The sequence below is a fragment of the Chelativorans sp. genome (assembly GCF_031180965.1).
Lineage (GTDB): Bacteria > Pseudomonadota > Alphaproteobacteria > Rhizobiales > Rhizobiaceae > Chelativorans.
On record NZ_JAPSLH010000006.1, the window covers coordinates 111,257 to 214,062 of the forward strand.

93 protein-coding genes, 1 tRNA gene and 2 pseudogenes (1 of these 96 cut by a window edge) are annotated in these 102,806 nt (G+C 63.1%); 60 read left to right on the plus strand and 36 right to left on the minus strand.

Annotation, left to right across the window (positions count from 1 at the left end; genetic code table 11):
• The 3 genes in view from RIN79_RS06770 to tdh are tightly spaced (at most 54 nt apart) and all read left to right on the plus strand, a layout consistent with a single transcriptional unit that may run on beyond the window.
• A protein-coding gene (locus tag RIN79_RS06770) for an acyl-CoA dehydrogenase (protein WP_309083969.1) crosses the window boundary here: on the plus strand, window positions 1-299 show its 3' portion. Its footprint begins 892 nt before the window's first position; only the last 299 of its 1,191 coding nucleotides appear in the window; its start codon lies beyond the left edge, outside the window; the stop codon is at window positions 297-299.
• 7 nt (window positions 300-306) lie between these two features.
• Window positions 307-1,494 carry a glycine C-acetyltransferase gene (locus RIN79_RS06775; protein WP_309083877.1) on the plus strand — a complete coding sequence of 396 codons (1,188 nt, stop codon included), beginning with the start codon at window positions 307-309 and terminating at the stop codon, window positions 1,492-1,494.
• Window positions 1,495-1,548: 54 nt separating this feature from the next.
• Window positions 1,549-2,583 (plus strand): L-threonine 3-dehydrogenase, encoded by a 1,035-nt coding sequence (tdh, locus tag RIN79_RS06780; protein WP_309083878.1) that lies wholly within the window; start codon window positions 1,549-1,551, stop codon window positions 2,581-2,583.
• A 6-nt stretch (window positions 2,584-2,589) separates the two neighbouring features.
• Here the strand turns inward: tdh and RIN79_RS06785 are convergent, their stop codons facing one another.
• From RIN79_RS06785 to RIN79_RS06805, 5 genes are all read right to left on the minus strand, one after another.
• Entirely contained in the window at window positions 2,590-2,994 is a 405-nt protein-coding gene (locus tag RIN79_RS06785; RefSeq protein WP_309083879.1) for a type II toxin-antitoxin system VapC family toxin, read from the minus strand.
• Entirely contained in the window at window positions 2,995-3,249 is a 255-nt protein-coding gene (locus tag RIN79_RS06790) for a type II toxin-antitoxin system prevent-host-death family antitoxin (protein WP_309083880.1), read from the minus strand.
• Window positions 3,250-3,359: 110 nt separating this feature from the next.
• The gene (locus RIN79_RS06795; RefSeq protein WP_309083881.1) at window positions 3,360-3,695 is read right to left on the minus strand and encodes a TIGR01244 family sulfur transferase; all 336 of its coding nucleotides are present in this window, start codon (window positions 3,693-3,695) and stop codon (window positions 3,360-3,362) included.
• A gap of 31 nt (window positions 3,696-3,726) precedes the next feature.
• Window positions 3,727-4,521, minus strand: a complete 795-nt coding sequence (gene pcaD, locus RIN79_RS06800) for a 3-oxoadipate enol-lactonase (RefSeq protein ID WP_309083882.1) — start codon at window positions 4,519-4,521, stop codon at window positions 3,727-3,729.
• 53 nt (window positions 4,522-4,574) lie between these two features.
• Window positions 4,575-5,396 (minus strand): 3-keto-5-aminohexanoate cleavage protein, encoded by an 822-nt coding sequence (locus tag RIN79_RS06805; RefSeq protein WP_309083970.1) that lies wholly within the window; start codon window positions 5,394-5,396, stop codon window positions 4,575-4,577.
• 95 nt (window positions 5,397-5,491) lie between these two features.
• Here RIN79_RS06805 and RIN79_RS06810 point away from each other — a divergent pair, with 95 nt between their 5' ends.
• The 12 genes from RIN79_RS06810 (at window position 5,492) to iolG (ending at window position 20,124) form a co-directional block, all read left to right on the plus strand.
• Window positions 5,492-6,376, plus strand: a complete 885-nt coding sequence (locus RIN79_RS06810) for a MurR/RpiR family transcriptional regulator (RefSeq protein ID WP_309083883.1) — start codon at window positions 5,492-5,494, stop codon at window positions 6,374-6,376.
• On the plus strand, window positions 6,376-7,698 hold the full coding sequence (locus RIN79_RS06815; RefSeq protein WP_309083884.1) for an aspartate aminotransferase family protein: 1,323 nt from the start codon (window positions 6,376-6,378) through the stop codon (window positions 7,696-7,698). Before RIN79_RS06810 ends, RIN79_RS06815 begins: the two co-directional genes overlap by 1 nt.
• A gap of 254 nt (window positions 7,699-7,952) precedes the next feature.
• Window positions 7,953-8,936 carry a TAXI family TRAP transporter solute-binding subunit gene (locus RIN79_RS06820; protein ID WP_309083885.1) on the plus strand — a complete coding sequence of 328 codons (984 nt, stop codon included), beginning with the start codon at window positions 7,953-7,955 and terminating at the stop codon, window positions 8,934-8,936.
• 109 nt (window positions 8,937-9,045) lie between these two features.
• The gene (locus RIN79_RS06825; protein ID WP_309083886.1) at window positions 9,046-11,712 is read left to right on the plus strand and encodes a TRAP transporter permease; all 2,667 of its coding nucleotides are present in this window, start codon (window positions 9,046-9,048) and stop codon (window positions 11,710-11,712) included.
• A gap of 12 nt (window positions 11,713-11,724) precedes the next feature.
• Complete coding sequence (locus tag RIN79_RS06830; protein ID WP_309083887.1) at window positions 11,725-12,150, plus strand: universal stress protein; 426 nt, start codon at window positions 11,725-11,727, stop codon at window positions 12,148-12,150.
• 118 nt (window positions 12,151-12,268) lie between these two features.
• On the plus strand, window positions 12,269-13,327 hold the full coding sequence (locus RIN79_RS06835; RefSeq protein ID WP_309083888.1) for a sugar phosphate isomerase/epimerase: 1,059 nt from the start codon (window positions 12,269-12,271) through the stop codon (window positions 13,325-13,327).
• 11 nt (window positions 13,328-13,338) lie between these two features.
• Window positions 13,339-14,529, plus strand: coding sequence for a Gfo/Idh/MocA family oxidoreductase (locus tag RIN79_RS06840; RefSeq protein ID WP_309083889.1), 1,191 nt, complete (start codon window positions 13,339-13,341; stop codon window positions 14,527-14,529).
• A 232-nt stretch (window positions 14,530-14,761) separates the two neighbouring features.
• Window positions 14,762-15,769, plus strand: coding sequence for an aldose epimerase family protein (locus tag RIN79_RS06845; RefSeq protein ID WP_309083890.1), 1,008 nt, complete (start codon window positions 14,762-14,764; stop codon window positions 15,767-15,769).
• A 312-nt stretch (window positions 15,770-16,081) separates the two neighbouring features.
• Window positions 16,082-17,029: a sugar ABC transporter substrate-binding protein gene (locus tag RIN79_RS06850; RefSeq protein ID WP_309083891.1), complete on the plus strand. Its 948-nt coding sequence runs from the start codon at window positions 16,082-16,084 to the stop codon at window positions 17,027-17,029.
• A 120-nt stretch (window positions 17,030-17,149) separates the two neighbouring features.
• Window positions 17,150-18,289, plus strand: coding sequence for an ABC transporter permease (locus RIN79_RS06855; RefSeq protein WP_309083892.1), 1,140 nt, complete (start codon window positions 17,150-17,152; stop codon window positions 18,287-18,289).
• A 1-nt stretch (window position 18,290) separates the two neighbouring features.
• Complete coding sequence (locus tag RIN79_RS06860) at window positions 18,291-19,073, plus strand: ATP-binding cassette domain-containing protein (protein WP_309083893.1); 783 nt, start codon at window positions 18,291-18,293, stop codon at window positions 19,071-19,073.
• A gap of 46 nt (window positions 19,074-19,119) precedes the next feature.
• The gene (gene iolG, locus RIN79_RS06865) at window positions 19,120-20,124 is read left to right on the plus strand and encodes an inositol 2-dehydrogenase (RefSeq protein WP_309083894.1); all 1,005 of its coding nucleotides are present in this window, start codon (window positions 19,120-19,122) and stop codon (window positions 20,122-20,124) included.
• 49 nt (window positions 20,125-20,173) lie between these two features.
• On the opposite strand, the gene RIN79_RS06870 is transcribed toward iolG, so the two are convergent.
• Both RIN79_RS06870 and RIN79_RS06875 read right to left on the minus strand, forming a co-directional pair.
• On the minus strand, window positions 20,174-20,986 hold the full coding sequence (locus RIN79_RS06870) for an SH3 domain-containing protein (RefSeq protein WP_309083895.1): 813 nt from the start codon (window positions 20,984-20,986) through the stop codon (window positions 20,174-20,176).
• A 480-nt stretch (window positions 20,987-21,466) separates the two neighbouring features.
• Window positions 21,467-22,585: a Gfo/Idh/MocA family oxidoreductase gene (locus tag RIN79_RS06875; protein ID WP_309083896.1), complete on the minus strand. Its 1,119-nt coding sequence runs from the start codon at window positions 22,583-22,585 to the stop codon at window positions 21,467-21,469.
• A gap of 95 nt (window positions 22,586-22,680) precedes the next feature.
• Between RIN79_RS06875 and RIN79_RS06880 the strand changes: the two genes are divergently transcribed.
• The 6 genes from RIN79_RS06880 to iolB all read left to right on the plus strand — a co-directional run bounded on the left by RIN79_RS06880 (window position 22,681) and on the right by iolB (window position 29,335).
• Entirely contained in the window at window positions 22,681-23,505 is an 825-nt protein-coding gene (locus RIN79_RS06880; protein ID WP_309083897.1) for a MurR/RpiR family transcriptional regulator, read from the plus strand.
• Between the two features lie 130 nt (window positions 23,506-23,635).
• Window positions 23,636-25,555: a 5-dehydro-2-deoxygluconokinase gene (gene iolC, locus RIN79_RS06885; protein WP_309083898.1), complete on the plus strand. Its 1,920-nt coding sequence runs from the start codon at window positions 23,636-23,638 to the stop codon at window positions 25,553-25,555.
• Complete coding sequence (iolD, locus tag RIN79_RS06890) at window positions 25,552-27,375, plus strand: 3D-(3,5/4)-trihydroxycyclohexane-1,2-dione acylhydrolase (decyclizing) (protein ID WP_309083899.1); 1,824 nt, start codon at window positions 25,552-25,554, stop codon at window positions 27,373-27,375. The genes iolC and iolD overlap by 4 nt, the downstream gene beginning before the upstream one ends.
• On the plus strand, window positions 27,375-28,274 hold the full coding sequence (iolE, locus tag RIN79_RS06895; RefSeq protein ID WP_309083900.1) for a myo-inosose-2 dehydratase: 900 nt from the start codon (window positions 27,375-27,377) through the stop codon (window positions 28,272-28,274). The genes iolD and iolE overlap by 1 nt, the downstream gene beginning before the upstream one ends.
• A 20-nt stretch (window positions 28,275-28,294) precedes the next feature.
• Window positions 28,295-28,507 (plus strand): DUF3329 domain-containing protein, encoded by a 213-nt coding sequence (locus RIN79_RS06900; RefSeq protein WP_309083901.1) that lies wholly within the window; start codon window positions 28,295-28,297, stop codon window positions 28,505-28,507.
• Window positions 28,508-28,519: 12 nt separating this feature from the next.
• On the plus strand, window positions 28,520-29,335 hold the full coding sequence (gene iolB, locus RIN79_RS06905) for a 5-deoxy-glucuronate isomerase (protein WP_309083902.1): 816 nt from the start codon (window positions 28,520-28,522) through the stop codon (window positions 29,333-29,335).
• Between the two features lie 59 nt (window positions 29,336-29,394).
• Here the strand turns inward: iolB and RIN79_RS06910 are convergent, their stop codons facing one another.
• From RIN79_RS06910 to RIN79_RS06950, 9 genes are all read right to left on the minus strand, one after another.
• Window positions 29,395-31,401, minus strand: coding sequence for a nucleoside-diphosphate sugar epimerase/dehydratase (locus RIN79_RS06910; protein WP_309083903.1), 2,007 nt, complete (start codon window positions 31,399-31,401; stop codon window positions 29,395-29,397).
• A gap of 102 nt (window positions 31,402-31,503) precedes the next feature.
• Complete coding sequence (locus RIN79_RS06915) at window positions 31,504-32,760, minus strand: DegT/DnrJ/EryC1/StrS aminotransferase family protein (RefSeq protein ID WP_309083904.1); 1,257 nt, start codon at window positions 32,758-32,760, stop codon at window positions 31,504-31,506.
• A gap of 11 nt (window positions 32,761-32,771) precedes the next feature.
• Complete coding sequence (locus RIN79_RS06920) at window positions 32,772-33,407, minus strand: acetyltransferase (protein ID WP_309083905.1); 636 nt, start codon at window positions 33,405-33,407, stop codon at window positions 32,772-32,774.
• Window positions 33,404-34,003, minus strand: coding sequence for a sugar transferase (locus RIN79_RS06925; RefSeq protein ID WP_309083906.1), 600 nt, complete (start codon window positions 34,001-34,003; stop codon window positions 33,404-33,406). Before RIN79_RS06925 ends, RIN79_RS06920 begins: the two co-directional genes overlap by 4 nt.
• Window positions 34,000-35,271: a glycosyltransferase family 4 protein gene (locus tag RIN79_RS06930; RefSeq protein ID WP_309083907.1), complete on the minus strand. Its 1,272-nt coding sequence runs from the start codon at window positions 35,269-35,271 to the stop codon at window positions 34,000-34,002. The genes RIN79_RS06925 and RIN79_RS06930 overlap by 4 nt, the downstream gene beginning before the upstream one ends.
• Complete coding sequence (gene wecB / locus RIN79_RS06935) at window positions 35,268-36,416, minus strand: non-hydrolyzing UDP-N-acetylglucosamine 2-epimerase (protein WP_309083971.1); 1,149 nt, start codon at window positions 36,414-36,416, stop codon at window positions 35,268-35,270. Before wecB ends, RIN79_RS06930 begins: the two co-directional genes overlap by 4 nt.
• Window positions 36,417-36,423: 7 nt before the next feature.
• Window positions 36,424-37,551 (minus strand): NAD-dependent epimerase/dehydratase family protein, encoded by a 1,128-nt coding sequence (locus RIN79_RS06940; protein ID WP_309083908.1) that lies wholly within the window; start codon window positions 37,549-37,551, stop codon window positions 36,424-36,426.
• Entirely contained in the window at window positions 37,548-38,576 is a 1,029-nt protein-coding gene (locus tag RIN79_RS06945) for an SDR family NAD(P)-dependent oxidoreductase (RefSeq protein WP_309083909.1), read from the minus strand. Before RIN79_RS06945 ends, RIN79_RS06940 begins: the two co-directional genes overlap by 4 nt.
• A gap of 219 nt (window positions 38,577-38,795) precedes the next feature.
• A tRNA-Gln gene (locus tag RIN79_RS06950) sits at window positions 38,796-38,869 on the minus strand.
• Between the two features lie 338 nt (window positions 38,870-39,207).
• On the opposite strand from RIN79_RS06950, the gene RIN79_RS06955 reads away from it, so the two are divergent.
• Window positions 39,208-40,500, plus strand: coding sequence for a Ppx/GppA phosphatase family protein (locus RIN79_RS06955; protein ID WP_309083910.1), 1,293 nt, complete (start codon window positions 39,208-39,210; stop codon window positions 40,498-40,500).
• Window positions 40,497-41,207, plus strand: a complete 711-nt coding sequence (locus RIN79_RS06960) for an RlmE family RNA methyltransferase (protein WP_309083911.1) — start codon at window positions 40,497-40,499, stop codon at window positions 41,205-41,207. Before RIN79_RS06955 ends, RIN79_RS06960 begins: the two co-directional genes overlap by 4 nt.
• On the opposite strand, the gene RIN79_RS06965 is transcribed toward RIN79_RS06960, so the two are convergent.
• Entirely contained in the window at window positions 41,189-42,628 is a 1,440-nt protein-coding gene (locus tag RIN79_RS06965) for a DHA2 family efflux MFS transporter permease subunit (RefSeq protein WP_309083912.1), read from the minus strand. The two genes, RIN79_RS06960 and RIN79_RS06965, sit on opposite strands and share 19 nt — an antisense overlap.
• Before the next feature lie 182 nt (window positions 42,629-42,810).
• On the opposite strand from RIN79_RS06965, the gene RIN79_RS06970 reads away from it, so the two are divergent.
• Together RIN79_RS06970 and guaB are read left to right on the plus strand one after the other, a co-directional pair.
• Window positions 42,811-43,599: a DUF2243 domain-containing protein gene (locus RIN79_RS06970; RefSeq protein WP_309083913.1), complete on the plus strand. Its 789-nt coding sequence runs from the start codon at window positions 42,811-42,813 to the stop codon at window positions 43,597-43,599.
• 158 nt (window positions 43,600-43,757) lie between these two features.
• On the plus strand, window positions 43,758-45,260 hold the full coding sequence (gene guaB, locus RIN79_RS06975; protein WP_309083914.1) for an IMP dehydrogenase: 1,503 nt from the start codon (window positions 43,758-43,760) through the stop codon (window positions 45,258-45,260).
• Window positions 45,261-45,307: 47 nt separating this feature from the next.
• On the opposite strand, the gene RIN79_RS06980 is transcribed toward guaB, so the two are convergent.
• The gene (locus RIN79_RS06980; RefSeq protein ID WP_309083915.1) at window positions 45,308-46,090 is read right to left on the minus strand and encodes an N-formylglutamate amidohydrolase; all 783 of its coding nucleotides are present in this window, start codon (window positions 46,088-46,090) and stop codon (window positions 45,308-45,310) included.
• 120 nt (window positions 46,091-46,210) lie between these two features.
• Between RIN79_RS06980 and RIN79_RS06985 the strand changes: the two genes are divergently transcribed.
• Genes RIN79_RS06985 through RIN79_RS07005 form a run of 5 tightly spaced genes read left to right on the plus strand, consistent with a single transcriptional unit; the run spans window position 46,211 to window position 50,250 of the window.
• Window positions 46,211-46,999 carry an ABC transporter ATP-binding protein gene (locus tag RIN79_RS06985; RefSeq protein ID WP_309083916.1) on the plus strand — a complete coding sequence of 263 codons (789 nt, stop codon included), beginning with the start codon at window positions 46,211-46,213 and terminating at the stop codon, window positions 46,997-46,999.
• Window positions 46,992-47,714 (plus strand): ABC transporter ATP-binding protein, encoded by a 723-nt coding sequence (locus RIN79_RS06990; RefSeq protein ID WP_309083917.1) that lies wholly within the window; start codon window positions 46,992-46,994, stop codon window positions 47,712-47,714. The genes RIN79_RS06985 and RIN79_RS06990 overlap by 8 nt, the downstream gene beginning before the upstream one ends.
• Window positions 47,711-48,601, plus strand: a complete 891-nt coding sequence (locus RIN79_RS06995) for a branched-chain amino acid ABC transporter permease (RefSeq protein WP_309083918.1) — start codon at window positions 47,711-47,713, stop codon at window positions 48,599-48,601. The genes RIN79_RS06990 and RIN79_RS06995 overlap by 4 nt, the downstream gene beginning before the upstream one ends.
• Entirely contained in the window at window positions 48,582-49,622 is a 1,041-nt protein-coding gene (locus tag RIN79_RS07000) for a branched-chain amino acid ABC transporter permease (protein WP_309083919.1), read from the plus strand. The genes RIN79_RS06995 and RIN79_RS07000 overlap by 20 nt, the downstream gene beginning before the upstream one ends.
• Window positions 49,606-50,250, plus strand: coding sequence for an isochorismatase family cysteine hydrolase (locus tag RIN79_RS07005; protein ID WP_309083920.1), 645 nt, complete (start codon window positions 49,606-49,608; stop codon window positions 50,248-50,250). The genes RIN79_RS07000 and RIN79_RS07005 overlap by 17 nt, the downstream gene beginning before the upstream one ends.
• Here RIN79_RS07005 and RIN79_RS07010 read toward each other — a convergent pair.
• Together RIN79_RS07010 and RIN79_RS07015 are read right to left on the minus strand one after the other, a co-directional pair.
• Window positions 50,244-51,560, minus strand: coding sequence for a glutamine synthetase family protein (locus tag RIN79_RS07010; RefSeq protein WP_309083921.1), 1,317 nt, complete (start codon window positions 51,558-51,560; stop codon window positions 50,244-50,246). The two genes, RIN79_RS07005 and RIN79_RS07010, sit on opposite strands and share 7 nt — an antisense overlap.
• Window positions 51,561-52,475, minus strand: a complete 915-nt coding sequence (locus RIN79_RS07015) for a MurR/RpiR family transcriptional regulator (RefSeq protein WP_309083922.1) — start codon at window positions 52,473-52,475, stop codon at window positions 51,561-51,563.
• Window positions 52,476-52,646: 171 nt separating this feature from the next.
• On the opposite strand from RIN79_RS07015, the gene RIN79_RS07020 reads away from it, so the two are divergent.
• On the plus strand, window positions 52,647-53,789 hold the full coding sequence (locus tag RIN79_RS07020; RefSeq protein ID WP_309083923.1) for an ABC transporter substrate-binding protein: 1,143 nt from the start codon (window positions 52,647-52,649) through the stop codon (window positions 53,787-53,789).
• 66 nt (window positions 53,790-53,855) lie between these two features.
• Window positions 53,856-54,488, plus strand: coding sequence for an isochorismatase family cysteine hydrolase (locus RIN79_RS07025; protein WP_309083924.1), 633 nt, complete (start codon window positions 53,856-53,858; stop codon window positions 54,486-54,488).
• Between the two features lie 50 nt (window positions 54,489-54,538).
• Here RIN79_RS07025 and RIN79_RS07030 read toward each other — a convergent pair whose 3' ends face one another.
• A complete protein-coding gene (locus RIN79_RS07030) occupies window positions 54,539-55,264 on the minus strand; it encodes an aquaporin (RefSeq protein ID WP_309083925.1) in 726 nt (241 codons plus the stop codon).
• Between the two features lie 391 nt (window positions 55,265-55,655).
• Here RIN79_RS07030 and RIN79_RS07035 point away from each other — a divergent pair, with 391 nt between their 5' ends.
• The 4 genes and pseudogenes from RIN79_RS07035 (at window position 55,656) to RIN79_RS07050 (ending at window position 60,675) form a co-directional block, all read left to right on the plus strand.
• Window positions 55,656-56,942, plus strand: a complete 1,287-nt coding sequence (locus tag RIN79_RS07035; protein WP_309083926.1) for an RsmB/NOP family class I SAM-dependent RNA methyltransferase — start codon at window positions 55,656-55,658, stop codon at window positions 56,940-56,942.
• 75 nt (window positions 56,943-57,017) lie between these two features.
• Window positions 57,018-57,461, plus strand: a complete 444-nt coding sequence (locus tag RIN79_RS07040) for a PaaI family thioesterase (RefSeq protein WP_375165883.1) — start codon at window positions 57,018-57,020, stop codon at window positions 57,459-57,461.
• A gap of 80 nt (window positions 57,462-57,541) precedes the next feature.
• Window positions 57,542-59,104, plus strand: a complete 1,563-nt coding sequence (gene guaA, locus RIN79_RS07045; protein WP_309083928.1) for a glutamine-hydrolyzing GMP synthase — start codon at window positions 57,542-57,544, stop codon at window positions 59,102-59,104.
• 314 nt (window positions 59,105-59,418) lie between these two features.
• A pseudogene (locus RIN79_RS07050) lies at window positions 59,419-60,675 on the plus strand (tyrosine-type recombinase/integrase).
• A gap of 123 nt (window positions 60,676-60,798) precedes the next feature.
• Here the strand turns inward: RIN79_RS07050 and RIN79_RS07055 are convergent.
• From RIN79_RS07055 to RIN79_RS07065, 3 genes and pseudogenes are all read right to left on the minus strand, one after another.
• Window positions 60,799-61,034, minus strand: a pseudogene (locus RIN79_RS07055) (helix-turn-helix transcriptional regulator).
• 1,308 nt (window positions 61,035-62,342) lie between these two features.
• Window positions 62,343-62,591, minus strand: a complete 249-nt coding sequence (locus tag RIN79_RS07060) for a hypothetical protein (protein WP_309083929.1) — start codon at window positions 62,589-62,591, stop codon at window positions 62,343-62,345.
• Between the two features lie 448 nt (window positions 62,592-63,039).
• The gene (locus RIN79_RS07065) at window positions 63,040-63,432 is read right to left on the minus strand and encodes a hypothetical protein (RefSeq protein WP_309083930.1); all 393 of its coding nucleotides are present in this window, start codon (window positions 63,430-63,432) and stop codon (window positions 63,040-63,042) included.
• 162 nt (window positions 63,433-63,594) lie between these two features.
• Here RIN79_RS07065 and RIN79_RS07070 point away from each other — a divergent pair, with 162 nt between their 5' ends.
• Window positions 63,595-63,837 (plus strand): hypothetical protein, encoded by a 243-nt coding sequence (locus RIN79_RS07070; protein ID WP_375165884.1) that lies wholly within the window; start codon window positions 63,595-63,597, stop codon window positions 63,835-63,837.
• A 517-nt stretch (window positions 63,838-64,354) separates the two neighbouring features.
• On the opposite strand, the gene RIN79_RS07075 is transcribed toward RIN79_RS07070, so the two are convergent.
• From RIN79_RS07075 to RIN79_RS07110, 8 genes are all read right to left on the minus strand, one after another.
• Window positions 64,355-65,581: a hypothetical protein gene (locus RIN79_RS07075; RefSeq protein WP_309083932.1), complete on the minus strand. Its 1,227-nt coding sequence runs from the start codon at window positions 65,579-65,581 to the stop codon at window positions 64,355-64,357.
• Window positions 65,578-66,459, minus strand: a complete 882-nt coding sequence (locus RIN79_RS07080; protein ID WP_309083933.1) for a carbohydrate ABC transporter permease — start codon at window positions 66,457-66,459, stop codon at window positions 65,578-65,580. The genes RIN79_RS07075 and RIN79_RS07080 overlap by 4 nt, the downstream gene beginning before the upstream one ends.
• A complete protein-coding gene (locus RIN79_RS07085) occupies window positions 66,456-67,343 on the minus strand; it encodes a sugar ABC transporter permease (protein WP_309083934.1) in 888 nt (295 codons plus the stop codon). Before RIN79_RS07085 ends, RIN79_RS07080 begins: the two co-directional genes overlap by 4 nt.
• Window positions 67,344-67,417: 74 nt before the next feature.
• Complete coding sequence (locus RIN79_RS07090) at window positions 67,418-68,728, minus strand: extracellular solute-binding protein (RefSeq protein ID WP_309083935.1); 1,311 nt, start codon at window positions 68,726-68,728, stop codon at window positions 67,418-67,420.
• A 111-nt stretch (window positions 68,729-68,839) separates the two neighbouring features.
• On the minus strand, window positions 68,840-70,087 hold the full coding sequence (locus RIN79_RS07095) for an alkaline ceramidase (RefSeq protein ID WP_309083936.1): 1,248 nt from the start codon (window positions 70,085-70,087) through the stop codon (window positions 68,840-68,842).
• Window positions 70,084-71,235 (minus strand): amidohydrolase family protein, encoded by a 1,152-nt coding sequence (locus RIN79_RS07100; protein WP_309083937.1) that lies wholly within the window; start codon window positions 71,233-71,235, stop codon window positions 70,084-70,086. Before RIN79_RS07100 ends, RIN79_RS07095 begins: the two co-directional genes overlap by 4 nt.
• Entirely contained in the window at window positions 71,232-72,005 is a 774-nt protein-coding gene (locus RIN79_RS07105) for a sugar isomerase domain-containing protein (protein WP_309083938.1), read from the minus strand. Before RIN79_RS07105 ends, RIN79_RS07100 begins: the two co-directional genes overlap by 4 nt.
• Window positions 71,998-72,723 carry a glucosamine-6-phosphate deaminase gene (locus tag RIN79_RS07110; protein ID WP_309083939.1) on the minus strand — a complete coding sequence of 242 codons (726 nt, stop codon included), beginning with the start codon at window positions 72,721-72,723 and terminating at the stop codon, window positions 71,998-72,000. The genes RIN79_RS07105 and RIN79_RS07110 overlap by 8 nt, the downstream gene beginning before the upstream one ends.
• 214 nt (window positions 72,724-72,937) lie before the next feature.
• On the opposite strand from RIN79_RS07110, the gene RIN79_RS07115 reads away from it, so the two are divergent.
• The 12 genes from RIN79_RS07115 to RIN79_RS07170 all read left to right on the plus strand — a co-directional run bounded on the left by RIN79_RS07115 (window position 72,938) and on the right by RIN79_RS07170 (window position 83,877).
• Window positions 72,938-73,933, plus strand: a complete 996-nt coding sequence (locus RIN79_RS07115) for a LacI family DNA-binding transcriptional regulator (RefSeq protein WP_309083940.1) — start codon at window positions 72,938-72,940, stop codon at window positions 73,931-73,933.
• Between the two features lie 630 nt (window positions 73,934-74,563).
• Window positions 74,564-75,595, plus strand: a complete 1,032-nt coding sequence (locus tag RIN79_RS07120) for a GlxA family transcriptional regulator (protein ID WP_309083941.1) — start codon at window positions 74,564-74,566, stop codon at window positions 75,593-75,595.
• Between the two features lie 85 nt (window positions 75,596-75,680).
• Window positions 75,681-76,985, plus strand: a complete 1,305-nt coding sequence (locus RIN79_RS07125; protein ID WP_309083942.1) for a Xaa-Pro peptidase family protein — start codon at window positions 75,681-75,683, stop codon at window positions 76,983-76,985.
• A complete protein-coding gene (locus RIN79_RS07130; protein WP_309083943.1) occupies window positions 76,986-77,669 on the plus strand; it encodes an isochorismatase family protein in 684 nt (227 codons plus the stop codon).
• Window positions 77,670-77,684: 15 nt separating this feature from the next.
• The gene (locus RIN79_RS07135; protein ID WP_309083944.1) at window positions 77,685-78,347 is read left to right on the plus strand and encodes an ABC transporter permease; all 663 of its coding nucleotides are present in this window, start codon (window positions 77,685-77,687) and stop codon (window positions 78,345-78,347) included.
• The gene (locus tag RIN79_RS07140; protein ID WP_309083945.1) at window positions 78,344-79,462 is read left to right on the plus strand and encodes an ABC transporter ATP-binding protein; all 1,119 of its coding nucleotides are present in this window, start codon (window positions 78,344-78,346) and stop codon (window positions 79,460-79,462) included. Before RIN79_RS07135 ends, RIN79_RS07140 begins: the two co-directional genes overlap by 4 nt.
• Window positions 79,459-80,247, plus strand: a complete 789-nt coding sequence (locus RIN79_RS07145; protein ID WP_309083946.1) for an ABC transporter permease — start codon at window positions 79,459-79,461, stop codon at window positions 80,245-80,247. Before RIN79_RS07140 ends, RIN79_RS07145 begins: the two co-directional genes overlap by 4 nt.
• Before the next feature lie 23 nt (window positions 80,248-80,270).
• Entirely contained in the window at window positions 80,271-81,155 is an 885-nt protein-coding gene (locus RIN79_RS07150) for a glycine betaine ABC transporter substrate-binding protein (RefSeq protein WP_309083947.1), read from the plus strand.
• A 62-nt stretch (window positions 81,156-81,217) separates the two neighbouring features.
• Window positions 81,218-82,111: a glycine betaine ABC transporter substrate-binding protein gene (locus RIN79_RS07155; protein ID WP_309083948.1), complete on the plus strand. Its 894-nt coding sequence runs from the start codon at window positions 81,218-81,220 to the stop codon at window positions 82,109-82,111.
• A gap of 43 nt (window positions 82,112-82,154) precedes the next feature.
• Window positions 82,155-83,150 carry an alpha/beta hydrolase gene (locus tag RIN79_RS07160; protein WP_309083949.1) on the plus strand — a complete coding sequence of 332 codons (996 nt, stop codon included), beginning with the start codon at window positions 82,155-82,157 and terminating at the stop codon, window positions 83,148-83,150.
• Entirely contained in the window at window positions 83,147-83,605 is a 459-nt protein-coding gene (locus RIN79_RS07165; RefSeq protein ID WP_309083950.1) for a hypothetical protein, read from the plus strand. Before RIN79_RS07160 ends, RIN79_RS07165 begins: the two co-directional genes overlap by 4 nt.
• Before the next feature lie 107 nt (window positions 83,606-83,712).
• The gene (locus tag RIN79_RS07170; protein WP_309083951.1) at window positions 83,713-83,877 is read left to right on the plus strand and encodes a hypothetical protein; all 165 of its coding nucleotides are present in this window, start codon (window positions 83,713-83,715) and stop codon (window positions 83,875-83,877) included.
• A 494-nt stretch (window positions 83,878-84,371) separates the two neighbouring features.
• On the opposite strand, the gene RIN79_RS07175 is transcribed toward RIN79_RS07170, so the two are convergent.
• The 4 genes from RIN79_RS07175 to RIN79_RS07190 are packed head-to-tail and all read right to left on the minus strand — an operon-like array spanning window position 84,372 to window position 89,384.
• A complete protein-coding gene (locus tag RIN79_RS07175) occupies window positions 84,372-86,000 on the minus strand; it encodes a 5-guanidino-2-oxopentanoate decarboxylase (protein WP_309083952.1) in 1,629 nt (542 codons plus the stop codon).
• Between the two features lie 56 nt (window positions 86,001-86,056).
• Window positions 86,057-87,484: an aldehyde dehydrogenase family protein gene (locus RIN79_RS07180; RefSeq protein WP_309083953.1), complete on the minus strand. Its 1,428-nt coding sequence runs from the start codon at window positions 87,482-87,484 to the stop codon at window positions 86,057-86,059.
• Between the two features lie 29 nt (window positions 87,485-87,513).
• Window positions 87,514-88,197: a GntR family transcriptional regulator gene (locus RIN79_RS07185; RefSeq protein ID WP_309083954.1), complete on the minus strand. Its 684-nt coding sequence runs from the start codon at window positions 88,195-88,197 to the stop codon at window positions 87,514-87,516.
• Between the two features lie 8 nt (window positions 88,198-88,205).
• Entirely contained in the window at window positions 88,206-89,384 is a 1,179-nt protein-coding gene (locus tag RIN79_RS07190) for an NAD(P)/FAD-dependent oxidoreductase (protein ID WP_309083955.1), read from the minus strand.
• 137 nt (window positions 89,385-89,521) lie between these two features.
• Between RIN79_RS07190 and RIN79_RS07195 the strand changes: the two genes are divergently transcribed.
• The 11 genes from RIN79_RS07195 to RIN79_RS07245 form a co-directional block, all read left to right on the plus strand.
• Entirely contained in the window at window positions 89,522-91,480 is a 1,959-nt protein-coding gene (locus RIN79_RS07195; RefSeq protein WP_309083956.1) for an FAD-dependent oxidoreductase, read from the plus strand.
• Between the two features lie 42 nt (window positions 91,481-91,522).
• Window positions 91,523-92,680 (plus strand): ABC transporter ATP-binding protein, encoded by a 1,158-nt coding sequence (locus RIN79_RS07200; RefSeq protein ID WP_309083957.1) that lies wholly within the window; start codon window positions 91,523-91,525, stop codon window positions 92,678-92,680.
• 29 nt (window positions 92,681-92,709) lie between these two features.
• Window positions 92,710-93,819 (plus strand): extracellular solute-binding protein, encoded by a 1,110-nt coding sequence (locus RIN79_RS07205; RefSeq protein ID WP_309083958.1) that lies wholly within the window; start codon window positions 92,710-92,712, stop codon window positions 93,817-93,819.
• 10 nt (window positions 93,820-93,829) lie between these two features.
• The gene (locus RIN79_RS07210) at window positions 93,830-94,651 is read left to right on the plus strand and encodes an ABC transporter permease (RefSeq protein ID WP_309083959.1); all 822 of its coding nucleotides are present in this window, start codon (window positions 93,830-93,832) and stop codon (window positions 94,649-94,651) included.
• Window positions 94,648-95,433, plus strand: coding sequence for an ABC transporter permease (locus tag RIN79_RS07215; RefSeq protein ID WP_309083960.1), 786 nt, complete (start codon window positions 94,648-94,650; stop codon window positions 95,431-95,433). Before RIN79_RS07210 ends, RIN79_RS07215 begins: the two co-directional genes overlap by 4 nt.
• On the plus strand, window positions 95,426-97,159 hold the full coding sequence (locus RIN79_RS07220) for a thiamine pyrophosphate-binding protein (protein ID WP_309083961.1): 1,734 nt from the start codon (window positions 95,426-95,428) through the stop codon (window positions 97,157-97,159). The genes RIN79_RS07215 and RIN79_RS07220 overlap by 8 nt, the downstream gene beginning before the upstream one ends.
• Window positions 97,156-99,138 (plus strand): FAD-dependent oxidoreductase, encoded by a 1,983-nt coding sequence (locus RIN79_RS07225; RefSeq protein WP_309083962.1) that lies wholly within the window; start codon window positions 97,156-97,158, stop codon window positions 99,136-99,138. Before RIN79_RS07220 ends, RIN79_RS07225 begins: the two co-directional genes overlap by 4 nt.
• A complete protein-coding gene (locus RIN79_RS07230; RefSeq protein WP_309083963.1) occupies window positions 99,135-99,608 on the plus strand; it encodes a GNAT family N-acetyltransferase in 474 nt (157 codons plus the stop codon). Before RIN79_RS07225 ends, RIN79_RS07230 begins: the two co-directional genes overlap by 4 nt.
• Before the next feature lie 16 nt (window positions 99,609-99,624).
• Window positions 99,625-101,067, plus strand: coding sequence for an aldehyde dehydrogenase (gene aldA / locus RIN79_RS07235; RefSeq protein ID WP_309083964.1), 1,443 nt, complete (start codon window positions 99,625-99,627; stop codon window positions 101,065-101,067).
• Window positions 101,067-102,257, plus strand: a complete 1,191-nt coding sequence (gene argE, locus RIN79_RS07240) for an acetylornithine deacetylase (protein WP_309083965.1) — start codon at window positions 101,067-101,069, stop codon at window positions 102,255-102,257. Before aldA ends, argE begins: the two co-directional genes overlap by 1 nt.
• Window positions 102,254-102,806, plus strand: a 553-nt coding sequence (locus RIN79_RS07245; protein ID WP_309083966.1) for an electron transfer flavoprotein subunit beta/FixA family protein, incomplete at its 3' end; no start/stop codon positions are given. The genes argE and RIN79_RS07245, both read left to right, overlap by 4 nt.

A 102,806-nucleotide genomic window follows, 5' to 3' on the forward strand; every position in this document is an offset into this window, starting at 1 on the left:
CCGACATGCAGACGGAGATCGCGCTGGGGCTGCAAGCCTCCCTTCGCGTCGGCCGGCTGATGGACGAGGGCAGACTGGCGCCGGAGGTGATCAGCCTGGTGAAGCGCAACAATTGCGGCAAGGCGCTGGAGATCGCCCGGGCTGCGCGCGACATGCATGGCGGCAACGGCATCCAGATCGAGTATCATGTGATGCGCCATGCCCAGAACCTGGAGACCGTCAACACCTATGAGGGCACGCATGACGTGCACGCGCTGATCCTTGGACGGGCCCAGACGGGGCTGCAGGCGTTTTTCTGAGAGGCAGATGACCGCTTCCTTCCGAAAGCATCTTTCCGCCGAGCTCGAGGGGCTGAAGACATCCGGGCTCTATAAGAGCGAGCGCGTCATCACGTCCATGCAGTCCGCCAGGATCGAGAGCGGCGGGCGGGAGGTGCTCAACTTCTGCGCCAACAACTACCTCGGCCTGGCCGACAATGAAGAGCTGCGCGAGGCGGCCAAGAAGGCGCTCGACCGCTATGGCTACGGCATGGCCTCGGTGCGCTTCATCTGCGGCACGCAGGAGGAGCACAAGGCGCTGGAGGCGCGCATTTCGGGGTTCCTGGGCATGGAGGACACGATCCTCTATTCCTCCTGCTTCGACGCCAATACCGGTCTGTTCGAGACGCTGCTCGGGCCGGAGGATGCCGTCATCTCCGACGCGCTGAACCATGCCTCCATCATCGACGGCGTAAGGCTCTGCAAGGCCCGCCGGCTGCGCTACGCCAACAATGATATGGGCGAGCTGGAGGCGCGGCTGAAGGAGGCGCAGGACGCGCGCTTCCGTCTCATCGCCACCGATGGCGTCTTCTCGATGGACGGCATCATCGCCAATCTGGCGGCCATCTGCGACCTTGCGGAACGGTATGACGCGATGGTGATGGTGGACGACAGCCACGCGGTGGGCTTCGTCGGCGCGCATGGCCGCGGCACGCCGGAGCATTGCGGCGTCGAGGGGCGGGTCGACATCGTGACGGGCACGCTCGGAAAGGCGCTGGGCGGCGCCTCCGGCGGCTATACCAGCGGCAGGAAGGAAGTGGTGGAATGGCTGCGCCAGCGCTCGCGGCCCTATCTTTTCTCCAACACGCTGGCGCCAGTGATCGCGGCGGCTTCGCTAAAGGTGTTCGACATCGTCGAAGAGGGTGATGATTTGCGCCGGAGGCTCTATGACAATGCCCGGCAATTCCGCCAGAAGATGACGAAGCTGGGCTTCACCCTCGCGGGGAGGGACCACCCGATCATCCCCGTGATGATCGGCGATGCCGCGTTGGCGGGGGCCATGGCCGACCGGCTGCTCGACCACGGCATCTATCTCGTCGGCTTCTCCTTCCCCGTCGTGCCCAAGGGAGAAGCGCGCATCCGCACGCAGATGTCGGCCGCCCATTCGCCGGAGGATATCGACCGCGCGGTGGAAGCGTTTGGAGCCGTCGGGCGGGAGTTGGGATTGGTATCCTGACGCAATCTGCTCCTTAGCTTGTGCCCTACCTCGCCCGACAGTCGGAGAAGAGACATGTCCAACATGATGAAGGCGCTGGTGAAGGCGAAGCCGGAAGAAGGCCTCTGGATGGAGCGTGTGCCGCTGCCCGAAATCGGCCCAAACGACGTGCTGATCAGGGTCAAGAAGGCGGCGATCTGCGGCACGGACGTGCATATCTGGAACTGGGACGAGTGGGCGCGGAAGACGGTTCCGGTGCCCCTCATCACCGGCCACGAGTTCGTCGGCGAGGTGGCCGATCTCGGCGCGGCGGTGAGCGAATACCGGGTCGGGCAGCGCGTGTCGGGCGAGGGTCACATCGTCTGCGGCCACTGCCGCAACTGCCGCGCGGGGCGCGGCCATCTGTGCCGCAACACGCTGGGCGTCGGCGTGCACCGGCCCGGGGCCTTTGCCGAGTATATCGCACTCCCGCAGCACAATGTTGTTGCCATCCCGGATGACGTGCCCGACGAGATCGCCGCCATCTTCGATCCGCTCGGCAACGCCGTCCACACCGCGCTTTCGTTCGATCTCGTGGGCGAGGACGTCCTGGTGACGGGGGCGGGTCCCATCGGCATCATGGGCGCGCTGGTGGCGCAATGCGTCGGCGCGCGCAAAGTGGTGATCACGGACATCAATCCGGGCCGGCTGGCGCTGGCGAGAAAGCTCGGCGTCCGGCATACAGTGAATGCCCGGGAGGAGAAGCTCGCGGACGTGATGCGCCAGCTCGGCATGACGGAAGGTTTCGACATCGGCCTCGAAATGTCGGGCTCGGCTTCTGCTTTCCGCGACATGATCGATGCGATGAACAATGGCGGCAAGATCGCCATTCTGGGGATCGCGCCGACCGGTTTCGAGATCGACTGGAACAAGGTCATCTTCAAGATGCTGCATCTGAAGGGCATCTACGGACGCGAGATGTTCGAGACCTGGTACAAGATGATCGCGCTCGTCCAGGGGCCGCTCGACGTGTCAGGGCTGATCACGCACCGCATCGACGCGGACGATTTCCGTGCCGGGTTCGACGCCATGCGCAGCGGCCAGGCTGGCAAGGTCGTGATGGATTGGTGAGCAGGCTCAGGCGCTGATGAGAGGCACGGATTCGGCTTCCGCGGCGCGCGCAAGCTTCCTGTCGAGCGTGGCGAGGGGCAGGCCGCGCCTGGAGGCCACCTCGAGATAGGCGGCGTCATCTGCCGTCAGACCATGCTTACGTGCGAGCATCATCAGCAGTTCTTCGCCGCAGACATCATCCACGATGGTCGGCAGTGAATCGATCTGAACCAGGCCTCTCTGAACCTGATCAAGATTGATGCGCTTGCGGCGCTCGCCGACAAGAAGGACGTTGCAGATTTCGAACCAGTAAAGACGCGGAACCAGCAACTCTGTGTCGCGAAGCAATCCGAGGGTGAGATCGGCTATAGCCGAGCTTTCATCCGGAAGGCACCAGCGGGCGGCGATCCAGGAGTCGACGACGATCGGCAACTATTTGCGGCCTTCGTCACGCCACTTAAGGATTTCCTCGGCCGTGACGTCCGTCTTGGGCAGCGCCTTGCGCCATTCCTGAAGGCGTAGCACGGCTTCAGCCCCACGGCGCCTCCTGCCTTCTTCGTCCACCTCCGGCGTCAGCCGCGCGATGGTCTTGCCGTGGCGTGTGATGCAAATGGTCTCACCCCGCTCGGCATCGCCCACGAGGGAAGAGAAGTTGGCCTCGGCCTCCTTAAGAGAGACGGTCTTCATATGGCCTCCAAAGCCGGTCAGATGACCTATCTAAAAGGTAGTGGCCCGGCTGAAAATCGTCAATGCGCCGCGGTCGATAGGGCAAGCTCCGGTGGAGATCCAGAGGCCACTCAGGCCTTCATCTGCTGCACGAGGCCGTAGAGGTTGAGGCAGCGCGTGCCGCTGCGGCAATAGGCGAGGACGGGCCTGGGCAGCTCCTCGAGCACTTGGGCCATGTCCCGCACATTCTCTTCCGTGATGGCGCCCGAGACGACGGGAATAAAGCGGAACTCAAGCCCCGCCGCCCGCGCGGCCTCCTCCACCATGTCATGACGCACCGCGCCTTCTTCGCTGTCCGGGCGATTGCAGATGAGGCTCTTGAAGCCGGCGCCTGCAATCTCCGCCACCTGTTGCGGGGCGATCTGGCCGGTGACGGCGAAGTCTTCGTTGATCTTGCGGATGTCCATTTGCGTTTCCTTTCGGGGAGCCGATCAGCGCTCAGGCTTGTAATTCCTCGCGGAGGAAGGCGCGGATGAGTTCGGCCGTCCGTTCCGGCTGCTCGATGCAGGGCAGGTGCCCCGCATCCTCGATGATTTTAAAGCGCGCGCCCTCGATCAGCGATGCAAGTTCGCGCACAAGGTCGGGCGGTGTAGAGCCGTCCTGGTCGCCAACGAGGCAAAGCGCAGGAAGCTTCAGAGCCCGCGTCGATTCCGTCAGGTCCGCTTCACGCAGCGCGGCGCAGGTGCCAGCATAGCCCTCCCGGCTGGTGCGCGTGAGCATGGCCAGATAGCCGACATAGTCGGGGTTGTCCGGCGTGCGATAGGCGGGCGTGAACCAGCGCTGCATGATTCCATCGGCGATGGACGCGATGCCGTCCTCAGTAACCGCCTTTATGCGGGCGTTCCAGAGTTCGTCATTGCCGATTTTCGGTGCCGTGCCGCAGAGGACAAGCGCACGTACGAGATCGGGACGCAGCGCTGCGAGGCCCTGGGCGACGACGCCTCCAACGGAGAGGCCGACAATGATCGCGCTCGCAGTCCCAAGATGATCAAGCAGCGCGGCAAGATCCCCAACATGGTCCGTCATCGCATAGGGCGGCGGCGTCGCCTCGGAGAGCCCGTGGCCGCGCTTGTCATAGAGGACGAGGCGGAAATCCTGCTGCAGGTCGCCGGCCACCTCGTTCCAGATACGGAAATCCGTGCCGAGGGAATTGATGAAGACGAGGACGGGGCGCTCAGCCGGACCGCGCAGATCATGGTGCAGAACGACTCCGTTCACACGCGCAAACGCCATGCCTCGCCGCCTCCGTTTCTGCCGGAGTCTCTATGGGAAAACTGCGCCCGGCGTCAATTCGTGGCAACAGACCAGTCGGCGCGCAGGCGGTCGGCATCGGCCGTGGGGATGCTGAGCCCATGGAGGGCGCCGGCCACCGTCGCCACCAGTGCGGCATTGTCCGGGGCAAGCCGTCCGTCGGGGAGAAAGAGATTGTTCTCGAAGCCGGTGCGCATATGCCCGCCGAGGAGGGCGGCGGCCGTCACGCAGGCCGCCTCGCGCCGGCCGAAGGCGCAGACCATGAAGTGGCCAAAGCGCGGCATATCCGGCCCAATAAAGGGCAGGAGGTCGGCGGGCGCGGAGCGCTGGCCCTCCGTGTAACGGCCGAGCACGTAGAGCACTGGTATGTCCTCCAAGGGCAGGAGGCCGCGCATCCGCATATCGTCGAGCTGCCGGGCCTCGTCCGGGTGATAGAGGATGATCTGCGGCACGATCTTCTCACGCGCCATGAAGGCGAGGAACCGGGCGAAATCGGCCTCATGGGAGGCGTCGGGGACGAGTTCGCGCAGCGCCAGCGAAGCGGCTTCGGGCCTTACCTCGCGCACGACCTCCATCTGCTCCTGCGGCCTGTAGAGCCCGACGGCCTCGGTGGTGATCTGGATGACGAGCCGGTCGCCCACCTCGTGACGCACGGCGCGAATCGCATCCCGATACGCCTCGGCCTCGAGGATGTGCCGACCGTCGGGACCGCGCACATGCATATGGACCATGGCGGCACCAGCATCGAGGCAGGCGGCGGCGGTGCGCGCCAGCTCTCCCGCCGTTTGCGGCAGGGCCGGGTGGTCCGCCCTGGTGCGCCGGCCTCCATTGGGTGCCACCGCGATCGCCACGGCCATATCGGTGTCAGGCTCGGGCACGCCGCTTTCCTCCAAGTGTTGCAGTTGTTGCAACACTTGTTGCATAGACCGGGGAGCGCGTCTAGAATGTCCGCATGGACTGCGCCAGCCTTGCCGAAGAGATCTCCCGGTCCGTCGATACGCTGCCCGAGCAGTTGGGGGCGGCGGCGCGCTACGTGCTGGACAATCCCGGCGACGTGGCGCTTCTGTCGATGCGGGAGCAGGCGCGGCGTGCGGGCGTGCAGCCCTGGACCATGACGCGGCTTGCAAAGCGGCTCGGCTTCGACGGCTACGAGGCGGTGCGCGAACTGCACGGAAAGGCGCTGAAGGAACAGGCGCTCGGCTTTGCCGGCAGGGCGGGCAAGCAGGTGGCGCGCCAGCGCGAGGCGGGGGGACAGGTTCTGGCGGAGGAGATCGCCGCTGTCACTTCCACCCAGATTGCCGCGCTGGGCGGCATTGAGGCCCTGACAGACGCGGCGCGCGTCATGGCGCGTGCGCGGCGGGTCTATTGCCTCGGCCTGCGCTCCAGCCGCCCGGTGGCGGAACACCTCGCCTATATGCTCAATTTCCTGGGCGAGAAGGCGCTGTTCCTCGATATCGGCGGCATGGGGGCGGAGGTGCTTCGCCATGCCTCGCGGGAGGACGTGGTGTTCGTCGCGACGGTCGCCCCCTATACGCGCGCAACCGTGGAGGCGGCGCGCCATGCCCGCGGGGTGGGGCTGGATATCATCGCCCTCACCGACAGCCCTGCCTCCCCCGTCGCGCGGCTCGCGCGCCACGCCCTCGTCGTGGGCACCGAGAGCCCGTCCTTCTTCCACACTATGGCGCCCGCACTCGCCGCAGCCGAAATCCTGTCGGCGCTCGTCGCGGGCGAGGGCGGCGAGGCGGCCCTCGAAGCGATCGCCCGCACCGAGAACGCCCTGTCCGAACTCAAGATACACCTGTTCGAATATGCCGCCGGCCGGCAAGGGAACCGCTGATGACATATATTCTGCACCGCCAGATCCGTGAGGAACTGCCCGTCGCCGTTGGCGGCCGGGGCGTGGAACTCCATGACAGCACGGGCAAAGCCTATATCGACGCCTCGGGCGGGGCGGCGGTGTCCTGTCTCGGGCACAATCATCCCGACGTGGTCGCCGCGCTGAAGCGGCAGGCGGAAAAGCTCGCCTATGCGCATACGAGCTTCTTCACCACCGAGCCGGCCGAGGCCTTGGCCGAAAGGCTGGTGAAGGCGGCCCCGGAGGGGATCAGCCATGCCTATTTCGTCTCCGGCGGCTCGGAGGCGAACGAGGCGGCGCTGAAGATGGCGCGGCAATATTTCGTCGAAAAGGGCGAGCCGGAGCGGCGGCATATCATCGCCCGCCGCCAGAGCTATCACGGCAACACGCTGGGCGCGCTTGCGACGGGGGGCAATGAGTGGCGGCGTGCGCAGTTCCAGCCCCTGCTGATCGAGACGCATCACATCGACCCTTGTTACGCCTATCGGTACCAGGAGCAGGGAGAAGAGGAAGAAGCCTATGGCCGCCGCGCGGCCCAGCAACTCGAGGACAAGATCCTGGAGCTCGGGGCCGACAATGTCATGGCCTTCATCGCCGAGCCCGTGGTCGGCGCGACGGCAGGGGCGGTGCCCGCCGTGTCCGGCTATTTCAGGCGCATCCGCGACATCTGTGACCGCCACGGCGTGCTTCTGATCCTCGACGAGGTTATGTGCGGCATGGGCCGGACGGGCACGCTGTTTGCCTGCGAGCAGGACGGTGTGGCGCCCGACCTGGTCACGGTGGCGAAGGGGCTGGGCGGCGGATATCAGCCGATCGGCGCGGTATTCCTCTCCCGGAAGATATTCGCGGCCTTCGCGGAGGGCTCCGGCCTGTTCCAGCACGGCCACACCTATATCGGCCATTCCATGGCCTGCGCCGCAGCCCTTGCCGTGCAGGAGGTCATCGCGCGCGACGATCTGCTCGCCAATGTGCGGGACATGGGCGGCTATCTGCGCGCGCGGCTGGAGGCGCGTTTCGGCAATCACGCTCATGTGGGCGATATTCGCGGCCGGGGGCTTTTCCTCGGCCTGGAACTTGTCGCCGACCGCGCGACGAAGGAGCCGTTCGATCCTGCGCGCAAGCTTCATGCCCGGGTGAAGAAGGAAGCGATGGCGCGCGGGCTGATGGTCTATCCCGGCGGCGGGACGATCGACGGCGTGCGCGGCGACCATGTGCTCATCGCGCCGCCCTTCATCCTGGATCGGGCGACAGCGGACATGATCGTCGAGCGCCTCGGCGAGGCGATCGACGCAGCAGCAGGTTGAGTCGGAGAAGGGAGGAGGAGAGGGAACCACAGCGTCTCTGCCGATGGCAGTTGGCGGGCAATTCGTAGTGCCGCCCGCAAATGGGCAAGCTTCGCCATTGACTTGGGGAGCAAGGCCGCTAAGGCTCGCGTCCTGGGCTGCGCGAGGAGGGCCTGACATTTCACGACGTAATGTCGGTCTGCAGTCCCCCGCCATGGGGCGCGCGCAAAACTTCACGTGCAAATTGTTCTGTGACAAAATTCAGGGAGTCGGAAATGAAACAAAATCGCTTTCTCGGCCTGGGTCTTGCGGCCGCCATGTTCGGGGCGGTCGCGGCCGGCAGCGCCGGGGCGCAGGAGCAGCGTTTCGTGTCGATCGGCACGGGCGGCGTGACCGGCGTCTATTATCCCGTGGGCGGCGCCATCTGCCGCCTCATGAACCAGACCCGGCGCGAGCACGGCATCCGCTGCTCGGTGGAATCCACCGGTGGTTCGGTGTTCAACGTCAATGCCATCAAGGGCGGCGACCTGGATTTCGGCACCGTCCAGTCGGACGTGCAGTACAATGCCTTCAACGGCGAAGGGAATTTTGCCCAGGAGGGCGGACCGCATCCGGACCTGCGGGCGGTCTTCTCGCTCCATCCCGAGCCGCTGACCGTCGTCGCGCGCACCGATTCCGGCATCAAGGCCTTCGACGACCTGAAGGGCAAGCGCGTGAATATCGGCAATCCTGGTTCGGGCCAGCGCGCACTGATGGATCTCCTGATTGCGGAGAAGGGCTGGAGCAACGCCGATTTCGCGCTTGCGTCCGAGCTTGCACCGGCTGAGCAGGCGCCCGCCCTCTGCGACAACAACATCGACGCCTTCGCCTACACGGTTGGCCATCCGGCCGGCGCGATCCAGGAGGCGACCACCACCTGCGACAGCATCATCGTTCCGGTCGAAGGCGATGTGGTCGACAAGCTGGTCGAGGAGAACCCCTACTATTTCAAGGCGGTGATCCCCGGCGGCATGTATCGCGGCACGGACCAGGACGTGAATACGTTCGGTGTCGGAGCCACGCTGGTCGCCTCCGCCAATGTCTCGGACGACGTGGTCTACACGCTGGTGAAGTCGGTCTTCGACAATTTCGAGGACTTCAAGGGCCTGCACCCGGCCCTGGCGAACCTGACGCCGGAGCAGATGGTGAGCCAAGGCAATTCCGCCCCGCTCCATCCTGGGGCGGAGAGATACTACAAGGAAAAAGGCTGGCTCAAGTAAGGAGCCGGCAATAAGGGCGTCCGGCGGCGGGCGCCCTTTTCCGCGCCGCCGCGGGATTCGCGGCGGCGTCGGCATGCCATAGATCAGAACCTTGATCGGGACCGGACAAATGGCCGACAACCAGAAGGGCACCCAAGGAGTTACCGCGGACGAGCTGCAGGATCTGGTAGCTTCCACCGACACGGGCGCGCGCAATCCTGCCGGCCTAGCCGGCTACGTGATAGCCGCGGCGGCCTTGGCCTGGTCGCTTTTCCAGCTCTATATCGCCTCGCCGCTGCCTTTCATCCTGTCCACGATCACGCGCCTGCCGCTCGTCCTCAACGACACACAAATTCGCTCAATTCACCTGGCCTTCGGCCTGCTGCTCGCCTTCCTCGCATTTCCTGCCTTTGCGAAAAGCCCGCGCGACCGCATTCCCTTCCTCGACTGGATTCTGGCGATCGCCGCCGCCTTCTGTGCCCTCTACATCTTTCTCTTCTATCGCGAGCTAGCCAGCAGGCCGGGCCTGCCGATCACGCAGGATTTGGTGATTGCGGGGCTCGGAATGCTCCTGCTTCTCGAGGCCACGCGCCGCGCGCTCGGGCCTCCCCTGATGTTCGTGGCCATCATCTTCATGGCCTACGTGTTCTTCGGTTCCTCGCCCGTGGTGCCGGATATTCTGCGCTGGGGCGGCGCCTCCTTCGCGCGCGCGATGGATCAGATGTGGCTTTCCACGGGCGGCGTGTTTGGCGTGGCCATCGGCGTCTCAGCCTCTTTTGTCTTCCTGTTCGTGCTGTTCGGATCAATGCTGGACAAGGCGGGCGCCGGAAATTTCTTCATCAAACTCTCCTTCGCGCTTCTTGGTCATCTGCGCGGCGGGCCCGCCAAGGCTTCCGTCCTCTCGTCGCTGATGACGGGCATGATTTCCGGCTCGTCCATCGCCAATGTCGTGACGACCGGCACCTTCACCATCCCGCTGATGCGGCGCGTCGGCTATTCGGCCGAAAAGGCCGGCGCTGTGGAGGTGGCAAGCTCCGTCAACGGCCAAATCATGCCGCCCGTGATGGGCGCCGCCGCCTTCCTCATGGTCGAATATGTGGGGATCCCGTATTCGGCCGTGGTCCAGCACGCCGTGCTTCCGGCGGTCATTACCTACATCTCGCTGCTCTACATCGTGCATCTGGAGGCGGTGAAGAGCGACATGCCGGTGCTGGCGCGCAGGAGGACCGGGCCGATCTATCTTTCGCTTCTGCGTTCCCTTCTCGTCTTCGTCTCCTTCGTCCTGGTGATGATCGGCATCTACTGGCTGGTGCAGCTGATCAGGATGGTAGTACCGGCCGTGTCCACAGAGCTCCTGATCGTGCTGCTTCTGGCCGCCTATGTGGGCGCGATTTGGATTGCCGCCGGGACACGCGAGCTCGAGCTCGACGATCCCAACGCACCGATCGTGGAAATTCCCAATGCGGCGGATGTGACCAAGACGGGGCTGCATTTCCTGCTGCCCCTCTTCGTGCTCGTCTGGATGCTCCTAGTCGAGCATCGCTCGCCCTCCCTTTCGGCATTTTATGCCGTGCTGCTCCTGATCGTGATCATGCTCACGCAGAAGCCGCTGAAAGCGTGGTTCCGCAGGATGAGGCAGCCAGAAATACGCGCCGCCGCGGTGGAAGGCTGGCACGACCTCATTCACGGCATGATCCTGGGCGCGCGCAACATGATTGGGATCGCCTGCGCCACCGCCGCCGCGGGCATCGTGGTCGGCACGGTGACGCTGACCGGCATCGGTCAGGTGATGGCGCAGTTCGTGGAGTTCCTGTCGGGCGGCAACATTTTCCTTATCCTGCTCTTCACGGCGATCATCAGCCTCATCCTCGGCATGGGCCTGCCGACGACGGCGAACTACATTGTCGTCTCCTCGCTTATGGCACCGGTGATCGTCGAGGTGGGGGCGGCAAACGGCTATCTGATACCACTGATCGCCGCCCACCTCTTCGTCTTCTATTTCGGGCTGATGGCGGACGTGACGCCGCCCGTCGGCCTTGCCTCCTTCGCGGCGTCCGCGATCTCGCGGGCCGATCCGATGCGAACGGGCATCCAGGCCTTCTTCTACGAAATGCGCACGGCGCTCCTGCCCTTCGTCTTCGTCTTCAACCAGGAGCTTCTCCTGATGGACGTGACGCTGGTGAGCGGCATCCTGATCTTTATCAAGGCGACCATCGCCATGCTTCTCTTCGCGGCCGCGACGCAGGGCTTCTTCATGACGAAGTCGCGGCTGTGGGAATCGGCGGCGCTGCTGCTCGTCACCTTCATGCTCCTGCGCCCGGGCTTCTTCCTCGATCTCGTGCAGCCGCCCTATGACAGGGTCGAGCCGCAGCGCCTGTTCGAGGTGGTGGCGGAGGAGCCAGCGGAGGCGGAGATTCGCCTCGTTATCCGCGGTCCCAGCTTCGACAATCCGGACGAGATGCTGGAGCGCACCATGGCCTTCAATCTCGGGCCGCAGAGCGGCGACGGCCAGGCACGCTTCGAGCAGGCCACCAGCCTGCCGGCACGCATCGAGAACGGGGCGGTGATCCTCGATGAGCCGCTGGATTTGAACAGCCTTGCCGGACGCGCGCTCTCCAATATGGATTTCTACACCGACCAACCGGTGCAGGTGACTGCGGTGGAGGTGACAGCGGAGCGCATGCCGGCCGAGATCTTCTACGTCCCCGCTGTTCTCATATTGGGCCTGGTCGTCTTGCTGCAGCGCCGGCGCGGCGGCACGCTTGCCGGCAATCCGCTGCCGCAGCCGGCCCATTAAGGCGGAGGACCGATGTACAAGGACATCCTGCTCTCCGTCGATCTCAGCGATGCCGAAGCGGAGGTCCGGGCCGCTGCGACCGCGGTCGAATATGCCAGCGCCTTCGGCAGCCGCCTGCATGTGATGACGGTCGTGCCTGACTTCGGCATGTCGATCGTCGGCGGCTTCTTCCCGAAAGGGCACGAGCAGCAGGCGATCGACCACGCCAACAAGGCGCTGCACGAGTTCACGGCGAAGCATATACCCGCGGAGATCAAGCACCGTCACATCGTGGGCCACGGCTCGATCTATCGCGAGATCCTGCGTCATGCGGAGGTCGTCAAGGCCGACCTGATCGTGCTGTCGGCCAAGCGGCCGGGGCCGGAGGACTATCTGATCGGGCCGAACGCGGCGCGGGTGGTGCGTCACGCCGCCATTTCGGTGCTGGTCGTCCGTTAGCCGGCCGGTCCTTCTCCGCCGAAGTCCCACGCGGGCAACACGTCTCTATTGCCAGCGCCGTGCCTGTCTTTATAAATCGATTATAGGGAGACGAACCGCAGCGCTCGAGGAGGAGCAAATGCCCAAAACGATGAAGGGACCCGGTATTTTCCTGGCGCAGTTCGCGGGAGATGCAGCGCCGTTCAACAGCCTGCCGAATATTGCCCGCTGGGCGGCCGGTCACGGCTACAAGGGAATCCAGATTCCGTCCTGGGATGGGCGCCTGTTCGACCTCAAGAAGGCGGCGGAGTCAGCTGCCTATTGCGACGAGGTGAAGGGCATCTGCTCCGATGCCGGCGTGGAGATCACCGAGCTTTCAACGCATTTGCAGGGCCAACTCGTAGCCACGCATCCGGCCTATGACATCCCCTTCGACGGCTTCGCGCCGGAAAGCGTGCACGGCAATCTGAAGGCCCGCCAGGAATGGGCGGTGGAGCAGGTGAAGTCTGCCGCCAAGGCCTCGCGCAATCTGGGGCTCGACGTCACCGTCTCCTTTTCGGGCGCCTTGGCCTTCCCCTACCTCTATCCTTGGCCGCAGCGGCCGGACGGGCTGATCGACGAGGCTTTTACCGAACTCGCGCGGCGCTGGAAGCCGATCTTCGACGTCTATGAAGATCACGGCGTGGACGTCGCCTTCGAGCTCCATCCGGGCGAGGATCTCTTCGACGGCGCCACTTTCGAGATGTTTCTGGACAAGGTCGGCGGCCACAAGCGCTGCATGATCAACTACGATCCGTCGCATTTCCTTCTGCAGCAGCTCGACTACCTCGCCTTCATCGACCTTTATCACGAGCGCATCTCCGCCTTCCACGTGAAGGATGCGGAGTTCAATCCGGACGGCCGCCAGGGAGTCTATTCCGGCTATCAGCCGTGGGTGAAGCGGGCCGGGCGCTTCCGCTCGCTCGGTGACGGGCAGGTGGATTTCACCGGCATCTTCTCCAAGCTGGCTCAATACGACTATGACCGGTGGGCGGTGCTGGAATGGGAGTGCGCGCTGAAGCATCCGGAGCAGGGCGCGGCGGAAGGCGCACCCTTCATCGAGCACCACATTATCCGCGTCACCGAGAAGGCGTTCGACGATTTCGCGGCCGGCGCAAAGGATCAGGACAAGCTGCGCAAGATGCTCGGCATCGCCTGAGGAGGGGAGAAATGGTTTCGGCATCCACGACATCGGAAGCGGCGAGCCCCATTCGTCTCGGCATGGTGGGCGGCGGGCAGGGCGCTTTCATCGGCGCAGTGCACCGCATGGCGGCCCGGCTCGACGGGCACTATGTGCTGGTGGCCGGAGCCCTTTCCTCCGATCCGGAGCGCGCCAGGGCTTCGGCGGCGGAGCTGGGGCTCGACCCGAACCGCTCCTACGGCAGTTTCCAGGAGATGGCCGAGAAGGAAGCCGCAAGGCCGGACGGCATCGAGGCGGTCAGCATCGTCACGCCCAACCACATGCATTATCCGGCGGCGAAAGCCTTTCTCGATGCCGGTATCCATGTGATCTGCGACAAGCCGCTGACCGCGAACCTCGACGACGCGAAGGCGCTGGCGGAGACGGTGAAGAAGAGCGGCAGGCTTTTCGTGCTCACGCACAACTATTCCGGCTATCCGATGATCCGCCAGGCGCGCCAAATGGTGCGCGAGGGCGTGCTGGGCGACATCATCCTTATCCAGGCGGAATACCCTCAGGACTGGCTGTCGGAGCCGATCGAGCAGACCGGCCAGAAGCAGGCGGCCTGGCGCACGGACCCCGCCCAGTCCGGTGCGGGCGGGGCGACCGGCGACATCGGCACGCATGCCTACCAGCTCGCCACCTTTGTCACCGGGCTGAAGGCCGAGAGCATTGCTGCCGACCTCGATCGTTTCGTGCCGGGCCGGCGGCTCGACGACAATGCCCATATCATGCTGCGCTTCAGCGAACGGAACGGCAAGCGCGCCAAGGGCACGATCTGGGTAAGCCAGGTGGCTCCAGGCAACGAGAACGGTTTGAAGCTGCGCGTCTACGGCACCAAGGGCGGGCTCGAATGGGTGCAGGCCGACCCCAACTACCTCTGGTACACGCCACTCGGCGAGCCGAAGCGGCTGCTGACGCGCGGCGGCGCGGGCGCCAATGCGGCCGCAGCCGCGGTCACCCGCATTCCCGGCGGCCATCCGGAAGGCTATCTGGAAGCGTTTGCGACGCTCTACACCGAGGCGGCGCAGGCGATCCGCTCGATGCGCGGCGGCGGAGGCGTGCCCCAGAATCTGGTCCTGCCGAATATCGAGGACGGGCTCGAGGGCATGCGCTTCATCGAGGCTTGCGTGAGGTCTTCGAAGGAAGACGCCGCTTGGACCAGGCTCGATAGCCTTTGAGACAAGGATGATCGCGAGCAGGCGTAGCGACCCGGACCATCGAAGGCTCGGCCGCCTCCCGCGGGCGGCAAGGATGCTGAAGCCGAGAATTGGCTGGGCCTCGTGGCGCGCCCGTAGTGAGGTCCGGATAGCTGCTTCGGGGCGCACGTATGATGATGTCGGCCCTGCTTCCGGGTTGACGGCGGCGCTTTTCTAACGGATTCCCTCTCGGAAACTCCAAGGGAGGGGCACCATGGCGAGCCAGCCGAAAAAGATCGGTATCCATGAAGGGCGCGACGTACTGGAGACGGTGCTCGAGAGCCAAACGGGCGCACGCGTCGCGGTCATGAGCTACGGCGCCGTCATCCGCGATTGGCAGGTGCCCGTTGCAGGCGGCATGCGCTCCGTGGTGCTCGGCTTCGACCGCTTCGAGGACTATCCCGAACACAGCCCCTATTTCGGCGCGATCGCGGGCCGGGTGGCGAACCGCATCGCCAATTCGCGCTTCGCCCTCGGTGGCCGGGAATACAGGCTGCCGGCCAATGAGGGATCCAACCACCTGCATGGTGGGCCGAAGGGCGTTTCCAAACAGGTCTGGGACATGGAGGCGCTCTCGGGCGAGGCCGTGCGGCTGTCTCTCACCAGTCCGGACGGAGAAATGGGCTATCCGGGACGGCTGAAGATCGCCGTCACCTATCGGCTCTCCGGCAACGCGCTGCGCATAGAATTTGCCGCAGAGACGGATGCGCCGACGCCGGTCAGCCTAGTCCAGCACAACTATTTCAACCTGCTGGGCGAGGGCCTCATATGCGGACACGAGCTTCAGGTGGCCGCGAATGCCTATACGGTTCTGGGCGATGGCTTCATCCCGACCGGCGAGATCCGCCCTGTGGCCGGCACGCCCTACGATTTCCGTGCTCCGCGCGAGCTCTGCGACAACGCCGGCGATCCCATCCCCTATGACATTAATTTGGTGCTCGACACCGGGCGCGACCCCATGGCACCCGTCGCGGTGGTGACGGCACCCGACGGCTCGCTCACCCTGAGGCTGAAGACCGACCGGCCGGGCCTTCAGGTCTACACGGGAGACAAGATGAACGTCACGGTTCCCGGCCTGGGCGGCCGTCGCTATCCACGCTTCGGCGCCCTGTGCCTTGAGGACCAGTTATTCCCGGACGCCGTCAACCACGCGCATTTTCCCTCGCCGGTGATCGTGCCCGATCGGCCATATAGCCACTGGTGCGTGATCGAGATTGGCTGAGACGCGTTGGCTGGGCGGCAGCTATTCCCGCGCTTTCGCGCCGTGTGGCGGCTCCTCCGTTTTGGTTGCAAATAGCCTGGTTTGGCAGCGTCGCGCTTCTCTCGGATGCGAGCGGAAGCGCCTTGACGGCAAAACAGCTGATAGAATAGAAATTTCATGTGGAGCTTATAATTGCAGGACACGTTCCATTTCGGGCGGGGAGAAGCTGAGCGCGCGGGCGCACGGAACGGGTTCAGGGAGGATGCCGCGGTTCGCCATAAGGGGAACCTCCGGTTGAAAAGGCGTCGGACGCCAAACTGTGGAGGAGCAATAATGAAGATCTTGAAGACCATAGTCGTCGCAGCGCTGGCGGTCAGCGCGACACTCGGAACGGCGGCGACCGCCCTCGCCGAGAACGAGCGCTTCGTATTCGTCAGCCACGCGCCGGATTCCGACACCTGGTGGAACACCATCAAGAACGCCCTGAACGTGGCCAGCGAGCAGATGGGCGTCACGGTCGAATACCGCAATCCGCCTACCGGGGACCTTGCGGACATGGCGCGCATCATCGAGCAGGCGGCGGCGACGAACCCGAACGGCATTATCACCTCCATTGCCGATTTCGACGTGCTGAGGGGGCCGCTCACCTCGGCTGTCGACAAGGGTATCCCCGTGATCACGGTGAATTCCGGTACGGTCGAGCAATCAAAGGAGCTTGGCGCACTCCTCCATATCGGCCAGCCCGAGTACGATGCGGGCAAGGGCGCCGGAGAACGCGCCAAGGCCGAAGGCGTGACGAAATTCCTGTGCGTGAACCACTATATCACCAACCCCGCCTCAGTGGAGCGCTGCCAGGGTTTTGCCGACGCGCTGGGGGTGGAACTCGGAAGCCAGATGATCGACTCCGGCATCGACCCGGCCGAGGTGAAGAACAAGGTGCTCGCGCATCTGCGGGCCAATGCCGATACGAACGGGATCCTTACGCTCGGGCCGAATTCCGCCGAACCCACGATTGAAGCGCTGAAGGAAAACGGCACGGCCGGCCAGGTCTTCTTCGGCACCTTCGACCTCTCGCCTGGCATCTCCGCCGGCATCAAGGACGGGACCATCTCCTTCGCCATCGATCAGCAGCCTTACCTGCAGGGCTACCTCCCGGTCGTGCTGCTGACGAACTACGCCCGCTACGGCGTCATTCCCGCGAACTCGATCAATTCCGGGCCGGGTTTTGTGACCAAGGAGAACATCGAGAAAGTGGAGGCGCTGGCGGGCGAGTACCGCTAGAGGGGCGACAGAGCCGGGGCGGCGCCGTTGCCCCGGCTCTCCTTGATGTGGGGACAAGGCTTCTGCCGGCGAAGACCGCGCTAGCCCTCGCCCGCCTGCCGGCGCAAGAAGGAACAGCGGATGACCGACGGTATCCAGGCGAAGGAGTCTGTCTCCAGGCCGGAAGGCGACGAACGCGTCAAACGCGTCGCCGGCGTGCGCAGGGCCATGGTGCGGCCCGAGCTGGGTGCCATCTGCGGCGCCATAGCCGTCTTCGTCTATTTCTTCTTCGCCGCCGGCAATACCGGCATGTTCTCGCTGGAAGGCGTGATGAACTGGGGCACCGTCTCCGCCCAGTTCGCGATCATCGCCGTCGGCGCCTGCCTCTTGATGATCGCCGGCGAGTTCGATCTCTCGGTCGGCTCCATGATCGGCTTTGCCGGCATCATGATCGCCCTTCTGTCCGTCCACTACTCCTTTCCGATGTGGCTGGCGATCCTCTCCGCCTTCGCCATCGCAGTCGCGATCGGCGCGCTCAACGGCTATGTGGTGGTAAAAACCAAGCTGCCCTCCTTCATCGTGACGCTTGCCTCGCTGTTCATCCTGCGCGGGCTGACGATCTACCTCTCCATCGCCACCACGCGCCAGACGATCATCGGCGGCGTGCGCGAAGTGGGCGAGGGAGACTGGCTGGCGCCGGTCTTCGGCGGCAAGATTCTGAAAGGCCTCTTCGCCTGGCTCGCCGAGGCTGGGATCATAGCCACCTATACCGGCGGCACCCGCGCCGGGCAGCCGGTGGTGGACGGCATCCCCATGCTGATGGTCTGGGCGCTGCTGCTGATCATCTTCGGCCACATCCTGCTCACGCGAACCCAGTTCGGGAACTGGATCTTTGCTTCGGGCGGAGACGCGCAGGCGGCGCGCAATGTGGGCGTACCGGTGAACCGCGTAAAAATCCTGATGTTCATGTTCACCGCCTTCTGCGCCACGGTCTTTGCCGCCTGCCAGGTGATGGAGTTCGGCTCGGCCGCCGCCGACCGGGGCCTGCTCAAGGAGTTCGAGGCGATCATCGCTGTCGTCATCGGCGGTGCGTTGCTGACCGGCGGTTACGGTTCGGTGATCGGCGCGGCGCTGGGCGCCCTGGTGTTCGGCGTCGTGCAGCAGGGCCTGTTCTTCGCCGGCGTGGAAAGCTCGCTCTTCCGCGTCTTCCTCGGCATCATCCTGCTGCTTGCCGTCGTGCTCAACACCTATATCCGCCGCCTCATCACCGGGGAGCGATGACATGGCCGATACACCGCTCATCGAACTGATCGGCATCGAAAAGCATTTCGGCTCCGTCATCGCGCTTGCCGGCGTGTCCCTCTCGGTCCTCCCCGGCGAGTGCCACTGCCTGCTGGGCGACAACGGTGCCGGAAAATCGACCTTCATCAAGGTCATGTCGGGCGTGCATCAGCCGACGCGCGGGGAGATCCGCGTCAATGGCAGGGAAGTGGGTTTTTCGAGCCCGCGCGACGCGATGAACATGGGAATTGCCACGGTCTATCAGGACCTGGCGATGATCCCTCTGATGTCGGTCACCCGCAATTTCTGGATGGGCCGCGAGCCCACGAAACGGTTCGGGCCGCTGAAATTCTTCGACTTCGAGAAGGCGAACGCCGTCACCATGAGCGAGATGCGCCGGATGGGCATCCAACTGCGCGAGCCGGATCAGGCGGTGGGCACGCTTTCGGGCGGCGAGCGCCAGACCGTGGCGATCGCCCGCGCCGTCTATTTCGGCGCCAAGGTGCTGATCCTCGACGAGCCTACCTCCGCGCTTGGCGTTCGGCAGACCTCGAACGTGCTCGCCACCATCGATCGTGTGCGCAAGGGCGGCGTGGGCATTGTCTTCATCACCCATAATGTGCGCCATGCCATGGCGGTGGGCGACCGGTTTACGGTGCTCAATCGCGGCAAGACGCTCGGAACCGCCAAGCGCGGCGAGATCTCTACCGAGGAGCTTCAGGACATGATGGCGGGCGGGGCTGAGCTTGCGGCCCTTGAGGGCTCGCTCGGCGGCACGGTATGAGCGGGCCTGCAGCTCCCTCGAACGGAAAAATGAAAAGAGACAAGAAATGACCATCAGATTTGCGCTTCTCGGCGCGGGACGCATCGGCAAGGTCCACGCAAAGGCGATCACCTCAAATGCGGATGCGAGGCTTGTTGCCGTTGCCGACGCGGTGGAGGCTGCTGCGACCGACATCGCCGGGAAATATGGCTGCGAGATCCGGACGACCGATGAGATCGAGAGGGCGGGCGACATCGATGCCGTGGTGATCTGCACGCCCACCGACACCCATGCCGACCTGATCGAGCGCTTTGCGCGTGCCGGCAAGGCGATCTTCTGCGAAAAGCCGATCCACCTCGATCTCGCCCGCGTGAAGTCATGCCTGAAGGTGGTGCGGGAGACAGGGGCCACGCTGATGGTCGGCTTCAACCGCCGCTTTGATCCGCACTTTCTCGCGGTGCGAAAGGCCATCGACGAGGGCAGGATCGGGACCGTCGAGATGGTGCAGATCATTTCGCGCGATCCCGGCGCTCCGCCCGTGAGCTACATCCGCTCTTCCGGCGGCATCATGCGCGACATGACGATCCATGATTTCGACATGGCCCGCTTCCTTCTCGGCGAGGAGCCGGACACGGTGTTCGCCACGGCTTCCGTTCTGGTGGATCCGGAGATCGGCAGGGCGGGCGACCATGACAGCGTTTCCGTCATCCTGACCACGGCCTCAGGAAAACACTGCTCCATCTCCAATTCGCGCCGCGCCACCTATGGCTATGATCAGCGCATCGAGGTGCACGGGTCGAAGGGCGCGGTTTCGGCCGAAAACCAGCGGCCGGTCTCGATCGAGATCGCGACCGGCGAGGGTTACACCAGGCCACCGCTGCATGATTTCTTCATGACGCGCTACACGGAAGCCTATGCTGCCGAAATCGCCGCCTTCATCGCGGCCCTTTCCGGCAAAAAACCCGCCTCGCCTTCGGGCGAAGACGGGTTGAAAGCGCTGGCTTTGGCGGATGCCGCGTACCTCTCGATCCGGGAGGGCCGGGCGGTAAAGGTATCCGAAGTGCTGGGCTAGCGCGTCGCCCTCCCAATCATGGGGGGCGATCGCCAGCCTGGACCTGGGCCTACTGGCCGCTCAGATAATTGGCGTTGACCCAGCCTTGCCAGCCATCCACGCGAATCTTCTGCCAACCCTTTGTTGCGTAGGGAAGGAAGGAGATTCCGCATTTGTTGCGCTGCAGGCGCACGAGCACGCGCGACTGTGGCGAGGGGAAGGCGCGGACATTGAGCCTGTCGCCCTGCGCCACGCCCGTCACACAATAGCGCGCCGGCGAAACCATCGAGATATAGCGCCTGTGGACCCAGCCGAGGCTGTGTCCATCCTCAACCTTGCACCAGTTTCCGGAGCACTGATTGACCAGAATGCCGCAGTCTCCGTAGCGCTTCTGCGCCGTGATCGGAGCGCTGGCGCTTGGTCCTTCCCGCATGTTCAGGCGATCGTCGGAACGCACATTGACGACACAATGCTCTTCCCCCTCGACCACCTGAGCCGCCGCTGGAAGTTCCGACAGGAAAAAGAGTGCCGCCGCTGCCAACACTCCGCGTACCAAAAAAGAACTCATATTTCTTCCCCCTGCGTTACCTGGGAGTGCAATAGCACCATCTTCCTGAACGGCAGCTGTATGATTGAGGCTCGGCTCTCGTCTTGTTTGTGGAACCGAGAATGCTATTTTTGAATGATGACCAGGCTTGAGCAGATCGAGAAATCCGTTGCCTCTCTCTCGGACGAGGAGCTGAAATCCTTCGCCGAGTGGTTTGACGAATTGCGTTGGCAGCGCTGGGACCGCCAGATCGAGGCCGATACCAAAGCTGGCAAGCTCGATAGGTTTTTGACGGCGGCTCGTACCAAACCATGACGGTGTTTCTGTTGCCGCCATCTCCGAACATGTGCGTGCGCCATAGGGGCGCACCGATGTTCGGAGGTTTTGATGCACCACAAGCGAAAGCGGCCGAAAAGTGCACGAGCAGGTTGTCTTTTGTGCAAACCACATAAGGCAAATGGGTGCTGTCCCAAGCATAAGGACATGAGGCACGGCAATCGGCGCCGCTACGAATCGGGAAGTGATCAGTTGCGCTGCGAGGGTGTTCAGGCACCAAGGCGGCAGTGATCGGCCCCCTCTCTTGCAAATTCCAAGGACTTAGCTTCGCTAAGCCCAAGAATTTGCTTTCTCCCCCGCCAAGGGGGAGAAAGGCGCACCGCGCCGTCGCCTCCGCAAGTCTTCTCAGTCGGCGATTCGCAACGAAGCCGGTGCCGGCGGTTTCTCCCCCTTGCCAGGGGAGAAAGCGATTTCAACATCTTAGCGATGGCCAAGTGTTAGAAATCGCGGGTGAGGGCTCCGGCGTAGCCGCCATACATGCTACACCTCCACCCTTCGCCCCTCCCGCGCCGAAGTGGCCATCGCGTGGATTGCCTTCTCGAACTCAAGCGCCTCCGAAAAATCCGGCGAGGATTTTTCGCCGCCGCCGACCCAGCGAAGGAAGGCGCCGGCTTCGAGCACCTTCAGGTCGTTGAAGCCGAGCTGGTGGCCGGGCGCGGGGCAGAAGAGGCCGTATGGCGGGTGCGCCGGTCCGGTGAGGATCGTCTTGAAACCCTGCAGTGCCCGGTCGCCTTCGTTCTGGTAAAGCTGCAATTCGTTCATGCGCTCCTGGTCGAAGACGAGCATGCCCTTCGTGCCGTGCACTTCCCAGGCGAGCTTGCTCTTGCGGCCCCAAGCCGTGCGCGAGGCAGAGAGCGAGCCCTGCGCGCCGTTTCTGAACCGCACCAGCGCGGTGGCGACGTCTTCGTTCTCCACCGGCTTGCGCTCGCTGCCGTCGGGCATCGCGCGCGTCTCATGCACGGTCTGCATGTCGGCAACCAGGCTTTGGATCGGCCCCATGAGTCCGTAGGCCATGGAAACCAGATGGCAGCCGAGGTCGCCCAACGCGCCCAGGCCCGCTTCCTCCAGCCGCGCGCGCCAGGTCCAGGGCAGGTCGGGGTCGGCCTGATAATCTTCGTCCACCCAGCCGCGGAAGTGGATCGGGCGGCCGATGTCGCCGTCCCTCACCAGCCGGCAGGCATGCTGGAAGGCGGGATTCTTGATGTAGTTGTAGCCGACGATGGTCTTGACGCGCGCTTTCGCGGCGGCTGCCGCCATCTCCTCCGCCTCCGCCAGCGTCAGGCCCATCGGCTTTTCGCAATGGACGTGTTTGCCCGCCGCGATCGCCGCCAGCGCCATCTCCCGATGCAGCTGGTTGGGCGTGGTGACCGAAACGATGTCGACTCGAGGATCGGAGACAAGCTCCCGCCAGTCGTCCGTTGAGCGCGCAAATCCGAACTGCTCGGCCATCGCCCGCGCCTTCTCGCCCGGAACGTCGCACAGGAGCTCCAGCCGCGCCTCCGGCACATCGCCCATCACCGCCCTTGCTGCGCGGTAGGCGAGCGCATGCGCCTTCCCCATGAAGCCGGTGCCGATGAGTCCAATTCCTATGGCGCGCATGCGAGCTCCTCCAAAGACCGGCCGCAGTGGAATTTTTATTCCAAACCCGTTAGGAGTGGGACAGCTTTATTGTCAAGCTCCAGGAAAGGCCGCGTATGGATGCAGTCACGGCACCCGCATCGGTTGAGGAATTGCTAGACCGTGTGCTGGACGTCTCCGGCGATCTGCCGAAGCGGCTGAAGCAATGCGCCGACTACCTTGCCGCAAATCCGGACCGCGTCGCCGTCTCCACCGTGGCCGAGATGGCCGAGGGCGCGGGCGTCCAGCCTTCCGCCTTCATGCGCTTTTGCCAGGTGCTGGGCTTCTCCGGCTATTCGCAGATGCAGCGGCTATTTCGCGATACCTACGCGCAGAACTGGCCGGACTACGCGACCCGGCTCGAAAAACTGCGCGAGAGTGGCGCCGGCAGCCCCTCCGCACTTCTCGCCGAGTTCATCGAGGCCGGACGGCTCTCGCTAGAAAACCTGGCGAAGACCATTGATCCCCGCGCGCTGGATACGGCTATAAAGACGCTCTCGGAAGCGAATATGGTGCACATTGTCGGGCTGCGCCGGGCTTTTTCCGTCGCCTCCTATCTGGCCTATGCCTTCGAGAAGATGGACGTGCCGACCATGCTGCACAACGGCGTGGGCAAGCTTGACAGCCGGCACGCGATCCGCTCGGGCGACGCCATGATTGCAATTACCTTCGCGCCCTATACGCCCGAAACGGTGGAGCTTGCCGATGCCGCCCGCCGCGCCGGGGCAAAGGTGGTCGCCATTACGGATTCTCTTGCCAGCCCCCTGCGGCCCGTAACGCCACTGCTTCTCACGGTTCAGGAGGCGGATTTCGGTAATTTCCGCTCGCTTTCGGCAACGCTTTCCCTGGCCGTGGCGCTGGTTGTCGCCGTCGGCACCGAGATCCGCGGCCCGAGGAAGTAGAATTTCCTGATTGATATTCCCTTGAGCTTGGAACATATCTTCCATTGCCTGCAGGGAAGACCGAGATCTTGAAGCAGCGCCCGATGACGCACAACAACACGCGCATCCGCATCGGCCGGGGAGGAGTGCTTTGGCGAAACCGCTCGACGTCATCACGATAGGCCGCTCCTCGGTTGACCTCTATGGCGTGCAGGTGGGCGGCCGGCTGGAGGATATGGCCTCCTTCAACAAATATATCGGCGGCTCGCCCACAAACATTGCCGCGGGCGCGGCCCGTCTGGGGCTGAAATCGGCGCTGATCACCCGCGTCGGAGACGAGCATATGGGCCGCTTCATCCGCGAGGAGCTTGCCCGTGAGGGGGTGGACGTCCGCGGCGTGAAGACCGATCCCGAGCGGCTGACGGCGCTCGTGCTCCTCGGCATCCGTGACCAGCACCATTTCCCGCTGATCTTTTATCGCGAGAACTGCGCCGACATGGCTTTGTGCGAGGACGACATCGACCCGGCCTTCATTGCCGAGGCGGGCTGCGTCTGCGCCACCGGCACCCATCTTTCCCACCCGCGCACCGAAGCCGCGGTTCTGAAGGCGCTGCGGCTTGCGCGCGAAAGTGGCGCCAGGACGGCACTCGACATCGACTACCGGCCGAATCTCTGGGGGCTGGCGGGCCACGGGGCAGGGGAGAGCCGCTACATCCAATCTGAGCGCGTTACGGCAAAGCTCCAGAAGACGCTGCCGCTCTTCGATCTCATCGTCGGCACGGAAGAGGAATTTCACATTGCCGGCGGCTCGACCGATACGATCGAAGCGCTGCGTGCGGTACGCAAGCTCACGCCAGCTGTGCTTGTCTGCAAGCGTGGGCCGATGGGGGCCTCCGCCTTCACGGGAGAGATCCCCGACACGCTCGACGAAGGCGAGATGGGCCAACATTTTCCCATCGAGGTATTCAACGTGCTTGGCGCCGGAGACGGTTTTATGGCCGGCCTGCTCAAGGGCTGGCTTTCCGGCGAGGACTGGCCGACGACGCTGAAATACGCCAATGCCTGCGGTGCCTTTGCTGTCTCGCGTCATGGCTGCACGCCCTCCTATCCCTCCTGGGAAGAGCTGCAATATTTCTTCCGTACCGGCATCAGGAACTCAGCCCTGCGCAAGGATGCCGCTCTCGAGCAGGTGCACTGGGCCACCAATCGCAGGGGCGACTGGCCGGAAATGCGCGTCTTCGCCTTCGATCACCGCATTCAGCTTGAGGAGATGGCCGTCCAGGCAGGTGCGCCGCGCGAGCGCATCGGCGCTTTCAAGCTGCTGTGCCTCCAAGCGGCCCAACAGGTTGCGAATGGCCACGGCTACGGCATCCTCTGCGATGGCAGGCTCGGCCGCGACGCACTTTACCGCGCTGCCGGCAGCGGCCTCTGGATCGGGAGGCCGGTCGAACTGCCCGGCTCCCGGCCTTTGCAACTGGAGACCGAGATCGGTCCCGACTTCGGCGGCCTTGTCGAATGGCCGGTCGAGCACGTCGTAAAGGTGCTCTGCTTCTATCACCCGGACGACGATGCTGAGATGAAGGCGCGGCAGGAGCAGGTCGTGCAGCGCCTCTTCGCCGCCTGCCGCCGCAACCGGCTGGAAATGCTCCTGGAGGTCATCCCCTCCAAGGTGCGCGCCAGTGACGACGATGCCACCGCCGCCGTGGTCGAACGTTTTTACCAGATCGGCGTCTTTCCGGATTGGTGGAAGCTGGAGCCTATGACATCGGAAAGCGCATGGTCAAAAGCCTGCGAGGCGATCACGCGCTACGATCCCTACACGCGGGGCGTCGTCGTGCTTGGGCTCGACGCACCGCAGGAGGAGCTGGAGCAAAGTTTTGCCATTGCCGCGCGCTTCGATCTCGTGAAAGGTTTTGCCGTCGGCCGCACCATCTTTGCCGACGCGGCCAGGCGCTGGCTCGCGGGCGAGCTGGCCGACGAGGAGGCCGTCGCCGCTATGGCGGAAAAATACCAGGCCCTGTGTACAGTCTGGGATCGTGTACGGGCCGGAAGCAAGGGGAGGATTGCATGAAGACGATCCGGCTGACGGCCGCCCAGGCGGCCACCCGCTACATCGCCGCGCAGATGAACGAGGACGGCGTGTCCTTCATCGCCGGCGTCTGGGCGATCTTCGGCCATGGCAATGTGGCAGCGCTTGGCGAGGCGCTCTATGCCGTGCGGGAAAAGCTTCCCACCTTTCGCGGCCACAACGAACAATCCATGGCCCACGCGGCAATCGCCTATTCAAAGCAGCTCGGCCGCAGGCGGGCGATGGCGGTGACCTCCTCCATCGGCCCCGGCGCCACAAACATGGTGACGGCGGCCGCCGTCGCCCATGTGAACCGCCTGCCGGTGCTGTTTCTCCCCGGCGATGTCTTTGCCAATCGCGCGCCGGATCCCGTTCTGCAGCAGATCGAGGTTTTTGGAGACGGAACGGTCAGCGTCAACGACTGCTTCCGTCCCGTGTCGCGCTATTTCGACCGCATCACCCGGCCCGAGCAGCTTCTGACCGCACTGCCGCGCGCCTTCCGTGTCATGTCCGACCCGGCCGATTGCGGCCCGGTGACGCTGGCGCTGTGCCAGGATGTGCAGGCCGAAGCCTATGACTGGCCCGAAAGTTTTTTCGAGCCAAAAGTCTGGCGCATGCGCCGCATCCAGCCGGATCCGGTGGAGGTTGAGCAGGCGGCCAGGATCATCGCGGCGGCTAAGACGCCGGTCATCGTCGCCGGCGGCGGTGTGCACTATGCCCACGCATATGAAGCCTTCCAGTTCTTCGTCGAAGCGCACCAGATTCCGGTGGTGGAGACCCAGGCGGGAAAATCCTCGCTTCCCTGGGATCACCCGCTCAATTTCGGCCCCGTCGGCGTCACCGGCTCCTCCGCAGCCAACATACGCTGTGCGGAAGCCGACGTGATCATCGGCATCGGCACCCGCTTCCAGGATTTCACGACCGGCTCCTGGTCGCTGTTCTCCAAGCCTGGACGCCAGCTCATCAGCCTCAACGTCAACGCCTATGATGCGGCCAAGCATGGCGCCGTGCCCGTCCTGTCCGATGCCTGCGTCGGAGTCGAGGCGCTCTGGCGCGCGCTTGGCGACAAGCGCTTCGAGCCGCCGCCGGCAAGCCTCAAGGAGGAGTGGTTCGCCGCCGCCGACGCGGTGACCGCCGCGCCGAAGGACACCAACGCGCTTCCCACCGACATGCAGGTGATCGGAGCCCTGCAGCGCGCCGCGCGCGAGAACACGGTGGTGATGTGCGCGGCCGGCACCATGCCGGGCGAGCTGCATAAGCTCTGGAAGGCCGGGCGACCCATGTCCTACCACATGGAATACGGCTATTCCTGCATGGGCTATGAGATCGCCGGCGGCATCGGCATCAAGATGGCCGAGCCTGACCGCGACGTGGTCGTCATGCTGGGCGACGGCTCCTACATGATGATGAACTCCGAGCTCGCCACGGCCGTGATGATGGGCATCAAGATCACGGTCGTGATCACCGACAACCGCGGCTTCGGCTGCATCAACCGGCTGCAGATGTCGACCGGCCAGGCCGAGTTCAACAACCTGCTCGACCATGCCCGGCACGTGAACCCGTCGCGGATCGATTTCGTAGCGCACGCAGCCTCCATGGGCGCGCATGCGGAGAAGGCAGGCTCGATCGCCGAGCTGGAGGCCGCGCTCGAGCGGGCAAGGCACGCCGATGGGCCTTTCGTTGTTGTCATCGACACCGACCCATATCCTTCCACTGAGGCCGGCGGCCACTGGTGGGATGTGGCGGTGCCGGAAGTCTCGGATCGCGAGGAAGTTCGCAAGGCGCGCGAAAAATACGAAGCAGCGCTCATGGGGAGGAACTGATGATCCGCTACGGCACCAACCCGATCGCCTGGTCCAATGACGACGATCGCTCCATCGGCGCGCATATCTCGCTGGAGCAATGCCTGCGCCAGGCAGCGGAGATAGGCTTTCAGGGCATTGAGAAGGGCCACAAGATGCCCTCGGACGGCGAGGCGCTGAAACAGGTCCTCGCCGCCTATGGGCTGGTCTTCATTTCCGGCTGGTATTCGCTCAATCTGCTCGTCAACGACGTCGAGACGGAGAAGCGGGCGATCCAGCCGCATCTCGACATGCTGAAGGCCAACGGCTCAAGGGTCTGCATTGTCTGCGAGACCTCGAACGCGATCCACGGCAATGATGCGGTGCCGCTTAGAAACAAGCCGGTGCTGGCATTGGACCGGTGGCCGGCCTTCTGCGCCGGCGTCGAGGCGATCGCACAATACTGCGCGGCTCAGGGCATCGACCTGGTCTACCACTACCACATGGGCACGATCGTCCAGACACGTGAGGAGATCGACCTGTTGATGGCGGGCACCGGGCCGGCCACCAAACTTCTGCTGGACACGGGGCATGCCTTCTTCGGCGGCTCGGACCCTGTTGAACTCGCCCGCGCCTATATGCCCCGCGTGCGCCACATCCACGCCAAGAATGTTCGCCCGGCAATCAAGAACGAGGTGGAGGGGCTGGGCCTCTCCTTCCTGGAAGGCGTCCGGCGCGGCGTCTTCACCGTGCCCGGCGATCCGGAAGGGGCGCTTGCGTTCGAGCCGGTTCTGGAGATCGCCGCAGCGCATAACTACAGCGGCTGGCTGGTGATCGAGGCCGAGCAGGATCCGCTCAAGGCCGACCCCGTGATTTATCAATCCATGGGTCTGAAGGCGCTGAAGCAAGCCGCTCGCATGGCGGGGCTGGACCGCGCCTGAGCACCGTCTATAGTCAGGGCATGCACAAGCTCTTCGACCTCAACCACCCGTTCTTCGCGCCGCTCTGGCGGCGGGTCGCGGTCATCATCGTCTGCCTCGGCTGGGGCCTTTTCGAGTTCGCGATGGGCTCTCCCTTCTGGGGAACCCTTTTTGCAGGCCTCGGCGTCTACTGCGCCTGGATTTTTCTTTTCGACTTCAAGCCGCGCATCGAGCCCGAAAACAAGCCAGAATAGGGAAGCACACGGATGACAAGCCTGCTGGTGAAGCCCGCCGGCACCTCCGGCAAGGTGCACGACATCACCCCGCAGTCAGCGGGCTGGGGCTATGTGGGATTCGGCCTTTACCGGCTGAGAGCAGGCGAGGCGGCCGAGGAAGAGACCGGCGACCGCGAGGTGATCCTGGTCCTGGTCGAAGGCAAGGCGGAGATCGCCGCTGACGGAAGGCGTTTCGGTGAACTGGGCGACCGCATGAACGTGTTCGAGCGCCGGCCGCCCCACGCCGTCTACATTCCCAACGGTTCGCACTGGTCGGCCAAAGCCACGACCGACTGCACGCTGGCCGTCTGCTCCGCCCCGGGCAAGGGCGGGCACGATGCGCAGGTGGTCGGCCCCGCTGGCATTTCGCTCACCGAGCGCGGCAGGGGCACCAATACGCGCTACATCCACAATATCGCCATGGAAGATCGCGACGTCGCCGACAGCCTGCTTGTGACGGAGGTCTACACGCCCGCGGGCCACTGGTCGTCCTACCCGCCGCACCGGCACGACGAGGACGATTTTCCCGACATGACCTATCTGGAAGAATCCTACTACCACCGCCTGAACCCTCCCCAGGGCTTCGGCTTCCAGCGGGTCTTTACCGAGGACGGCAGCCTCGACGAAACCATGGCCGTCTCGAACCACGACGTGGTTCTCGTCCCTCGCGGGCATCATCCCTGCGGCGCCCCCCATGGATACGAGATGTATTACTTGAACGTCATGGCCGGCCCCCGCCGTGCCTGGCGCTTCAAGAACCATCCGGACCACGATTGGATCGCGCAGCGGGATAGCGGCAAGTCCTAGTCTTTGGATGGCAGGCACGACTGTCCTTGCGACGTGCCGCAGAAGGTCCTGAACGGCTTTTACACGCCGGCGATTGTAGCGATGCCCGAATCCTCCTGTACTCTCGAACGGTACTCGGGGACGATATGTCGTAGGAGTTCCAGCGCCCGTCCAACATCCTCGCTATCGACCGCTGCTTCCAGACCGGCGAGAGTCCTCAGAAGCAAGGAGCGGTCGATAACACGAGGAGAAGCTACCACATATCCGTCGTCGGTTTTGGCCTCCTGAACCTCCGTCGAATCGAAAAGCTCCTCATACAGCTTTTCGCCAGGCCGCAGCCCGGTAAACACGATGTCGATGTCAACGCCGGGCCTAAAGCCGGCGAGCTGTATCATCCGCTCCGCCAGGTCCACGATCCGTACGGGTTTGCCCATATTGAGGACCATGATCTTTCCGCGTTCCTGCTTCGCCTTCAAGGCACGGGCGGAGGCGTGCAGGACGAGCCTGACGGCCTCAGGAATGGTCATGAAGTAACGCACGATCTGCGGATGGGTCACCGTGACAGGTCCGCCGGCAGTAATCTGCTCTTTGAAGCGCGGGACCACCGAGCCGTTGGAGCCCAGCACATTCCCGAAGCGAACCGTCTTGAAGCGCGTTCTTTCGGAGGCCAGATCCATGGCCTGACAGTAGATTTCAGCCGCTCTCTTCGTCGCCCCCATCACATTCGTCGGGTTCACCGCCTTGTCGGTGGAAATCATGATGAAGGTGGAGGCGCCGTTGGCCACTGCCGCATCAACGGTATTGCGGGTCCCCAGGACATTCGTCTTGATCCCCTCGAGGGGATTCTCCTCGACGAGCGGCACATGTTTCAGCGCCGCAGCATGGAAGACGACCTCGGGCTTGTAGCGCTCGAAGATGCTGTTCAATCGATGCCTGTCCCGCACGCTGACAAGTTGGGTAGCCAGGTCGAGATCGGGGAAGCGCTCACGGATCTCTGTATCCAGCAGATAGGCATTGTGCTCGGAATGGTCGGTGAGGACCAGGCGGCGTGGCTGGAATTGTGCGATTTGCCGCACAAGTTCTGACCCGATCGAACCACCGGCGCCGGTCGCGAGCACAATTTTGCCGCTGATGAGGTTTGCCACGCCGTCTATGTCAGTCTTTACCTCCGGCCGTCCCAGCAGGTCACTGAGTTCGATGGGCTTGGGGTCGATCAGCGTGTTGCTTGTGATCGAGGCGGTTTCAGTGGGATTGGAGATGCGGGTAGTCTTCAGTCCGGCTGATATGGCGACTTCAAGGATCTGGCTCAGCCTTTGCCGGCTGGGGTTGTCTTCGGCAACGACGAGTTCCGTTACGGTGACGCCTTGACGTGCCAAACGGCGGACGACCTCGGGAAGCTCGGCGAGGCCGCCATAGATGCGAACACCCTGCATTGATGGGGAACGGGAGGACTCGTCCAGAATTCCCGCTATCGCAAACCGGCGCTCCCTGGCCCGGCGCGCCGCCCGGATGAAGCTCTCTGAGGCATTGGTGGACCCGAGGAGGAGAACCGTGCGCAGGCCGCTCTCCGCGCGTCGCCGGCCAAGCGGCTTCAGGAGATGGCCTTCGATTGCAAGCCGGTATATGACGCGAGGGCCGGCAAGGCCAGCGATGAGCAGGAAGGTTGTCAGCACCGGCACGCTCCGCGGCACGTTCTCGGCGCGCGAAACGAGGAAGGCTCCGATTGTGTAAACCAGAACCGCGAAAATAGCCGCTTTCGAAAGATTGAGCATCTCCGGGAGCGACACGAATCGCCAGGAACCCCGATGCACCGAGAAGGTGAAAAATGAGATCGCGCTTACAGCCGCGAAAGCTAACGTCTTCTCCTCTATTCCCGGAACCAAGGTGACCATGGAGGGGCTGAAGACTAGCGCATATGCAGCAAGAAAAGACACTGCGGCAATGCAAGTATCGAGAGCGAAGCTCGCCGTCCGCAAGGCTGTCAGGTTCAGCTTTCTGCTTCTCAAAACATGCCTCCGGAACAGTCGAGAGAGAGCATTCGGCGCTCGATGCTTCTGGGCTTCTCGTGGCACTCGTTTTATGTCCACCCGCCAACTCGCTAGCGGATAGCACAATATCTGCAGTGTACAAAGAGGTAATGCAGCCCTCCCTGTTCCGACGGCTCAACTCCCGTCGCCCTAAACTCCCCGTCAGCCCCACTCCCCGCGTACCGGCGGCTCTGCTGGTAGGCTGCTGCGGACAGTCCATCTCGACGATTTCTCCGCTGCTCTTAGAACAACACCGATGGTTTCAGCAGTCTGTTGCAACTCGTTCGGCTTGAGAGTGGGGTGAACTAGGAACATCAAACTCGTTTCGCCAAGTTCCCGAGCGACAACAAGACGTTCCTTTGGCCGCCACGGTGTCCCTTCGAACGCGCGCTCAAGATAAACCTCAGAACAGGAGCCTTGGTAGCAAGGTACCGCGCGCGCCTCGATTTCATGTATGATCCGGTCGCGGCTCCAGCCCTCCGCCAAGTTCTCTGGACGGACATAGGCGTAGAGCTTGTAGAATGCGTGGCGCGACCCGCTTTCATTGCCAGGCAGCGGAGCGCGAATTGGGCCTTCGTCTTCCGCAAAGCGCACGAGCGCCTGGTGGATCAAGGCTGCATTGGCTGCCCGGGCCGCCGTCCACGCCGCCATTCGTCTCAGTTGGATACGTCCGATGGCCGCTTGCACTTCGGTCATGCGCCAGTTGGTGCCGAAGCTGTCGTGCAACCAACGAAAACCCCGCGGATGGCTACGCTCATAGACCGCCTCCCAGCTCTTGCCATGATCCTTGAACGACCACATGCGAGACCACAGGTCGCGATCTTCGGTGGTGACCATGCCACCTTCGCCTCCAGTGCTCATGATCTTGTCCTGGCAGAATGACCAAGCACCGACGTGGCCAATCGTTCCCACCGATCGCCCCTTATAGCGAGCACCATGCGCCTGGGCACAATCCTCTATGACTTTGATGTCGTTTGGTTGGGCCAGTTGCATGATAGGGTCCATGTCGCATGGCCAGCCAGCAAGGTGTACTACGATTATCGCTCTGGTGCGCGGGGTCAGAACTCTGGCAATCGTCTCCGCACTGATATTACCGCTGTCGGGATCGACATCCGCGAAGATCGGAGTCGCACCTGCATTCACCACGCAGGAGACCGAGGCGAGGAAGGTTCGCGGTGTGACGACAACCTCGTCTCCTGGACCTATTCCAAGTCCGTGAAGCGCCAGGTCCAGCGCCACCGTGCCGTTGGTGAGTGCGATGGCATAGCGCGATCCAACCCATTGCGCGAATTCGCTCTCAAAGGCCCGGCACTCTTCTCCGGTCCAATAATTTACCCGATTTGAGCGAAGAACCCGGGAAACCGCCTCCACCTCTTCTTCTGAGAAGGAAGGCCATGGGGAAAAGGGGGTATTGAGCAAGGCTTCACCCTCTATCTAGAGTATCTGAGTGGACGCGCCGGCACGCCAACGTACACCATGTCTCCGGGAAGATCCGTCACGACCGCCGCTCCGACTCCAATAACCGCATCATCACCGATCTTTACACCTTGCCGAACCGAACAGCCTGTCCCTAGCCATGATCGAGCGCCCACCGAGACGTTGCCCGACAGCGTGGCGCCCGGCGCGATGTGGCTAGCAACGCCGATTGTGCAATCATGATCTATCCGCGCACCGGTGTTGATGATTGCGGCGTCGAAGATGTGAGCTCCGGCGTTGATCACCGCCCCTGGCGCTACCAAGACGCCCGCACCCATGGACGCAGAGTGGCTGACGACCGCTGATGGATGAGCTACAGAGGGCGTTTCATAGCCCGCGTGCCGAAGTCGCTCAAAGAGCTCCAGACGCTTTAGGTTGTTCCCGATCGCTGCCATTGCGGCAGGCCATACCTGCACCAACTCTTCCAGCATCGCCATTGGACCAAGAACCGAAAACGGGGCCCGATTGCCGACCCCGCTCTGCGGGTCATCATCAAGAAACGCGATGGTAGTGTACCCACTTGCACGGGCGACATCCGCAACTACACGACCGTGCCCGCCGCTCCCAAGGATCAGCAAAGACCTGCTCATGGCAGTTGGCGTGTGCCGGTGAAAGCCGGCATAGTCGCTTCACCATCCGCCGAAATTCCTGTCCGGGTTATTACTTTAGTGATAGTCATAGCCAGGATCTTCATATCCAGCCAGAGTGACTGATTGTCTACATACCACACGTCGTAGGCGAATTTTTCTTCCCACGAGAGAGCGTTGCGACCGTTGACCTGCGCCCAGCCGGTCAGACCAGGACGCACTTCGTGGCGGCGTGCCTGCTCATTCGAATAGAGTGGAAGATACTCCATCAGCAGCGGTCGCGGCCCGACGAGGCTCATGTCCCCCTTCAACACGTTCCACAATTCCGGCAACTCGTCCAGGCTGGTTGAACGCAAAAAGCGGCCGAACTCGGTGAGACGCTCGGAATCTGGAAGCAGCGTGCCGTCAGCCCGACGCGCATCAGTCATCGTCCTAAACTTCAGCAGTTGGAAGGGCCTCGCGTTCTTCCCGGGCCTTGTTTGACGGAATATTGAGGGGCTGCCCAGCCTCAGGCGGACCAGCGAAGCAATGACGGCGATAAGCGGCAGAAGGAGAAGCAAAAGGAGCGCGGAACCGACAATGTCCACGAAGCGCTTCATTGTGATATCTCCGCAGGCTGAGCTTGTTTCAAGACAGAATGCAGCAACTTTGCTAGAGTTCTTGTCCCCCGATCGAACGACAACTGCTCATTATAAAACCTGCGCGCGTTCGCGCCAAGTCTTGCCAATTCCTCAGGAGGGAGACCGGCCAGATTGCAGGCCGCTTCCGCCAGTCTTTGTGGGTCCTGCGGCGGCACCACGATTCCGCCACCAGCGCGTCGGATCAACTCTGCCGCGTCACCCTCGACTGCCATGATGATGGGCTTGCCTGCAGCCATGTAGGCCTGCGTCTTAGACGGGATGGTGACCGTAAACAGCGGATCAGCCCTCAAGTGCACCAGCAAGCACTCAGCTGCGGAAAGGTATGCCCCGACATCCGCCATGGGCACGCGCGGAAGGAATCTGACATTGCCTAGCTTTTCCCGCTCGACCCTCAATTTCAAGTGATCGAGTTCGATGCCAGAACCGAGCAGCCAGAACTCTATCTCTGGCCGCTCCTCAGCGACGATCGCTGCGGCGTCAAGAACAGAGTCCAGAGCCTGCGCCGCTCCCATATTCCCGGCGAAAAGCACTCTGAACTTCCCGGGGACATTGAAAGCTTCGGGTGTAGTCCCCGTGGACGCCCTTGCGACAGTCTCATCTGCCCAATTCGGGACCACGCTGATTTTAAAATCCGGCACGTCGCGCGCAATGAGCAGCCTGCGGAAACCTTCCGATATGACCGAGATCCTATCAACTCCTCGCCACGTCCAACGGCATACAAGGCCGACGATCCTGAGCACACCTTCGCTCGTGATCATGCCTGTTGCTCGCAATGTGTCGGGCCACATGTCCTGAATATCAAGGACCACCGGTGTCCGCTTAATAATCCGCGCGGCGGCGGCTGCTACTGCGGTGGTGAGAGGCGGGTGGTAAGCATAAATGACATCGCAACGGCGCATGCCAAACGTCAGGTACAGTGTCGCCGAGATGAAGAAGCTGGCGTAGTTCAGGATTCTGCCGAGCTTACTGCTGTCATGACTTGGATAAAGGGCCAACCTCGTAAGCCGAAAGTCGCCGAAATCCTGCCGCTGAATTGGCCGGACGCGGTAGCGGTCATAAACCTTCCCTCCGGGATAATTTGGAAAACCAGTCACGACTTCGACGTCAAACCCAAGTTCGCTCAGTCGGCGCGCAAACGCAGCTCCTTTCAACGCCGGCTCTGGATCGAACCATTGCGTCAGGAAGATCAAACGTGGCTTTCTTGCTTCGGCCTGGTGCCGCGTCATGGCGTCAGGTCATTCTGACGTATGCCGTCCCATGCATTCGACAGTTTCGCCGTGCCTAGGATCAGACTGACAACACGCTCGGAAGTATTCCCTATGCAATAATCGCCCGGCACCGGGTGCGGTTGTCCCGCGGCTTCGCGCTCCCTGAACATGAGGGTTACCGCGTCCACCCCCCTAAGGATTGCCTCTCGGTCCAGACCTGTAACTACGACACAGCCAACATCCAACGCCTCGGGCCGTTCTATAGCGTCGCGGGGGGTAACCGCTGGGAACCCCAGTATCGAAGCTTCCTCTGCTATAGTGCCGCTGTCGGATAGCGCGCAATAGGCTGACATTTGCAGGCGGTTATAGTCATGGAAGCCAAAGGGCTTAAGGAATTGGATTCGGCGATCAGTCGTGCTGCCGAGCGATTGCAGACGTTTGCGTGTCCGCGGGTGAGTAGATACGATCACGGGCATGTCGAAGCGCTCCGCAAGCGCACTCAATACCCCCACCAGGCAGGTCAGGCGGGCGCTGCTATCCACGTTCTCTTCGCGATGTAAGGATACGATGAAGTAGCCCCTGCGCTCCAGCTGAAGCCGCTCAAGTACATTCGATGCTTCTATACGCTCCCGATAGTACTCCAACACCTCGCGCATCGGTGAGCCCGTAAGATAGATGCGCCGGTGCGCGATGCCCTCGGAGAGAAGGTGGCGACGGGCATGTTCGGTATAGACCAAGTTAAAATCGGAAATGTGATCAACGATCTTGCGGTTGGTTTCCTCCGGCACATTCCGGTCGAAGGAGCGGTTTCCAGCCTCCATGTGATAAACCGGTATTTTCATGCGCCGTGCAATGATCGAGGATATGGCGGAATTGGTATCGCCCAGCACCAAGATCGCATCGGGGCTTTCGCTGGCAATTACCCGCTCACTCTCCTCCAGTATCTTTCCTAGGGTATGTCCCAGCGACCCGCCACCCGTGCCCAGAAAATAGTCAGGGCGACGCACACCCAGGTCTTCAAAGAATACCTCATTCAGCTCGTAATCGTAGTTCTGCCCAGTATGCACGATGCGGTGGTCGCAATGTTGGTCCAGACGCGCCATCACCCTGGACAGCCGGATGATTTCCGGCCGCGTTCCAAGGATGGTCATGACTTTCAGCATCGCCATGTCAGTTTTCCCCCACAGGGTCGGCGTACGTATCAGGCGCGGTAGGGTCGAAGACGTCGTGGGTCCAAAACAAGGTCAGCAAGGGTTTGGAGCCAACATTCTCAATGCTGTGGGTATGGAGCGTTGGCATGTCGACTGCGGCAGGCTGCTGCCCGCGGACGCGGTATTCCCATATTGGCCCGCCTAGAACCCGTCGGATGCGTATGATCGCTTCGCCTTCGAGCACGAGGAAGCGCTCAACCTTCTGAAGATGAAAATGGTTGCCGCGCGTTATGCCTGGGTCCGTCCAACTCAGAAAGGTTTGGCCGCCACCCCCCCCCTTAGCCGCTTCGAACAGAACGCCCCGCGCGTCAACATTGAGCTTCAATGTCCGAGGAAATCGGTGTGGATAGAGAACGATACGATAACTATTGAAGAGCTCAACATTAAATGCGTCCGAAAGATCGGGAAAGACGTTGCTTTCGTAAGCGCAATGGAAATCTTCTATGCGGGCCAGCAATTCCGCAACCGGGGTGTGGCGGCCGGGGGGGCGGACAACGCCGGCAACTCCCTCGACGGCCGCGTGGATCGCGATACGGGCTGCCTCTCCCGCGTGGAGAAGTTGCACCTCTGCACCAGGCGAGGCGTTGGAGGGCTCGCCATAGATCACCTGGTGCACGAAAGTAGCGGTGACATTGTTGTAAAACGGCCGGGCCCCTTCACCAAAGATGTGGGGCAATATGAGATCTGTGAAGCTTGGCGCAAAGTCAGATAGAATTTCGCCTGCACGGCGTTTGCTTCGGCCGTAGGGCGTGTCGGATAGCGCGTGAGTCGAGTTCGCGTAGACTATATGGGGACAGGAACCTGCCTCGCGGCAGGCTGACACCAGCGCTTCGGCAATAGCCGGATTGGCGCGCTCCACATCATCGTTGGGCCCGCGGTTAACCCCGGCAAAATGAAGCACCGCGTCAGCCTCGACAACGGCTTTTCGCAAGGATATGGGGTCGGAGAAGGTTGAGTGGTCAACCCTTACGATCGCGAATGGCTCCGGCTCACCTTTGAACCGTGCAGCACAATTGCTCGCGTGCAAACGTACAGCAGCGTGCCAACCGAGCAGCCCGCCGGCTCCGGTGACGACAATACGTCTCATCCTCGCGTTGACCAAGCTTCGAGCTCGGCACGAATCTCTGGAAGTGACAGAAGCAATGCCTTGATGCCGTTTATGTCGAGGCGTTCTGTGTTATGGGAGTGATAATCGTGCTGCTCTACCACGTGTGTATCGCCCTCGCTGAAATAGGCGCGGTAGTTGAGATCACGATCGTCCATGCAAATGCGGTAGTAATTGACCATGTCTTCGCTTTGCGCGAGTTCCTGCGCGCTCACCAGCGTTTCATACAGTTTTTCGCCGTGGCGCCAACCGATTACCTCCACGGGGTGTTCAGGGCGGTCGAACAATTCCTTCAACGCGGTCACCAAGTCTGCGATGGTAGCAGCCGGTGCCTTTCGGACGAAAAGATCACCTTGCCGCGCATGCTGGAACGCATGATGTACCAGCGCGACCGAGTCGCGTAGCGGCATGAGAAACCGAGTCATGGTCGGCTCGGTGATGGTGATCGGCGTTCGAGACTTGATCTGCCGTATAAAAAGCGGAATCGCTGAGCCGCGGGAATACATCACATTCCCATACCGGACCAGTGAGATCGTGGTCGCTGCCGCCGGGCCGAGGGAGCGCGCCACCGCCTGGGCGAGTTTTTCCATCATTGCCTTGGAGATTCCCATTGCATTGACAGGAAACACCGCCTTGTCGGTCGATAGGCAGACGACGTTGCGAACGCCTGCAGCCACTGCCGAGTGCAGGACGTTCTCGGAACCGAGTATGTTGGTACGGACCGCCTCCAGGGGAAAGAACTCGCAGGAAGGCACTTGCTTTAGGGCTGCAGCATGAAAGACATGATCTACGCCAGCCATGGCGCGGTCGACACTGTCGCGGTCGCGTATGTCACCGATATAGAAGCGCAGGCGGGGATCACGTATCTCCGTCCTCAGTGCATCCTGCTTCTCCTCGTCGCGGCTGAGTACACGCACTTCGCCTACACCTGAGCTTAGCAGGTCCCGGAGCATGGTCTTGCCAAACGAGCCCGTGCCACCGGTGATGAGAACACATTCGTATTGCATTGTTCACTGTCATGATTTGCGTTGGTGGGCCGTATACCCCGAGCCGCAGGGCATAGTAAAGCACGAGTAGACCCGCTCAACATTGGTCACCGTGCTTCGGCTCGAGTTCGGAATGCGACGGCGCACGAACCCAGAGCGACTTCATCACGAACATGCAAACGGTTCGCAAGGAAACACAACGTGACGAACTCGGAGGTACATCAGATGCGGGTTAGGTTCTGGCTGGGGAACCTGGATTCGAACCAGGACTAACGGAGTCAGAGTCCGCTGGTCTACCGTTAACCTATTCCCCAGCATCGGCAGCGCGAACCGCGGCACGGCCAAGCTATTTAGCCATACCCCCTCAATAGTCAACCCCGGCTCAAATTGCAAACCGACAAGGTCAAGCCGAGGCAGGTTCTGAGAAGAGCTAGCCGCGGCCACACGACGGCAACCCGTCCAGCCCTTGCGGCGACGAAGCCCTACGCGCCGCCGGAACGGGGGGCGGCGCAAAATATGCCGGCGCGGGTGCCGACGCGTTTCCGCTCGGATGCTATTGGTCGATCACCGCTCCGGTGCTAATCTGCCCACAACGCAAATGTTTAAGCGCCTGCTGCGCGCCCTTGAGGCTGTGCGCGGCGCGGAAGGATCGATGGTGAACAACCACGAGGAAGGTGACGCGCCAGCCGTCGCGGAGCTGCACTGCGACGGCGCGTCGGCGGCAGTCGGCCATTCGGACGCGCCGGAGTTTGCCCCGTCCGCGACGCGTTCGCAGCCGACTCCACCCAAGCGCCGGCGCCGCAAGAGACGCAGGCGCGGCGTCTTCGTGCGCGAGCCGGAGGAGCAAGCTGTCCGTCCGGCGGCAGTGACCCCGGCGGCGGCGCTTCCTGCGGACGTACGGCGCAGCTTCGCCTATGCTGCGCGTCTAGAGCAACAGGACGCTCTTTATGCCGCGCTCGATCTGGGCACCAACAACTGCCGCCTCCTCGTCGCGACCCCGAGCCGGCCGGGGCAATTCCGCGTCGTCGACGCCTTCTCTCGCATCGTGCGGCTGGGCGAAGGCCTCGCCGCGAGCGGCAGGCTGAGCGATGCAGCCATGGAGCGGGCCGTTGACGCGCTTGCGGTCTGCGCACAAAAGCTTACCGGCCGCCAGCTCAGCGGCGTGCGCATGATCGCCACGGAAGCTTGCCGGTCGGCGGCGAACGGGCAGGATTTCCTCAAAAGGGTCCGCCGGGAGACCGGGCTTGAACTTGAGATCATCGATCGGCGGACGGAGGCAAGGCTGGCGGTCTCCGGCTGCGGCTCGCTTGTCACCCGCGATACGGATGGGGTCGTGCTGTTCGACATCGGTGGCGGGTCGTCCGAGATCGCGCTGATCGACCTCTCGCGCCACCGCACGCCGCGGCTTGCCGACCACATCGTCTCCTGGACTTCCCTACCCACGGGCGTCGTGTCGCTTGCCGAGCGGTTCGGCGGGCGGAATGTCACGCGCGAGACCTTCGAAGCCATGATCGCCGACGTGTCGGAGATGCTGGCGCAATTCGACGGCGGCGGCCGGCTGGCCCACATTACCGCCACCGGCCGGTTCCACCTCCTCGGCACCTCCGGGACGGTGACGACTCTCGCCGGCGTCCATCTCGGCCTGAAGCGCTATGACCGAAGGCGTGTGGACGGGCTTTGGATGGAGCGCGCTAGCGTCGATCGCATGATAGAGACCATCCTCGGCTGGAGCTTCCATGAGCGGAAAGCCAATCCGTGCATCGGCTCGGAGCGCGCAGACCTCGTGCTCGCCGGCTGTGCCATCCTGGAAGCGATCCGCCGCCACTGGCCGGCCGAGCGCCTGCGCGTTGCCGACCGGGGCTTGCGCGAGGGCATGCTGAACGAGATGATGGCGCGCGACGGCGTCTGGCGGCGCCGGAAGCGCGTGGAGGCCGAGCCGGCGTGACCAAGGAGAAGAAAGCAGGCTCCGGCGCCCGCCTCCTGAAGACGCGGGTGAAAAAAAAGCGGGGCCTGAAAAGCTCCTCGCGCCGCTGGCTCGAACGGCACCTGAATGATCCTTATGTCCGCCGTGCCAACGCGGAAGGCATGCGCTCCCGCGCCGCCTACAAGCTGATCGAGATCGACGAGCGGCACCGTATACTGGCCCCTGGCATGAAAGTGATCGATCTGGGCGCCGCGCCGGGCGGCTGGAGTCAGGTGGCGGCGGCCCGTGTGAAGTCCGATCCGGCCCGGCCTAACGTCATTGGTATCGATTACTTGGAGATGGATCCGGTTCCGGGCGCGATGATCCTGCGGATGGATTTTCTCGAGCCGCAAGCGCCCGCGCGCCTGATCGAACTCCTGGAGGGGGCGCCCGACGTGGTTTTGTCCGACATGGCGGCTCCCACTACTGGTCATCGGCGCACGGACCACCTGCGCACGATGCAGCTATGCGAGGCGGCAGCCGACTTCGCCATCGCGGTGCTGAAGCCCGGCGGGCATTTTCTCGCGAAAACCTTCCAGGGCGGAACGGAAGCCGAGATGCTCAACCGCCTGAAGCGCAGCTTCCACGCGGTCCATCACGTGAAGCCGCCAGCCTCGCGCGACGAGTCGGTGGAGCTCTATCTCCTCGCCAAAGGGTTCAGGGGCGTGGATCAAACGGAGGAGGGCTGAGAGGCCCGCTCGGCCGCGAGCGCCTGATCCGCTTCCCGAACGGCCCGGCTCTTGTGGCCGGTGACCGCACTGCCTGTGTCGGCGGGCAGCGACAGGAATGGCACCACAGCAAGCGCCGACAGAAGCGCCACGAAGACGAAGGCGTTGACGAAGGCCCCGTGGCCTAGCGGCGCGCCCGTTAGATAGCCGGTAACTTCCAGAACGCCGCCACCGACGGCAACGCCCATGGCGATGCTGATCTGCTGGCTCGCGGCGGAGATGGCCGTGGCCTGCGCCACCTCGCGATCGCTGATCTCGGCAAACACGAGGGCGTTGTTCGAGGTAAAAAAGAGTGACCGGAAGAAGCCGGCCGCCACAAGCACGGCGAAGATCGCGGCATGCGGCGTCGCCGGGGTGAAGAGCGCGTTGGCCCCTATAAGCGCGCTGCCGAGGACGGCCGCCACCACAAGGGTCGGCCGAAAGCCGGCCGTTCTCAGCGCCGTGCTTGCAGCGAACTTCATGGCGATTGCACCGAGGGCGGAGGCGAAGGTGAGGAGGCCTGACTGGAACGGGGACAGGCCGAATCCGATCTGGAACATCAGCGGCAACAGGAAGGGCACGGCGCCGACGCCGATGCGGAAAAGCGAGCCACCGATGATGGCGGCGCGAAAAGCCCTGTTGGAGAAAAGCCGCAGGTCGAGCACCGGATTTGCCGCGCGGCGGGCATGGAGGACGAAGAGCCATGCCATCAGCAGACCCGTGAGCGCGACGGCTATTCCCACCGCCGGCGGCAGCGCAGGCAGGCTAACGACCGAAAGCCCGAAGACGATGCCCGCGGCGGCCAAACCCGCCAACCCGAAGCCGACAAAGTCGAGCCTCTCGCGCGGCTCTGGCGGGAAGTCCGGCAGAACGCGGCCGGACACGGCAATTCCGATCAGCCCGATGGGCACATTGATCAGAAAGATCCAGTGCCACGAGAAATAGGTGGTGATGAAACCGCCGAGCGGCGGCCCGGCAACCGGGCCTATAAGCGCGGGTATGCTGAGCCAGGCCATTGCGGAGATGAGCTGGTTGCGCGGCGTGGCCCTGACGAGGACAAGACGGGCGACGGGGGTCATCATGGCGCCCCCCATACCTTCCACGAAGCGCGCCAGCACGAAGGCGAAGAGCGAGTTCGAGAAGGCGCAGGCGATGGAGCCGAGTACGAAGACCGCGATCGCCATACGGAATACGCGCTTCGCGCCGAACCGGTCCGCCATCCATCCGCTGATGGGGATGAAGATGGCGAGGGCGACCAGATAGGTGGTGAGCGCAAGCTTAAGGGTGACTGGATTGGTGCCGATATCCTGCGCGATCGCCGGCAGCGCGGTGGCGATAACCGTCGAATCCATTTGCTCCATGAAAAGGGCGACGGCGAGCACCAGCGGCAGCGTTCGGTTCAACGGTCTCTTCTCTGTCGTGGGACGGATTTGCCGTCCCGCTAGGGGGAGGGGAGGATGATAAGCCGGCCTTACCACAAATAATGCGTTTATGCAGGGCGGGAAGCGCAGGGACTCCCTTTCAGCGCTACGCCGGAACCCCCGCGCGATCTATCCGTTTCCGACCTGCCGCTGAGGAGGAAGGGGTGAGCATCACCGCAGAAATCCGTCCTGAAGATAACCGCGCGCAGCTCAGCTGTGCCGGCGGCCTGCTCGGCTTCGCCATCGGCGGGTTCTTCGACGGAATTCTGCTCCATCAGATCTTGCAGTGGCATCATCTCCTTTCCGGCCTTGAGGGCGGGCGCTTCGGCGACCTGCGCTTCCAGATCCTGGCCGACGGGCTGTTCCACCTCCTGATATATGTGCTCGCCCTGATCGGGCTTTTCCTGCTGTGGCGTTCGCGGAGGAATTTTGCGGGACATTCGGGCGGCAGGCTCTTCCTCGCGGACGCGCTGATCGGGTTCGGTGCATGGCACGTGCTCGACGGCATCGTCTCGCATTGGATCCTTGGCATTCACCGCATCCGAATGGATTCGGAAATGCCGCTCTTTTGGGACCTGCTTTGGTTCGTCGTCTTCGGTCTTGTTTTTATCGCCGCAGGTTGGCGCCTTCGCCGCCGCGGAGGAATTTTTGAGGGCGGCGGGGCGATGCCTGCCGCGGTCGCGGTACTGGCAATCCTGTCGGGAGCGGCCGCTGCGCTTCCGCCCTCGCAGGGTTCAACTGTCCTTGTCGTCTTCCGCCCTGGACTTTCGCCTGAACAGGCGCTGGTCGCCATAGCTGGAGTGGATGGGCGGCTTATGTGGTCCGACAGTTCCGACCAGGTCTGGGCCGTTGCCTTGCCGGAGGGTGCCGGGGTGCTCGACCTTTATCGCGACGGGGCGCTGCTCGTCAGCGGCTCGCCCGTCCTGGCGGGCTGCCTCAACTGGTTCCGCTAGGCTGGGCGCATTTGCGCAGCATGGGCAGCCGGCCCCGCCTTCCCATCTTGAAGCAGACGTGGTACCAGCCCTTGCCAATCCGCAAAGGGTAACCAGCGAGTCGGCGCGGCGTTTTCAGGGACGACCAGCGCGGATCCCGCATTTTTCAGGATTTGGCCATGGCGAAGATCATCGAGACTCCCACCGGCGCGGAGGCGCTCACCTTCGACGACGTGCTGCTGCAGCCCGGCCATTCCGAGGTCATGCCCGGCCAAACCGACGTCAGCACCCGCATCGCCGGCGATATCGAGCTCAACATTCCCATCCTTTCGGCCGCCATGGACACGGTGACGGAAGCCCGTCTCGCCATCGCCATGGCGCAGGCCGGCGGCATCGGCGTCATCCACCGCAATCTCTCGCCCGCCGAGCAGGCGGAGGAGGTGCGGCAGGTGAAGAAGTTTGAATCCGGCATGGTGGTGAACCCTGTCACCATCGGCCCGGATGCAACGCTTGCCGACGCCCACGCGCTGATGAGCGCGCATCGCATTTCCGGCATTCCGGTCGTGGAGAATGGCGGGCTTGGGGGTCACACCGTCGGCAAGCTCGTCGGCATCCTCACCAATCGTGATGTGCGCTTTGCCTCCAATCCGCGGCAGCCGGTGCGCGAACTGATGACGCATGACAAGCTCGTGACGGTAAGGGAAGGGGTGAGCCAGGACGAGGCAAAGCGCCTTCTGCACCAGCACCGCATCGAGAAGCTGCTGGTGGTGGATAATGCCGGCAATTGCGTCGGCCTCGTCACCGTCAAGGACATCGAGAAGGCGCAGCTCAATCCCCACGCCTGCAAGGATGCCCAGGGGCGGCTGCGCGTCGCGGCGGCGACCAGCGTCGGTGAGGATGGCTTCGAGCGTGCCGAGCGCCTCATCGCCGCCGGCGTGGACATCCTGGTGATCGACACCGCCCACGGCCATTCCCAGCGCGTCCTCGACGCTGTCACACGTGCCAAGACGCTCTCCAATGCGGTTCGCATCATTGCCGGCAATGTCGCGACGGCGGACGGCACGAAAGCGCTGATTGACGCAGGCGCCGATGCGGTGAAAGTGGGCATCGGCCCCGGCTCTATCTGCACCACCCGTGTGGTGGCAGGGGTCGGCATGCCACAGCTTTCCGCCATCATGGCTGCCGTCGAGGCGGCACACAGGCTTGGCGTCTCGATCATCGCCGACGGCGGCATCAAATATTCCGGCGACCTCGCCAAGGCGCTCGCCGCCGGCGCAAGCGCCGCCATGATCGGCTCGCTGCTTGCTGGTACAGACGAGAGCCCAGGCGAGGTGTTCCTGTATCAGGGCCGCTCCTTCAAGGCTTATCGCGGCATGGGCTCAGTGGGAGCCATGGCGCGCGGCTCGGCGGATCGATATTTCCAGGCCGAGGTTCGGGACACGCTGAAGCTCGTGCCGGAGGGCATCGAGGGACAGGTGCCTTATAAGGGCCCCGCGGCCGGCGTGCTGCACCAGCTCACCGGCGGCCTGCGGGCGGCCATGGGTTATGTCGGCGCGCGCAATCTCGCCGAGCTGCGCGAGAAGGCGACTTTCGTCCGCATCTCTGGCGCCGGCCTGCGCGAAAGCCATCCCCATGATGTTACCATCACACGCGAAAGCCCGAACTATCCAGGCGTTTCCTAGGCCGGGTTTCTTCTGAAGGTTTTCTGGGCGCTGAGAGCGTTGTGGTTCTAACGGGCCGGGGCGCAGGCCGTGAGCACTGTCGCCAGCAGCTTTGCCCAATAGCCGGCGGTTTCGCCGGTGATCAGGTCGTTGCGAATCTCGAACTCGACGCAGGGGAGACCGCGCTTTTCTCCATGGACGGGTATCGCGTAGTCGGTGTCGTCGCTGACCTTGTAGGGCTCGTTGATTCCGACCGTATGATCGGTGGTCTCCTGCAGCCATCGCGCTACGGCAGGGGCGAACTCCCGGTCCCGGTTGTAAAGCACGCCGATCTCCCACGGACGCTGTACCCCCAGAAAAACCGGCGTGAATGTGTGGATGGTGGCAAGCACCGTCGGCCTGCCCTCCGCCTGCCGTCGATCGAGGAAGGCGGTCACGGCGTCGTGGAAAGGCCAGAAGATCGCCTCCGCCCGTGCCTGTCGCGCGGCCTCGCTCAGCGCGACATTGCCGGGGATCTGGGTCGCCTCGCTCACCTCCGGCGCAAAGCTCGGCACGTCCGGCCGGCGGTTGCAGTCGCAGACGAGGCGCGAATAGCGCTGCATGAAGAGCGGCGCGTCGAGCATGTCCGAGAGGGCGACCGCCACCGCTCTTGCGCCGATATCCCACGCGATATGCCGGACAAGATCCTCCTCACCGAGGCCTAGCGTGCCGAGCGAGCGCGGCATGAGCCTGCCGGCGTGTTCGCATATCAGCACGAAGCCGGACCGTCCCTGCTCGTTTCGCGTTTCCAGCGGATGCGGCTCGTCGGGGGCTAGGATGATTGTCTGCTTTGGCGCGGTAAGGCTCGTCACGGGCGTGCTCCAGCGGATGTATCAAATCGTACAAATCCCGCTTACAATTGCAATCTGTATCTTTTTGTTGACGGCTCCGCGAGGCTCGCTATCGTCGCGGAAGGCTTTCTGGGGACGAGCGTGACGGAAGCGATCATCGAGGCACATGGTCTGAGCAGGATCTTCGGCGGGCTCGTCGCCGTGGACGGCTACGGCTTACGCCTGGCCGGCGGCGAACTTGTCGGCCTCATCGGCCCCAACGGCGCCGGGAAGACGACCGCCTTCAACCTGCTCACGGGCGTGCTGAAGCCCAGCGCCGGAAGGATACTGATACGGGGACAGGATCTTACGGGCGCCAGGCCGCATGTCCTGGCGCGGGCAGGGGTGGCGCGCACATTCCAGAACATTCGCCTTTTCAGCGACCTCAGCGCGTTGGAAAATGTCATGTGCGGCGGTCATATGCGGCATGGCTCCTCACTGATCAAAACCCTTGCACAACTGCCCGCGTTCTGGCGCAGCGAGAAGCTGATCGCGCGCCGCGCGGCGGAGATCATCGATCGGACGGGCTTGTCCGCGCTGGCCTACAGGCGCGCCGGCGATCTTTCCTATGGCGATCAGCGCCGGGTGGAGATCGCAAGGGCGCTGGCCACCGAGCCTGCCGCCCTTCTCTTGGACGAGCCCGCGGCAGGCCTGAACCCCAGCGAGACGCAGAAGCTCGTCGAGCTCATCCGCCGTATCAACGAGGATATGGGGGTGAGCGTGCTGGTGGTGGAGCATGACATGCGGCTGGTGATGGGGCTCTGTCGGCGCGTGCAGGTGCTGAACCGGGGCAAGCTCGTTGCCGAGGGTACCCCGGCCGAAGTGCAGGCCGATCCGGCCGTCATAGAAGCCTATCTCGGCACCCGTCGGAAAGCCCTGGCCAATGCTTGAAGTGCGCGGTCTCGACGTCTTTCGCGGCGCCACCCATGTGCTGAAGGACGTTTCCTTTAATGTCGCCCGAGGCGAGCTTGCCGCGCTCATCGGGGCGAACGGAGCCGGCAAGTCCACGACGCTTCTGACGCTTTCGGGGCTGCTTCGCCCGCGCTCGGGTCTAGCGGTCATGCGAACGGAAGGAGGGGAGATCGACCTTACCCGCGCCAGTGCGGAACGGATCGTACGCGCAGGACTGATCCACTGCCCCGAGGGGCGGCAAATCTTTCAGTCCCTGACGGTCGCGGAGAACTTGGCAATGGGCGCCTACACCCGCTCCAGGCGAGAGGAGATCGCTGCTGCGACAGCGGAGGTACATGAGCTCTTCCCCATCCTGAAGGAGCGGGCGTCTCTGCCTGCCGGTTCCCTCTCCGGCGGCGAACAGATGATGCTTGCGATAGGCCGCGCCCTGCTCGCCTCGCCAAAGCTGCTTCTGCTCGACGAGCCCTCCCTGGGCCTGGCGCCCAAGGTGGTCGAGACGATCTTTGATGTTATTGCGAGGCTGAAGGCGCAGGGAGTGACGATCCTGCTCATCGAGCAGAATGCCGTGATGGCGCTTGAGATCGCCGACCGTGCCTATGTGATGGAAAACGGGCGCATCGTGCTCGCAGGGGCCGGCCGGGAGCTGATGGACAATGACCGCGTGCGCCAGTCCTATCTGGGGGTCCCCTTGTGAGCCAGTATCTGTTCCAGCAGCTGGTGAACGGCCTGTCGCTTGGGAGCCTCTACGCTCTTGTGGCGATCGGCTTCTCGATGATCTACGGCATCGTGCGGTTGATCAATTTCGCTCATGGCGACCTTGTGATGATAGGCGCCTTTTCCACCCTGGCGATGATCGCCGTTGGCGTCCCCTGGCCGCTGATCCTCGTCTTCGTCCTGATGATCGGCGCAGTAGCGGGCATGCTGATCGAGAGCGTCGTCTTCCGTCCGATCCGCGGCGCGCCGCAGGTGACCGGCTTCATCGCCACGCTAGCCGTCTCGATCGTCATCCAGAACAGTGCGCTGTTGCTGCTCACAGGGCAGCAGCGCAACTTCGTCTTCCCTGCCTTCATGCGCCAGCGCGTGCCGCTCGGCGGCGTCAGCGCCTCGCTGACGGATATGGTCATCATCTGCCTGACGCTGCTGTTGATCGCTATCCTCTTCTTCATCGTCTACCGTACGCGGCTAGGCACCGCCATGCGGGCGACGGCGGAGAACCTGATGGCGGCCCGCCTGATGGGTGTTTCCGTCAATCGGACGATCCTCGCCGCCTTCGCGATTGGCAGCGCGCTCGCGGCCGTCGCCGGCGTGTTCTGGGGCGGCAAGTTCGGACAGATCGATCCGCTCCTCGGCTTTGTTCCCGGTTTGAAGGCCTTCGTCGCCTGTGTGATCGGCGGCGTCGGCTCTCTCGGCGGCGCGATGCTTGGCGGCTACATTCTGGGCCTTGCGGAGGTCCTCTTCGTTGGTCTTCTGCCTCAGGAGCTCTCCGGCTATCGCGACGCGTTCGTATTCCTGCTCCTCATCGTCATCCTTCTCGTCAAGCCTTCCGGACTGTTCGTGCGCCATGTCGAAGACCGTGCCTGACGAGACCCCGCTGCCCATTCGAGGCTTTGCGGCCGCTGCTTTAGTCGCGGCCGCCGCCGCTGCCGCGGTGTGGCTCGCCCAGGCAAGCCTTAGCGACTATGTCGTCACGCTGCTGGCTGTGCTCTTCCTCAACGCGGCTCTTGCCGTTTCGCTGAACTTCACCAACGGCTTCACCGGCCTTTTCTCGCTTGGCCATCCAGCCTTCATGACCATCGGCGCCTACGTGGCGGCGATCCTAACCTTTCCGGAACGCCGCAAGGGCACGATGCTGCCGGGCCTGCCCGAGTTCCTCGCCACGACCGAGCTTTCGCTGCTGCCGGCTATTCTGATCGCCGGCGCCGTGGCCGCAGTGGTAGCGCTGATTGTGGGATTCCCGGTTCTCCGGCTCCGCGGCCACTATCTGGCAGTGGCGACGCTGGGGCTGATCGTGATCATCCAGAGTCTCGCGACCAATTGGGACACCATCACGCGTGGCGGCTCGGGCCTGAGCGGCATTCCCCGCCTCACCGGCATCTGGTGGGCATTCGGTTTCATGCTCGTGGTGATCGCCGCTGCCTGGCGCATTAAGTTCTCTTCACTCGGGCGCGCCATGATGGCCACGCGCGAGAACGAACTTGCGGCGGAATGCGTCGGCATCGATACGGTGAGGGTCCGGATGCTGGCTTTCGTGCTCGGCGCATTTTTTGCCGCGGTCGCTGGCGCACTGCTTGTCCATCTGATCAGCGTGGTGACGCCAAGAACCTACTCCGTCCTGCTTGCGTTCAACCTGGTGGTGATGGTGGTGATCGGCGGTTCGGGAAGCATCATCGGCGCGGTGATCGCCGCATCCGCGATTACCGTTCTGTCGGAGGCGTTGCGGCCGGTGGAGGAATCGGTGGGCCTTTACGGCATGAGCCAGGTGATAGTGGCGCTGGCGCTCATCCTGGTCCTATACCTTCGCCCGCAAGGCCTGTTCGGCAGTGGCGAACCGATGATCGTGCGGCGCCTTTTCGGAGGAGATCGGTTTGGGCAGACCCCGTGAACGGGATGTTTTTCACAGCCGCGTCCTCCCGCTGCTCGCTGACCGGCTGGGGCTGCTCGTCATTGACGTGCAGAACTGGGTGATGGACGAGAAGAACCGCCAGCCCCGGCCTGAATTCTACGAGGATGCGCACTCGACCGTGATTCCCAATATCCGCCGGCTGATAGAAGCGGCGCGTGGCCATGGTGTCGAGGTGATCTACACAGTGATGGAGAATTTTACCGAGGACGGCCGCGACCGAAGCCTCGACTATAAGCTTTCGAATTTCTTCATTCCGAAAGGGTCGTGGGACGCAAAGGTGGTCGACGAGATCCGGCCGGAGCCGGACGAGATGGTCATCCCGAAGACTTCCTCGAGCCTCTTCAACTCGACGAATTTCGAGTATCTGATCCGCAATATCGGCCTCGACACGATCGCAGTCACCGGCTTCCTGACGGATCAATGTGTCGACCACACGATCCGGGACGGCGCCGACCGCGGCTTTCACATGATCTGCGTGAGCGATGCCTGCGCGACGGATACGCGCCTGCGCCATCAGGCCGCACTGAACGCTTTCAAAGGCTATTGCCGCATGGAAACCACGGACTCGTTGCTGGCGGCGATGAGCCGCGACTTTGCAGCTCAGTAGGCAAGCCGATATTTCTCGCACTGTTCCGCAGGGGAGAGCGCCGACATGAGCTTCTCCTCAAAGCGCTTATGGGCCAGATAGGCCGATTTGAGCTCGGGACCGAACAGGTCCGTCAGCTCCTCCTCGGCTTCAAAAGCGTCGAGCGCCTCCCCGAGCGACTGCGGGAGCCGTACGATCGCGAGCCTGTCCAGATCCTCCTGAGCCATGTTCTGCGGCGCGCCCTGGCAGACAGGCGGCGCCGGCAGGTCCTGGTCCAATCCATATAGGCCGGCGGCTAGGATGGCGCCGAGCACAAGATAGGGGCTGCCGGTGGCATCGGCTGCGCGGTACTCGAAATGATATTGCCGTGCGATTTGCTCTTCGGCGGTCGCAAACACGGGACAAATGCGCACGCCGGCCTCGCGGTCGCGGAACCCGAGATTGTTGTAAGCGGCGCTCCAGCGGTTCGGCGTCAGCCGGAGATAGGAGACTGAGGAGGCCGCCGTGACGGCGGTGATGGCGGGCAACTTCTGCAGGATTCCGGCGATGAAGGCGCCCGCCCTCGCCGAGAGCCCATGTGGTGCTTGCGCGTTGTAGTTGACCGGCATGCCCGTGGCGGCATCCTGCAGGCTGAAATGGACGTGCACGCCGTTGCCGACTGCATCTGGGCGGAGGATGGGTGTGAAGCTGACGCGCGTACCGAGCCGCGTTGCTACCGCGCGCGCGATCTCGCGTATGGCGACAGCCTGGTCGGCGGAACGCACGCCGGTGGCCGGGCCGACCGTCACCTCGTATTGCTTCGGGCCGTATTCGGGCATGAAGGTGTCGAGCGTGATACCCGCTTCCTTCAGCGCACCAAGAAAGCTCTCGGCGAAAATGTCCTGGCGTCGGAAGGAATCGAGCGCATAGCTGGCATTCGGCCTTTCCTCCACGCCTTCGAAGACGAACTCATGCTCGAAGGCTGATTTCACTTTCAGCCCGTGGCGCTTCTCGATTGCCTCGAGAACGCGCTTGAGGAAACCCCGAGGACAAACCTCCCAGGGCGTGCCATCGATATGGCAGATATCGCCAATGACGAAATGCTCGGCGGCGTGATCCTCGCCGAAATCGACCCGTATGCGGCTTTCGGGATCAGGCTTCAGCACCAGGTCGCCGAATGGCCCCCATGGGCTGGGGGCGATCGGCCCATGGGCCGTGATCATGCTGTTCGTCGGCGTCCAGCCGATGCCGCGCGTGAGCCGCTCTTCCAGATCGGAGACGGGAAAGCCCTTGCCTCGCATCTGGCCTGCCAGGTCGCATGTGCAGATCATGACGATCTCTTCGCGTCGCATCTAATCTCCCCGTTTCAACAGCGTCTCGGTGCGGTTCAGCCCGGCTTCCTTTGGCGCAAATGGCCGCCGCAATTCCTCCAGCGCCTCAATGCGCTCGCGCCCCGACCCGCCGAGCTTGCTTGCGACGGCCCCCACCAGCGCCTCCGAAAGCGCCATTCCGATGGTGAGCACGTCGAAGATGGAGGGGGACTCAACCTGGAAGGTGAGCACGTGATCGGCTGCGCGCGAGGCGGGTGATTGCCAGGCATCGGTCAGCAGCACCACGGTGGCGCCGCGCCGGGACGCGGCGCCGGCGAATTCGATGACGTCCTGCTGGTATCTCCGGACATCGAAGACCAGGAGCACGCTGCTCTTGCCCATATCGAGCAGATGCTGCGGCCATTGCTGCGTTTGCCCCCGGATGGTGAAGACGCGGCCGCGCACCGCGGTGAGCAGGTCCGCCACATAGGCGCCGAGATTGGAGGAATAGCGGCCGCCCACTATGTGTATGTCGCGGCGAGGGTCGGAAAGGAGGGCGACGACCTTCTCGAACTCCGCCGCGGGAACGCTGCCGCGCAGGGCCTGCATGTGACCCACCATCGCTTCCATGAAGCGGTCGAGAAACGGGTCGTTTTCGGACCCTTCAGAGACCTGGCGCTCGCCGAAACGGATCAGCGGCGACTGCAGTGTCTCCTCCAGATGTCTGCGCAATGCCGCCTGGAAATCGGCATAGACGGAAAAGCCCAGCCTTTTCACGAGCCGCAGGATGGTGGCGGTGCTGACGCCGCTCTGGGCGGCGAATTCGGCGACGGTGGTGAGGCCGGCCATCGGATAATTCGCAAGGAGATGGCGCGCGGCGCGCGCTTCGCGCCCGCTCAACTGCGGCAAATCCCGGCGAAGCTGTTCCAGCACCGTGCCTTTTTCCAATATCGCCATTCTGCACCTCCCGGATGTATCAAATCAGACAAAACGCCTGCTTGAAAGAAAAATGTACGATTCGATTGACGCTGTGCCGGTGGCGAGTCATGCTGTGCCTGAAGCCGCTGGGGGCCTTCCGGATCCGCCGGCCGGGCATCCGAAAGCGGCCGCTAGCAGGGGAATGGGAGCATGAACAGATTGATTGCAGCCTCCGTGGCGTTTGCGGCCATGCTGGCAAGCGCGTCCGCGCAGGAGACCATCAAGATCGGCGCACTCTACAACCTCACGGGCGGCATGTCGTCGCTCGACGGGCCCTCGCTCAAGGGCGCGCAACTCGCCGTGAAGCAGATCAATGCCCAAGGCGGACTTCTGGACAAGCAGGTTGAACTGATCGCGCCGGACGGCAAGACGGACCAGCAGGAGACCGCCAAGGCCGCACAGCGCGTCCTTTCGGAAGGGGTTGTGGCAGGTATCGGCCAATCCGACACGACTTTCGTCATGGCCGGCGCTCCGCTGTTCCAGGAGAAGGGCGTGCCTTTCGTCACTTCGGGCGCCACCCATCCCGAGCTGCCGCAATGGGTGGGCGACTATATGTTCATGACGCCGTTCGGTGACGACGACCAATCCTATGCCATTGCCGACTACGCCTATGACAAGCTCGGCGCGCGGCGCGTCGCGGTCTGGACCGACAACTCCATGGATTTCACCAAGGCGCTGAGCGCCTTCTTCACCGAGCGCTTCCAGGAGCGGGGCGGCGAGGTCGTCGGCACCGACACTTTCATGATGGGCGATACGGACTTCTCCGCGCAGATCGCGCGGTTGGCCTCCATGGACCCGGCACCCGATGCCGTCTTCGTATCGGCCATCCCGTCGGAGGCGGGCCTGTCGGTCAAGCAGATCCGCGAGCAAGGCATCAACATCCCGATCGTCTCCGGCGACGGCTTCGACACGGAGCTCGTCTCCACTGTGCCCGGTCCTGAACTCGCCAACGACGTCTATTTCTCGACCCACACTTATCGCGCCGACGACCGGCCCGAGGTCAAGAAGTTCATCGAGGACTACAAGGCCGAGTATGGCATCGAGCCGGAAAACGCATTCGCGCCGCTCGGCTATGACGCCATGATGCTGGTGGCGGATGCCATCAAGCGTGCGAACTCGGCCGAGCCGGCCAAGATCAGAGACGCACTGGCCGAAACGCGCGGCTTCAAGGGCGTGACCGGGGAGATCAGCTATACGCGCGCCAATATGGTGCCGCCAAAGCCGGTCTCGATCATCAGCGTCAAGAACGGAAAATATGCCGTCGAGGAGATCTGGCGTCCCGAGACGCAGTAAGGTTTGGGTGGGGCGGAACGGCGGGCGGGGCTGCCGTGCCCCGCCCGTTCTCTATGGAGACTTTGAATGACCGCCGAAAAAGGCAGCACGCTCGCACATTACGAGGGCCGAAACCGGAAGCTGGTGGCAGCGCGGACCGCCGTTCTGGTCGTTGACGCGCAGAATGCCGAACTCGAGCCTGAAATCCTGAACAAGCATCCCGAATTCGAGCGCGCTCTTCGCCAGCGCGCCCTGCCCGCGATGAAGAAGCTGATAGAAGGGGCCAGGGAGAAAGGCTGCGAGATCGTCTATACTGTCATCGAGGCGCTGACGCTTGACGGGCGTGACCGCTCACTCGACCACAAGCTTTCGAACATTCTGGTGCCGCGCGGCTCGCCCCTCGCCAAGGTCATCGAGGATGTGGCGCCGCATGCTGACGAGATCGTGCTGCCCAAGACGTCGTCAGGCGTCTTCAATTCCACAAATCTCGACTATGTTCTGCGCAATCTGGGCGTGGAAAACGTCGTCGTCACCGGTTTCGTGACGGATCAGTGCGTGGACATGGCGATCCGCGACGGGGCCGACCGGGGCTACTATATGGTCTGCGCCGCTGACGCCTGCGCCGCCTATTCGGAGGAGCGTCACTCGACCGCACTTAGGGCTTTCGGCGGTTATTGCCGCATCCAGACCGCTGACGAGGTGCTTGCCGACATCACCTGAGCTTGGTTCCGGAAGAGGAGAGGCGCCCGGCGGCCGGGCGCCTTCCCTGTTCAGTGCGGGATATCCGAGGTTCCTACTTTCCTGACGAGGTCCGACTCGGTGCTTTCGAAGAGCCGAGCCTTGTAGACCACGCCGGCCACCGCACCGCCGATCAGCGGGGCAAGAATGTAGAGCCAAAGCTGCGCGATCGCCGTGCTTCCCGAGAAGAGGGCGGGTCCGATGGAGCGTGCCGGATTGAGCGAGGAACCGGAGACCTGGACGAAGCCGAGATGCATTGCCGTGAGCGTGAGACCGATGACAAGGCCGCCAAGCACGGTCGAATGCACCTTCGTCGTCACTCCGAGAATAACCATGACGAAGAGGAAGGTCGCCACAACCTCCGCGAGGAACACCGCGGCGGTCGAAAAGGCACTCGGGTCCCACGTGGTTGCCGCCAGACTTGCGGGTGCTCCGTTGGCCGAGCCTGAGGCGATGATCCACAGCACGATGGCGCCGAGGATGCCGCCTGCCACCTGGGCAATCATGTAGGGCGCCACATCCTTGGCCGGCAGGCGACCGGCGAGGAACGCGCCGAGGGTGACGGCCGGATTGAGATGCGCACCGGACACCGAGCCGATTGCATAGGCCATCGCCACAACCGCAATGCCGAAGGCCAGACCTATGGCCAGAACGCCGCCCGATGGCACAAGTGCGCCGAAGCCGCCGAGCACCACGCTCGCGCAGCCTATGAAGACCAGACAGAATGTACCGAAGAGTTCCGCGATATAGGCTTTCATGACCGAATCATCCCCGCAATAGCCACAACAGCCGGAGCATCCTACAACCTCTTGATGAAGGCAATGTTTAGAGCCCGGGTCGGATGGCAAGGCCGCGGGTCTGGCCGCACAAACCCATACCGGGCCCCGCGGCGGCAAATCCTGCTCTTGCGGGATTGTTTTCCGTCATCGCCGCAGGCCGCGGGCGCGCGCCAGAAGAAGGGGTCTCGGCCAGCCGTCGGAGATACTGAACTTGGCGGGGTGGGGCGGGCATAAGGGATCTGATCGCGGCCACCAGGATGACGGTCGGCGCCTCCTTCCATCGGACCTGCCGTTCTCGCGCGGCTCTTGTGCATCCCGCCCGTGCAGGTTAGCGAGGTATGGTGACGGGTACACCGGAAGGACTAGGATCATGCGCCTCGGCGGAAGGCTGGCAGCGGCCATAGAAATTCTCCAGGACATCGAGACGCGCCACCGCCCCGCCGCCGACGCCATGCGGGACTGGGGCCTCTCACACCGTTTTGCCGGCGCCGGCGACCGCGCCGCCATCGGCAATTTCGTCTATGACGGGCTGCGCCGGCGCCGCGCTGCCGCCTGGATTTTCGGGGCCGACACGCCGCGTGCGCTTGTCCTCGGCGGTTATCTGCTGGAGAGGACGATTTCGCTCGAGGAGTTTGGCCGCGCGATCGCGGACGATAATTTCGCTCCGCCGCCGCTCAGCCAGGCGGAATTCGCCTTGCTGCGGGAGAGGCTTGGCGCAAAGCTTCCGGACCCCGCGCGCGCCAATGTGCCTGAATGGTGCGAGCCGATGATGCAGGAGGTTTTTGGCAGCGCGTGGGTCGAGGAGGGCGAGGCCCTGGCAAGCCGGCCGCCGCTCGACATGCGTGCCAACCGGCTGAAGGCATCGCGGGAAAAGGTCCTGGCTAGCCTTTCGCGCGCCGGCGCGGCGCCCACGCGCCTCGCGCGCAACGGGCTCCGCATAGCCCCCATTGCCGGCGATGGACGCCACCCCAATGTGCAGGCAGAGCCGGCTTTCCAGAAGGGGTGGTTCGAGGTCCAGGACGAGGGCTCGCAGGTCGTGGCGGAGCTAGCGGGGGCCGCACCGGGCGAGCAGGTGCTCGACTTCTGCGCCGGCGCGGGCGGCAAGACGCTCGCCTTCTCGGCCATGATGGAAAACCGCGGGCAAATCCACGCCTATGATGCGGACAGGCAGCGGCTTGCTCCGATTTTTGAGCGCCTGAAGCGGGCGGGCTGCCGCAATGTCCAGGTGGCGGCGGAGGAGGCGCAACTGAAGCGACTGGAAAGCCAGATGGACCTCGTTGTCGTGGATGCGCCCTGCTCTGGTTCCGGCACTTGGCGTCGCCGCCCGGATGCCAAATGGCGCCTGACCCCGCAGCAGATCGAGGCGAGGCAGGCGGAGCAGAGCGCAATTCTCGATGCGGCGAGCCGCTATGTCCGCCCTGGCGGGCGGCTTGCCTATATTACCTGTTCCGTGTTCCCACAGGAGAATGCCGCCCAGGCAGCCGCCTTTCTCGCGCGCTCGCCCCGCTTTCGCGCTCTCGATCATGCGGCCCTCTGGCTGCAGCAGTTTCCGGCCCATCCGCACCGGCCCCGCTTCGAAGGCGGGATCACGCTCACACCGGCTGCGACCGAAACGGACGGATTTTATTTCGCCGGCTTCGAGCGGCTGCCGGACTGACCGCCATTGCCCCGTCGCATGCCCTTTGCCATAAGCGGCTCGTCCAGCGAGGGAACAGACATGGCGGAGCGGCGGATGGCGGCCGAAGATTTCGAGGCTCGGGTGCGCGCAAGCTTCGCGCGCCAGAAGGCCATGGCAACCATCGGCGCGGAACTGACGCTGGTGACGCCGGGCATCGTCGAGATCGAGATGCCTTATGCGGAGGCGTTCACCCAGCAGCATGGCTTCCTGCATGCGGGGGTGATCTCCATGGCGCTCGACGCCGCCTGCGGCTATGCCGCCTATTCACTGATGCCGGCCGAGGCCGGCGTGCTGACAATCGAGTTCAAGGTCAATTTGCTTGCGCCGGGAAGGGGGCAGCGCTTCCTATTCCGCGGCTCCGTGACCAAGCCAGGGCGCACCATCATCGTGGCCGACGGGCAGGCCTATGCCTTCGACGCCGAAGGAGAGGCGAAGCTGATCGCCACCATGACCGGCACGATGATGACGATCGTCGGCCGCGAGGGCATCGCGGGTTAGGCAGGGCGCCGAAGCGAGAATCCCGGCACGAGGCGTTCCCACCCGTTGCGCTCTTGAAAAACCTTCTTTAAAGCCTCGACATGAGCATTGCGCCCCACCCCGACACCGTTCTTATCGTCGACTTCGGCAGCCAGGTCACGCAGCTGATCGCGCGGCGCGTGCGCGAGGCGGGGGTCTATTCCGAGATCGCTCCCTTCCAGACCGCAGAGGATGCCTTCAGGCGGCTCACTCCGAAGGCCGTCATTCTTTCAGGCAGCCCCGCCTCGACGGTCGACTCCGGTAGCCCGCGCGCGCCCGACATCATCTTCCAGTCAGGTGTTCCTGTCCTCGGCATCTGCTACGGCGAGCAGACGATGTGCGCCCAGCTTGGCGGTAAGGTCGAGGGAAGCGATCACCGGGAATTCGGCCGCGCCTTTCTTGAAATTGAGGAGGATTGCGCGCTCTTCGCCGGCATTTGGGCGCCGGGCACCCGCCATCAGGTCTGGATGAGCCATGGCGACCGCGTGACAGCGATCCCGACCGGCTTCAAGGTGGTCGGCACCTCATCCGGCGCGCCCTTCGCTGCCATCGCCGATGACCGGCGCCGATATTACGGCGTGCAGTTCCATCCCGAGGTGGTGCACACGCCGGACGGGGCCAGGCTGATCGCCAATTTCGTGCACAGGATCGCCGGGCTGAAGGGCGACTGGACCATGGCCGCCTATCGCGAGCAGGCGATCCGCGCGATCCGCGACCAGGTAGGCTCGGGCCGGGTCATCTGCGCGCTTTCGGGCGGCGTCGATTCCTCGGTGGCGGCGCTCCTCACCCATGAGGCGGTCGGCGAGCAGCTCACCTGCATTCTGGTCGACCACGGCCTGATGCGCCAGAACGAGGCAGCGGAGGTGGTAGCCATGTTCCGCGAGCATTATAACGTGCCGCTGATCCTGGTCGATGCTTCCGATCGCTTCCTCTCCGCGCTGGAGGGTGAGACCGACCCGGAAAAGAAGCGCAAGACCATAGGCCGCCTCTTCATCGAGGTCTTCGAGGAAGAGGCAAGGAAACTCGGGGGCGCCGATTTCCTCGTGCAGGGCACGCTTTACCCCGATGTGATCGAGAGCGTTTCCTTCACCGGCGGGCCGTCGGTCACCATCAAGTCGCACCACAATGTGGGCGGCCTGCCCGAGCGCATGAAGATGCGCCTAGTCGAGCCGCTGCGCGAGCTCTTTAAGGACGAGGTGAGAGCGCTTGGGAAGGAGATTGGCCTGCCCGACCACTTTATCGGCCGCCATCCTTTCCCGGGTCCGGGCCTTGCCATCCGCTGCCCCGGCGGCGTGACGCGGGAAAAACTGGACATCCTGCGCGCCGCCGACGCGATATACCTCGACGAGATCCGCAAGGCCGGCCTTTACGACGCGATCTGGCAGGCTTTCGCCGTTCTTCTGCCGGTCCAGACAGTCGGCGTGATGGGCGACGGCCGCACCTATGAATATGTCTGCGCCCTGCGCGCCGTCACGTCGGTGGACGGCATGACGGCCGACTTCTACCACTTCGACATGGGTTTTTTGAGCCAGGCAGCGACTCGCATCATCAACGAGGTGCGCGGCATAAACCGGGTCGTCTATGACGTGACATCAAAACCCCCCGGCACAATAGAGTGGGAGTGATTCAGCGTCCTTCGCAGCCTATCGCGAACAATCGTAAATTCATTCTAAATCACCAATTTTAAAAGCAGAATCTTCGGACCAATCGCGAACTATCGCGTGCAAAAGGACCGCTCTGACGGTCTTTTTGGCGGTATCTGTTTTCTTGTCCGAGCGCCCAAATCGCAATACCGTCAGCCCAATTCAGCCGATGACGGTCTTTTTTCGGAAGCTAACGCTCTGAATTGATTAGAAAAGAAGCGTTCCAGCAGGCCGAATTTGCCTGACGGTCTTTTAGGCCGCAAATCGGTCCATTTCCGCTAGAAATGGAGGGCACTTTGCTGACGGACACGGCGCTTAAGCATCTAAAATCTAGGGTAAAAGATTACAAGATTGCGGACCGTGACGGTATGTACGCCCTGGTCAAGAGCTCGGGCGCCTTGACCTTTCGGTACGACTACCGAATGAACGGCCGGCGCGAGACAGTGACGCTCGGAAAATACGGACCGGAGGGCATAACTCTCGCTCGCGCCAGAGAATTGTGTCTCGACGCGCGCCGCATGGTGGCGGAGGGAATCTCGCCAGCGCAGGAAAAGCAGCGACAGAAGCGCCGCCTGAAGGAAGCGAAGAGCTTCGGCGAGTTCGGGGAGCGCTGGTTCAAGGAACCGCGGATGGCCGACAGCACACGCGCCACGCGCCGGGCGATTTTCGACCGCGACATTGTGCCGACCTTGAGAAACCGGCTCCTCAAGGAGATCACACCGGAAGACCTTCGGGCGCTCTCCGCGAAAGTGAAGGATCGAGGAGCGCCGGCCACCGCCGTCCACGTCCGCGACATCGTCAAGCAGATCTTCGCCTTCACTATCCTGCACGGCGAGAAAGTGCCGAACCCGGCCGCGGATGTCGGTCCTGCCTCGATCGCGACCTTCGTGCCGAAAGACCGTGCCCTCTCGCCAACTGAAATCAGGATTATGCTGAAGCAGCTCGAGCACGTCCCGACGCTGCCCACGATCCGCCTAGGCCTGCGGCTGATCCTGCTCACGATGGTTCGAAAGAGCGAATTGCAGGATGCGGTCTGGGACGAAGTCGATTCGAGAATGCCGTATGGAGCATTCCCAAAGAGCGCATGAAGCGCTCGAAGCCTCATAACGTGTATCTGTCACGCCAATCGATCGACATCATGATCGCACTCAAGACCTGCGCCGGGAACTCACGCTACGTCCTGCCGTCGCGCTACGATGCCGACGCGCCGATGTCCCGCGCCACGTTCAACCGCATCACCACCGCTGTCGTCGTGAGAGCCAAGCAGCAGGGTCTGCCATTGGAGCCATTCACCGTGCACGACCTGCGCAGAACCGGATCGACCCTACTCAACGAGTTGGGCTTCAATCGCGACTGGATCGAGAAGTGCCTAGCCCACGAGGAGGGAAAATCCTCTCGAGGCGTCTACAACAAGGCCGACTATGAGCAGCAACGCCGTCACATTGCTCCAGGAATGGGCCGACGTTGTCGACGCATGGGTGGACGGTCGAACGCACCAGCCGACGCTCTATCTGCCGACCATGCAGTTGATCGCACCGAAAGCAAAGATCTAGCGTGCGAAAGCACCCGTTCGGATCGGAGCTGGCATCGCGGCGAAAGGATTGCCAGAAATTGCGCTGACGTTCCCATTGTCCCGATGATCGCTCGCCAGCGCCCACCCCGGGCCCCACGCCGCGTTAATGTCTAAGAGGTCTTGTTTTCCGCTGGCGCACGTCGGGCGACGGAGCGCGTTTGATCATCGCCGCATCCAAAGCTGGCGTCGCTCCTCGATCCAAGCCTCAGCCTCCGCCAAATCCCAGACCACACAGCGCGAAGTCAGATGGAACCGTCGAGGAAACTCGCCACGCTGCTCCATTTCGTAGATCGTGGTGTCGGCCAGGGGGACAATCTTGCGAAGTTCCGGCCGCCGGATTGTCTGCTCGGCGAGTCGGGGTGATGAAGTGTCAGAGGGAGCTGTGTCGGCGGCTGATGCGCTATTCGACTTATCCGACACCTCTAAGCTGAGCTCCTTGAAGTTGGCCTTTCCAGTCATGGCGATTTCCCAAATCAGCGACTTGTCTTGGAGGCTGACCACTTTGGACGGAGAGTGGAAGAGGCATTGTCTGTGCGGTGACCAACGAACGGCTCTGGCCTGCAAATCGGACGACTGGCAATCTCCCGATGGGCGTCGCCTGGCCCTTGTCGGGGTTCGAGTCGCTGGAGCGCTACCGCCTTTTCCCACACCCGGGGAGGCTGCGTTATCTTCTGCACTGTTCAGCATAAGTATGCAGTCTGGTGGGCCCGGAGGGACGTCACTTTTCGAGGAGACACAGAACCTTGCCGTGTGGTTCGCCACGCCATTTCTCCGTATGTTCTCAAATGGGGTGGCGAATCTGAGGACGGTTCGAATGGACGATTCCACTCGCATCGGCTGCTGGGCCGTCCCGATCAAGGAATCGATACTGAGCGAACCGGGGCCAGCGACTGCGATGTAAAAAAGATGAAGCAATACGACATTGCCGCCTCGCCGTGGGTTGAGCACGGGGAAAATCCTTGGGAGGCGTGAGCGATAAAATAGGCGAAAGCCATCAGGCCGGACAACAAGAACGCGATCGGACGCGGCCTCCTGTCAGCAATATCCCGCCAACAACTTCCAGAATGCCGGCCACATACAACATCGCGGTTCAAGGTGGCGCGGGGTTGCTGCCCTCGACCTGCTGAGATGTCAAAACAAAGGCTCCGCTGCATCGCTGCGTCGCGCCGTCTCTGTCGCTGCCACGAAATGCCGGCGGTTGGGCGCAGCCGGGTTTACTCCGCCAAGCTAGCGCCCTAGCTTCTCCGCGGTGCACGCGGCGCAAACATGGGGAAGGCGCCTCGGCAACATTATCGTGTGATCAAGCCGTCGAACGTTCAGAGTCCCCGAGTGGAAAATGCGAGGCAACACTGAAAATCAGCTGGTACTTATATTGCCTGCTCCCATCGTGCGCCCGCAGAAGAAGTCATAATGCCGATGAGGCAGTTTCTGAGTAGTGCGAGTTCCGCATGTGCGGTTTCGGCAGGCTCGCCTCCAACGCAACCCCGACTATCCTTTTGGCATGGCCGACCAAGCAATGCCCCTCAAATTGAAACCGGAGCGATGGGCAGATCTGTATCACCTCGCCGACGACGCTTGTGAACTTGAACCCGTGTCCGGAGCAGGCGGAGCAAACCACTACCGTCCGTTCTACCGGAAGGCTATCGATCAGGAAATCTTCGCCAGCAGCATCGTGTAGGGGCAGGTCACCCCTCGCACACGCGTTGTCGCGACATTTGGCATGCGTCTTACCGCGAGGGCGTCGAGCAAGGTCGCGTCGACGTCTTTGACTGGCGGTGTCTCCCGATCGGGGTCGATCGGCTCCTGCAGATGGGTGTGCTTACCAATCGTTACGCCGTCCGATCCTGGGCTTGCCGACCACTGCATCTCCGAGCCGAGAAAGGTGCCGCCCATCATCGCGCGCGCGTCATTGGCCGTTCGAACCTGACGGCCGAGGAACCTCCAGCTAGAAGCTATCCCCGTGCATCACGAGGTTGCAGGCCTTCTCCGCAAAATCCGCCTCCGGAAGCCACACATCAAGTCCTATGGAATCCTTGCGGCATGAAAGCTTTTGCGCTCAATGCGGGTCAGCTCTTCAAAGCCTTCAAGCAGAACGTAACTTGCTGATCGTACCTGTCCGCATGTTGGGCTGCAACCAAATGCGCATGTCTGCTTTGCTAGCCGGCGCAGCGGCGTGGACTAGAAGATCTTCTCGAACTGAGGGGCGCTCGGAGATTTTCGAAGTGGCGGTGGTGTTCTAGAGTAGGGCGCTACTTAGCGCCTCGCGTGGCGTCGCCCTTCACCAGCGCGAACTGAAGCTACCATACTGCGCAAATATCCAGGCGCTTGCGTATCCAACGGAATGTCAACGCAGCCGCGGGTGAATATTTTTCGCAGTTTCACGTTGGCCGGTCGGATTCAGAGCGCTGGCTTGATCACGACCGCTAAAGCTGGACATCTTCCAGAGAGCCGCACGCCCAACGAACTCACGAACAGCATAATGTCGCAAATTGTTCACAAGGTTAGATTTTTGCCTGCTATAGCGTAGTTTTCTGATATCGTCGGCGCTTCTGAAATACACGAATCGCGAATTGTGCCTCCCATCATTCTGCTCTACACTTTCGTGTTCTGATTTCTGTGGTGCGCTGCAGCCGTGCAGCCTTTTACTTTGCTGCCGAAACATCGGCATCTCCGCCGTTTGGTGATCGACGGGCACGCGGCGGACGATGTGGAACATGCCGACGCTACGTTTAGCCATTGACATAGCCCGACACTGTTGCCGGCGCTGACCCGGATCTTGATACCGAGGCAATGGCCGACGAGCTCCTGGAAGCCCATCCCCGAAGCAGATGCCACTCGCGAAGACGTTCGTGAAACGCTTGAAGAAGAACTCCGCAGCCTAGACGAATAGACGCCCCCAATGCCGTTCTATCGCTTTCACCTGAAGCCCGATCAAAAACTTCCTCACTGCATGGATGAAGAGGTGCTTTTGCCGAACACAGAGGCCGCGCTGAAGGAGGCCACGAGGACCTGCGGCGAGATGATCCGCGACATAGACGGCTTACCTCTTGGCTGCGAATGGCGAATGGAAGTCGCCGACGAGGAGGGACCGATCTTCGCCATCACCGTTGGTGCAAAGCAGATGCGCTGGGCATCGCGCTGAAATGTCATTTGATTGCGCCCCCGCTTGGCTGGCCAGCGAGGCTTGGTTGTCACACCAAGGCATTGACGATAGTGATCGAGATCCAAACTAAATCGGCTACGCCAAGGGCAATCGAGACCGCGGCATAGATCTTGAGGAGCACTGTCTGACGGCGTGCGTCGTCTTGAGGGTGATCAGGCTGACTGTTCGTACTGCTCATGCTGCGACTCAGCAGCGTGGCCGCGGCGAAGGGTAACGAACCGTAGCGAGGTGAGTTTAAGGCCTTGTTCGGCCGGTCAGCGCCCGTGACTAACCTCAGCGGCCTAGCCTAACCGTCTCACGTTTCTGGGTGAAAGACCAATCACCATTTATTTCCTGTTGCCCGTCAGCTGCTCTTCACGCGCATTCTGCTGAAATCGCGAGCGCAGCATTTCGAGGGCTGTAAGCGCCTCCTTCGCGGTCCAGCCACGAAAGGCGCATCCCGCCCAAAGACGCGATCCTTCCGGTCAATGTGTCCTCACAGCAGCGCAGGACCTGCCTATCCGCCTGACGGAACCACCCGCTTTTGCTGAGCCACGCGGATGGCGGCAAGCAGGCTGAGGCCGATGTGATAGCCGGGATCGAGGTCGGGTGTGGCGGGCACGTAGTCCACCGGTCCCTCTGCCGTCAGCGTCTGGTAGGCGATCGGCGGCTCGCCCCGCCAGTAATGGCGGAAGAAGGCTTCGTCCGCCCGTTGCCAGGCGCTGAGGCTTTCGGGGCTTTCGGTAATAGACCAGGCCAGCGCGGCCGTGCGGATCGCCTCCGGCAGCGACCACCAGGGCTGATACGGGCTGAGCTTTTCAGTGGTGGAGATCGAAACCGTGAGCGACAGGCCGGCTTCCGCAAACCCGAAGTTGAGCGAGGAAAGCAGGATGCGCTCCAGGATCCGGACAAGCTCCGGATTGCCCGCGGTTGGGGAGTAGTCCAGTGCAAAGCCAGCGAACTCGATCCCGTGCCCAACATTGCAGCGGTCATCGCCCGGCGCGTTGCGCAGCAGGCAGGTTTGAGGATCGAGGTGGCGCTCGATCACATGGGGTATGAAGCGTTCGGCAAAGGCTGCATGGTCGGCCAACCCGAGCCGCTCCAGCATGCCCGCGGCGCCCAGCAGGATCATGCGCGGCCCGAAATCGTCCGCCTGGGCGGCAAGCGCAGCAGGGCCGAGCTCGGCCTGCTCGTCCATCTGGAAGCGTCCGTCCTCTATTGCCGCGATGACGCGGCCGAAATAGGCGAGGTGGCGGGGCAGGTCCTCCGGCCGATAGCGGTACGCAGCCGCGATCAGCCCCTTGGCCGCAAATGCGTCCGAGTACGTGAAGATTTCGCCAGCGGGGTTTTGGCTAAGCACCCGGCCATCCTTTTCGGCGCGGATCGGCCGCATGTCGGCATCGTAACGGAAATAGACATGGCCATCCGCGCTCTGCAGTTGCGTTAGAAGCGCGTAGAGGTGGCGCCCGGTCTGATCGAGGCGTTGCGCCAGCTCAGGCTGCCGATCGGCAAAGAAGCCAGCATGCGTGACAATCGCTTCGAGGCCGCGGCCTTGGATCCAGCCATAGGTATAGTCCGGCCCGCGCAATCCGTCCGCGCTCGTATAGTCGGCGAGGGTGATGCTGTTCAGCTTGGTGTTTAGGAATCCGCTCTTCAGCGTCGGCCGGGAAAGCATCCACTCCAATGTGGCGGCATTGGCGCGTGTGTAGCGCTCGGCTGCCTCCTGCAGGAATGCACTGCTCATTCCTTCAGTCCCGTGCTGGCGACACTCTGCACGAAATTGCGGCGCAGGATGACAAAGAGCGTGATGGAAGGAATGAGGACGGTGGCGGAGGCGGCGCTCAAACGGCCGAGATCCACCGTAAAGCCGGTCTGGAAGAGTGCCAGCCCCACCTCGATCGTATAGCTTTCGCGGGTGGTGGCGACGATCATCGGCCAAGCGAAGGCGGTCCATGCCTGGAAGAAGGCGAGAACGGCGAGCGCCCCGAGCGCGCCGCGCAGGAGCGGCAGGACGATCGACCAGAAGATCCAGAGCTCGCCAGCGCCGTCGATGCGCGCCGCCTCCAGAAGCTCATCGGGAATGGAGTGCATGACATTCTGGCGGATCAGGAAGATCCCGAAGCTCATCACAAGATAGCCGAGGAGGAGACCCCCGATGGAATTGAGGATGCCCAGCGCCTGCGCCTGGAAATAGAGCGGGATCATATAGACCTCGAAGGGCACGATTGCCGTGGCCAGCACGATCACGAAAATGATCTTCAGCGTGCGGAAGGGGAATTTGGCCAGCACATAGCCGGAGATAGCCGAGGTGGCGACGATCGAAAGGGTCGAGAGCACCGCGAAGGCAAGGCTGTTGAAGATCCAGCGCGCCAGTGGGGTGTCGGCCAGGACAGCGCGGAAATTCTCCACCGTCGGGTCCGTTGGAATGACGGTGGGCGGCCAGGCAAGAAGCTCCTGCGGCGACTTGAATGCGTTCGAGACCAGGAAGACAAGCGGCAGGATCATAAGGATCGAGAAGGCGAAAAGAAAAATGTCGATCGCCAGATTGACCAGCCTCTCGCGAGTGGGAATTTTTTCAGCCGCGCTCACGCTCACATGCTCCGTTGCGCTCACCGCCGTCATTTCCGCCCCTTCTCGCGCAGGAGGCCGAACTGGATCAGCGTCAGCACCAGGACGATCGCCAGCAGAACCACTGCTTCCGATGCCGCATAGCCGACGCGATAATTGCGAAAACTGTTCTCCAGCATGTCGAGCACCAGCACCCGCACCTGGCGGCCGGGCGCTCCCTGGGAGTCGGAGGCAAGCACGAAGGCTTGCGCATAGACGTTGAAGCCGGAGATCAGCGTGACGACGGAAACGTAGAGCGTGATCGGCTTCAACAGCGGCACGGCGACATGCCAGAAACGCTGGATGCCGCCGGCGCCGTCCAGCTTTGCTGCCTCGAAGAGGGACACCGGCAGGCTCTTGAATCCTACGAGATAGATCAGCACCGCGTATCCGAGTGCCTGCCAGGAGCAGAGGACGATGATGCAGATCACGGAAAGGACAGGATCGAAGAGCCAAGCCTGCGCGGGAATTCCGAAATACTGCAAGAGCGCGTTTAGCGGTCCGAGCTTGGCGTCAAAAATCCACTTCCAGGCCATGGCCGCCGGCACCAGCGAGACCACATGGGGGATGAAGACGGCCGTCTCGTAGAAGCCCGAGAAACGCGACGCCGTCCGATGGTGGATCAGCCCTGCGATTACCAGCGCCAGCGGGATCGTCACCGCCAGCACGCCGAAGGCTATGATCGACGTGTTGACGAGCGCATCAAGGAACAGCCGGTCGTGGAAGAGTTCACGGAAATTATCGAGCCCGATGAATGGCTTGTTCTTCGACAGGATGTCCCACTTGTGCAGGCTGAGCCGCAGCGTCTCGCCGATCGGGTAGATGCGCACCCAGGCGAAGATCGCGAGCGTGGGCAGGAACGCCAAGATCGCGAACCACCATAGTCTCCGCTGCAGCATGTGTTCCCCTGTTGGACCCGCCACTCCAGCCAGAGCGGCTGGTGCCGCTCTGGACGTTTCCTAGCGAGAGCCGCCTACTCGGCCAGCAACCCCTCGCGGCTGAGGATGTTGTTCGTCTCCTCCGCTGCCGAGGCAAGGAAAGCGTCGATCGCTGCGTCGTCCTTGGCCAGATCCGCATTGCCGTAGGCGTTGGTGAGCTGGCCGGCCAGTCGCGTCAGCACTTCTTCAATCGGACCGATCGCCGGCAAGGTGAAGAACTCGTAGCCTTCCGGGTAGTCCACGAAAGCGGCGAAGGCGGGAACGCGCTTCGTGACGACCGAATAGTCAACGCCGGCCCGGTTGGGCAGCCAACCTACATTGTCCAAAAGCCAGATTAGATTTTCCGGCTCGTTGGCGGCGAGCGCGAAGGCCCAGGCAGCCTCGGCATCCTCGCCCCCGGTCGAGTTCACATAAAGATTGGTCGGCAACGCGATCGAGCCGCGGGGCAGGGGGGCGGTGGCGTAGTTGAGGTCCGGGGCCTTGGCCGCTATGTCGCCGATCACCCAGGATTCGCGGATGAACATGGCCGTCTGGCCGCGCTCGAAGGCCTCGGCATCCGCAGGCATCTCCGGCGTCACCGTCTTCAGCACGTGCACATTTTCCAGATATTGCTTCAGCGTCTTGCCGCCGGCCTCGTTGGCATAGTTGGCGCGCCACTTCCCGTCGCCGGCCGGCTCGATCACCGATCCGCCATACTGGAACAGGTTGATCCAGAACTTTTCCGCAATGCCCTGGCCGCCGCCGGAAAGCCGCAGGCTCCAGCCGGAAACGGTGGGGTTGCCATTGGCATCGCGCTGGGTGAGCTTCTCGGCGTACTGGGTGTATTCCTCCATGGTCTTGGGCGCTTCGGTAAGACCGGCCGCCTTGAACATGTCAACATTGTAGAAGAGAGCGCCCTGGCCGCGGAACAGCGGCACGCCGTAAACCGTGCCTTCCCTGCTGGCTGTCTCGCTGAAAAAGGCGTCGAAATTGGCAGGGTCCCTGACGAAGGAGGCCACGTTTTCGGGTGCGGCCGGAAGAAGGTCGTTCTCCAGATAGCGGCTGGCGGTAGAGCCCGAAAGCTCGATCACTGTGACTCCGGCAGAGCCGGATGTGAGCCCCAGGGCAATGCGCTTTTCGTGCTCGCGCAGCGCGATCGCCTCCACCTTCACTTCCAGGTCGGGATATTCGTCCTTCATGGACTCCGCGACGTGCTCGTAGAACGGTGCCATTTCCGGATAGCCGCTCCACACGGTAATGGTCTGGGCCGTGGCCGGCGTCATGGAAAGCCCCGCGGCCACTGCGAGCGCCAACGGCGTTGCCGCGATCTTGGCCATGATGGATCGAGAAGTGCGCTGCGCTCTCATGTCTGTTCTCCCTTGTTTTTGAGCGGAAGTGTTCCCTTGCGAAAGCCTGCCATGCAACCGGTTGCGCGTCAAGTGAAGCTGAGGGCGATAATCCGGTGTGCATTGTCTGCGTCAGCGCTTCGGAAGCAAGGATATAGCGGCCGCAGCCAGCGCCTCGGCGCCGCCCGGCGCAAACGTGGCCGGCTGGCCGTAGTAGCGGTGTGCCTCGTCCACTTCGTAGCCTCCAAAGGCATACTCCTCACGCGGCGGGATGTAGCCGGGATTGTCCTCGGCAAAACCGGCGATGAAGAGGGGCTTCGGCCCGAAGGCCTCCCGGATCGAAAGCGCGGTTGATGCAAATATCTCGCCTGGCAGACCGATAACGGGCAACCCGCCCCAATCAAGGACGGTGACGCGCGCCGGCAGCGGGCGCATGTCGCGCCCGGCGACCGTTTCCGCCCAGGCGATCCAGTAATTGAGGAGGGTGGCGCTTAATGGATCGGCTTGGTTAAGCTGTCGCCGCCACTGCGCGACCAGGGTTTCAGGCTTTTCCTGCTCACGCGGCTCGAAGCGCAATGCGACCTCGGCAGCTGCAGCATCAACATGCTCGCCAAGCGGGGCAGGGGTGGCCCGAATGGCTGCAGCCGCGATCGCGCGTCCGATCCGCTCCGCAGCCGCAAAGCTGCGCTCCGGCTTTGGCGTGAGAGACATGGAAGCATGTGCCGAATGGCCCGTGTTCGCGTCCCCCACACAGCCGGTCAGAAAGACAGCAATTGCCCCTGGATGTGCTTCCTCCAGAGCTGCGCGTACGTAGTGCGGATAGTCGGCGGTCCAAAGCGTGTTGTCCGCTCCCAGCACCACGGGATGACAGGCATAGCCGGTCATCAGCGCGATCACGGTACCGTCCTCGCCGACCACCCGCAGAAGCGGCAGCGAACGATCGAGCGGCCCGCCGGAGTGGCGGCGGTTGCGGGCGATGTCGGGATCGACACCCAGACCCACCTCCAGCCGGGCCGGACACTGTCGCGCTACCGCTTCATCGATGGCTCGTACGCAGGCTTCCTCGAGATGGGCGAGATAGGCGGGGTCTGCGTCAGCGCCGAGCCGCCGGATCATCGAAACCGGGCCGCCGTGATTGTGAAGTGCCGCCACGATGACGCGCTCGTCCGGCAACATGGAGCGGCGGCGGATGCGCTTGCTCATCTCGTGGTGCAGCCCGATCACGTCAGCAACCGCAATTGCCGTGTCACCAACGGCGAGAGCCCGCACGGTGAGCGGATCGTGCGTGCCGCTGGCTGGGAGGGTTCGCGCCGCAAAACCGGACATCGCAAGCCCGGCAGGCGGGGTGATGTCGACGACGGCGGCGCCGGCTAGGATCATCTACAAAACACCTCTTCGCCGGCCTTCCAGACGGCGTGGACCTGAAGGGGTTCGCCCGGGGCGCCAGGCGTGAATTGCAGAAGGTCCGCAGGCTGGCCCGGCGCAAGGCGCCCGAGCCCGCCGACAAACCGTCCCGGGTTCATCGTCGCAAGTTGCAGGGCTTCGGCAAGCGAGAGCCCCGCCATACGCATCGCGATTGGTACGTTGGCAATCAGCGGCAGGCCGGCACCGGCGAGATAAGGCGTGCCGGTAATGCTGATCCGGCCGTCGCTGCGCACTTCAACCTCGCCACCGACCACCTGCGAATAGATGCCGGGAGGCATGCCGGCGAGTGCCACGCAGTCGGAGACAAGCAGCGAGCGTTCAAGACCCTTGGCGCGCAGCATCGCCTTGAAGGTTTCAGCAGGTAGATGATGGCCGTCGGCGATGAAGCTCGCCGAAAGCCGGTCTTCCGCAAGCTGCGCCCAGATGAGATTGGGGTGGCGGGGCATCATCCCCGCGACGCCGTTGCCCAAATGCGTGGAAAGCGAAGCGCCCGCTTCTGCAGCGGCAAATATCTCTTCCGGGGTGGCGGCCGAGTGTCCCAGCGCGGCATGAACACCCGCAGCCACGACTGCGCGGATATAATCCACGGCGCCTTTGTGCTCGGGCGCCAGTGTGATCAGGCGGATCAGGCCGCCGCTCGCCTTCTGCCAATGCGAAAACTCCTCGAGCGAGGGCGGCCGAACGTGGGCCGCCGGATGCGCGCCGCGGGGGCCGTCTGCCGGCGACACGCTCGGCCCTTCCATGTGGATGCCGGGGATGACCTGCCGTGACAGCCCATCCATGCGCCGGGCCTCGGCAATCGCTGCCAGCGCATCGAGCAGCGCCTCCTTCGATGCAGTGATCAGCGTCGGTAAATAGGTGGTCACGCCGAGGCAGAGCATAGTGCGGGTGAGCTGGATAACCCGCTCAGGATCAACCTTCCCGTCGTTAAGGTCGATGCCGGCATAGCCGTTGACCTGCAGGTCGATCAGCCCCGGCGTCAGATAGCCGTCACCAGCGCCCTCTGCCGCCGAAATCGCGACGATCACCCCATCGCGCACGGAGACGGCGATCCCTTCGCCGGTCGCGGGATCCCGGCCGGTGATCACGGCTGTGCCGCTCACAGGCTACGCACCCGGTCACGAAAACGGGAGATGAAGCGCGCGTTGGCCTCATCGCCCCCCGGTGCGTTGCCGCTGCGCCAGACCGGAGGCTCGATGCCGCGCTCCACGAGCTTAGCGACTGTGCGGATCACCAGGCAGTTCAGTGCAAAGGCATTGGCAAATGTCGAGATCGCGGCGATGTTCTCGCCCATGCCGGGCACGCGCACCACCGCATCGCCGATCGGCACCTTCGTGTCGATCGCGATGTCGACGATGTCATTCAGGTTCTTTTTGGTCGGATGGCGCGCCGGGTGATCGGGCGCCGTGTTCTGCGCGTGCTCGCGCGAACTCACACCAATGAGAAAAGCGCCGCGCGAACGCGCTTCCAGGGCGGCGTCGATGAGGGCCGCGTTGATGCCATAGGCATTGGCGAGGATCAGCATATCCGTCTCGCCGAGGCGGGCGTTGGAGATGACCACGCGGCCATAGCCCGGCGTGCGCTCGATGGCCATGGAGCGCAGCGCGCCGTTGGAAAGAAGTGTGCCTTCGTCGAGGATGGCGCTGACATGCATCAGTCCGCCGGCGCGGAAGAAGACTTCCTGCGAGGCGAGGTTCGAATGGCCGCCGGGGCCGAAAATGTGCACCAGCCGGTCGGCTTCGATCTGCTCTGCCAGCCTTGCGGCCGCTGCATCCAACGGCGCGCGCTCCTCGCTCAGGATGCGCTGCATCAGCGAATGGACTTCTGCGAGATAGCCGGCGCAGAGTGCATCGGCGTCGATCGTCTCAGGCATCGGGGTCGGCCTCCCTGTCCAGAAAGAGCGTGCAATCCGGGTGCCGGCGCAGGATGCTCGCCGGGCAGGCGGTCGTCACCGGCCCCTGCAAGCTGCCGCGCACCGCCTCTTTTTTGTGCGTGCCTGGCACGATGCAGAAGAGCCGGTCGGCGCGCAAGAGCCGCGGGATCGTCAGCGTGATCGCCTGCCGCGGCACGGAGTCCATGCTGGCAAACCCCTGATCGTCGAGCTGCTGCCTGCGGCAGATCTCGTCTAGTTCGATCACCTTCACGTCCAGCGGATCTTCAAAGTCGGCTACCGGCGGGTCGTTGAAGGCGATGTGCCCGTTGACCCCGATCCCGAGGCAGATCACGTCGATCGGCGCTTCGTCCAGAAGGGCCGCATACCGCTCGCACTCCCGTTGCGGGTTCGGCTCGGGGTCGATCTTGTGCACGGCCGCCAAGGGAATTCGTTCGAATAAATGCCGGTCGAGCCAATTGCCGAAGCGCTGCGGCGCGCCGGGCGGAAGACCGATAAACTCGTCCATATGGAAGGCAGTAACACGGCTCCAGTCTACGCTCTCGGCGCCGCTGAGCCGCGCGAGCATGGATGACTGGCTTGGTGCGGCAGCGAAGACCATGCGCAGGTGATCCTGCTGGCGCAGGCCCTCTCTCAGCGCCTCGGCGACCGCAACCGCGGCAGCAGCGCCCATTTCCTCGCTGTTGCGGTAGGTTTGCACGAGTAGCTGTTCCACCCGGCGAGCGGAAACGGGTAAGGGCGGCACGTCTGATAGAAAGGGACGCAAGCAAAACTCCAGAAAGGCTTCAGCTTCCGGCTGGAGGCATTGTCGCCGGTATGCGTCATATTATGTGCAACCGGTTGCATGTCAACGCTTGCATTGCGGCGCGCCTCATGCATTCTCATGCGGGGCAATGAACGCCGGGAGAAGAGCTTTGCCGGTCGAGCGGAAGGGCGGGGTTACGATCAGCCAGGTGGCTGAGGCGGCGGGTGTGGCGCGCTCCAGCGTTTCGCGCGCCTACACCAAGCCGCATATGCTGAGCCCCGATACGGTGGAGCACATCAAGGCGGTGGCCGAGCGTCTCGGCTATATTCCCAATCATACGGCGCGCGCGCTCAGCACCGGCCGCAACGGCAACATCGCCCTCATCGTGCCGGATGTGGCAAACCCCTTCTTCCCGCCTCTGATCCGGGCGGCGCAGGGGGAGGCGGACCGGTACGATTTCTGCGTCTTCCTCGGCAATTCCGAAGAGGACGCCGAGAAGGAAGACAAGCTGCTCAGCCGTCTATCGAGCCAGGTGGAGGGAGTGATTCTTGCGTCCCCCCGTCTTTCCGACGAGCGCATCCTGGCGCATGCCTCGCTGAAGCCAATGGTGCTGATCAACCGCAACGTGGAGGGGATTCCGAGGGTGCTGATCGATAGTGGCACCGGCGTGGCGCAAGCGACAAGACATCTGGCCGAGCAGGGGCACAGGCGCATAGTTTATGTGAGCGGCCCCTCGGCCTCCTGGTCGAACAGGCAGCGCCGCTCCGCCGCGCGCAACACTGCTGCCAAACTTAGCCTGGAATTCAGCGTTGTCTCGGCTTCCGTCCCAAGCTTCGAGGCTGGCCTGCAGGCGGTCCCCTCCATCCTCGGCCGGAAAGCCACGGCAGCGATCGCTTTCGACGATGTCATGGCGCAGGGCGTTCTGGCCGGCCTCGCCGCACGCGGCGTATCCGTGCCGGAGGAGTTTTCTGTTGTCGGCTGCGACGATGCGCTGGGACCCTTGATGGTGCCTGTCCTGACCACGGTTTCCGGCCAGTCAGTGGAGGCGGGCAAACTTTCCGTATCGCTGCTGATGCAGGTGCTGCAGTCGGATGCGCTGGGCGATGCGTGCTATGTCCTGGAAACGCACCTGATCGTTCGGTCGACGACGAATGCGGCACCCTAGGCATGCTCGATTCCTTCTCGAGCTGATGCTTGGGACGGGAATAATCTCGGACTTTGGTCCCTCGGACAGGCACGAACTGCACTTCAGGCAAAGAAGACTCGACCATGCGCCGAGGAATGGCGGATGAATGCACACAGCCGACTTCCGCTTCCTGTGAAAAGAGAGCCGAGACATGCCGCGGCAGGTTCGGACCGAGGAAGGCCATGGCAGAACCGGGAAGAAGAACAGACTTGTCGCTACGCTCAGCGGCCGCGCTGCTCCCTGTTCAACTAGGTCAGGAGGCGCCGAGCGTCTGCCGAGACGGTCGGGCGGACGCCGCTGCGCTCGGCAGCAACACTAGTCAGCCTCGTTCCACCACGCCTGCAGGGCTCCTTACCGCGGCCCACAGGAGACTTAGGCCGGTGGCTTCCCGATGTGGTCTCGGGCAGACTTGGGTGGACATTGGCGAGGACGAAAGGAGTTTCCGACGTCTTGCCAACGCTTGCGGCGTACTTATCCTGCCAGAGGTAGCTTTGTAGAGCGGGCGGGAAGGCGCTTCAGCACCAGCCGCGCGACCGACTACCTTCCGACGTAGTGCCTATCCCTTGACCGGAATTGGTGCAACATGATCGGGAATATCGGTGAGGGATCATGAAGCAGCATGCGCCCGCGTCCTTTGAAGGCGATGCCGAGACGCCGGTGAGGTTTGCGGTTCTCGTGTTTCCCGGCTTTCCCTTGATGGCGTTCAGCTCCGTCATCGAACCGCTTCGCGCGGCCAACAGTCTTGCTGGAAAGCAATGCTATACCTGGATTACAGTTGGCGTTAGTGGGCAAAAAGTGTTTGCATCCAACGGAGTGGGTATCGATCCTGACTATTTCGTTCAAGCAGCGCCGCTGGTCGACCGGATCGTAGTCTGCTCCGGCGGCGATGCCGACCTGGTGGTGGCAGACGAGGCACTTGTCTGGATCAGGAAAAATCTCCGGGCGGGCGGCAAGGTTGGAGCCGTCGCGGATGCCGCCTTCTTTCTCGCCAGGGCGGGGTTGCTTGACGGCCATGCCTGCACCCTGCACTGGACCAGCCAGCCCGCCTTTCGGGAAGCATTTCCGGATCTCGACATGCGGCACGATCTATACGTGATAGACCGGCGCCGCTTCACCTCGGCAGGAGGTGTGGGTAGCCTGGACATGATGCTTGAGCTGATTGCCAGAGATTATGGCCCGGAACTCGCCGCGGGTGTTGCCGAATGGTATGTACATAGCCCGTTGCGCTCCAGTGTCGACCGCAGGATGATGCCGCTACGTCTACGCACCGGCATTCGCGACGACCTGGTGTTGAAAGCAGTGGCTATCATGGAGGATGCGGTGGAAGACCGGCTGAGCATGGCCGATCTCGCCCGGCGCCTGAGCATTTCGCCAGACAAGCTCGAACGTGCCTTCCAGGCGGAACTCAACACCGTTCCGAGCCTCTACTACCGCCGGCTAAGGCTCGGGCGAGCGGCGGATCTTCTGGCCCATTCCAGCGTTCCCATAGGCGAGGTCGCCCTGTCCTGCGGCTTTGCCAGCGCATCGAGCTTCGCCCGCGCCTTTCGCGAGCAATTCGGCTACCCTCCGCGCGACGCCCGCCGACGGCCGCGCAATCCTATAGCCTCAAACGGAAAGCGTCAGCTTGGTGAAGTCTGTTAGCGGATTCCGGCACAATTTTTGCGGTATCGCAGGCATCGCCGAGCGCGACGATGGTTCATCCTCCTCTCGATAGGGGAGGTTGTTCATGAGTATTGTCGTCTTTGATCCGGATAAGGTGGATGACGTCGACTTCGCCGACCGGATGCGCCATCCCGCTGCGGCCGATCCCGGCGGCGGCATGTGGCTGTCCGATACCGAGCCGCCTTACATCGACGCCAATGCGCTACGAAAAGGCCGGCTGAAGAGGCTTCGCGACTGGCTGAGCGAGGCAGGCTACGGTGCGGTCGTCCTTTTTGATCCCTACAATCAGCGTTACGCCACCGGCTCGCGCAACATGTTCGGCTATTTTCTGCGCAATTCCACGCGGTACTTCTTCATCCCAGCGGTGGGGCCGATCATCCTCTTCGAGTACCCGCAGAGCTACCATGTCTCGATGGTTCTCGACACGGTCGATGAAGCGCGTCCGTCGAAACTGGTGTGGTCTTCGGTTTCCGGCCGCGACGACGAGTCGGCTGGATCGTTTGCCGACGAGATCGCCGATCTCCTTCGCGCCCACGGAGGCGGATCGATGAAAATCGGCCTCGACCGGTGCCAGCATCTTCACGCCCTGGCGCTTGAGAAACGCGGTTGTGAGGTGAAGGACTGTCAAGGCGAGATCCTTGCGGTTCGCGCCATCAAGACACCGGAGGAGGTAAGGTGTCTCCAGGTCTCGATGGCCGGCGCGGAAGCGGCGGTGGCTGCCGTGCGCGAAGCGATCAAGCCCGGTATTTCGGAGAACGAGCTTTTCGCCATGATGTATCACGAGGTGATCCGGCAGGGTGGAGAATTCATCGAAACCCGTTTGCTCACCTCCGGTCAACGCACCAATCCGTGGTTTAACGAGGCGAGCGGCCGCAAGATCCGGCCGGGCGAACTCGTTGCGCTCGATACAGATACGATCGGGTGCTATGGCTACTATTCCGACTTCTCGCGCACCTTTCGCTGCGGTCCCGGCAGGCCGACCGACTATCAGAAGACGCTGTACCGGATGGCTTATGACCAGGTTCAGCACAATATCGGCATCGTCAAGCCAGGAATGGCATTCCGCGAGATCGCGGAAAAGGCTTGGAAAATTCCGGAGCGTTTCATCGAGCAGCGCTACACTTCCGTCATGCATGGTGTCGGCATGCATGGCGAAACGCCGTTCATCGCACATGCCATTGATTACGAGACCTATGGCCGTGACGGACACCTGGTGCCGGGCATGGTGGTCAGTGTCGAGAGTTACATCGGTGAGAAGGACGGCCGCGAGGGGGTCAAGCTCGAGGATGAAATACTGATCACCGATACCGGGACCGAGCTTCTCTCGCGCTTCCCCTATGAGGAAGACTTCCTTTCCAAGGAGGTGTGAATGAGGCGCCCGCTTTCGATCGACAAAGCCAAGGCGGCCGCGCTCTTTGTCGACCTGCAGGAGGAGCACCGGCAGGACGCCCGCTACCTCGTGGCGGGATTTGATACGCTGATCGCCAATGTGCGAAAGCTTCAGGAGGTAGCTCGCGCGGGCGGCGTGCCAGTTCTGCATTCGGCGTATGTTCTTGACGGCAGCATGCGCGCGCGGCGGCCACTTTATCCGGTGAAGCCTGATGGAACGCCGGCGTTCAGTGAACGAGGCAGCCCACTTTCCGAGATATGCCCGGAAGTGGGACCCGTGGGAGGCGAGCCTGTTCTCATAAAATCCGAGGCGAGCGCCTTTGGTGACGGCCGTCTCGCCGAACTTCTACACAAAGCCGGTGTGGAGTGGCTGTTCATTGCCGGCGTGTGGACCGAAGCCTGTATCGATGCAACGGTGAAGCATGCAGTGGACGGCGGCTTCCGTGTCATTCTGGTCAAGGATGCCTGCAGCAGCGCGACTTCGGCCATGCACAAGACAGCCATCCTCAACATCGCCAACCGGCTCTATGGGGGTGCCGTCACCGATACCAACGGCGCCTGTCGGCTGCTCCTGGGCGAGAGGATCGAAGCTTGGCAGGTGGTTGGATCGGTGCCGCTCCGCTTCACCTTCCAGAACGCAGACGAACTCTACCGGCAACTCTAGCAGGCAGGCGAAGCGATGGAAGTCCTGCAATTCATGATCGACAACCAGGAGGTCATCGGCGAGCGGGCACTCGAGCATCTTTCCATCGTCTTCGTTGCCGTGGCGATCGCCATCGCGACGGCCGTTCCGATCGGTGTAGCGATCACACAGTCGAGGCTGGCGGCCGATGTGGTCCTTTACGCCGCATCGATGCTGATCACCGTGCCGTCCATCGCGCTCTTCGGTCTTATGATCCCGCTGCTCTCGCCCATTGGCCATGGCATCGGATACGTTCCGGCAGTGATCGCCGTGGTGCTCTATTCTCAGCTGCCGATCATCCGCAACACCTATACCGCGATAATTGACGTCGATCCGGCGCTGCGCGAGGCGGCGATCGGCATGGGTATGAGCACGCTCCAGCGCCTGCGTGAGATAGAGATCCCGCTGGCGCTTCCGGTCATCATGGCTGGCATCCGGACTGCGGTGGTCATGAATATCGGGATTGCCGCCATCGCTGCCTATATCGGGGCGGGCGGCCTCGGCACGTTCATTTCGCGTGGCATCAGCCAGTCCGACCCCCGGCAGCTTATCACCGGCGCCATCGCCGTCTCGCTGCTGGCGATTGCGGCCGATCTCCTTCTGGCGCTCGTCCAAAGGCTCATCACTTCCGCTGGCATCCGGCGCGAGGTGGAGGCGTGATCAGGTTGGAACATCTGACGAAGATCTTCGGTAGCCGCGAGCGCGGCATCGTTGCGGTCGACGACGTTAGTTTCGAGCTGCCAAAAGGCGAAATCTGCGTTCTGCTCGGCCCGTCAGGATGTGGCAAGACAACAACGATGAAGATGATCAACCGGCTGATCCAGCCTACCAGCGGAACGGTGTTCATCGACGGCGAAGATACGAGCGCGGTGGATCCCATCAGGCTGAGGCGCTCCATCGGCTATGTCATCCAGCAAATCGGATTGTTTCCCAACAAAACGGTGGCCGAGAACATCTGCGTGGTCCCCGATCTTCTTGGTTGGGATCGCAGGAAGGCGCGCAGCCGGGCCGTCGAGTTGCTCGAACTGGTCGGCATGCCGCCCGCCACGTTCATGGACCGATACCCGAAAGAGCTTTCCGGCGGGCAGCAACAGCGCGTCGGCGTCATCAGGGCACTCGCCGCCGATCCGCCTGTTATGCTGATGGACGAACCCTTCGGCGCCATCGATCCCATCAACCGGGAAATAATCCAGGACGAGTTCCTGCGCATGCAGGGTGCTCTGAAGAAGACCATCATCTTCGTCTCGCATGATTTGAACGAGGCGGTGAAGATGGCGAACAGGATCGCGATCTTCCGTAACGGTCGGTTGGAGCAGTTCGCCACGCCTGCCGAGCTCCTTGCCAGGCCCGCCAACGACTTCGTCGCGAATTTCCTCGGGTCCGACAGGGCGCTGAAGCGCCTTGCCCTTGTCTCCGTTGCGGAGGCCATGCTCACCGACTTCGAGATTATCCACGAGGACGACCCCGCTGCTCGCGCGGAGGCGGCGTTGCGTGCTTCGGGTCTGCTCGCGCTCCCCATGGTGGACGCTGAGGGCCGCCCATCCGGCATGCTTGCTCAGGGTGACGTCGCTCAAACCCAGGCTACGGCGGCGGAATGCAGCCGGCCAGTTCATGCAACCGTGCAGATTTCGGCTGATTTGCGGAATGCGGTGGCACTCATGTTCGCGCAGGACATGCCAGTTCTCCCCTGCGTCGATCAGGAGGGCAGGCTGAAGGGTATCCTCACCTGGCGCTCAATCGTCAGGTCCCTCTCCGTGCGGGGCGCAGACTCATGATGCACGCCGATGCCGAGCGAGTGACCGTCCCGCAGGTTGGGAGCGCGAATTTCGCGTCAGCCCGCGCCCGGTTGGACGGCATAGGTTTCCTGTTCCTGCTCGTCTTCCTCCTGGCGCTTCTGAGCTGGGCCTGGTCGAGCGGGATGCTGCCGGAGATTCTCAGCTATCGCGAGGACATCATCTATCTCTTCCGGCAACACATCGAGCTGGTGGTGTCGGCCGCGGTGCTTGCCACTTTCACTGCAATTCCCATCGGCGCCGTTCTTTCCCGGCCAGCCTTTCGCGGTTCATCGGAGCTCATCCTTCAGATCTTCAATCTGAGCATGACGATCCCGACGCTGGCCATCTTGGCGCTCTCCATGTCGGTGCTAGGCATCGGGTTCGCACCTGCCGTGTTCGGCCTCTGGGCCATGACGATCCTGCCCATCATCAGGAATACCTATACCGGGCTGCGGGCAGTCTCGCCGCATTTGATCGAAGCCGCGCGAGGGATGGGGATGACGCCCGCCCAGGTGTTCTGGCGGGTGGAGCTGCCCAACGCACTGTTCGTGATCTTCGGCGGCATCCGCATTGCGTTCTCGATATGCGTCGGCACCGCGCCGCTCGCCTTCCTCATCGGCGCCGGCGGCTTTGGCGAGCTCATCTTCACAGGCATCGCGCTGAATGAGACGCCGATGGTTCTGGCAGGTGCCATTCCGACAGCGCTCATCGCTGTCATCACAGATTTCCTCATCGGCAGGGTCCAATACCACCTGGTGCCGCGGGGAATAAATCCGCTGCGATAGCGGGAAAATGGGAGGAAACAAAAATGCACTTCTTTCTGAGGGTGGCCGCTTCCGCGGCGCTATTCTTCGCTAGCCCGGCGGCTGGCTGGGGGGCCGAACTTGCTGTGGGCGGCAAGAACTTTACCGAACAGCTCCTCATGGCGGAGATGACGAAGCAGCTGCTGGAGAGCAAAGGACACACAGTAGTCAAGAAGGACGGCATGGGCACTGTGATCGTCCGTGCTGCGCTGGAAGGCGGCGAGGTCGACCTCTATTGGGAATATACAGGCACCTCGCTCATCACCTTTAACAAGGTGACGGAGGCGCTCTCTGCTGAAGAGACCTATGAAAGGGTGAAGGAGCTCGACGGCGAAAAGGGGCTCGTCTGGCTCGCGCCTTCCAAGGCGAACAACACCTATGCCATGGCGATCAGCACCGCCAATCCGAATACCGCCGGTATGGAGACAATCTCCGATCTGGCGGCGGCCTATAACGCCGGCAAGAGCCTGCGCATGGGGACCACGGCGGAGTTTCCGAAGCGGGAGGACGGGCTGCTCGGGTTGCAGAGGACCTACGGCTTCGAGGCGGGACGCGCGAATGTCCGGCCGATGGAGCTTGCCCTTGCCTATAATGCACTGGCCAACGGAGACCTGGATGTTGTTTCCGCGCAGGCAACTGACGGGCTGATCGCAGCCTTGGGTCTCGCGCTTCTGCGGGACGACAAAGGCTTCTTTCCCAACTATGCCCTTGCGCCCGTTATCCGAAAGGAGACGCTGGATGCCAATCCGGAGCTGAAGGACATACTCGAGTCCCTTTCGGCGAGACTGGACGATGCCGCGATGCAACGGCTCAACGGGCAGGTGGATGTGGAGAAGAAGTCCATCGAGGAGGTGTCCGCGATGTTCCTCAAGGAAAGTGGGCTTCTATGAGAAAAGCGATCGCGTGTTTCGGCGCAAGCACAGCTGAAAACAGCAAGAAGGGAGGGATTGCGATGAGCATCCTATCGCGTATTGCTTCGACGATTGCGTATGCTTTGGCGGTCGTGATGATTGCCGGTACGGCACTTGCCGCGGACCTGACCGTTGGCGGCAAAGACTTTACCGAGCAGCTCCTTGTCGCGGAAATGACCAAGCAGCTGCTTGAAAGCAAGGGCCACCGGGTGGACAAGAAGGACGGCATGGGCACGAACATTGTCCGAGCGGCCCTGGAGAGCGGCGAGGTCGACCTCTATTGGGAATACACCGGCACCTCGCTTGTCACCTTCAACAAGGTTACGGAGCGGTTGGACCCGGAACAGACCTATGCGCGGGTCAAGGATCTTGATGGGGCGAAAGGGCTGGTTTGGCTGGCACCGTCCAATGCCAACAACACCTATGCGCTCGCCATCCGGAAGGACAATCCGAAAACGGAGGGGATGACGGCAATCTCCGAGATGGCCGCTGCCTATAAAGCCGGGGAGTCGCTCCTTATGGCGACGACGGCCGAGTTTCCGAAGCGCGAGGACGGCCTGATCGGACTCGAAAAAGCGTATGAGTTCAAGGCGGGCCGCCGGAACATCCGCCCCATGGAGATCGGGCTGGTCTATCCCGCGCTTGCGGGCGGGGATGTGGACGTGGCGGTGGTGGGTGCTACAGACGGGCGGATTGCCGCCATGGACCTCGTGCTGCTCAAGGACGACAGGAATTTCTTCCCGAACTATGCGCTGGTGCCGGTCGTACGGCAGGAGGTCCTAAAGGAGCATCCGGAACTGCAGGGTATTCTGGAAGCGCTCTCCGCGCGGCTCGACGACACCGTGATGCAGCGCCTGAACGGCGAAGTAGACGTGGAGAAGAAGTCTGTCGAAGAGGTCGCCGCCACCTTCCTCAGGGAAGCAGGTCTCCTGTGAAAGCTGGTGGCACGTCTCACCCGCGGACCCGAAGCGTAGTCCCATGGAATACCCCGGCTCCCCCCAGGGAGAGAAGGGCACCGTGAGCCCCGATTACGCCGCTCTCGTTGATGCCCAGACCTGGGCCTTCATTCAGCGGGTGAATGCCTTTTATCCGCCCGAGGCGATCGGCATGCCGATCACCAAGAATCGCGAGGTCTACGAAAGGACGAGCCGTGCCTTCTTTGCGGGCTATCCCGAGGGAGTGGCAGCGGAAACAAGTGCCATTGCCGCTGCGGGCTACTCGATCCCGATCCGGATCTATAGGCCCGGGCAGCCCAGTAAGGCCGCGACGGTGCTCTATTTCCACGGCGGTGGCTTCATTCTGGGGAGTCTCGACAGCCATGACGACATCTGCGCGGAGCTCTCTGCTGCAACCGGATACACGCTCGTCTCGGTTGGCTACAGGCTTGCGCCGGAGCACAGCCACCACGAAACCCTCGATGACGTGGTGGCCGCTTTCAACTGGGCCGCGGAGGCATTCAGCGAGCCGCTTGTGCTTGTGGGAGAGTCAGCTGGAGGCACCCTTGCAGCCTGTCTTGCCCGCCAATCCCGTGGTCACCCGCGGGCCCCGGTCGGCCAGGTGCTGATCTATCCCTATCTCGGAGGCGACATGGAGACAGGCTCATACGTGGCACATGCCGATGCGCCCATGCTGACGACGCGCGACCTTCGCACATATGTTGCCACCTGGACTGGCGGCGCCGACGTCGCGGCGGATCTGCGGTTCATGCCGCTCGCGGACGACGATTTCTCAGGGCTTCCGCCAACAGTGATTTTTAGTGCCGAGTGTGATCCTCTCTCATCCGATGGAAAGATCTACTGCGAACGAGTTCGGGCTGCGGGGGGCTTGGCGTACCAGTGGGAGGAACATGGGTTGATACACGGCTACCTCCGTGGCCGCCATATGGTGGATCGGGCGAGGGCGAGTTTCGCCCGCATCATCCACGCCATCAAGGCGCCGTCGTTGTCGCGGGCCGGATTAACTCGGAGAGGATGACCCAGAAGAAGCGCCTTAGCCGAATAAAGCCGGTCGACTTCCGCAAGGGGGTGGAGGGGCCGGCCTGGGTTCTCGCCGTTGCATTTGATCGTAACTCCATCCACCGCCTACAGCGCCAGGCAGGTGATGACGGAAGCGGCAACGACGTCAGTAGCGATGTTGATCTCATCGCCAGCGGGCGTACGGTTTGCCGTGACCTACGAGATAGCGGGAACCGTGGTGAAGGAAAACGAGGCCGAAAAGCCGGAACTATTCCTGGTTCACATATGCTGGACCAGTCGATGCTCGTTCTTGTTCAGGAAAACGAGAGCGGCGAACCACTAAGCATCACGTTGGATCCCGATGCAGTTCGCGGTCTTGTGTGTGCGATCGGGCAGTCCTTTCCCGGCCGCACACCATGCCTGACCGCCGGCCGCCCGTCTTCTGGAGGCATACTGCCCGTAGACATAATTTGAGACACTGGCTTCTTGGCCATGCTATCGATTCTTCCGAAACGGGAGAGTGGATTGCCGCCGATTCAGAAACTGACCACCGAAGTCTTACTGAACATCGGCTTGTCGACATGGCTAGATGGGAAGCTGGCGGCGATTTCATCGCCTACCGGCTAGACGGCCTGGATCCCGATGCCCAGCAGGTGATGCTCGATGAGCCGAATGCGCTTTATGCATTCGTACTTGGCGAGGACGAACCAGCAGATCGCGAAACGGATTCGGAAAGACCGGCCTAATCCATCTCCTGCACTGTTCAGTGTGGGTATCCTGTGTGTGTGGTGGGCCGGGAGGGGACCTCGGCCTTGTGAAACACAGAAGGTCACCGGGTGGTTCACCTCGCCACTTCTGCCGCATGTTCTCAAATGGGCGGTGAACCGACTAAAGCGTGTGGGCGCGAATGATGAAGGTGCTCTATCAGGTGGCGCTCACAGCCAGCACGATCTTCCTCTCGGGCGAGTATGGTCTGGGTCACTGTCGCTCCGGTGCAAGAGTATTCCGGCGTGGCTGGGCAGAGCATGTGAGCACTTCTCGCTGCGGCCTTAGCCCGGTGCAGATATCTCGGGCCACAGCCCCGGCCACTTCGTAGCATTCAGTAGCGCCGCCTAAGCAATATTCTACGTCCCCCGTTCGAAGGTGGGTGCGGCAGGAAATTGCCTGACCTTGCGTGAGCGATCTCCCTGCGACACAAAGAGAGGCAATTACCAGTGGAGCGGCACAAAGCCGAACATAGTCAAAGCCTGAGAAAGTTGCCTTTACTGGCCAAGGCCTCACCTTCGTTCACCTCGATGAGGACTCGCTGCCTGTTTAGCGCGGCATACCGCAGCATCGCGCCAAGTGGCTGCCCTGGATCGAGGCTCAGATACTCCCAACCAAACCCGCGGGCGAGCAGCTGAAAATCAGGCGTGTAGATATCTACCCCAAGCGGTTCGACACCACGAAATTGCATATGGGTCTTGATTTCCCCGTATCCTGAGTTGTTCCAGAGCAGGACGATGAGCGGGGTTTCGGCGTCTACCGCGGAGCCAAGCTCCGCCAGGGTGAATTGAATGCCGCCATCGCCGATAAGGCAGACGACCGGGCGTTCGGGAACGCTCAGCGCGGCCCCAATCGCGGCCGGAAGTGCGTAGCCGAGCGTTCCATAGCCCGTGGACGAGCAGAACCATGAGCGGGGCCGCATGGAGGCATAAGCGAGACACCCAGCGTAGGCGGGCTGGGTTGAATCGCCGACGACGATCGCATCGGGCAGGACTTCTCGCACTTTCTCCAACAGGCGGAGACCTACTGTCATCATCGGGTCCAGCCCGCTGCGCACTTCGTCTCGGGCCCGTGCTGCCCGCTCTGCGCCGCCGCGGCGGCTACAGGTGGACCCCGCTGCGGCGGCGAAGAGCGCGCAGAGAGCCGCGCCCGCATCGGAAATGACCGTGATGTCCGCCCGGCTGCCGCGCATCGCCTGCTCCGGATCGATATCGATGCGCACGAGGCGGCCGTTGATTGTCGGACGGCCTGTTCCATAGGGATCGAAATCGGTTGGGCCGAGCTCGGTACCGACAGCTATGACGAGATCGGCGCCTGCGATAAGCTCGGCGCATCCCTGGAGGCTCGGCGTGCAGGGTACTGCCAGCGGATGTCCGGCGGGCAGGACGCCGCGGCCATTGACGGTCATGACGACAGGCGCATCCAGCGCTTCGGCCAACCGGTGGAGAGGGGCAGCTGCATCTGCGGCGCCACCACCAGCGAGAATGAGCGGGCGGGCAGCTTCTCCGGCAAGTTTCGCCACTCGGGCGATGGATTCGGCATCCGGCGCGGGCCTGGCTGGGGCCGATGCTCGTCGCGGGACGGGGAGGTGACTTGCATCCGCTGCCATGAGGTCGATCGGGATTTCGATGTGGACCGGCCGCGGCCTCGCCGATGCAAAGACAGCGAAGGCCCGGGCCAATACGGGCTCGAGTTCTTCCATCTTCAGGATCGTATGGCTGAAGGCGGTTACTTGTTTCATGAGCTGGCGCTGATCGGGCAGCTCATGCAGAAACCCTTCACCTGAACCCATATGGCCGCGTGCGTTCACGCCGGAAATGACCAGCATCGGAACAGAGTCCGCGAAGGCCTGTGCCACCGCCGTTGCAACATTCGTGAGGCCGGGGCCAGTAATGATGAAGCAGACGCCGGGCCTGCCGCTCGCTCTGGCGTAGCCGTCCGCCATGAACCCGGCACCCTGCTCGTGCCGCGGCGTCACATGCCGGATGCCGCTGCCCGGCAGGCCGCGATAGAGCTCGATCGTGTGCACGCCCGGTATGCCGAACACGGTATCGACCTCATAGGCACGCAGCAGTTCCACCAGATAGGTGCCAAAGGTCTTCATCCCACCCTCGCTGATACGCGGCGCGTGGCGCGCATGGCTTTGACTCGGGAAACCGTTCAGCCGCCGAACCCGACGATCCCCTTGGTCTCGAGGAACTCCTCGATGCCGTAGGCGCCATATTCACGGCCGTTTCCGGATTGCTTGTAGCCGCCGAAGGGGGCGTGAAGGTCCCAGTCGGGATAGTTGATGTTGACGGTCCCGGCGCGCAGTTGCCGGGCCACCCTGCGCGCCCGCTCGATGTCTTGCGACTGGACATAGGCTGCCAGCCCGTAGGGCGTGTCGTTGGCGATCCGGATCGCCTCGTCTTCTTCCCTGTAGGGCATGATCGCCAGAACCGGGCCGAAAATCTCCTCCCGCGCAATGGTCATCTCCGGCCGCACGTGGCCGAAGACGGTGGGTTTCACGTAGTAGCCGCGATTGAGGTCAGCGGGACGACCGGGGCCGCCGGCGACCAGCTCGGCTCCCTCGGCGATGCCGGTCTCGATCAGCCGCTGGATCTTGTCGAACTGGGCGCGGCTGACGACCGGGCCGAGCATCGTTCCCGCCACGCGAGGGTCTCCTACAATTGTTGCCTCGGCAACAGACCTGGCGATTGCGAGAGCCTCCTCGTGGCGGTCGAAGGGAACGAGCATCCTGGTGGGCGCGTCGCAGGACTGGCCGCTATTGGCAAAGCAGGACGAGACGCCGGTCCGCACCGCGCTTTCGAAATCGGCATCCGGCAAAATGATATTGGGCGACTTTCCGCCAAGCTCCTGCGAAACGCGTTTCACCGTGTCGGCCGCAAGCTTCGCAACGTCCACGCCCGCACGGGTCGAGCCGGTAAAGGAGACCATGTCGATGCCGGGATGGGAGGAAATTGCCCGGCCGACGTCTTCGCCCGTGCCGTTTACGAGATTGAAGACCCCGTTGGGGACGCCCGCCGCATGCATCACCTCCGCGAAGATGATGCCGCTCACCGGCGCAATCTCACTTGGCTTCAGGACCATCGTGCAGCCTGCCGCAAGCGCCGGAGCGACCTTGCAGACGATCTGGTTCAGCGGCCAGTTCCAGGGCGTGATCATGCCGGCGACGCCTATGGCCTCGCGGACGATGCGGGTGGTCCCCCGCTGGTGCTCGAATTCAAAGCCCTCCAGCGCCTCGATGGCCGCAGCAAGATGGGCCTGGCCGGCAAAGGCCTGCGCCTCACGGGCAAAGGCGATGGGAGCGCCCATCTCCTGGCTTACCGCCCGGGCGATATCCTCATAGCGGGCGTTGTAGGCTTCAAGCACGCGCCGCAGCAGCGCCAGCCGATCCGCCTTGGTTGTGGCCGCGAAGGCCGGGAACGCGCGCCGGGCAGCATCCACCGCACGATCGACATCCGCCGCCGAACCGGCCGCAATCTGCGTGAATGCTTCTTCCGTCGAAGGATCGATGACCTCCAGCGTGGCGCTTCCGAGCGGCTGCACCCAGGCGCCGTCGATATAGAACTGGAGCTCATGCGGCATTCTTTCCTCCTGAACAGGCTGGGGTGGCGCTACATCTCGCTGGCCGAAGCCGGCCTGACGGTCCAGCCGCCATGCGCGCGCTTGTAAGCTTCGAGCGCCGGGTAGATGTGGCTGACGCAGAGGCGAACGAGTTCCTCCCGATCGCATCGGATGAGCGCATCGATCATTGCGCGATGCTCGCTGCGGGACTGTTCCAGAAGGGTCGGATCGCCGATGGCGTAGCAGCGTATGGCAGTGGTGCGGGCCCAGAAGGTCTCGATTGCCTCTGCCAGAAACCGGTTGTTGCAGGCGGCGAAGAAGGTCTCATGGAACACATTGTTGAGTGCTGCCGTCTGCTTGAGGTCCATACGATCCACGCAGTCGGAGTATTCCTTGTGGATCCGCTCGAGTTCGTCGATCAGCGACGCCGGAGCAGGCAGTGGGATGCGGCGCGCAGCTTCAGCCTGAAGTATGGCCCGCATGTCGTAGAGTTCCTCTACCTCCTCCACCGAGAAGTCGCGAACGACCACTCCCCGGTTTGGGCGGCGCGTCACCAGTCCGATCTGCTCCAGTGTCACCATGGCCGCCCGGATCACGTGCCGGCTGGTGCCGAAGCGTTCGCTCAGGTCTTCCTCGACCAGCCGTTCGCGTGGCCGCAGGCGGCCAAAGATGATGGCTTCGCGAATGGTCTCGACCACCTCGGTCTCTGATCGGTGGCTTGTCTGTTGGATCATCATCGTCCTCATGCTTGCGCTTCGGAGAACGATACTAGCGCCGCAGGCTCCGTGGCGCGATCTCCATTGCAAGCCAGGGCGCGAACAAGATCCCCGATGGCAAGCGATGCTGTGATCCCGGGCGATTCGATGCCGTAGAGGTTTATGAGGCCCTTCGCTCCGTAGGCGTTGCCGTCCTGGATCATGAAATCTGCAGCCGGGCTTCCGCTGCCGTTGAGCTTCGGACGAATTCCACAATAGTCCGGCGCGAGCGTGCCGTCGGGCAGTCCCGGCCAGTACCGGCGGATCGCGCGCTCGAAAAGAGGAAGCCGCTCATCGCTGACAGTGTAGTCGATCTTCTCCACCCATTCGACGTCCGGGCCGAACCGGGCTCGTCCGGCGTGGTCAAGCGTGAGGTGGATGCCCATGCCGCCGTCCGTCGGGAGGGGATAGACCAGATGCTGGAATGGTGAGCGCGAGGTAAGCTTGAAATAGTTTCCCTTGGCCAGATACTGGGCTGGAACCGCTTCACGGGGGAAGCCTTCGATCGAAGAAGCGATCTTCTGAGCGGCCAATCCCGCACAGTTCACCACGGTACGGCAGGAGAGCACCAGGCCGCCATCCTGGTCGACCAAAAGGGAGATGCCGCGCCCCGTGACCTTTCCGGCGAGCACCCGGGCACCCAGGACGAGCATGCCGCCGCTGTTTTGGAGATCGCCCAGATAGCTCAGCATGAGCTCGTGCACATCGACGATCCCGGTCGAAGGGGAGCGCATGGCAGCGAAGCAGTCGAGCTCCGGCTCGATGGAGCGGACCTCGTGTTGCGACAGCATCGCCAGATCAACAACGCCATTGCGGGCTGCATTCATCGTCAGATGCTGCAGCCTCGGAACCTCTGCCTCGGAGCAGGCGACGATCAGCTTTCCCAGCCGCGAGTGCTTTATCCCGCGCTCCGCGCAATAGGCGTAGAGCGCCGCCTTTCCTTCCACGCAGAGCTTCGCCTTCAGCGAACCGGGCACATAGTAGAGCCCTGCATGGATCACCTCGGAATTGCGCGAACTCGTGACGGAGCCGATCATTCTCTCCGCCTCCAGGATGATGACCTCCCGGCCCGAGAGCGCCAGCGCGCGCCCGACGGCGAGGCCAACCGCACCTGCTCCAATCACAACGGCGTCGACTTCCTCGTGGCCGCCTGCAGTCCAATCCATGCGAATTCCACCCTGTGTAGGCTGAACATCTACACAACGATATTTCCGGCGACAAGTCCGTTGACAATTTCGTCGACAATTTTGTAAGCAATTAGCGCTCGAGATTGTTCTGCCGTGAACACCGAGTGGAGGAGCGCATGGAATTCCAAAATTGCGGGGCGTTGCTTTCGCCACTCAAGCTGCGCGGGGCGACGCTCAGGAATCGGATCATGTCGACCGGCCACGACACCACGCTTCCCACTGCCGCTCTCGTCAACGATGCGCTCATCGCCTACCAGGAGGCGCGCGCCCGCGGCGGCGCCGGCCTCATCATCGTCCAGGTGGCGGGGGTGCATGAGACGGCGCGCTACACGAACCACATCCTGATGGCTTCGAACGACGAGTGCATCCCCGGTTATCGCCGCCTTGCGGACGCAGTTCATGCGCATGGCACCACGATCTTCGGCCAGCTCTTTCATCCCGGCCGGGAGATAACGGAAGCACAGGGCGGCCTCCTTGCGGTGGCCTACGCACCCTCGGAAGTGCCCAACGAACGCTATCATGTCATGCCGCGGCCGCTCAGTCAGCGCCTCATCCGGGAGATCGTTTCCTGCTACGGAGACGCTGCCCGCCGCCTGCATCAGGCGGGGCTGGATGGGGTCGAGATTGTCGCCAGCCACGGCTATCTTCCGGCGCAGTTCCTGAGCCCTCGCGTCAATGTCAGGACGGACATGTATGGCGGCAGCCTGGAGAACCGGCTGCGCTTCACGCGGGAAGTTCTTGCCGACGTGCGGGCGAAGACGAGCGAGGACTTCGTGGTCGGTTTGAGGATTTCCGGCGGCGAACTCGACCAGCAGGGGATCACCAGCGGGGAAGCCCTCGAGGCGATCTGTTCGCTCGAAAGCGAAATCGACTATATCCACGTTGTGGCGGGCACATCTGCGTCGAGCGGCGGCGCTGTTCACATCGTGCCGCCCATGAGCATTCCCAACGCTTATCTTGCGCCATTTTCCGCGACCGTGAAGGCGCGCGTGTCCATCCCCGTCTTTGTCACCGGGCGCATCAATCAACCTCAGGATGCCAACGCGATCATCGCCTCCGGGCAGGCCGACGTCTGCGGCATGACGCGCGCGCTCATCTGCGATCCGGAGATGCCCAGAAAGGTGGTCGAGCAGCGGCTGGAGGATATCCGCGCCTGCATCGCCTGCAATCAGGCCTGCATCGGCCACTTCCACAAGGGCGCGCCGATTTCCTGCATCCAGCACCCGGTCACCGGCCGCGAACTGATCTACGGAAACATGCCCCGCGCGCAGGAGCCGAAGCGGGTGATGGTCGTGGGCGGAGGACCGGCGGGAATGAAGGCTGCGGCCGTGGCTGCCGAGCGCGGGCACGATGTCACCCTGTTCGAGGCAGGTAGCCGCCTTGGCGGCCAGGCGCTCCTCGCGCAACTCCTGCCGGACCGCATGGAGTTTGGCGGGCTGGTCACCAATCTGGAGCGCGAGCTGGCAATCTCCCAAGTGCGCATCAGGCGAAACACGGCCGTCGACCGGAGTGTGGTCGATGAACACTCGCCAGACGCGATCATCGTGGCGACCGGCGCGCGGCCCTACCACCCGCCGCTTGAGGGCGGCGGATCGCTGAAGATCGTCGATGCCTGGGACGTTCTCACCGGCAAGGCCGATGTTGCCGGATCGATCGTGGTGGCCGACTGGCGCTGCGACTGGATCGGGATCGGCATGGCCGTGCGTTTCGCCCGCAACGGGAATCGCGTCCAGCTCGCCGTGAATGGCACCATGCCAGGCGAAACGATCCCGCTCTATGTGCGCGACCAGTCCAATGCGGAGCTTCGCCGGCTGGGCGTGAAGGTCATCCCCTATGCGCGGCTCTACGGCTACGACGACGCGACGGTCTATTTGCAGGACACGGTGAACGACGATCCGATCATTCTCGAGGAGGTCGATGCCCTCGTCCTTTGCACCGGCCATCGCGCTGTCAGCGAGCTGGCGGACCTGCTCGAGGACTATCCCGGGGAAGTTCACGTCATTGGCGACAGCCTTGCTCCGCGCACGGCGGAAGAGGCGATTTACGATGGGTTGCGCGTTGCTGCCGCCATCTAGAAGCGGGAGGCGGCTTGCCGCCAGTGTCGGAGGATCATTTTGTTGAAGGCGGCAAGAGTTGAGGTGGGAGGAAAACCGGTCGGCACTCCCGCGAATGACCGCTCCGGCAGCCGGGGCGTGAATGCGCCGGTCCTTCTCAGTGTGCGCAACATCGTGAAACGGTATGGCAGCGCCGTCGCTGTCGACGATATCTGCCTCGACGTGCGCGAGGGCGAGCTTCTGACGATGCTTGGCCCTTCAGGGTCGGGCAAGACAACGCTCCTGATGATGCTGGCGGGGTTCGTTGCGCCCACCCAGGGGGAGATGCTGTTCGAAGGCGCCAATGTCGCGCCGCTTCCACCCGAGAAGCGCAATTTCGGCATGGTCTTCCAGGGATACGCGCTGTTTCCGCACCTTTCCGTCTTCGACAATGTGGCCTTCCCGCTGCGCATCCGGCGGCAGCCGAAGGAGGTTGTCCGGGAGAAGGTGCTCTCGGTTTTGAAGCTCGTCCATATGGAGGCTTATGCCGAACGGATGCCAAAGGCGCTGTCGGGCGGCCAGCAGCAGCGCGTGGCGCTGGCACGCGCCATCGTCTTCGATCCCAAGGTGCTGCTGCTGGATGAGCCGCTGGGCGCGCTCGACCGGCAGCTCAGGGCAAGCCTGCAGGACGAGCTGAAGGCGCTCCATCGCCGGCTCGGCACGACCTTCGTCTGCGTCACGCATGACCAGGAAGAAGCGATGTCCATGTCAGACAGGGTCGTCGTGATGCGGGAGGGCAGGATCGTTCAGATCGGCGAGCCGGCGGCCATCTATTCGAGGCCTCAGACGCGCTTCGTCGCAAACTTCCTTGGCGAGAGCAATATCCTGCACGCTCCCGTGGTGGGGTCTGAAGGGGGAAAGACGGTCATCCGGATTGCCGGGTGCCGGGTCCCGGTGGGTGGCGCCACGAATGCTGCCGGGGAAGCCTGCCTCAGCATCCGGCCGGAGCATGTGGCGATCGAATACACTGCGCCCAATGGGGGAACAGATGACATTGCGCTCGAGGGTCACGTTCGCGACGTGACCTTCGTCGGCGCCGACTACCGGGTGCATATCGAGACGGAGGCGGGCCCGATCATCGCCCGCTGCCGGACCTCCGAGCAGGCCCGAATTCCAGCTCCTGGAGACCAGGTCTGGGCACGGTGCCGGGCCAGCGCGGTCTGGCGGGTCATCAGCGACTGACTTGTCACAATGGGAGGACTTCAATGCGAATGAGAAGATTTCAGGCCTTGCGGGGCCAGCAACTCGATATCGCCAGCAAGATGCTGCGCAACGAGCAGACCCGGCGCGACTTCCTGCGTCTTTGCGCGGCGGCTGGCGTCGCGCCGACGCTCCTGGGCCTCGGCAGCGGCGAGGCGAGGGCGCAGGCCAAGGAGATCGTCGTGTCCAATTGGGGCGGCGACGCCACGAAGGTGCACGAGAAGCTTTTCGGTATCCCCTATACCGAAAAGACAGGGATCCCCGTGCACTTCGACTCAAGCCCGCTCGAAGGCCGCATCAAGGCGATGGTCGATGCCAAGAACGTCATCTGGGACGTGATGGACGTCGACAATTTCTCGTCGATCAAGCTCGGCCGGGAAGGCTATCTGCGCCCGATCGACTATTCGATCGTCAGCCGCGACACCATTCCCGGAACCTCGTTCGAGCATGGCGTGGCCGCCTATGTCATGTCCTATGTGATCGCCTACGACAAGTCCAAGTTCCCGGATGGGGGACCGCAGACCTGGGCCGATTTCTGGGACATCGAGCGATTCCCGGGCAAGCGGTCGCTCTACAAATGGCTGACAGGCGCGCTCGACGCCGCGCTGCTCGCCGATGGCGTTCCCAAGGACCAGATCTACCCGATCGACCTGCCGCGTGCCCTCGACAAGATCAAGCAGATCAAGGAACACGTGGTCTTCTGGGATTCCGGGGCGGAAAGCCAGCAGCTCCTGCGCAATGGCGACGTTACCATGGCCTGCATCTGGAACAGCCGTGCGCACATCCTCGAGAAGGAGACCGACGGTCGCATCACGTTCCATTGGAACGAAGCCATCGCCTATGGCGACGCCTGGAGCGTACCGAAGGACAACCCAGCGGGCGATCTTGTCTGGCCGTTCATCGCCTCCATGCAGGAAGTGGACAAGCAGCTCGGCCTGCTGGCGGAGCTCGCCGCCGGTCCTGTTACCCAGGAAGCAAGCGAGAAGACGCCCCCGGAACTGCAGCGCATCAACCCGGCCCATCCGGAAAACTGGAAGCTGCAGACCCTGATGGACGCCCAGTGGTGGTCTGAGAATTACGACCAGGCGCTGGCCGCCTATACGGACATGATCGCCGGCTGAGGATCCCGAGATGAATGACCAGCCCCGCTTTGCGGCACTTGTGGCACCCATGCTCATCTTGCTGGGGCTGGTCTATCTCGTGCCCCTCTTCGGCGTCCTTCTGATCAGCGTCACCGAGCCCCAGCCGGGGCTCGGTAATTATGCAAACGTCCTGCAGTCCCCGGCCATCGGCAGGGTGGCGCTCACCACCGCGCGGATCTGCGGCATAACCACGATCCTGAGCGTGGTGATCGGCTATGTCCTCGCCTACGCCTATGTCAGCGCATCCGCCGGCATGCGGCGCATGATGATGCTCTTCATCCTCGTGCCGCTCTGGACCTCGGTCCTCATCCGCACCTTTGCCTGGCTCATGATCCTCGGCGACAACGGCCCGGTGAACGGGGTGGTGCAGTCGATGGGCTTTGACCGGCTGGCCATGATGCACAACGAGCTTGGAGTCGTGATCGGAATGACCCACTACCTCGTTCCCTATGCCATGCTGACGATCCTGGCCGGCATGGCGGGGATCGACGAGCGGCTCACCATGGCCTCGCGCGGCCTGGGCGCGGGACCGGTGATGACCTTCCTCAAGGTCTACTTTCCCCTCACCTTGCCCGGGGTGTTCGCCGGCACCGTGCTCGTCCTCGTGCTCGCGCTCGGCTTCTATGTGACGCCAATCATCCTCGGCGGCGGGCGCGTGGTGATGATGGGCGAGTATATCAGCACCCAGATCCTGCTCATCTCGCGCTGGGGCATCGGCTCTGTCCTGGCCACGCTCCTGATGCTCGTCGTGCTTCTCACCATCGCCGCGGCGGCCCGTGCTGTCGACCTGCGCCGGATATTCACCGTATGACGATGCCGTTCCGCTATTCGCTGCCGTTCTACATCGCGGCCTGGAGCGCGCTGCTCTTCCTCATGGCGCCGATCTTCGTCGTCATTCCGGTCTCTTTGACGCCGACGAGCTTCCTGTCCTTCCCGACCGAAGGCTTTTCGTTCCGCCACTACCAGCAGCTGTTCCAGGACCCGGCCTGGTACCGTTCGATGGGGCAAAGCGTCGTCATCGGCCTGTGTTCGACCGTGCTCGCCACCATCATCGGCACGGCCGCCGCCATCGGCGCCTCTAGGCTGAGCAACACGCTGGCCATGACGACGCGGGTTCTGGCGCTGCTGCCGCTGATCGTTCCGCCGGTGGTCTCAGCGCTTGCGCTCTACCGCAGCTGGGTTCTGCTCGGGCTCTTCGACAGCTGGGCAGGCACCATCCTCGCGCACGCCATCCTCAGCGTGCCCTACGTCTTCATCACGGCTTCCGCAGCACTTTCGCGGCTTGATCCGAGCATCGCGATGGCGGCGCGGAATCTCGGGGCAGGGTGGGCGCGCACGCAGCTGCAGGTCGTCCTTCCCAACATCCGCTCCGGCGTTTTCGCCGGCGCAGTGTTCGCCTTCATCACCTCCTGGGACGAGCTCGTGGTCACCCTTTTCATCACCAGCCGAGGGATCTTCACCCTTCCCCGGCGGATGTGGGACGGCATCCGCGAGAATATCAGCCCCACAATCGCAGCCGTGGCGACAATTCTCATCCTCTTCAGCCTACTGCTGCTGCTTGCAATGCGTTTCATTCGAGGCCGCGATGCTTGACATGAATTCTCGCGCGGCGGAGCAACGCCCCGCGCTTGCCCGCACCGGCGGCCAGATCCTCGTCGACCAGCTTGTCGTCCACGGTGTCTCCGACAGTTTCTGCGTGCCCGGCGAAAGCTATCTCGCCGTGCTGGATGCCCTGCACGATGCACCCATCAGGCTCACCGTCTGCCGCCAGGAAGGCGGCGCGGCGATGATGGCCGAGGCGCAGGGCAAGCTCACGGGCCGGCCAGGAATATGCTTCGTCACGCGCGGCCCTGGCGCCACGAATGCCAGCGCGGGCGTCCACGTTGCCATGCAGGATTCCACCCCGATGATCCTCTTCATCGGTCAGGTGGAGCGGGGGTTTCTCGGCCGCGAAGCCTTCCAGGAGATCGATTACTCCGCCTTCTTCGGTCCGATCGCAAAATGGGCGACACAGATCGACGATCCCGCGCGTATTCCCGAGGTGGTGTCGCGGGCGTTCCATGTGGCGACATCAGGCAGGCCGGGCCCGGTGGTCATCGGCCTGCCGGAGGATGTGCTCTCGAAACAGGCGGCAATCGCCGACGCCAGGGCGTACCACGTGGCTGAGGCCGCGCCTTCGGCCGAAGATATCGGGCGGCTGCTCGAACTCCTCGACAGCGCTGAAAGGCCGCTGGTCATTGCCGGCGGCGCGCGGTGGGATCAGGACGCGGTGGACAGGCTCGTGTCATTTTCCGACCGGTTCCAGCTGCCCGTCGCCGTGTCGTTCCGGCGCCAGGGGCTCTTTCCTTCCACGCACCGGAATTTCGTCGGCGACCTCAGCGTCGGCGCAAACCCGAAGCTGGTGGCCTATGCCAGGCGGAGCGATCTCATCCTGCTGGTCGGCGGCCGCTTGTCCGAGCTGCCCAGCCAGAACTACACGCTGTTGGGTGTTCCTGACCCCGGCCGGATCCTGGTGCATGTCCACCCGGGTGCGGAGGAACTCGGCCGCGTCTACCGGCCTGATCTAGGGCTGCCTGTCTCCCCCATCGGGTTCATGAAGGCGGTTTCCGGCCTCGAACCCAACCGAGCGCTTTCCCGCGCGCATGTCGTCGCCGAGGGGAGGGAACTGTTCGAAGCATGGACGAACCGCGCGAAGCCTGTCCCGGGAGAATTCAATCTCGGCGAGGCTGTCTGCCAGCTGCGCGATGTCCTCCCCGAAGATGCGATCGTCTGCAACGGCGCGGGCAACTACGCCACTTGGGTGCACCGGTACCATCGCTACCGGCGCTTTGACGGCCAGCTCGCGCCGACCTCCGGGTCGATGGGCTATGGCGTGCCGGCAGCGATCGCCGCAAAGAGGCTGCACCCGGACCGCGTGGTCGTGGCCTTCGCCGGCGATGGCTGCTTCATGATGCACGGGCAGGAATTCGCCACCGCGGTGCAGCACAACCTGCCGATCATTGTCGTGATCGCCGATAATGGAATGTATGGCACCATCCGGATGCACCAGGAGCGGGAGTTTCCCGGGCGTGTCACCGGCACCTCGCTCACCAACCCGAATTTTGCCGCCTATGCCAGGATCTTCGGGGGCTACGGCGAGCGGGTGGAGCGGACGCAGGATTTCCTTCCGGCTTTCGAACGGGCTTTGGAAAGCGGCCTGCCCTCCATCATTCACTGCATCGTCCATCCGGAAGCGCTTACGCCGGAGCGTTCCCTGAGCCAAATCCGGGATGAGGCTTTGGCGCGTGCACAGGACACGACACAGGCAGCGCCGCAATGACGACGACATTTCCGCATCTCTTCTCGCCCTTCATGCTGAAGGGTCTGGAGATCCCGAACCGCATCCTGTCCACCGGCCACGATACGGAGATGGGGCGGGACGGGCTGCCCACGGAACGGCTGATCGCCTATCAGGTGGCCCGCGCGAAAGGCGGAGCCGGGCTGATCGTGGTGCAGGTGGTCGCCGTCCATGAGACGGCCCGCTACACACCGGACGTCCTGATGGGCACATCGGACGCGTGCATTCCGCATTTCAAAGCCTTGTACGATGCGGTCAAGGCGCACGGCACCCGCGTCTTCGTGCAGCTCTTCCATCCCGGGCGCGAGCTCCTCGGCCGGCGCAACGGGGTCATGCAGGCTGCTCTCGCGCCCTCATCCTCACCGGCCGAGCGCTTCCGCATCATCCCCCGCGAAATGTCGCCGGATGAGATCGCGGAGATCGTCGAAGGCTATGGCCAGGCGGCGCGGCGCATGGCTGAGGCGGGCGCCGATGGCGTGGAGATCGTCGCAAGCCACGGCTATCTGCCCGCACAGTTCCTCAATCCGCGGGTAAACCGCCGCACCGACCCATATGGCGGCACGGCAGAAAATCGCCTCCGCTTCCTGCGCGAGGTGGTCGCCTCAGTGCGTGCGAACACGCCCGAACCGCTGATCCTGGGCCTGCGGTTCTCTGCCACCGAATTCGACAGCGACGGCGTGTCGGAAGAGGAGACCCTCGAGGTCTGCCGCAGGCTCCGCGACGAGTTCGATTATTTCAACGTGATCGCCGGCACGTCAGCCTCGGCTTCCGGTGCGGTGCATATCGTGCCGCCGATGAGCGTGAAGAACGCCTATCTCGCGCCCTTCTCGCAGCGCCTGAAGCAGACGATCGGAAAACCCGTTTTCGTCGCAGGCCGCATCAACCAGCCACAGGAGGCGGAGCGGGTGCTTGCCGAGGGCGCGGCCGATATGTGCGGCATGACGCGGGCCATGATCTGCGATCCCCGCATGCCCGAAAAGGCGCGCGCCGGACGGGTGGATGACATCCGTGCCTGCATTGCCTGCAACCAGGCCTGCATCGGCCATGCGCAGCTCAACATCCCCATTTCCTGCATCCAGTATCCCGAAAGCGGCCGCGAGCTCCAGTTCGGGAGCCGTCGGCGCAGCGCGCGGGCGCGCCGCATCATGGTCGTGGGCGGCGGTCCGGCTGGCATGAAGGCAGCCGCCGTGGCGGCCGAAATTGGCCATGAAGTCACGCTCTACGAGAAGGAAAAGCGGCTCGGCGGTCAGGCATTGCTGGCGCAGCTTCTGCCGCACCGCGCGGAGTTCGGCGGGATCGTCACGAACCTTGCGCGCGAGATGGAGCTGACCGGCGTCCGCGTTCATCTCGGCGTGGAGGCGACACCGGAGCTGATTGCCACTGAAAAGCCCGATGCCGTGCTGCTCGCAACCGGAAGCCGGCCGGCCGGCCCATGCTACGAATTTGGCGAAGGCCTCCAGATCCTTCACGGCAACGAGGTTCTTGTAGGCAGGGCAGCGACCGGCGCTCGCGTCGTCGTTTACGACTGGCTCGCCGACTGGCGCGGCGCGGGGATTGCCGAGAAGCTCGCAGGCGAGGGCGCCCATGTGCGCCTCGCGGTCAATGGCGTCTGCGCCGCAGCCGCGATCCAGAGCTATGTCCGCGACGCGACGATTGGCCGGCTGCAGCGGCTCGGCGTCGAGATGATGCCCTTCATGCGCCTCTATGGATCGGAGGGGAACTCCGTCTATTTCCTCCACACCGCCTCCCAGGAAGCGGTTCTTCTGGAGAATGCCGACACCCTCGTCCTGGTGACGCCGAACCAGCCGGAAGATGCGCTGCACGCGCCCCTGAAATCGCTGGGGATACCGGTGCGGCTGATCGGCGATGCCGTCGCTCCCAGAACGGCGGAAGAGGCCGTGTTCGAGGGACTGCAGGCCACGACCGCGCTCTGCGCCGAACTGGAGGGGCCGACGCAATGACTGCTCCGCAGATCAGCATCGAACAGGTCGATCCGCGCATTCCGCCGATCGTTGCCCTGGTGGCGGCACTCGACAGTTACATGGGCGAGCTCTACCCTGCCGAAAGCAATCACCTGACGGACCTGGAGACGCTCGCCGGTCCCGACGCCCGCTTCTTTGCCGCGCGCGTTGATGGCGAATATCGCGGATGCGGCGCCATCCTGATCTGCGGCGGCTATGGCGAGATCAAGCGCATCTACGTGGCGCCGGAAGCTCGCGGGCTTGGCCTTGCCGGCCGGATGATGCGCCGCCTTGAGGACGAGGCCCGCGTTCTCGGCCTGCCCCTGCTGCGGATCGAGACCGGCATCCATCAGCCGGATGCGCTGCGCCTCTTCGAGCGGGCAGGATTTTCGAAATGCGGGGCTTTCGGCGACTACTCGCCGGACGACCCCTACAGCGTCTTCCTGGAAAAACAGCTTGCACCACAATGACGGCAGGGAGTTCAAGATGGACATGAAGATCGGCCATTTCATCGGCGGAGAGTGGATTTCCGCCGCGCCCGGCTCGGGCATTCCGGTGGAAAATCCTGCCAGTGGGGAAATCTTCGCGGAGGTGCCGGCCGGCGGCCACGCCGAGGCCGAGCGCGCGCTCGACGCAGCTTCGGGGGCAGCCAAGGCCTGGGCGCGTACCCCGCCTGTCGAGCGTGCCGCCTATCTTCAGAAGGTGGCCGTGCTTCTACGCGAGCGCGTCGACAGTTTTGCAGAGACGATCATGGCCGAGCAGGGAAAGCCTCTTACCCAGGCGCGCGGCGAGGTAATGGGCACCGCCATGCAGCTTGACTATCACGCGCAATGGGCCCGCCGCATCGAGGGCGATACCGTTGCCTCCGACAATGCCGGCGAACACATCCTCATTCTGCGCGTGCCCTACGGCGTCGTCGTCGGCCTCATCCCGTGGAACTATCCCCTGTCGCTCACAGCACGCAAAGCCGCGCCGGCGCTGGTCGCCGGCAACACGATCGTGGTGAAGCCGCATGAGGTGACGCCGCTCTCCGCGCTGCGGCTTGCCGCCCTTTTCGAGGAGGTCGGCCTTCCGCGCGGCGTGTTCAATGTGGTCACGGGCACCGGCACCGAGCTTGGGGAGGCGCTCGTCGGCAGCAAGAAGACCAATCTGGTCACGCTCACCGGAAGCGTGCGGGCCGGCCACGAGGTCATGCGGCGCGCCGCCGACAACATCACCCAGGTGTCGCTCGAACTCGGCGGCAAGGCGCCGCTCATCGTCTGCGAGGATGCCGACCTCGACTATGCGGCTGAACGGGCGGTGTTCTCGCGCTTCCGCAATTGCGGGCAGGTCTGCACGTCCAACGAGCGGACCTATGTGCAGGAGTCGGTCTTCCAGCCCTTCACGGAAAAATTCCTGGCCCGCGTGCAGTCCCTGCGCATCGGCGATCCCCGGAGCGATCCGGATGTGGGCCCCAAGGTCAGCCGCGCGGAAGTCGAAAAGGTGGAAGCCATGGTGGCGCGCGCCGTGGAGCAGGGGGCCCGGGTGCTGACCGGCGGCGGACGCATGTCCAGCGCGCCGTTCGACCGCGGATACTGGTTCCAGCCGACGGTGCTTACCAACCTCGACCCGTCCATGGAAATCGTCCGTCAGGAAGTGTTCGGTCCCGTCGCCAGCCTCATTCCCTTCGCGGATTATGACGATGCCCTGCAGCAGGCAAATGATTCCGACTATGGCCTCTCGGCCTATCTCTTTACGCATGACTATAGGAAGGTGATGCGTGCGGTGAACGAGCTCGAGTTCGGCGAGGTCTATGTCAACCGTGTCGGTCCGGAGGCGATCAATGCCTATCACACAGGATACCGCCTGAGCGGCATTGGCGGCGATGACGGGCGCTACGGTTTTGAGACCTACATGCGCAAGAAGACCGTCTATCTGAGCCCGAACTGATGGCAGGACTGTCGGCCGCCGAGATCCTGGAGCGGCTCGTCGCGTTCGATTCGACCAGCCGCAACAGCAATCTCGACATCATCGCGTTCATCGAGGACTATCTCGCATCGCATGGCGTTGCGAGCCGACGCTACGACTACGAGCCGGGGCGCAAGACAAATCTCTTCGCCACGATCGGGCCGGAGGACCGCCATGGTGTCCTCCTGTCGGGCCATACGGATGTGGTGCCGGTGGACGGGCAGGAATGGACGAGCGATCCCTTCCGCCTCACCGCGCGGGATGGCAGGCTCCATGGGCGCGGGACCTGCGACATGAAGGGCTTTCTCGCCGCGGTCCTGGCAATGGTTCCGACATTCAGGGGCACCCGCCTCGAAACGCCGATCCATCTCGCCTTTTCCTGCGACGAAGAAATCGGCTGCCGGGGTGTCCGGCCGATGGTAGAGGGCATCGTCAGGGATGACCCGCTGCCGCTGCTGGCGATCGTGGGAGAGCCGACCTCGATGGAGGTCATCAACGCCCATAAGGGGACCGTCACCTTCCGGACGGAAGTGGTGGGCGCGGCGGCGCATTCCAGCAATCCGCAGGCAGGCGCGAATGCGACCTATGCGGCAGCCGAAATCGTGCTGGAGATCGAACGGATCGCCGAGGATCTTCGCTCGAACGGCCCGTCCGACGCAGCATTCGCAACCCCCTATTCGACCCTGCAGGTGGGGGTCATCAATGGCGGCACGGTCAAGAATATCGTGCCGGAGCGTTGCGGCTTCATCTGGGAAATGCGGCCGCTGCCTGGCGTCACTGAGGACGAGGTTCTTGCCCGTGTTGACGCCTTCTCGCGGCTCATCGGGGATCGCCTGCAGGGGCGCGCGCCCCAGGCGGGGATCTCGACCACGCGGGTCAATTCGGTGCCCGGGCTGGCGCCGCAGCCGGGAAGCCCAGCTGAAACCTTCGTGTTGCGCCTGGCCGGCCGAAACAGGCCCTTTGCCGTATCCTACGCCACTGAAGGGGGGCATTTCAGCAATGCAGGCATCCCGACCCTGATTTGCGGCCCCGGAAGCATCGATCAGGCGCACAAGCCTGACGAATTCATTGAAATGGCTGAACTGGATCGCTGCCTCGCGATGCTTTCCCGGCTTGCGCGGGAATGCGAACGGCCGCTCCAAGCATTTCTGGAAGGAGACACTGCAGGATGAAAATCCTTGTACCGGTGAAGCGTGTGATTGACGCGAATGTGAAGCCGCGGGTTAAGGCGGATGGCTCCGGCGTCGAGCTTGCCAATGTGAAGATGGCGATGAACCCGTTCGACGAGATCGCGGTGGAAGAGGCGATCCGCCTGAAGGAGGCCGGGAAGGCGACGGAGATCGTGGCCGTCTCGATTGGCCCGGCGCAGGCGCAGGAGACGCTGCGCACCGCGCTTGCCATGGGGGCCGACCGCGCCATCCTGGTCAGGACCGACGCGGTGGTGGAGCCGCTCGATGTGGCAAAGATCCTGAAGGGGATTTCCGAACAGGAGCAGCCCGGGCTCGTCATTCTGGGCAAGCAGGCGATCGACGACGATGCCAACCAGACCGGCCAGATGCTGGCAGCACTTATGGGCTGGGCGCAGGGGACGTTTGCCTCGAAGCTGGAGCTCGGCGACGGCAAGGCGAGGGTGACGCGCGAGGTGGATGGCGGCCTGCAGGTGGTGGAGCTGAAGCTGCCGGCGATCGTGACCACCGACCTGCGGCTGAACCAGCCGCGCT

What these genes read in the sequence shown, in the direction of transcription:
- RIN79_RS07075 (WP_309083932.1), bottom strand. Translation starts at nt 65,581, where the DNA reads ATGAGCAGTGCATTCCTGCAGGAGGCAGCCGAGCGCTACACACGCGCC.
- RIN79_RS07190 (WP_309083955.1), bottom strand. Translation starts at nt 89,384, where the DNA reads ATGGATTGGACTGCAGGCGGCCACGAGGAAGTCGACGCCGTTGTGATT.
- RIN79_RS07025 (WP_309083924.1), top strand. Translation starts at nt 53,856, where the DNA reads ATGACCGCCGAAAAAGGCAGCACGCTCGCACATTACGAGGGCCGAAAC.
- RIN79_RS07205 (WP_309083958.1), top strand. Translation starts at nt 92,710, where the DNA reads ATGAGAAGATTTCAGGCCTTGCGGGGCCAGCAACTCGATATCGCCAGC.
- RIN79_RS07180 (WP_309083953.1), bottom strand. Translation starts at nt 87,484, where the DNA reads ATGCCGCATGAGCTCCAGTTCTATATCGACGGCGCCTGGGTGCAGCCG.
- RIN79_RS06990 (WP_309083917.1), top strand. Translation starts at nt 46,992, where the DNA reads ATGCTTGAAGTGCGCGGTCTCGACGTCTTTCGCGGCGCCACCCATGTG.
- RIN79_RS06955 (WP_309083910.1), top strand. Translation starts at nt 39,208, where the DNA reads ATGGTGAACAACCACGAGGAAGGTGACGCGCCAGCCGTCGCGGAGCTG.
- RIN79_RS06795 (WP_309083881.1), bottom strand. Translation starts at nt 3,695, where the DNA reads ATGGACATCCGCAAGATCAACGAAGACTTCGCCGTCACCGGCCAGATC.
- RIN79_RS07085 (WP_309083934.1), bottom strand. Translation starts at nt 67,343, where the DNA reads ATGCTGCAGCGGAGACTATGGTGGTTCGCGATCTTGGCGTTCCTGCCC.
- RIN79_RS07120 (WP_309083941.1), top strand. Translation starts at nt 74,564, where the DNA reads ATGAAGCAGCATGCGCCCGCGTCCTTTGAAGGCGATGCCGAGACGCCG.
- RIN79_RS07020 (WP_309083923.1), top strand. Translation starts at nt 52,647, where the DNA reads ATGAACAGATTGATTGCAGCCTCCGTGGCGTTTGCGGCCATGCTGGCA.
- RIN79_RS07220 (WP_309083961.1), top strand. Translation starts at nt 95,426, where the DNA reads ATGCTTGACATGAATTCTCGCGCGGCGGAGCAACGCCCCGCGCTTGCC.
- RIN79_RS07095 (WP_309083936.1), bottom strand. Translation starts at nt 70,087, where the DNA reads ATGATCCTAGCCGGCGCCGCCGTCGTCGACATCACCCCGCCTGCCGGG.
- RIN79_RS06900 (WP_309083901.1), top strand. Translation starts at nt 28,295, where the DNA reads ATGCACAAGCTCTTCGACCTCAACCACCCGTTCTTCGCGCCGCTCTGG.
- tdh (WP_309083878.1), top strand. Translation starts at nt 1,549, where the DNA reads ATGTCCAACATGATGAAGGCGCTGGTGAAGGCGAAGCCGGAAGAAGGC.
- RIN79_RS07035 (WP_309083926.1), top strand. Translation starts at nt 55,656, where the DNA reads ATGCGCCTCGGCGGAAGGCTGGCAGCGGCCATAGAAATTCTCCAGGAC.
- RIN79_RS06830 (WP_309083887.1), top strand. Translation starts at nt 11,725, where the DNA reads ATGTACAAGGACATCCTGCTCTCCGTCGATCTCAGCGATGCCGAAGCG.
- RIN79_RS07060 (WP_309083929.1), bottom strand. Translation starts at nt 62,591, where the DNA reads ATGATGGGCGGCACCTTTCTCGGCTCGGAGATGCAGTGGTCGGCAAGC.
- RIN79_RS06775 (WP_309083877.1), top strand. Translation starts at nt 307, where the DNA reads ATGACCGCTTCCTTCCGAAAGCATCTTTCCGCCGAGCTCGAGGGGCTG.
- aldA (WP_309083964.1), top strand. Translation starts at nt 99,625, where the DNA reads ATGGACATGAAGATCGGCCATTTCATCGGCGGAGAGTGGATTTCCGCC.
- RIN79_RS07225 (WP_309083962.1), top strand. Translation starts at nt 97,156, where the DNA reads ATGACGACGACATTTCCGCATCTCTTCTCGCCCTTCATGCTGAAGGGT.
- RIN79_RS07210 (WP_309083959.1), top strand. Translation starts at nt 93,830, where the DNA reads ATGAATGACCAGCCCCGCTTTGCGGCACTTGTGGCACCCATGCTCATC.
- argE (WP_309083965.1), top strand. Translation starts at nt 101,067, where the DNA reads ATGGCAGGACTGTCGGCCGCCGAGATCCTGGAGCGGCTCGTCGCGTTC.
- RIN79_RS07090 (WP_309083935.1), bottom strand. Translation starts at nt 68,728, where the DNA reads ATGAGAGCGCAGCGCACTTCTCGATCCATCATGGCCAAGATCGCGGCA.
- RIN79_RS07195 (WP_309083956.1), top strand. Translation starts at nt 89,522, where the DNA reads ATGGAATTCCAAAATTGCGGGGCGTTGCTTTCGCCACTCAAGCTGCGC.
- RIN79_RS07215 (WP_309083960.1), top strand. Translation starts at nt 94,648, where the DNA reads ATGACGATGCCGTTCCGCTATTCGCTGCCGTTCTACATCGCGGCCTGG.
- RIN79_RS07015 (WP_309083922.1), bottom strand. Translation starts at nt 52,475, where the DNA reads ATGGCGATATTGGAAAAAGGCACGGTGCTGGAACAGCTTCGCCGGGAT.
- RIN79_RS07000 (WP_309083919.1), top strand. Translation starts at nt 48,582, where the DNA reads ATGTCGAAGACCGTGCCTGACGAGACCCCGCTGCCCATTCGAGGCTTT.
- RIN79_RS06845 (WP_309083890.1), top strand. Translation starts at nt 14,762, where the DNA reads ATGGCGAGCCAGCCGAAAAAGATCGGTATCCATGAAGGGCGCGACGTA.
- RIN79_RS06870 (WP_309083895.1), bottom strand. Translation starts at nt 20,986, where the DNA reads ATGGCGGCAACAGAAACACCGTCATGGTTTGGTACGAGCCGCCGTCAA.
- RIN79_RS06930 (WP_309083907.1), bottom strand. Translation starts at nt 35,271, where the DNA reads ATGACGCGGCACCAGGCCGAAGCAAGAAAGCCACGTTTGATCTTCCTG.
- RIN79_RS07165 (WP_309083950.1), top strand. Translation starts at nt 83,147, where the DNA reads ATGACCCAGAAGAAGCGCCTTAGCCGAATAAAGCCGGTCGACTTCCGC.
- guaA (WP_309083928.1), top strand. Translation starts at nt 57,542, where the DNA reads ATGAGCATTGCGCCCCACCCCGACACCGTTCTTATCGTCGACTTCGGC.
- guaB (WP_309083914.1), top strand. Translation starts at nt 43,758, where the DNA reads ATGGCGAAGATCATCGAGACTCCCACCGGCGCGGAGGCGCTCACCTTC.
- RIN79_RS06850 (WP_309083891.1), top strand. Translation starts at nt 16,082, where the DNA reads ATGAAGATCTTGAAGACCATAGTCGTCGCAGCGCTGGCGGTCAGCGCG.
- RIN79_RS07125 (WP_309083942.1), top strand. Translation starts at nt 75,681, where the DNA reads ATGAGTATTGTCGTCTTTGATCCGGATAAGGTGGATGACGTCGACTTC.
- RIN79_RS07080 (WP_309083933.1), bottom strand. Translation starts at nt 66,459, where the DNA reads ATGACGGCGGTGAGCGCAACGGAGCATGTGAGCGTGAGCGCGGCTGAA.
- RIN79_RS07065 (WP_309083930.1), bottom strand. Translation starts at nt 63,432, where the DNA reads ATGGCTAAACGTAGCGTCGGCATGTTCCACATCGTCCGCCGCGTGCCC.
- RIN79_RS06925 (WP_309083906.1), bottom strand. Translation starts at nt 34,003, where the DNA reads ATGAAGCGCTTCGTGGACATTGTCGGTTCCGCGCTCCTTTTGCTTCTC.
- RIN79_RS07040 (WP_375165883.1), top strand. Translation starts at nt 57,018, where the DNA reads ATGGCGGCCGAAGATTTCGAGGCTCGGGTGCGCGCAAGCTTCGCGCGC.
- RIN79_RS07135 (WP_309083944.1), top strand. Translation starts at nt 77,685, where the DNA reads ATGGAAGTCCTGCAATTCATGATCGACAACCAGGAGGTCATCGGCGAG.
- RIN79_RS07150 (WP_309083947.1), top strand. Translation starts at nt 80,271, where the DNA reads ATGCACTTCTTTCTGAGGGTGGCCGCTTCCGCGGCGCTATTCTTCGCT.
- RIN79_RS06860 (WP_309083893.1), top strand. Translation starts at nt 18,291, where the DNA reads ATGGCCGATACACCGCTCATCGAACTGATCGGCATCGAAAAGCATTTC.
- RIN79_RS07030 (WP_309083925.1), bottom strand. Translation starts at nt 55,264, where the DNA reads ATGAAAGCCTATATCGCGGAACTCTTCGGTACATTCTGTCTGGTCTTC.
- RIN79_RS06920 (WP_309083905.1), bottom strand. Translation starts at nt 33,407, where the DNA reads ATGAGCAGGTCTTTGCTGATCCTTGGGAGCGGCGGGCACGGTCGTGTA.
- RIN79_RS06815 (WP_309083884.1), top strand. Translation starts at nt 6,376, where the DNA reads ATGACATATATTCTGCACCGCCAGATCCGTGAGGAACTGCCCGTCGCC.
- RIN79_RS06805 (WP_309083970.1), bottom strand. Translation starts at nt 5,396, where the DNA reads ATGGCCGTGGCGATCGCGGTGGCACCCAATGGAGGCCGGCGCACCAGG.
- RIN79_RS07105 (WP_309083938.1), bottom strand. Translation starts at nt 72,005, where the DNA reads ATGCCTGAGACGATCGACGCCGATGCACTCTGCGCCGGCTATCTCGCA.
- RIN79_RS07230 (WP_309083963.1), top strand. Translation starts at nt 99,135, where the DNA reads ATGACTGCTCCGCAGATCAGCATCGAACAGGTCGATCCGCGCATTCCG.
- RIN79_RS07155 (WP_309083948.1), top strand. Translation starts at nt 81,218, where the DNA reads ATGAGCATCCTATCGCGTATTGCTTCGACGATTGCGTATGCTTTGGCG.
- RIN79_RS07160 (WP_309083949.1), top strand. Translation starts at nt 82,155, where the DNA reads ATGGAATACCCCGGCTCCCCCCAGGGAGAGAAGGGCACCGTGAGCCCC.
- RIN79_RS06940 (WP_309083908.1), bottom strand. Translation starts at nt 37,551, where the DNA reads ATGAGACGTATTGTCGTCACCGGAGCCGGCGGGCTGCTCGGTTGGCAC.
- RIN79_RS06880 (WP_309083897.1), top strand. Translation starts at nt 22,681, where the DNA reads ATGGATGCAGTCACGGCACCCGCATCGGTTGAGGAATTGCTAGACCGT.
- RIN79_RS06825 (WP_309083886.1), top strand. Translation starts at nt 9,046, where the DNA reads ATGGCCGACAACCAGAAGGGCACCCAAGGAGTTACCGCGGACGAGCTG.
- RIN79_RS07185 (WP_309083954.1), bottom strand. Translation starts at nt 88,197, where the DNA reads ATGATCCAACAGACAAGCCACCGATCAGAGACCGAGGTGGTCGAGACC.
- RIN79_RS07170 (WP_309083951.1), top strand. Translation starts at nt 83,713, where the DNA reads ATGGCTAGATGGGAAGCTGGCGGCGATTTCATCGCCTACCGGCTAGAC.
- RIN79_RS06835 (WP_309083888.1), top strand. Translation starts at nt 12,269, where the DNA reads ATGCCCAAAACGATGAAGGGACCCGGTATTTTCCTGGCGCAGTTCGCG.
- iolG (WP_309083894.1), top strand. Translation starts at nt 19,120, where the DNA reads ATGACCATCAGATTTGCGCTTCTCGGCGCGGGACGCATCGGCAAGGTC.
- iolB (WP_309083902.1), top strand. Translation starts at nt 28,520, where the DNA reads ATGACAAGCCTGCTGGTGAAGCCCGCCGGCACCTCCGGCAAGGTGCAC.
- pcaD (WP_309083882.1), bottom strand. Translation starts at nt 4,521, where the DNA reads ATGGCGTTTGCGCGTGTGAACGGAGTCGTTCTGCACCATGATCTGCGC.
- RIN79_RS06840 (WP_309083889.1), top strand. Translation starts at nt 13,339, where the DNA reads ATGGTTTCGGCATCCACGACATCGGAAGCGGCGAGCCCCATTCGTCTC.
- RIN79_RS06790 (WP_309083880.1), bottom strand. Translation starts at nt 3,249, where the DNA reads ATGAAGACCGTCTCTCTTAAGGAGGCCGAGGCCAACTTCTCTTCCCTC.
- RIN79_RS06945 (WP_309083909.1), bottom strand. Translation starts at nt 38,576, where the DNA reads ATGCAATACGAATGTGTTCTCATCACCGGTGGCACGGGCTCGTTTGGC.
- RIN79_RS07175 (WP_309083952.1), bottom strand. Translation starts at nt 86,000, where the DNA reads ATGAAGACCTTTGGCACCTATCTGGTGGAACTGCTGCGTGCCTATGAG.
- RIN79_RS07130 (WP_309083943.1), top strand. Translation starts at nt 76,986, where the DNA reads ATGAGGCGCCCGCTTTCGATCGACAAAGCCAAGGCGGCCGCGCTCTTT.
- RIN79_RS06810 (WP_309083883.1), top strand. Translation starts at nt 5,492, where the DNA reads ATGGACTGCGCCAGCCTTGCCGAAGAGATCTCCCGGTCCGTCGATACG.
- iolE (WP_309083900.1), top strand. Translation starts at nt 27,375, where the DNA reads ATGATCCGCTACGGCACCAACCCGATCGCCTGGTCCAATGACGACGAT.
- RIN79_RS06855 (WP_309083892.1), top strand. Translation starts at nt 17,150, where the DNA reads ATGACCGACGGTATCCAGGCGAAGGAGTCTGTCTCCAGGCCGGAAGGC.
- RIN79_RS06820 (WP_309083885.1), top strand. Translation starts at nt 7,953, where the DNA reads ATGAAACAAAATCGCTTTCTCGGCCTGGGTCTTGCGGCCGCCATGTTC.
- RIN79_RS07010 (WP_309083921.1), bottom strand. Translation starts at nt 51,560, where the DNA reads ATGCGACGCGAAGAGATCGTCATGATCTGCACATGCGACCTGGCAGGC.
- iolD (WP_309083899.1), top strand. Translation starts at nt 25,552, where the DNA reads ATGAAGACGATCCGGCTGACGGCCGCCCAGGCGGCCACCCGCTACATC.
- RIN79_RS06875 (WP_309083896.1), bottom strand. Translation starts at nt 22,585, where the DNA reads ATGCGCGCCATAGGAATTGGACTCATCGGCACCGGCTTCATGGGGAAG.
- RIN79_RS07070 (WP_375165884.1), top strand. Translation starts at nt 63,595, where the DNA reads ATGCCGTTCTATCGCTTTCACCTGAAGCCCGATCAAAAACTTCCTCAC.
- wecB (WP_309083971.1), bottom strand. Translation starts at nt 36,416, where the DNA reads ATGCTGAAAGTCATGACCATCCTTGGAACGCGGCCGGAAATCATCCGG.
- RIN79_RS07145 (WP_309083946.1), top strand. Translation starts at nt 79,459, where the DNA reads ATGATGCACGCCGATGCCGAGCGAGTGACCGTCCCGCAGGTTGGGAGC.